Source organism: Desulfosporosinus shakirovi (genome assembly GCF_020595055.1).
Lineage (GTDB): Bacteria > Bacillota > Desulfitobacteriia > Desulfitobacteriales > Desulfitobacteriaceae > Desulfosporosinus > Desulfosporosinus shakirovi.
Genome location: NZ_JAJDOO010000007.1, coordinates 57,672 through 147,161, shown reverse-complemented (window position 1 = coordinate 147,161; position 89,490 = coordinate 57,672). Strand labels below are relative to the sequence as shown.

The following is an 89,490-nucleotide window of genomic DNA, read 5'->3' as shown; positions in this document are numbered from 1 at the left end:
GGTCCGCGACCGGGATATCAAGGTCAACCGCAAGGCCCGCGACCAGGGTATCAAGGTCAGCCGCAAGGCCCTAGACCAGGGTACCAAGGTCAGCCGCAAGGTCCGCGACCAGGGTATCAAGGTCAGCCGCAAAGTCCGCGACCAGGATATCAAGGCCAGCCGCAAGGTCCGCGACCGGGATATCAGGGTCAACCGCAAGGTGCCCGTCCAGGATATCAAGGTCAATCGCAAGGTAATCGTCCAGGAATGGCTCCACGTGCTGGTGGAGGTGCCCCGCCGTCACCAATCATCGTAGAGCAAGCCAAAAGACAGATGCCTGCAAATAAGAAGGCTCAGGATAAGGCTTATGAACGGAAACGTGAAGTAGAAAAAGAAAGAGAAAATGCCATCCGGTCACCACATAGACGCTTTCAAAAACATCCCAAAAAAGAAGTTAGGGATACGACTCCAAAGCATATTGTGATACAAGGATCAATATCAGTCCAAGATTTAGCCTCTAAAATGAGCCGTAAAGCTGGAGAACTGATCAAACAGCTTATGACTCTGGGAGTTATGGCGACAATTAATCAAGAGTTAGACATTGAAACAGCCACCATCTTGGCAGGTGAAATGGGTGTTACGGTTGAGGTTAAAGCCGAGAAATCAATGGCTGTGATTGAAGAGATCCAAGATGATCCAAAAGACCTCGTTTTCCGTCCACCTGTTGTTACCGTAATGGGACATGTCGACCACGGGAAAACTTCCCTTCTTGATGCTATTCGAACGACACATGTAACGGCTTCGGAGGCAGGAGGAATTACTCAACACATCGGGGCTTATCAAGTTGAAATTAATGGTCAAAAGATTACCTTCTTGGATACACCAGGGCACGAAGCATTTACTTCTATGCGTGCTCGTGGTGCTCAAGTAACTGATATCGCTATATTGGTAGTAGCAGCTGATGATGGAATTATGCCACAAACCATTGAGGCTATAAATCATGCTAAAGCTGCTGACGTGCCTATCATTGTAGCTATTAATAAAATAGATAAAGAAAATGCAGTTCCTGAAAAAGTAAAACAGGAACTGACCGAATACGGTCTTGTCGTTGAAGAATGGGGCGGAGATACCATTGCCGTTCCTGTATCGGCAAAGAGTCATCTAAATATCGAACAACTTCTCGAAATGATTTTATTAGTCGCTGAAGTGCGTGATTTTAAAGCAAATCCCAATCGTTCGGCTGCTGGCACAGTCATCGAAGCCGAATTGGATAAGGGTAAAGGACCTGTCGCTACCGTTCTAATTTCCAAGGGTACGCTTAACATTGGAGATGTGGCTGTTGCCGGCTGTGCCTATGGTCGAATTAAGGCCATGTTGGATGAAAAAGGCAGACGTGTTAAAAAGGCCGGTCCCTCCATGCCCGTGGAAGTGCATGGCCTGTCCGAAGTGCCAGAAGCAGGGGAACCTTTCTATGTTGTATCAGATGAAAAATTGGCTCGTCAAATAACATCGGCACGTATTGCTGTACGAAAAGTAGCAGAGTCCAAGCAAAGCGTGGCAGTTAAAGTGAGCTTAGAAGACCTTTTTGATAAGATAAAAGAGGGCGAGATCAAGGACCTAAACATTATCATTAAGGCAGATGTACAAGGTTCAGTCGAAGCCTTAAAGCAGTCCTTACTTCGTCTTTCGACGAGTGAGGTACGCGTCAATCCAATTCATGGCGGGGTCGGCGCAATCAATAAAAATGACATTATGCTCGCGTCAGCTTCAAATGCAATTATTTTGGGCTTTAATGTCCGACCAGATGCCAACGCGAAGGCGACGGCAGAACTGGATAGCGTAGATGTGAGACTTTACAGAGTCATCTATGATGCCATTGAGGATGTTAAAGCTGCTATGACTGGCTTACTGGATCCTTCCTTCAAAGAGGTTGTCGTAGGTAAGGCTGAAGTGCGTATGGTCTTTAAAGTCCCTAAAGCGGGAACGGTCGCTGGTTGTATGGTGACAGAAGGAAAAATCATACGATCTGCAAAAGTGCGCATTATTCGCGATAGTATAGTGATCCATGAAGGCGTTATGGAATCTCTTAAGCGCTTTAAAGATGATGCAAAAGAAGTTGCTGAGGGTTACGAATGCGGAATTGGCATAGAAAAGTATAATGATGTCAAAGAGGGAGACACTATTGAGGCATTTGTTATGGAAGAAGTAAAGCGGACATTATAGCAGTAAATCAGCCCTGGAGGTATTAGGTATGTCAAAACATCGACCCAATCGATTAGCGGAAACACTTAAAGAGGAAATTTCTCAACTTATTCGAGTGGAGTTAAAGGATCCTCGTATCGGATTTGTTACTCTCACAAGTGTAGATGTTGCGGATGATTTATCACACGCAAAAGTGTTTATAAGTGTTTTGGGCACTGAGGATGAAAGGAATGCATCATTGGATGCCTTGAATCGTGCGGCAGGGTATGTTCGATCTGAAATCGGAAAACGGGTAAGACTCAGACATGTTCCATCGATCGTTTTCAAATACGATCCTTCCATTCAACATGGTGCACACATTGCGAAACTACTAAAAGATGTTGGGGTATCCGATGAAACAGTTAAGGAAGAATCCCATGAATGAAAACACCATTGTCCAAGAGTTCATTCAAGTCCTGAGAAAAGCGCCAAAGGTGGCGCTTTTCTCCCATGTATCTCCGGATGGCGACTGTTTAGGATCAATGTTGGCTATCGGTTTGGCGTTGGAAAAAGTGGGCAAAGAGGTGTCGTTTTATAACCCGAATCCGGTGCCAAGCAACTTAATGTTTTTGCCGGGTTCATCCCGTATAAGTCAGCAACTTCCTGATCCTCAACCAGAGACTCTTGTCTTCGTAGACTGTACAGATTTGGGACGAGTTAACCTTTTGACGTCAGATATCTCCAAAGTAAGTACAATACTTAACTTAGATCATCACATCTCGAATCAACACTTCGGACACATCAACTGGGTTGATGCCCATGCAAGTGCGGTTGGAGAGCTTGCCTTGACTCTCATTAACTTTTTAGGTGCAGAGATAGACAGTGATATTGCTACAAATCTCTATACAGCTATTGTGACGGATTCAGGGTGTTTTCAGTATGGTAATACTACAGCTCAGACTCATCGTCTGACTGCAGAACTATTGGATCTAGGGATAGATTTGGTTAGTATTCACCACGAAATTTTTGATCAAAAGCCATTTTCTCAAATCAAGTTACTTCAGTATGCCTTAAATGGATTGGAAATTCACGCTGAAGGGCAGTTGGCCCTTATGGCTTTAAGCTTAGAGGATTTTCAAAAAAGCGGCGCAGAACAAGAATTAAGTGAGGGTTTGGTTAATCACGCACGTAGTATTGCAGGCGTTGAGGCAGCTGTGTTACTTAAAGAGGCAGGACCTTTAGAAATTAAGGTGGGTTTGCGTTCGAATCTCTGGTTGGATGTTAACGCGATTGCAGCTAAGTTCGGCGGAGGAGGACACAATCGAGCTGCGGGTTGCACCTTCAGAGTCCCAATAGAGGATGCGAAGCAAAGCATAGTTGGTGCGATTGAGGAGGCGTTAAGGATTGGAAGGAATTATTAACGTCCTTAAACCGCCTGGAATGACTTCTTCTGATGTTGTTGTCTGGATAAGGAAAATTCTAAAAATAAAAAAAGTTGGACATACAGGAACACTTGACCCAGGGGTTGCTGGTGTGTTACCGATCTGTGTGGGCAAGGGAACTCGTTTAGCAGAGTATATAACAGAGCAAGGGAAGGCATATATTGCCGAAGTGACATTTGGCGTTACGACAGATACTCAGGATTCATATGGTAAAGTAATCTGCGAGACCTCCCCAATGCTCAACCGAAGTGAATTGGAACGAATTTTGCCCGATTTTACGGGTAAGATATCCCAAGTTCCTCCCATGTATTCCGCAGTTCGTAAAGAAGGTAAACATCTCTATGAATATGCTCGAAAAGGGATACCGATCGAGATAAATCCACGTGAAGTGACTATTTATGAATTGAACCTTGAAGAATGGTTTGATGGACAGTTTCCCAAAGCTATCTTGGACATTGAGTGTTCAAAAGGGACCTACATAAGGACAATTTGTCATGATCTTGGGCAAACATTAGGCTGTGGGGCACATATGTCCTATTTAGTACGAGTTCGTTCCGGGCCATTTAAGATCCAAGAAAGTTGGACGCTTGAAGAGATCGAAGAGGCAGTATGTGACGGTAAATTTTCCTTTATACTGCCGTTAACTGCTGGAATTGATCTGCCTAAGGTTTCCTTATCTGAATTGCGCTCAAATGCTTTCAGGAATGGGTTGCCAACTAAAAGAGAACAAGTTAAGATTTTAGACAATAAAATAGAGCCTTACGTACAAGTTATGGAGAGTGAAGAATTAATCGGAATAGGGGTTTGGCGTGAGGAAGCTCTTTACCCACATAAAGTTTTCAAATGACTAGTGAGAAAGTCGCTGACTAGTTCTGATATTTAGGAGGTCAAATCGGTGCAAGTTCGAACAAGTCTGCCTATGGAAAGAGAACCTTGTGTCTTAGCGTTAGGTAATTTTGATGGGGTACATCTGGGACATCGTCGATTGCTTGAGCATGGGCTTGAACAAGCCGCGCTTTTAGATGTGGGGCTTGATGTTTTGGTCTTTGAGCCTCATCCGCTAAAAGTATTATTTCCCGAAAGGGGAGTAAAACTATTGTCCACGACTCAAGAGAGATTACTTTATATGGAGGAGATTGGGGTCCGTACAGTCTACCATCTGCCCTTTACAATGGAGATGGCGAATACTTCTCCAGAACAGTTTGTTGAGAAGATTCTTTTACCTCTTGGAGTAATTCATGTTGTGGTTGGCTTTAATTATTCATTTGGTGCTCAAGGTAAAGGTAATTCCGAGTTGATTCAAGTCTTAGGGCAAAAGCATGGATTTGGAGTGAGTGTGCTTCAGGCTCAGACTTTAGGTGGACGTGTGATCTCTTCCAGTAGTATTCGTAAAGCATTACAACTAGGGGATATTCAATTGGCAAGCTCGCTGCTTGGACACCTTCCTTGCCTGCGTGGGACAGTTATACATGGGGAAGAGCGCGGACGGATGCTTGGTTACCCTACAGCCAATATTCTAACTTCAGACGATTTTTTGATTCCGAAGCGAGGTGTTTACGCAGTTTGGAGTACTATTGATGAAAAATGCGTATTAGGGATGATGAATATCGGAATGAAACCAACCTTTCATGAAGTGTATGATACTGTGGTGGAGGTCCATTTCTTTGATTTTGAAGGTGATCTGTATGGCAAGGAAATCACAGTGTGTATTGAAGAACGTTTGCGTGACGAACGAAAATTTAATGGGGTTAACGAGCTTTTGACTCAGTTAGAAAGAGATTGCTCAAATGCTAAGGGGGTATTAGACAAAATCCAGGATCGCCAAGACAGTAATGACGCTCTATCGCAGACTAACTTTACAAATCAATAATTAACATGTATACTATTTTAGAAACTATTAGGACCCGCTGACTCGGCTAAACGAAGTCTCCAACGTTAACCTGGGCAGTCGGGAATTATAAAAATTGGAGGAATTTTATCATGATGACACCTGAGAGAAAGCAAGAGATTATTTTAAAGCACGCACAACACGAAGGAGATACTGGTTCTCCGGAAGTGCAAATTGCGCTTCTCACTGAGCGAATTACGTATTTAACAGAACACTTTAAGACGCATAAGAAAGACCACCATTCCCGTCGTGGACTTTTGAAAATGGTTGGTTCTAGGCGTGCGTTATTAACTTATCTGAAGAACGTTGATTTTGATCGTTATCGTAATATTATTGGTGTACTTGGCTTGCGGAAATAATCTAGCTTAAAGGCAAGAAAGAAGCGGATCACATAGATCCGCTTCTTTCGCCTTTAAAAGACACTGAGCGAAGTTGAGGTCTAAGGGCGAGTTCTGAACTCATGATTTTAAATTGAAACTATGTTAGGGACATTAAATATTCTACATAAATATTCGCTCGGTTAGAGAAACCTAAGGAGTAAGGTTTCCTATAGGGGGATTAGGCTCCTTTCTACAATAAATGATAGTAAAAAGATAGTTTTTATGCAGTATAAGAGATATTATTGCTAACTTAGTTTTATTTCTGCAAATTGCAGGAAATAATAACAATATGTCGAAGAGAAAACAAGTTAAAAAGGATTTGAATAGATTTAAGGAGGTTCCATTGTGAAACAGGAAATACTAGAAAGGTCACTCTTGGTAGGTGGAAGAACTATGACTTTCCAAACCGGGAAACTTGGTAAGCAAGCGGGAGGTGCAATATTTCTCCGCTATGGAGATACTGTGGTGACTGCATTTGCTACATGCAGTACTGTGGCTCGAGAGGGCATTGATTTCTTTCCCTTGACTGTTGAGTTTGAAGAACGTATGTATGCTGCAGGCAAAATTCCAGGTGGATTTATTAAACGTGAAGGAAGAGCGAGTGAGAAGGCTACTCTGTCAGCACGTTTGATTGACCGTCCTATCCGCCCGTTGTTTCCGCAGGGATTTCGCAATGAAGTTCAAGTGGTTGCAGCAGTAATGTCAGTTGATCAAGACTGTGCAACAGATATTACCGCAATCAATGCTGCTTCTGCAGCGTTAAGCATATCCAACATTCCCTTTGAAGGTCCTATTGCGGCAGTTACGGTAGGACTTGTAGAAGATGAATACATCATTAATCCTACTATTGATCAAGGAGCAAAAAGTGAAATGCTTCTTACAGTAGCAGGAACTCAGGATGCTGTTATGATGGTAGAAGCCAGTGCTCATGAAGTGCCGGAGGATAAAATCCTAGAAGCTATTATATTTGGACATGAAGAAATCAAGAAAATAACCAAGTTTATTAAAGACTATCGTGAGGAAGCTTCTAAAATGGGCTTAGCAAAAGATAAACTTGAATTAAAGATTGCAGGCAATCCGGCTAATATTGTAGAAGCGGTTAATGCCTATGCTTACGACAGGTTAGATAAGGCTGTCCGCGTGGAAGAGAAAAAAGCTCGGGAGAGTGCGATTGACGAAGTAAAAGCTGAAACTTTGGCTCATTTCGAAGCTGAGTTCCCAGATGATTCAAGAGTCATAAAAAATGTTTTAGAGGACATTGTCCATCAAATTGTCCGCAAATTGATCACCCACGAGCAGATTAGACCGGATGGTCGGGCAGTTGATGAAGTTCGTCCAATAAGTGTCGAAGTAGGGATCTTACCTCGTACCCATGGGACGGGCCTCTTTACACGAGGGCAGACTCAGGTTTTAACAGTAGCGACTTTGGGCGCTGCAAGAGATGAACAGATCTTAGACGGTTTGGGTTTAGAAAGATCGAAACGTTATATACATCATTATAATTTCCCTCCATACAGTGTTGGAGAAACAAGGCCTATGCGTGGGCCGGGACGAAGAGAAATAGGCCATGGTGCTTTAGCAGAACGTGCCTTAATCCCGGTTTTACCAAACGAAGACGAATTTCCCTATACGATTCGCTTGGTGTCTGAGGTCTTGGAATCCAATGGATCCAGTTCGATGGCTTCCGTATGCGGTAGCACTCTTTCTCTAATGGATGCGGGCGTTCCTATTTTATCGCCAGTAGCAGGGATTGCGATGGGCCTTATTAAGGAAGAAGATCAAATTGCCATTCTTACAGATATTCAGGGTATGGAAGATCACTTTGGGGATATGGATTTTAAAGTGGCTGGAACTAGCAAAGGGGTAACCGCTTTGCAAATGGATATTAAAATCATGGGTGTATCCAGAGAGATTCTCTTAAAAGCTTTAACCCAAGCTAAAGCCGGTCGGCTTTTCATTTTAGATAAGATGTTGGCTGTGATGGACAAGCCTAGACCGCAACTTTCTTCCTATGCACCAAGAATTATCACCGCCACAATTCATCCGGATAAGATTCGTGATGTTATTGGACCTGGAGGAAAAACCATTAAGAAAATTGTAGAGGAAACTGATGTCAAAATTGATATCGAGGATGACGGACGTGTCTTCATATCTTCAGTTGGTGGCGACGGTGGAGAGAAGGCCTTGAAAATTATTCAGGCCCTGACTCAGGAAGTAGAAGTTGGCAAGATCTATCAAGGTAAGGTAACAAGAGTTATGGATTTTGGCGCTTTTGTTGAAGTCATCCCAGGGGTTCTGGGACTTACTGGTAAGGAAGGCCTTGTTCATATTTCTCAACTGGCTCACGAACGTGTAGAAAAAGTGGAAGATATTGTTAAAGTTGGGGATGAGATTACAGTTAAAGCAACTGCTATCGACAAACAAGGCAGGTTAAATCTGTCTCGAAAAGAGGCAATGCCCCGTAAGGAGAATCCAACGATTCCTAAATCTTAACGACTTTTCAAATAATCAACAAATGATCAGTCTGTGAGTCCTCCTATCCGCATAAATGTTAAGGAAGGGGGGACGCATATGTTCATTAACTTAAAAATCTCGCGACGAATACTCTCGTTTGGCGGGATTTTCTTTCTGTTACTCGCCGGTATTATGGCAGGGCGTTGGGTTACAACATCCAATACGCCTGTCTCTAAACCAATTGAGCAGATCAAGACGGATCAGAAAATCATGGCTTTAACGATTAATGTGGATTGGGGCGAAGAATATATCCCAGCGATCTTGGATGAATTGGAGAAGGGTAAAGCAGATGTAACTTTTTTTGTTACAGGACGTTGGGCTAAGAAAAATCCTGAATTACTTCAACAAATCCATAGCAGAGGCCACCAGATCGAAAATCATGGGTATTCACATCCCCATCCAGATCTGCTGTCCGTGGGGACCAATCGAGAAGAAATCAAAAAAACTGAGAGCATTATTGAAGGAATTATAGGGAAAAAGACACATTTGTATGCCCCTCCTTATGGTGAGAAGGGTATGCCAGGACTGCGAGCTGCCCATGAGCTAGGTTATCAGACCATTCTATGGACATTAGATACGGTTGACTGGAGACAGGAAAGCACGCCGGAAATCATTGCTAAACGAATTATTAATCCAGCGATACGGTTCGGAATTAAGCCAAATAAGTCTGGAGCCATAGTATTAATGCATCCTAAAGCAAATACAGTCAAAGCCTTGCCTGTGATTCTTAAACAACTAACTTTAGAGGGTTATATTTTCCAAACGCTTGATGAACTAATAACATATGACCAGAGCGGAGATACTACCTCATGATAAATGAAAAGTTGAGGTGGTTAAATGATCAGGCTAAAGTGGACGCAGGCTTGGGACTGCGTTATTCTTTGTGTTATAGTTATAAGCTTGTTACTGGTGAAACCCGTATATGGTGCCCCGGCTGAGAAGCTCGAAAATAAACCTGTGGTTGCAAAGGGTCCATCAGGGGTTACCGCAGATGCTGCTGTGCTGATGGATGTGGCAACAGGGGATATTCTTTTTAGTAAACAGGCGCATAAACGTCGTCCTCCCGCAAGTACCACTAAAATCATGACAGCACTTTTAGGGTTTGAGTTAGGTCGGCCCGATGAAGTTGTTACAGTCAGTGAAAAAGCGGCGGCTGTAGGGGAATCGACCATATATCTCGACCCGGGAGAAAAGATTACACTCTATGAACTTATAACGGGGGCATTGATCCGTTCCGGCAATGATGCTTGCGTTGCAATAGCAGAGCATATCGCCGGAAGTGAAGAACAGTTTGTCAAATTTATGAATCGTAAGGCCTTAGCGCTTGGTGCTCAAGATACAAATTTCGTAAATACTAATGGCTTACCCCGCAAGGAGCATTATTCCACAGCCTATGACCTTGCTGTAATGGCACGATATGGTTTGCAAATTCCTCAATTTCAATCAATTACCCGACAAAAGGAAACGGAAATTCATTTTATTGAACCGGACGTTTTTATGGATGTAAGAAATACAAATAAATTGCTTTGGAACTATCCTTATGCAGATGGTATAAAAACGGGGACGACGACCGCTGCCGGCAAATGCCTTGTGGCTTCTGCCACGAAGGAAGGACGTCAATTGTTAGTTGTTGTTCTCAATGCACCCGATCGATTCGGAGATGCTAAGAAACTCTTAGAGTGGGGCTTTCAAAACACTGAGACTGTTCGATTGGCAGATGTTGGACAGGTTATTGGAGAGTTTCCTCATATTACAAAGCCGGTCCAAGTCTTAACGACTGATCCCCTCGATGTTAGCATTCCGAAGGCTGACCGCGAGAAGCTGTTAACCCGTATCGAGTGGGAGAAAGCAAAGAATCTTCCTATTCGTGCCGGAGAACGGGTAGGTCGTTTCGAAGTTTGGCTGGGAGAAAAAAGGCTGAATAGCGTTCATCTGATAAGTGAAAATGAAGTCGCAGAAAAATCGTTCCTTAAAACGATAATTCCTTATGATTGAAGGAAGTACGAGGGAGTGAATTTATTGTATAAAAAGACGTTGTTGCCTAATGGAGTTAGAATTATTACAGAAGAAATTGACCATGTGCGTTCGGCTGCTTTAGGAATATGGGTAGGGGCAGGATCTCGAGATGAACGTGAAGGGTTTGAGGGTATTTCCCACTTTATTGAGCATATGTTTTTTAAAGGAACTGAGCATAGAAGTGCTCGCGCTTTAGCAGAATCACTTGAAGCGGTTGGGGGGCAGTTGAATGCCTTTACAACCAAAGAATACACTTGTTATTACGCTAAAGTACTTGATGAGGACTTGGATCTTGCGATTGATGTTTTAAGTGATATGTTTTTCAGTTCGCTTTTTGATGAAAAGGAAATTGAAAAAGAAAAGAACGTTGTGATTGAAGAGATCAAAATGTACGAAGATTCTCCGGATGAGTTAATCCACGATGTCTTTTCAGAGTATGTTTGGAATGATCATCCTCTGGGGAAACCGATATTAGGCACAGAAGAGAGTATAAGATCTCTAAGCAGAGAAAAAATCATGCAGTTTCTTACTGAACATTATGCTCCTGATAATGTGGTGATTTCTGTCGCTGGTAAAATAAAACATGAGGATGTCGTAGCTAAGCTTTCTCCTCATTTTGGCACATTCAAACGAGGCGGGCGAAGAGTACTCGAGGAGACGCCCAAAGGTTTGACGATAGAACATTATCAGAAGAAAGATACTGAACAAATGCATATCCTTTTGGGAGTGCCTGGGCTGGGTCAAGATGATGAAGATATCTACGCTATGCACATTTTTAATAATATTTTAGGTGGAGGATTAAGTTCTCGTTTGTTTCAGGAGATACGTGAACAGCGGGGATTGGCATACTCTGTTTATTCTTATCACTCTACTTACGTTGATACCGGGTTATTTGCGGTCTATGCGGGAACAAGTCCCAAAAATACCCAGGAAGTCGTCGTCTGTATTCTGGAAGAATTGATGGAGATGAAGACAAAGGGAATCAGTGTCGAAGAATTGGTGAGAACAAAAGCTCAAATTAAAGGCGGGTTATATCTCGGATTGGAAGCGGTTAGTAGTCGAATGAGCCGCTTAGGGAAGACGGAACTAACCTATAATCGCGTGCTTTCGCCAGAGGAAGTGGTAGAGAAACTCGAGAAAGTAACTCAAGAGGATGTTTTGCGTGTGATCGGGCGTCTTTGGCAAAAGGACAATATAAGTATTATGACCCTAGGTCCAGCCGGGCATGATGTGGTTATGCCCGACATGTTGAAACAAACAGGATGGTAAAGGCGAGGTTCGATACTCGAGGTGCGAAGTCCGAGGCCTAAATAGGATTTTTGTGGTTCGAATATTTGGACTAAGGTAGAAGTTTGAAATTTTGTGGTTTGATCGTGGAATTGTCGAACCACGAATATAGTGTTTGGGGGAATTTTTCAGTGCTTAACTCCATAAACGTAAAAATAAAAAAAGTGAGGAAAAATTTTTCAGTTCTGCCAAATTATGCAACTGTGGCTTCAGCTGGAGTTGACCTGTGTGCCGATTTGAAAGACACCTTGACCTTGAGTCCAGGAGAGAATGTTAAGATTCCTACAGGTCTGGCTATTGAACTTCCAGGACCGCATGTTGTTGCACTTGTCTTTGCACGCAGCGGTTTGGCTAGTCGTTACGGAATAGGCTTAACAAACGGTGTTGGAGTGATTGATTCAGATTATCGTGGGGAAATTCAAGTATTGATGCATAATTTGGGTGACCAGCCAATTACGGTCAATTCAGGAGACAGAATAGCTCAAATGATATTTATGCCTATTTTCAGGGCAGTCTTTGAAGAAGTCGCAGAACTTGAAGAAACTGCCAGAGGAACGGGCGGTTTTGGTTCGACAGGTGTGTAAAGAAATGCTTGGATAGCGCCAAGCTTAGGTAACTAATAAAATAGAGTACTTTGAAAACTTCCTTAGGAATCTAAAAACCTTCTGTTTTTTGTTCTAAGGAAGTTTGTCTATTCATACACTCCCCATGAGGGGGAGTGAAAATGCAAGCCCTTGGGGCAATATTTTTAGCAATCGGTATTGTAGTTTCAGTACGTGAACGAAAATATAAAATGATGTGGCGGTCATCTGAGCCGTCATCTAATATGCTTGCTTCGGCCTTAAGCCAATTGGTTGGGACCGCCGGGGGGATTTATCTGTCACTGGAACTTTTGTTTTCCTTCTTGAAGATACCGGAAGATTGGTGGAGCAACAACTCAATATACTTTGTAGAGCCGCTTGCAGTAATTTCTCTATTACTGGCTATATTACAACCATTTGTTCTAAAAGCTTGGATAAAATTGAGAAAATAGGGGAGAGGATAAAGATGCTTTTAAGTGATCTGGCAGGAAAAGAAATAATCAATCTCTATGATGGAGCAAAACTGGGATTGGTGGGAGATGCAGACCTTGAGATTTCCTTTAATGGATCTGTTGAAGCAATCATTCTTACTTCCCGAGGAGGTTTTTCAGGTTTTTGGGGTTCCAAAGGAGATCGAGAGCGTGAACAACTTGTCATACCTTGGCAAACGGTTAAAAAAGTCGGGTCTGAGGTCATTATCGTGGATTTACAGAACAGATCGGAAAGAATTCGCTGAAAATTCAATTTGACAGAGGACCTGATACCCAATAAAATGAATGGAAAAGCTTTAACCCCGCATTGCGTTTTGGCAACGGGGTTTTTACCTTATCATCGCAGGAGGGGTTTCGTTGAAGAAAATTCGTGTTTACGTGGCTGGAGCAAGTGGGAAGATGGGTCAAGAAGTGATCCGTACGATTTTGAAAGAAGATGATCTCCTTTTAGTAGGAGCTTCAGATACGCGACATCAAGGAATGGATGTTGGGTTTGTTGTTGGTGCTCCGAGGGTTGGTATTGATATTACTGGGCCACTGGAGATCGAGAATTTGCGTTCTTCGCGAGCCGACATCTTAGTTGATTTCACGAATCCCCAGTCAGTTTTAAAAAATTCGAAAACAGCTATAATGGCTGGAGTGGTTCCGATTATAGGAACCACCGGGTTAGATGAAGCTGAGATAGGTGAAATTCGTACACTCGTAGAAAAAGAAAAAACAGGTGCATTTTTGGCACCGAATTTCTCTATTGGGGCAATTTTGATGATGCGTTTTGCAAAGGAATCTGCAAAATATTTCCCTAATGTTGATATCATTGAAATGCACCATGATCAAAAACTAGATGCTCCATCGGGTACAGCCTTAAAAACGGCGGAAGGAATTTTAGAAGTCCGTGAACCTATGGTCCAAGGACACCCAAATGAATACGAGAAAATCCAAGGGGCCAGAGGCGCAGACATTGGTGGAATTCATATTCACTCTGTACGTTTGCCAGGTTTAATTGCTCACCAAGAAGTTATATTCGGAGGATTAGGTCAGGCACTGACCATTAGGCATGATGCATTTTCCAGAGAAACTTATATGCCTGGGGTCATGCTGAGTATACGTAAATCTTCTGAGCTGACAGAACTGGTAATAGGGCTCGATAATTTCCTTGATTAATGATTTTCGGCGTAACCGCAGCCTGCATACCCTCATATAATGGATAGTAGTCATAGGACACTGTCTCAAAGGGGGCATAAAAATGAGTGCGGGTTTGAAGGGAATTCGTTTTGCAGTAGTTGGAGGAGATGATCGGGAACTCTATTTAATTTCCGAACTACAAAAACAGGGGGCCTACATAGTCGGTGTCGGATTCGAAAAGGCTTCTCCCATTTCGGGAATGACTCTTGCGCCATCTCTGGAAGAAGCTGTTGAGCAAGTGGATGTGTTGCTTTTTCCGATGTTCGGCACCGATGAACGTGGGGTAGTCAAAGCTAAATACTCAGATTCACCCATTGTCTTAAACAAGAAGGTACTTGAATCTATTCCAGCGCGCGTACCACTGGTCATTGGCTTTGCGCGGCCAGCTTTAAAGTCAGCAGCAGATAATTTTGGAATTCAATTAGTAGAAACTGCAAAGCTGAATGAACTTGCCATCCTTAATTCCATACCTTCGGCCGAAGGTGCTATCCAAATGGCGATGGAAGCAACAACGATTACAATTCATGGCAGTCAAAGCTTCGTCATAGGATTAGGTCGCTGTGGTTGGACTCTGTCACGGATGTTACAAGGAATTGGAGCACATGTGACTGGAGTTGCTCGCAAGCCTTCGGATCTGGCACGCGCTACAGAAATGGGACTCCATCCAGTACATTTTACTGATCTAGAGGATGAGATTGGGCGTGCTGAAATTATTTTCAATACGGTACATCATCCAATATTAGATCGCATGATGTTAGAAAAGGTGGCTCGAGATGCCGTAATCGTGGATTTGGCCTCGATTCCAGGAGGGACTGATTTTGAATACGCACAGTTGTTGGGTATTAAAGCTCTCTTGGCTCCAGGCCTTCCTGGTATTGTAGCTCCTAAAACAGCCGGACGAATTCTTGCTCATATTTACCCGCAACTTATTCTTCGTCACTTGACCACAGTGAACACTACTTGTAAAGTGGAGGTGTAAGGGATGAAGTTTGATGGGTTGAGAATTGGTTTTGCTATAACAGGATCACACTGTACAATACATGAGGTTACCCAGGTAATGAAGCGATTAGTTGATGAGGGTGCAGAGGTGACACCGATTATCTCTTATTCTGTTGATAGTATGAACACACGATTTGGCAAAGCAGAGGATTGGAAGCATCAATTTCAAGAGATTACTCATAAGGAGCTCATTTCTACTATTCCTGATGCGGAGCCGATTGGGCCCAAGAAGATGTTCGATTGCGTAGTGATTGCTCCATGTACCGGAAATACTCTGGCAAAGCTTGCTAACGGAATTATTGACAGCCCGGTGCTCATGGCGGCTAAATCCCATCTTCGAAATCAGAGACCTTTAGTTTTAGCAATTTCCAGTAATGATGGACTGGGATTAAATGCCCGTAATATTGGAACCTTACTCATTACAAAAAATATTTACTTGGTGCCGTTTGGTCAAGATAATCCAGAAGTCAAGGCAAATTCTCTAGTGGCACATATGGATAAAATTCCGGATACCATTCTCATGGCTTGCGCCGGAAAGCAAATTCAACCGGTATTAGTGGATTATTTAGTAAAGTGATCATCGTCTGGCATAATAAGGTGCCTTGCGTGTAGTAAGGCACCCCCCACTGGTCAATTCCAGATAAAAAGTAAGGAGGAACATAGTTAATGTCAAATGTAGCAATTGTTGGAGCCACAGGTGCAGTAGGACAAGAGTTCCTTAAAATTCTTGCCGAGCGGAAGTTTCCAGTTGATGAACTGAGGTTGTTAGCGTCAAAACGTTCTGCCGGTAAACGTATTGCATGGCAGGGTCAAGAACTTGAGGTTCAGGAGACAACCCACGAGAGTTTTAAGGGGATAGATATTGCGCTCTTTGCAGGTGGATCAGCAAGCACTGAATATGCTCGATCTGCGGTTGACAGTGGGGCTGTGGTCATTGATAACAGTAGTGCTTTTAGACTTGACCCGGAAGTGCCGCTTGTAGTGCCCGAAGTTAATCCGGAAGATGTAAAATGGCATAAGGGAATAATTTCCAATCCTAATTGTTCGACGATTATTATGGCCGTAGCACTTAAGCCGATTTATGATTTAGCTGGAATTCGTCGCGTGGTAGTATCTACTTATCAAGCCGTTTCAGGTGCCGGGCGAGAAGGTATTGAAGAATTAGGTGCACAGGTGAAAGCTTGGTCTCAAGGGGAAGAACTTATTTCCAGCGTTTTCCCTCATCAGATTGCCTTTAACCTTGTTCCGCGCATTGATGTATTTCAAGAGGGCGACTATACCAAAGAAGAGTGGAAGATGGTTAAAGAAACCCAGAAAATCTTCCACGTACCTAGTATGGCAATTACCGCGACAACAGTTCGCGTACCTGTTTTTCGGAGTCACTCAGAATCTATTAATGTTGAAACAGACAGGCTGGTGAGTGTTTCAGAAATTCGGGAGGCCTTAAGCAAAGCGCCCGGTGTCGTAGTAATAGACGACCCTAGTAAGGATCACTATCCAATGCCATGGTTTAGCTCTGACAAAGACGAAGTCTATGTTGGGCGTTTGCGTAAGGACTACTCCATCGATCAGGGATTTAACATGTGGGTGGTAGGAGATCAAATTCGCAAAGGTGCGGCCACAAACGCTGTTCAAATCGCAGAGCTATTACTTTAATCGAGGATCGCAACTGGAGATTTTGTGTTCTAAAGTTCTATTGGTTAAAGATATAGTTTGGAGTTCGCGGTTCAATCCACGAGAAGGGGGGATAGGAATTGAATATCCTAGTACAGAAATTTGGCGGTACCTCCCTTGCTACAGAAGAGCGAAGGACTCAGGTGGCGTCTATAGTTTCAGAAGCAGTTCAGGATGGGTATTCTCCAGTTGTCGTGGTATCGGCTATTGGACGATCCGGGGACCCCTATGCAACGGATACGTTTCTGAATATGGTTAAAGAGATACATCCTGATTTACCCAAACGAGAGTTAGATTTACTGATGAGTTGTGGAGAAGTCATTTCAGGGACTGTCTTGGTAAGCACTTTAAATAGCCTGGGGTTGAGAGCGGTCCTCTTGACGGGAGGGCAGGCAGGAATTATTACTAATAATGATTTTGGAGATGCCCGGATTGTGCGAGTGGAGCCTGCAGAGATACTAAAGCAATTGGTAGAAGGGTATGTTGTCGTTGTGACCGGATTTCAAGGAGTTACAGAAGGTGGTCAGGTTACAACTCTTGGTCGAGGAGGAAGTGATACTACGGCTTCAGCACTTGGGGTTGCTCTTGCTGCTGAATTTATCGATATCTATACCGATGTTGAAGGGATCATGACTGCTGATCCTAGAATCGTTGAAAATGCTCGTATTTTAGATATTGTTACTTATAATGAAATATGTCAGATGGCTTATCAAGGAGCAAAAGTTATTCATCCACGCGCCGTGGAAATCGCGATGCAACGAAATATTCCGCTGAGGATAAAATCAACTTTTTCTAAAGCCCCAGGGACATTGGTAACCAATATGCATCCCAATCGGGAAGTCGGAACGGATATTACCACTGACCGCATGATTGCGGGAATCGCCCATACACCTAATGTCACTCAACTTCGGATATTAACCGCAGATGCTTCAAACAAACATCTTACAGATAAGCGGATTTTTAAAGCAATGGCACTTGCGGATATAAGTGTAGATTTTATAAGTGTGCAACCAGAAGCAGTGTTATATACTGTTTCAGATGAGGTTGCGACAAAAGCAATCCAAATGTTACGGGATATGGACTTTGAACCAGATGTTTTAACCAGTTGTGCAAAGGTATCCATAGTTGGGGCTGGAATTGCAGGCGTCCCAGGTGTTATGGCAGATATGGTCGAAGCACTCTCGGACGCTGGTGTGACTATCCTGCAATCGGCTGATTCACATACAACAATTTGGGTGCTGGTTCATCAGGGGGACATGGTGACTGCAGTACAAGCGTTGCACAAGAAGTTTGAGCTAGACATATAGTATGTAAAATGAATGTGGGAAGAAAGGATGAGAAAGATGTCTTTTGGTAGAATCTTGACTGCCATGGTAACTCCTATGAATGAAGCCCTGGAAGTGGATTATCAAGAAGCCGTACGCTTGGCTCAGTATTTGACAGACCACGGATCAGATGGGGTTGTTGTGTGTGGTACCACAGGAGAATCTCCTACTGTAACCGATCAAGAAAAAATTGAACTCTTTAAGGCGATTAAAGGGGCTTTGGGAACGAAGGCAAGGGTGATTGCAGGGATTGGATCAAATTCCACAAATTCCAGTGTTTCATTGGCCCGCATGGCGGCGACAACGGGTGTAGACGGTTTAATGGCAGTTGTGCCCTACTATAATAAACCTTCTCAAGAGGGAATGTTTCAGCACTTTAAGGCGATAGCAGAGGCGTCATCATTACCTTTAATGCTTTATAATGTACCTGGCAGAACGTCAGCTAATTTAATGCCAGAAACAGTTAAGAGATTGTCTGAAATCCCTAACATAGTTTCGTTAAAAGAAGCAGCAGGCTCCTTGGATCAGGTCAGTGAGCTAAAAAGACTGTTGCCGGTGGGATTTGAGGTGTACAGCGGAGATGACTCAATGACCTTGCCAATGTTGGCCTTAGGATGCAGCGGAATAATTAGCGTTGCCGCTCATGTCATTGGAGACGAAATGAAAGCCATGGTAGATGCGTGGTTTGCAGGGGATACAGCTCAAGCAACAAAATGGCATCTTGAACTGTTTCCGGTATTTAAAGGGATATTTGTAACCTCAAACCCTGTCCCGATTAAAGCACTTATGAATATGATTGGTATCAAAGCCGGTGGAGTTCGCTTGCCTTTAGTTGAGGCAACGAATGAGGAAATAAGCTGCTTACAAGATCTTATGAAAACTATAAAAAAGTTAACCCCTAAGAATAGAATTCAGGCACAAGTAATATCAGAATTAAAAGTTGCTTCCGAAAAGCCTGGACATTCAAGCGTCTAGACATTTAAATGAGCAAAACACGAAATAACCGAAGAGTATGCTTTGCGCGCTTTATATATTCTTATAAAGAAAATGAACCTCTGCTTACGTCTAACAGGGGTTCATTTTCCTTATAACTATTCATTACTAAGAGTAAACTTCCAACCGCAATAGAATTCTTCAGGGTGAGGGTCTGGGGGGCATGCTATGCAAACCGTCTTGATTCGCGAGTCAATTGTAGAAGCAAATAACGAATACTCGACTTCTCCCACCGGCTTACAAGGATGGTCGGGCATATTCTTTTGTTTTCGTTTAGACTGAACACGGCAATCTTTCATTTTAAAAATAAGGGTATGATCGTCAGGCCTGAAACATTCTTGTACATTGATGAAAGCATATAGTCGAAACCTTAGCGCTCTTTCTAATGCGTCAAGGCCTCCATCTTTAGGTAACCCAAGGAACTTCATAACGCGTTTAGCTTCTAAGACAGTAAACGTTCGCCAAGCCTTAATATCTAGTTCGACTGCTTCATCAATCCCTCGCATTTGCTCAATAGCTTGGAACCAAAGCCCATCATGTGCTAACCAGCGGACTGAAAAATCTTCTAACAGGGCTAATGCTTGCTCTCGGGTAAGATCATCTTTAGAGTTTAACATCTTTAACCTCCCTCGTTATAAAATAGTCCACAAAATATTTATAATATTTTGCATTTTGAATTAGTATTCTCTAGCACTATTGAAATTCCTGCCTGTTAAAAATAATATAAGTCACCACCCACCAAGGTGATGACTTATAGAAGAGATATAATAAGGGAATTAATAGATTATAGAGGATTTATTTATCTCCCGGTTCATAAAAAGCACATTCAGCTTCACGATCCATTATGCTGGAGGTGACACTTAATGTTTCGAGTTGACAGTGGCCATCCTCGTTATGATGGCATTTGGTTGCGCTGCAAACAACATTGGTCATGACTATTCCACCTTTCTAGTACTAGTCAGAAAGTACGACTTAAAGGTATAGTTCCCGAATTGTGGTGTTTAATACATGAACTACGTCAGAAATACAGTGATCAAGGTACTTTAAGAGAAAATGAACTGACTTGCAAGCCTACGTTTTTCGCGCTATAATGTAGTATCTTTATTGTGCGGCTAGTTTCATAGATGATTATCGAAGTACTGGCGAATACTGGGCGTCATTGTGTTCGTTATGTTATTTCGCGTCTTTTTGTTGCTTTATTTTGGGGCTTCGAAGAAACCACGGGGATCCCGTTAGCTTTTTAGGCACATGAGATATAAAGAAAAATTGGCTAGTGCCAAGCCGAAGGCGTAGGCGGTCGCCTAGTTGCCCTTATGCTTCATAAAGTATATAACGTTAAGTTAATACTTTATGGGTAGCGTAAAGAAAACTTGGCTAGAGTCAAGCCGAAGGCGGTTGCCCGTATACTAGTACAAAAAATAGGAGGTGGATTTGATTGCCAAAAGATCATAAATTGCAAATTATTCCTTTGGGCGGACTCGGAGAAATTGGAAAGAATATGACAGTAATACGCTATGATAACCAGATGGTGCTTGTTGATGCTGGATTAGCGTTTCCGGATGAAGATATGCTGGGGATTGATATTGTAATACCAGACTACACATATTTGATTGAACACAAAGAAATGCTTCTAGGTATATTACTAACCCATGGACATGAAGATCATATCGGTGCCTTGCCATATTTATTGAGAGATGTGGATGTGCCCGTTTTTGGAACGCGTTTGACTTTAGGGATCATACAATCTAAGATGAAAGAGAATAACTTAAATAATATCCAGGCAACGGTTGTACAGCCTCGTGATGTCATAAAGCTCGGAGTTTTTCGCATTGAATTTATTCGTGTCAATCACAGTATACCTGATTCAGTTTCGATCGCTATCCATTCTCCTTTAGGAACAGTTGTTGTAACGGGGGACTTTAAATTAGATCACACCCCTGTTTCGGGTGAGATATTAGACATTCATAAATTCTCTGAACTGGGAGACAAGGGAGTTTTATGTTTACTGTCAGACAGTACGAATGTAGAAAGAGCTGGATTTACGCCCTCTGAAAGTCATGTTGGGGAAATGATTGATGAAGCGTTTCGTAATGCTAAGGATCGTGTCATTCTTGCCAGCTTTGCTTCCAACGTATACCGACTCCAACAAGCGATTACTGCTGCAGTTAATACTAACCGCAAAGTAGCGGTTGTGGGACGAAGTATGGTAAATATAGTTGGAATTGCTGAAGAACTGGGGTATTTAGATATTCCAGAGGGAACCCTTATGGATATCGATGAAATCATCGGACTGCCGGGAAATCAGGCTTGTATTTTAACCACTGGGAGCCAAGGTGAGCCCATGTCAGCGTTAACCCGCATGGCTAACCACGATCATCGGCATGTAGCGATTCAACCGGGAGACACTGTGATCATTTCTGCGAGCCCAATTCCAGGCAATGAGAAATCTGTAGCTAAGACAGTCGACCAATTGTTTAAATTGGGAGCGAATGTGATTTACGAATCTGCAGAAGGAATGCACGTATCGGGTCATGCAAGTCAGGAAGAACAAAAATTAATGCTCAGCATGGTTCGACCGCAATATTTTATGCCTGTTCACGGGGAGTATCGCATGTTGATCAAACATGCCCAGTTAGCAGAACAACTTGGTATTCCCAGAGAAAATATTTTTATCACTGAGAACGGTGGGGTTGTTGAATTTACACGCCACGGGGCAGCTTTAGGCAGTAAGGTAATGGCTGGAAAAGTCTTGATAGACGGGTTAGGGATCGGAGACGTAGGCAACATCGTGTTACGAGATCGCAAACAACTTTCACAAGACGGTATTCTAATTGTCGTCATGACCATAAGTCGTTCAAGTGGAGCTATTGTATCGGGTCCGGATATTGTGACACGAGGATTTGTTTATGTACGTGAGTCAGAGACTATGTTAGAAGAAGCTAAACAAAAGGTTAGACAGACGATGGCGCGTTGTCGAGAGAATCGAGTTACGGAATGGGCTGTCTTTAAAAATCAAATCCGAGATACTTTAAGCAAACACTTTTATGAGAAAACACGCCGCAGACCTGTTATTTTGCCGATTATTCAAGAGGTTGAATAGTTATAAAGTTAAAAAAATTCTTACTTGACGGGGAAGAGTATTCGTGTTAAGTTTATAAAAAGTAAATATTTCGAGCAAGTAATTTTTCTTTATAAGAAAAATTAAACAGGGAAGCCGGTGTGAATCCGGTGCGGTCCCGCCACTGTAAATGGGGAGTTTTTGCCATATCCACTGAGGGAACTTGGGAAGGAGGCAATAAACGATGAACCTAAGCCAGGAGACCTGACTGCTCGTATGCTTTAACTCACGATGGATGAGTGGCAGGGATTTTTGTTAATTCGGCCCTCCATATCATGGAGGGCTTTATATATTATTTTGAGTACATAATAGGTTTCCCGAGGGAAACTATCTGCAGGTTAATGTCTTGTTCTAGCGGGATCTGCTTTCAAAAATGCGAACGCGACTTGAAAGCAGAAGAGAACGCATCGTTCGAGATAACCGGTACGTTGCTGTCTTCGGATTAGTGATGTAGGGTTATCTCTTTATTTTTCGATTAGAGAGGGGGATACGGGAGCAGTGCATAAAAGGTATCTTGTTAGTTAAATCAACAAACATTAGGTTTGATGATTAACGTAAAGAAGGAGTGTTAAAACTATGAGTCTTCGTAAAATAAAACATATCGGTTTATTAATAGCCTATGTCATGTCTATATACATCTTTATTCCTGATAATGTTTACGCGATGCACATCATGGAAGGCTTCTTACCCTTTAACTGGGCAGCCTTCTGGTGGATTGCCATGATTCCTTTTGTTATTGCTGGAGTGCGTTCAATTAAACAAACAGTTACACTCTACCCAAACTTAAAAATGTTATTAGGAATGGCGGGAGCCTTTGCATTTGTTCTGTCAGCTTTAAAAATTCCATCTGTCACCGGTAGTTGCTCGCATCCTACAGGTGTTGGCCTAGGTGCAATTTTATTTGGACCCGCAGCTATGACGGTTCTAGGAATGATTGTTTTAATTTTCCAAGCACTTTTGTTGGCTCACGGAGGAATAACAACCTTAGGTGCGAATACGTTTTCTATGGGAATTGTTGGACCTTTTGTCACATATGGTGTCTATAAAGGATTGAAAAAATTGGGGGCTCCCCAATGGCTCTCGATTTTCATGGCAGCAAGTTTAGGGAATTTGATGACCTATGTAACAACCTCCATTCAGTTAGGTCTCGCCTTTCCCGCAGCTTCAGGTGGAGTAAGCGCTGCCATACTTAAATTCATGGGTATTTTTGCAGTCACTCAGATTCCTTTAGCGATAAGTGAAGGACTACTTACAGTTATGGTATTTAATATTCTTACCGTTTATAGTCAAAGAGAGTTGCAAGTTTTAACCGCATTCACAGGTAAAGCGATAACTTCCATTAAACGGGGGGTGAAAGCATGAAACTCTTTACCAAGAACATGATAATTCTAGGATTTGTAGTATTATTAGCTGTTCTTCCTCTTTATATAGCGAGGGATGCCGAGTTTGGTGGTGCTGATGGTCAGGCTTCAGAAGCGATCATGGAACTCAATGCTGATTACACCCCTTGGTTTGAGTCGTTTTGGGAACCACCCAGCGGCGAGATTGAATCGTTACTGTTTGCTCTGCAGGCTGCTATCGGAAGTGGATTTGTTTTTTATTATCTAGGCTACTCGAAGGGCAAACATGCTGTTAATAAGAGTGATCAAGCGTGATTGCCATTGATGCTTATGCCTATAACAATAAACTAAAAAGCGTTCATCCCGCAGAAAAGTCTCTTTTTGCAATGCTTACAATGGGCATGTGTCTAACATCTTCAACGATGCTTACCCCATTCATCGTTTTAGTTTTAATGGCTGGAGGAATTGTCTTTAAAGCAGGTATTCCGACTCGAGTTCTAATCAGACTTTTAGCTATTCCAATGTCCTTCCTTTTAATCAGTGTATTAACGATAGCAATTTCAGTATCGACCGACTCTTCTGGATTTTGGCTGGCTCAAACAGTTAAGGGTTTTACTATAGGGATACACTACCCAGATCTACTGACAGCCGCTAACCTCTTTCTCAGATCGTTAGGGGCTGTATCCTGTCTCTATTTTCTAGCCTTGACAACACCAATCACTGAGCTGATCGCAGTCCTCCATACATTAAAAGTACCTTTCATTATTACTGAATTGATGGTACTCATATATCGCTTTATCTTTGTTTTTCTGGAAACGGCGACAATGATTCGGCGTGCGCAGTATTCTCGTTCCGGTTATGTTTCTCTAAAAAGTTCTTTTCGTTCTATGAGTAGGCTCTTTTCTGCTCTTCTAGGTAAAGTCTTTGTAAAATATCAAGATCTTTACAATACCATGGCCGCGCGAGGGTACAATGGAGAAATTAGAGTGCTTTCCCAGAAACGGCCGATTTCCCTTAGAAATTATTTTTTTATCGCTGGGATTGAGATACCTTTAATTATACTGAATTTGCTTTGGAGGTAATGAATTTGTCTGAGCTCATACTTGAAGCAGTTAATCTAGAATATTCTTATCCAGATGGGACAAGCGCTTTACGCAAAGTGAATTTGCAAGTTCAAAAGGGAGAAAGACTAGCTATTCTCGGATCAAACGGAGCGGGTAAATCTACTTTATTTATGCATTTTAACGGAATCTATCGTCCAAACTCGGGCTTTATTAAATATCAGGGACAAGATATTTCTTATAAAAAACAGGACTTAATCGAATTGCGCAAAAAAGTAGGAATTGTCTTTCAAGATCCAGATAGTCAGTTGTTTTCCGCTAGTGTGTGGCAAGATATCTCGTTTGGCCCGCTCAATCTCGGACTTTCAGAAGAAGTAGTAATAGAGAGAGTTAAGCAAGCCATGTTAGATACTGAAACCACTGACCTTGAAGATAAACCGACTCACCTGTTAAGTTATGGTCAGAAAAAACGGGTTTCTATCGCGGGAGTATTAGCAATGGAGCCGGAAGTCATTATATTTGATGAGCCAACCGCCGGAATGGATCCTCGTCATTCTCATGAGTTCATGCAAATCCTGGAGAAATTGAGCTTAGAGGGTAAAACAATTATTCTATCAACGCACGACGTCGATTTAGCGTATAGCTGGTCAGACAGATTAGCAATAATGTACCGTGGAGAAATCATCGCCCACGGATTACCTGGCGAGCTATTAACTCGGCCAGAGATTGTGAAACGTGCTGATTTGACTATTCCTTGGCTAATAGAAACACATACCGAGTTGGTGAAAAAAGGATGGCTTCCTTCGTCTGCTCCTTTACCAAAAACCAAAACAGATTTATTCCAGAACATTCCGGCTAAGAGCGGTCAACAAAGTGCTTAGAATGAACATCTCTATGGAGGTTAGCAAATGATATTACTTTTGGGAGAAACAGCTGCGGCGCGTGAGATTAGTGAATGTCTTAATAGCAGAAGGCTTGAGCTAATACGAACGCAAACGTGGAGCGAAAAGATGTGTCTGCATTCGCCGACATTAATCATTGATGCCAGCCCGCCTTCCAGTAGTGTAAAGTTTGCCCCTTTACGCCAATGGTGTGAACCGCGAGGTATTCCTTATCTTCGTTTAGAAAGACCTGAGACAATCATTCCTGTTAGCTCGTTAATCTATCCAGTAGATAATTGGGAGGAAGCGTTGCTCCAATTGGAGCGGCGCGTGGGTGCTTTGCATCAAGAGAAAGGGCGTCCTGTAACGATTTTTGTCACGACGGGAAGTCACCAATTAGAAAGCATAGTGCGAAGTCCGTTTGCCCGATTTGCCCGTATAGTTGTCCGGGTTCTGCCCGAGGGACGTTTAGTTCAGAAGTGTCAAGATATGGGCATTCCGCCAAGGAATATCGTTGCTATGCAAGGGCAATTTTCTAGAGATGTAAATCGAGTATTCTTTAAATTTTACGGGGCTGATATTCTTTTGACTCGAGACAGCGGGTTTGCTGGTGGGACTGATACGAAAATCTCTGCTGCTTTGGAATTGGGTTTAGAGATTGTGTTTATCAAAAGAAACAATCTGAATTTAGGATTGACGGTCAACAGTATTCATGAATTGCTGGATTGGGTAGACGCTAATGTTACTTTGCCAAAATGATATGAATATAATCACTTGAGACGAGGACGACTGATCCTCGTCTCTTTTTTCAGCCTATTAAAGTTCTCTCCTAGAATAAAAACCTAAGGACAGGAGAGTAGATTTGGAAAATTTTTTTCTCAGGGCTTGCAAAAATAATGAAGGGCGTTCAATATAATCTTAATGAGTATATAGTTTACATAAAATTAGAAAATTATTATCTAGGTTCAAATTTGACAGGGGGTAGAATTATGTTGGATCTTCTCTATAAACGCCGCAGTATTCGGAAGTACACATCTGAAAAGTTGGATGTTGACACAGTTCAATTGCTTTTAAAAGCTACATTATTAAGTCCCTCCTCGCGAGGGTTCCAACCGTGGCAATTTGTTGCTGTCGATGATTCTGAAGTATTAACTCAGTTAGCATCATGTAAAAAAGGTGCAGGGTTTCTAAAGGATGCTGCCATGGGCATTGTTATTTTAGCTGATCCTGCGAAAAGTGATGTATGGATAGAAGATGCATCCATTGCGGCAACGATTTTACATCTAACTTCAGCATCTTTAGGATTAGGATCATGCTGGATTCAAATTAGGGAACGCCAGTTTTTGGAATCCGAAACGGCCGAACAGTACGTACGAAAGATCTTGAGCATTCCAGAGAATCTTAAAGTTACTTCGATTATTTCTATCGGATACCCTGACGAATCTAAGTCGTCTCATTTGGAGGGAGATTTAGGGTTTGATAAGGTTCACGTGAATAAGTATGGGTCAAAATTCTAAGACATAGACGCCATACTGGTTGATCAATGGCAAAACACGAAACCGGGGGGGCGTAAGAAATGGCCGAAATCTTATTTATCGCACCATTACAAGAGCTGGCTAGTTTGGTTAAAGAAGTCAGTCGTTTGGAAGATGCTTCAGAGATCGATATTAAGGTCGCCCGAATGGAGGAAGGGGTGAAACTTGCCTTAGAAGCTGAGGGGCAGGGGTACCACGTGATTGTCAGCAGGGGAGTTACCGCTTGGATGATTAGAGAGTCTGGAGTTTCTCTACCTGTCATTGATGTACTTATTGGTGGATTAGATATCTTGGAAGCGTATTTACAGGCTAAAAGACTCGGGAGCGCCATCGGCATTGTTGATGTTAAAGAAATGATTCAAGAGATAGTTAGTTTCGAAGAGATTGTCGGAGAGAGTTTCGTAAAGTATGCCTTGGCAGACCAGAAGGAGGACATTCTTAAAGGGGTAGCTGCTCTGAAAGCAGCTGAAGTGCAAGTTGTGATCGGTAAAATCGCTATGGTAAATGCGGCGAAAAAACTGGGCATGCAGGCGGTGGTAATTAAGTCTGGCAGGGAAGCCGTCCAGCGCGCTTTTGCGGAAGCAAAGCGCGTCTTAGCAGTGCGTAAGTTAGAAAAACGTCGTGTTGAACAATTAAAAGCTATTTTAGACTTCACCTATGACGGGGTTATTGCTATGAATGAAGAAGGGAGAATTAGCGTTTATAATCCGGTTGCAGAGAAACTGACGGGATGGACTGCTGAAAAAGCTATTGGACAGCTGGTTATTGACGTGTTGCCTAAATCCCGCTGTCAAAATGTCTTAAAGACGGGTAAGGCAGAGGTTGGGGAGATTATGGAGATAAATCGAGTTAAAGTTGTGGCTAATAATATCCCTATTAAAGTGGACAATAAATTAGAGGGGGTAGTTACTACCTTTCAGTCCGTTGACCGGTTGCAAAGTCTAGAACATAAAGTGCGGCGTACCTTAGCCGACAGGGGACATGTTGCAAAGCATAGTTTTAGTCATATCATAGGGCAAAGTCAAGCGATTAACGATGCTGTAAAATGGGCGCGGGAATATGCCCAAGTTGATTCTACAGTCCTTTTGCATGGCAGGACCGGATCGGGAAAGGAACTTTTTGCTCAAGCAATTCACAATGCCAGTCCGCGACGGTGTGAATCTTTCGTGGCCATAAACTGTGCAGCTTTGCCAGAAAACCTTTTAGAAAGTGAACTATTTGGTTATGTTGAGGGTGCTTTCACAGGGGCTCGCAAAGGAGGCAAGGCCGGAGTATTTGAGATCGCCCATGGTGGAACCTTATTTCTGGACGAGGTTGGGGAGATGGCACCCTCGTTGCAAGCACGCCTACTTCGGGTATTGGAAGAGGGCGAGGTCATGCGTTTGGGGGATAACAGCATTTTGCCAGTGAACGTTCGGCTAGTGGCAGCGACACATCGAGACCTTAAAGAAATGGTCGAAAAGGCAAGCTTTCGAGAAGATCTGTTTTATCGCTTGAATGTTTTGTCCTTAGTGGTTCCAGAGCTTGCTGACCGTGGAAATGATATTCTACTAATTGCCCGTCATTTCTTGGAAAAATTTGGTCGAAAGATGAAACGGAGTACGGGTGGGCTTTCTGGAGAAGTAGAACAAATCCTCTTAGACTATCCATGGCCTGGAAACATACGCGAATTGCGCAATGCCATGGAACGTTTAGTCATGCTGACCGGGGAAAGGGAAATTTCCGAGGATGATACTGCTCGGGCGCTTGGCTTGGACCGAAAGCAGACTGTCATTATTCCTGAACGGGAAGAGAGGCTGCGTGGCGAAGTTGAGTTGGCGGAAATTCGTTCCATTCAGAAGGCCCTTAAGGAATGTGGCGGCAATAAAACTGAAACGGCCCGTCGTTTAGGAATTAGTCGGACTACCTTGTGGCGTAAGATGCAAGAAGCAGAGGATATGTCATAATTGCGATTTTGAGATTTCTAATAGTCATAGAGAAAGTATCGAGAGAGCTCGGCTTACTTTGTTGGAATGCAAGAAAAAGATAAAGTGTTCAGTATTTGAAACGGTTGCTTCAACTACTGAACACTTTATGTTGCTTATGTGAAACAGTAAACTAGGCCTCATGGAAAAGCTTTAGAATATACAACCTAATTAAGGGGACATATATTGGTGCCACAGGCTTAATGACAGAATATTTTTGTATTAGAAGAGCTTCGGCTCTTTTTGTCTTTTAATGGCATGCATATTGCATTATCTTGCTAGCAGGGAAAGCAAAATAGAAAGGAGGGAAAATCAGTGGTAAAAAATCTTCCGGTTGTCCCGACAGCGAAGGCAGGAAGCCTTGTCGAGACGCCAACAGGGATAACATGGCGTATTCAATATCCGGAAATTTTAGCGAACTGCAATATCTGTTTAGAATGCACCTTGTTTTGCCCAGATGGGGCTATAGTCCAACAAGAGGGTAAATTAGTTCTGACATTAAAGTTGTGTAAAGGGTGCGGAATTTGTGCGAATGAATGTGAAGAGAATGCCATACAAATGATCCCTGAGTATTCTGGGGTTAAGGGCGTTTTCCGTTAAGGGGGGAAATGAATGAGTACAACATTGTTAACAGGCAGTGAGGCAGCGGCCTATGGGGCAAGGTTAGCCCGTATTGAAGTTTTAGCGTATTACCCGATTACTCCGGCTTTTCCGGCAATGGAGAGGGTTAGTAAGTTTATTGATGATGGTGAGTTGAATACTCGTTTTGTACGAGTTGAGTCTGATCATAGTGCCTTAGCGGCGGCACTAGGGGCAAGTTTGGCAGGTAGCCGGACTTTTACAGTGACGAATTCTCAAGGATTGCTCTATATGACGGAAGTCGTCTATCATACGGCAGGATTACGTCAACCTGTTGTGATGGCAGTTGCAAATCGAGCTTTATCGGCACCGCATAGCCGTTTTCCAGAACAAGGCGATGCAATTTCTCAAGGAGCAAGTGGTTGGATTCAACTCTTTTGTGAAAATAATCAAGAAGTGCTTGATAATATGCTCCAGGCCTTTAAAATCGCTGAAACAATCCGTTTGCCGGTTATGGTGAATTATGAAGGGTACATCCAATCTCATACTTTAGAGGAAGTGGAAATACCTGATGAGGAAAAAATAGATCAATTTTTGCCTTTAAATCGAGTCCGGACCCTTGATGTCGAGCACCCACAAGGGGTAAATACCGTTGCTAGTCCTGAATTTTATATGGATTATAAGTTTCGTCAAAATGAAGCTATGGAGCAAGCGCTAACAGTCATTAACAATGTAGCCTCAGATTATGCCAAAGAATTTGGCCGGGATTGGTCAGGGTTAATCGAAGCTTATCAGATGGATGATGCAGAGCATGTCATTGTAGCTATGGGATCTATGGTTAGTGATGCCCGAATCGTAGTAGATGAACTGCGGAAGGCGGGTCGAAAAGTTGGGTTAGTAAAAGTAAGGGCTTGGCGGCCTTTCCCTGTGGAAGCACTTCGTGAGGCTCTTAAGAATGTGCAACTGATTACCGTGTGTGACAAAAATATCGTCTACGGTCTCGGAGGAGCGTTAGGAACCGAAGTTAAGTCAGCATTATACGGACAGTCCATACGTCTTAATAGTTATATTCTTGGGCTAGGAGGCAGGGATGTAACGACCGAAGAAATCAAGAAGGTACTTGAACTTTCGGAGAAAACTGAACAACAGGCAATTACTTCCGAATGGTTCGGGTTATAAGGAGAGATTAAACGTGGCTATATCCATCGCAGATTTGTCGAAAGAGGAATTATTTGGTCAAGGACATGCTGGTTGTGGGGGTTGTGGTGCAGCCGTTGCAGGAAGGCAAGCAATGAAGGCTTTAGGCTCTAGGACGATTATTACAATTCCAGCATCATGTATGGCAACCTTGGGTGGCTCAAACCTTAAGACGACGTGGCAAATTCCCTTTTACCATACGTTATTTGAAATGGCTCCAGCAGTATCTTCTGGAATCAGGGCAGCATTAGAAGCACAGGGAATCGAAGACGTTAATGTGGTTTCTTGGGCAGGGGATGCAGGAACAGCAGATATTGGGTTTCAATCCTTGACGGGTGCAGCTGAACGTAATGAACACATGATTCACGTGTGTTATGACAATGAGATGTACATGAATACGGGCGGACAGACGGGCAGTCAGACCCCCATGTATGCGATCACTAGTAACATGTCCAAAGGGAAAGCAGTCAAGAAGAAGAACATGTTGGCCATTATGCAAGCGCATGAAATAGATTATGTAGCGAGTGCCTCGATTGCATATCCGTTGGATCTTATTGCGAAGTTTAAAAAAGCTGCCGAAAAACCTGGATTTTCCTATATTCATATCCTAGCACCTTGTCATCGTGGTTGGCAAATTCCGGCGGAGAAAACCATTGAGTATGCACGGTTAGCCGTGGAAAGCGGTCTTTTTGAACTTTACGAAGTGGATGAAGGTGTTCGTAATCGTACTTTTGAGCCAACCTTTATTCCTGTTGCGGATTATCTGACCACTCAAGGTCGATTCAAACATCTCACCTCTGAACAGGTCGTAAAGCTTCAGAAAAGTATAAATGTCTACTATGGCCGAGGGGGGGATGAAGAGTGATGAGGGAAATTCGTTTCCATGGCCGATTTGGGCAACCAGTAGGGAAGCTCTCTCGCGCAATAGGGCAAGAACTTTTACGACAAGGTAAGAATGTCCAAGTCTTTGATGCGTTTGCCGCTGTGCGTCCCGGTGCTCCCATGTATTCCATCCTTCGAGTAGGGGATGAGTCGATTCGGAAACGTTCGGCGAATAATACGTCGCCTGATATAGTTGTGGTTTTGGATAATAGTTTATTTGATGTAATAGACGTGACCAAAGGTATCAAGGCAGATGGAACGGTAATGGCATTGGGTATGACTGAGAATGCTCTCGGGGATAAATTGCATGGTTCTTCCTTTGTTTCTCTGGACCCTTACTTTGAACCTAATAGCTCGGATGTAGCGGCAGTTTTCCTTAAAGTCTTAGCTGAGCGCGACGTTTTAGTGGTCAACGAGTAAGAACGGATGTCTGTTCAATATAATTCGTTAAAGCTCAGGAAATTTTGTGGCGATGTGTTATTATGTAAAAGCTACGGGGCCGGTTATGCCAATTGCCGGACTCCGCCCTGACTTAAGTATTCAGAATCTAGAAAATATTTTATATAAACAGAAAGAACTTGCGGTTAGACCGAAGCCGCTCATTTACCGGACGTAATCCGAAGTTTGCCAAAAATGAATAAAGAATAGTTTTCATGAAAGGTGAGGAAAGCATGATATTAAACAATCCTACCTATACGTTGGTCGGCTTCCTTGTAGTTATTGCTTTGTTATTCTTCTTGATAGCAAAAATCAAATGGCATGTCTTCATGGCCCTTCTAATTCCAATTATACTGTTTGCTTTGATCCCAGGAGTAGATCAAGGGGAGTTCATTAAGGCCTTTGAATCTGGTTTTGGAAGTACTGTCAAGTCAATCGCCGTGGTTATCGTTTTGGGTTCCGTCATTGCTGAAGCGCTTAAAGAGACCGGCGGGATTGAAAAGATTACCCTAAAAATGATTGACTGGGTTGGACAGAAAAACATGCCTTTAGCCTTGACATTAACCGGTTTCGTTATCGGACTCGCTATCTTCTCAGATGTCGGCTACGTTATCCTCAACCCCTTAGTTCACTCAGCAGCCCTTGCTTCGGGAATCAACATGAGCGTTATGTCTGCTGGTCTTGTAGGATCCATGCAGCTTACACACGCGATGGTTCCGCCAACTCCCGGCCCTTTAGCCGCTGCGGCGATACTCAATGCTGATATTGGCAAGATTATTCTATTTGGTGCTATCGCAACGTTTGTGGGATCAATTGCAGGTTGGCTGTTTGCCTTAATCGTAGGTCCCAGAATTCCCTCCCCTCCCTCTGACGAGTTTGTCGGCCAATCGTTTGCGGATAAAGGACTTAAACTTCCTTCAACCTTAGCAGCTTATACACCGATTATACTTCCTTTGCTTCTAATTGCTGGAGCAAGTGTCGCTAATCTCTATATGGCTGATGGTCTTTTCAAAACCGCTTTTAACTTTATCGGATGGCCGCCGGTGGCCTTGCTTATTGGTATTTGGTTTGCCTTTCGCAATACGAATGCAGATCAGAAGAAAGTTCAGAACGACAAGTGGATTGAAACGGCTCTACGTAACTCTGCCATGATTATTATGGTGACTGGGTTAGGTGGTTCCTTGAGTGCAATCTTAAAAGGAACCCCTGCTGTAGATTTTATCGCTCAGGCTGTCTTGAATTCTGGAGTTCCTTCCATTTTCTTGCCATTCGTTTTGGGCATTGTGGGAAACATTATCACAGGCTCTACAACAGTAGGTGTTATCACGTCAGCGTCAATTGTAGCGCCTATGCTCACAGGCTTAGGCCTTAGCCCTGAAGCAGCAATGCTCGCAGCTGGAGCTGGTTCTGTTATCATCAAGTATGTTAACTCCAGTTACTTTTGGGTTTGCACCTCCTTGTCTCGCATGGAACTTAAGCCTGCACTCTATTCCTATGGCGGTGTGACTTTGGTTGGTGGGGTCTTCTCCATGGCTGCAGTCTATGTTTTGTGGATATTTCATTTGATTTAATGCTGCGTACTGATTAAGCGTTTTTTGGGGGTGCATCGTTAAGATGTCCCCCCGAAGTACCGATGGGATTCGTAGTTTGGATTTCAATCTTAGGCAGGGTGGGATTTTGAGAGTGAATAAAAATTTTTATTGCAAATATATGGCTAAAGCTGCTGGGATTGAAAAGATAAGCTTAGGGGACATGGTTGAGATCGAAGTGGACTTAGCTCTGGCGCATGATGGAACTGGTCCCAAATTGCTCGAGGCTTGGGAAAAGCAATCTGAAAAGGTATATGATGGACGCCGGGTACTTTTAACGGTAGATCATGCTTTTCCGGCACCAACCTCAGCTGAACGCAGTTTTCAGCGCAGATTTAGTCAATTTGCTGAAGAACAAGGGTGTGTTCTTTATAATCATGGCGAAGGGGTCTTACATCAAATCGTTGCAGAGAAGGTTCCTCTTTGGCCAGGAATGATCATAGCGGGTGCCGATGGCCATGTGGCTACAGCTGGAGCCTTTGGAGCTCTGGCTTACGCTTTAACACCGGAAGAATTAGTTGCTGTTCTTGTTTCAGGTAGGCTTAAGATGCAAGTCCCAGAGCTTCTGACGATAGGACTTGACGGTGAGTTACAGCCAGAGGTACTCCCGAGGGACATTGGGCTATATTTATTGTGGAAATTTGGAAGTGATATGAAGGGGAAAGCAGTTGGTTTAACAGGATCTCTTTTCAATTCTTTATCCTCTGCTGCTCGCATGACGATCTGTAATTTCTTGCCTGAGGCGGGAGCCGCTACTGCTTTTGTTGTACCTGAAGGAGAAGAAGCTGGTCCTATCAAACGTGGAGTCGATGTCAGTAAGATTGAAGCTATGATTGCGGTTCCGCCTCAACCAACCAATGTAAAACCAGCAAGAGAACTGGCTGGAGTAAAGATTAATGTTGCGATAGCTGGGGGATGTTCGGCTGGTCGTCTGGAGGATATGCAGATTATTGCCAGCGTTCTGCAGGAGTATCCTGTGCACTCTGATGTCACCTTTATCGTGACACCAGCATCGAGGGCAGTAACACAAGCAATGGATGAGCAAGGGATTAGCGCTTTAATCAGAGAACGTGGTGCGGTTATTATGCCCCCAGGCTGTGGGCCATGTCCGGGCAAACATTTTGGAGTCTTGGCTGAGGGCGATGTTGCTATTACAACGACGATCAAGAATACACCTGGCCGAATCGGATCGATTCAGGCTAGTATCTACTTAGCCTCTCCTCGAACAGTAGCACTAGCTGCAGTTAAAGGAGTAATTTAGTTTGAAAATTTAATCAAGAGGGTACTAGCCTTGGCTTGATCAAGAAGCAAAGGTTCCTGTCCGAATGTACGGATAGGAGAACTAGGGAGAAGGGGTGAAGTATGGTGGGAAAAAGTCAACTGATTAACGATATGAAAGAATTACTAGGCCCAGAAAAAGTAATTTCTAGTAAGCTTGAACGGTATACCTATACTTATGACAGTTCTTTCTTATCCCAGCTGAATGAATTTTATCCTGATGTTGTTGTCTGTCCCATGAAAACTGAGGAAGTTCAAAAGATAATGCGCTATGCTTATAACCATGATATACCTGTTACACCCAGGGGAGCAGGGTCCGGTCAGACTGGTGGGAGTGTAGCTGTTAAGGGAGGTATTGTACTCGACCTTTCGGGTTGGACGGATATCGTGGAAATTGATGAGAGTAATATGCAAGTTGTTGTAAGACCTGGGATTGTGCACGCTGACCTCAATGTTGCGCTTTCGCCTTATGGGCTATTTTTCCCACCTGACCCAGGAAGCTCAAAAATGGCGACGGTTGGGGGCATGGTAGGCAATAATGCCAGTGGGTTGCGAGCAGTAAAGTTTGGTAACACTGGTCAGTATGTGTTGGGATTGGAAGTTGTCTTGCCAGATGGAGAGGTCATGAAGACTGGAGGATTACACTCCAGAGCACTGAAAAGCGTTTCAGGGATTAATCTTACGAGCCTTTACGTCGGCTCTGAAGGTACTTTAGGGGTTATTACACAGGTCAGACTAAAAGTTCTACCAAAACCGCCAGTTAGGGGAATCCTGCTTACGCTGTTTTCCAGTTTGGATGATGCGGCTGCCACAGTCTTAGAAGTGTTTAAGAATGGAATTATACCTTCTGGTATTGAGATATTGGACGACTCTGGGATTAAAGCCGCCAATAAATTTCAACCGGATTTAAAGCTTCCGGAAGCAGAGGCTGCCCTATTCTTTGAAATCAACGGCAGCAAGGCAGCAGTCGACTTTGAGGGGCAGCAAGTCAAAAAGATCGCAGAAAAACGGGCGAGCTCGGTGGAATGGGCCACGGACGCTCAGCGTATGGCGAAGCTTTGGCAAGGACGTGCAGTCATTGGTGCTGCTTCAGCTCGTGTTAAACCGGGTGCAACAAGAATTTTTTGTGGTGAAGATGTTTGTTTTCCGATGGCTAAGGTCCCTGAAGCGTTACGTAGAATTAAGGAGATTGGGGCAAAACATAACACACTCGTCGTAATTTATGGTCATATTGGTGACGGAAACATGCATACAGCGCCCATTATTGATCCTTTAAAGCCGGAAGAAGTCGAAGCAGCCCACCGCGTTGCCGATGATATTCATCAACTGGCTTTGGAATTGGAGGGCTCAACCACTGGAGAACATGGAGTAGGCTTCACTAGATCCCAATTTATGGAGGCGGAACATGGTAAGGCGTTGGAAATCATGAGAATTATCAAGGATGCCATAGACCCTAAAGGAATCATGAATCCCGGTAAGATATGGGTTGAGAGGTAAGCGTATGAAAACAACATATCAAGTTGATTTTGCCGAGGAACTTAAGAAATGCGTGCGCTGTGGTGAGTGTCGAGCGAATTGCCCTATCTTTGCCGAGTCAAAAAGAGAACCAGATTCACCGCGTGGGAGACTGTCCTTGGTAAAGCTCCTTCAAGAAGGAAGGATCACAGCCTCCGCAGAACTGGCTGAAAAGCTTTATGGTTGCCTACTTTGCAAAACTTGTGCTGTCAATTGCCCGTCAGGGGTCATTACAGATGAGATTATAGTGGGAGTAAGAGATTACCTTGATGATGTTTTAGATAGAAATATCATCAAGAAGTTGGTGCTTAGAGGATTCTTGACTCGTCCAGCTCTACTTCAAGCATCTTTCTCGCTCGTAAAGTTTTATCAAAAGACGGGGTTAAACAACGTTTTGACAAGATCGAAACTAATTGAGCATTTGCCAGAACAAATGAGTGCAGGTGCAAAAATATTACCGGATGTCTCAAAACGACTAGCTCGTGGACGGATCCCGGAGGTTGTTAAACCCTATGGAAAAAAACGTTTCCGTGTGGCTTACTTTTTAGGTTGTGCGACGAATTTGATTTATCCAGATGTTGCAGTGAGTGGAGTGGACGTACTAGCTAGGCATGGTTGTGAAGTGATTACTCCGGCAATAAAGTGCTGCGGTATGCCGCATTTAGCCTATGGGGATACGGATACAGCTGTACAACTAGCCAAAAATAATATGAAGATTTTGCTATCGGCACAAGTGGACGCAGTTGTGACTGATTGTTCGTCATGCTCGGCTACTTTAGCGGAAAGCTATCAGAAGCTTTTTGAGCCAGGTACAGACGAATACAAGCAAGCAAAAGAATTAAGTAGCAAGGTCTATGATCTCAGTAAGTTTTTGGTGGAAAGAACGGGTGTTCAGCCAGGTCCTAATCCAGTCAATGTCACGGTAACCTACCACGATCCGTGTCATTTGAAACGGGGGCAAAATGTCTTTAAGCAACCACGCGAACTATTAAAAGCTATTCCTGGTGTGGAGTTTAAAGAGATGAAGGAAGCGGATCGTTGCTGTGGTTCGGCGGGTAGCTTTAGTATTATGCATCACGATCTGTCCATGAAAGTTCTTGAACGGAAGATTAGTAACATCGCAACCGCCAAAGCTACAGTGGTTGCTACCAGTTGCCCAACCTGTACAATGCAGTTAAGTTACGGGTTAAAAACACACGGTATGGTTGCAGAGGTAGTACATCCAGTTCAGTTATTGGCTAAAACGTATCAGACGAAAAATTAATCTTAAAATAATAAATTTCAAGAAGTACCTTTGGCAGTGGAATTGAGTTGCTTAAAGCTCGCAAAAACTGTTTCGAACAAGAAACGGTTTTTGCGAGATAAACCGGACCATGTTTCAATCATAAGACAGATGTATTCTAGAATAGTCCGTATATTCTGGCTGTTGTTGAAGACCTTCAAAGAAGCCTTTTGGGCACTTACCAAATAACTTAGGAGAGCTTGTTGGCAACAAACGTCGCGTGTGTATAATTTCGAATCTCCTCAGCGATTATCAGGAGATCGTTGACTGGATTTCTCGAATAATATCCTGCGATGACGTCCTGACGTTAGGAAGCGAGTGTGGCAATATCCCTAATTTGACTGGCAATCTGCTCCTCAAAGCTATCGATAAAAACTAAAATGTAAGATACTTATTTCTAGGATAAGGGGTATAAAACTACTAGATTATAGTGGTAATAAAAACTCGAACACGCAAAGGAAGTGGTTTTCCCATTATACCCTCCGGCTGTAAATGGAGTGCTAATAGACAGTTACTCTGAATACTAACAGATTTGTTAGTTTATTTCTATGGATCCCGTTCAATTTACTTTTCGAAAACAAATGAAAACAATAAAAGAATATCGGATACCGGGAGATGGAAAGTGAATTAAATTTTTCGAAAGGGGGATCGCAAAATGGTTATGGATAATCCCGCGCGTAAGCGCATTTTTGTGGATCAGAGTCGTTGTTTAGGATGTAAAACTTGTGAATTAAGATGTGCGGTCGAACGCAGCTCTATAAGCAAATCCTTGCCAGAGGCGGTTCAGGAACAAATTCTGCCAAGGCCAAGAGTCTATGTTGAATGGGATGGGGAGAATTCTTTACCTATTCAGTGCAGGCATTGTGAAGATGCCCCATGCCTGGAAATATGCTCAACCGGGGCAATGCAACGAGATGAGAAGAGTGGCTGTGTTTTTGTCAATGGAAAAAAATGTATCTCTTGTTGGATGTGTGTTATGGTTTGTCCTTATGGAGTGATTGCGCCTGCCCACGAGAAACACTCTGCGGATAAATGTGACCAATGTTTCCAAATGCCGCAACCCTATTGCGTGGCGGCCTGCCCAACAGGTGCCTTACAAGAAATCTCTCTCGAGGACTATTCACTTCAGTTAAAGCAGAAAAGGGAGTCTGGGCTTGCCTAGGTTGATAAAGATATATAAAAATAGTTTCTAAGTTGAATTAAGGAGGGATTTTGATTCATGCGTCAAGTTCGAAGAAAAACAATGGATACTGCTGCAAGAGACTATTTGTTAAAGGCTAAAAACGAGGGGCTTCAACTCTCTTGGAATAAATACGAGGCTATGTTACCTCAAGACGGGTTTAGCCAAATTGGGCTGAGCTGTCACGAGTGTTTGCAGGGGCCGTGCCGCTTAAACCCCTTTCGCCCTGGGGAAAAAAGCACAGTTTGCGGTTTAGGGAACGATGAGCTGGTCTTAATTTGGTTAACTCGGCAAGCCGGAGAAAATCACGAATTGATTGCTGCAGGCTCACAAATGCTAGCGGAGCTTAAGAATAAAGTCTCGGTTGGCGAAGTGGCCTCGGATTTACTCCAATTAAAAGCAGCAAAATGGTCTGTGAATGGGACGGATTTGAGTTACTTAGTGATGGGGTTGAGCCTTAAGTTCGCCGAGTTAACATATCCTCGAGCACAACAGTCTAAAACATCTAATATAGATGATTTAATGACCTTAGGAACCCAGCAAATCAATTTAGTAGGCTTTAACGCTGATCTAGCAGAGGTACTATACGGCAAGTACAGCAGTCAGTCCCGCTTGGTTGGGTTAGGTGTAATTAGAGAAAAAGCCGTCAACATTTGCTTAGATGGTGCGAGCCCGCTGTTGCTAGCCAAAGTGTTTGAGTTACGCAATGAACTTGAGGGGGAAGCGATCCAACTGGGTGCGAGTGATGGTTTGAACATTGTATTAGCAGGGGATTTCTCCTCGAACTTTGGCTTTAATACCTCCTGCAATCAGGGGACGATCGAATTTGCTGTTTTAACCGGACTCGTAGATTTATATCTTATTGAAGATGGGCTTGGTAAAGGAAGGATCCCTGCAGCTGGTTATCATACCGTCCTCGCTACAGCAGTTTCCACCAAAGAGGCCCTTAAGGAAGTCTTTATGCAAGGCATTGCCGCTTATAGTCAACGCAATCTGAAGAAAGTAAAAGTTTCTAATCAAGTCGAAAAGGCTGAAGCGGTATCTGACATTAATCCATTAGGGATTAAGTCGCTCCTTGATCAAGGTTTGATCAACGGAATCTGTGTAATTGGCGGAGGTTCAAACCTTAAGCTTACGGAAGATCAAGGAAATTTGGATCTGGCCAGAAAGCTGAGCTTTCAGAAGGTTCTATGCTTAACCTATGGTAATTCAGCGGTAACTCTTGCTAAGTACGGTTGTTTAAATTCGGAAAGACTGGAAAACAAAGTTCTAGCAGACGAATTAGAAGGCGAAGCTACGCCACTGATTTGCAGTGTTGGTGGGGAAGGGGATGCAGCTAAGCTAATTGAAGTATTTGGAGCTGTTGGAAGAGAAAAAGTTGTAGCAGTCTTTCCGGAGTTAACCAGCGCCAGAGATTTGCAGATGGCTTTAGCTCTTGCCCAGACAGGGGCTAAGGTATTTACCGGCGTGAAATTACCTGTTGCAGGCAGTGTTAAGATTTCAGAAGAGATTGGTAAAGTCATAGAGTACAGTAAGCCTAAAGATTTAGCTGATACTGTGGCGAAATGTTTTGGAGTTCAAGAGTAGCTTGCGCAAGGGTCAAGCTGAAAGGAGGGATAAGTTTTGCAAATTGACGCGAATAAGTGCGTAGGATGTGGGCAATGCAGGCCGTTTTGCACTATGGGAGTGATTAATTTCACTCGTAGTGGAAAGGGGACCAAAGTTCATTGCTATGTAGATGAGGATGAATGTGTAGATTGCGGAATATGCTACCGGGCCCAGGTATGCCCAGTTGAGGCCCTTCATCAACCACTCTATGGTTGGCCTCGTTCCATCAGAGGAACCTTTAGCAATCCGTTAGCTGAACATAAGGAAACCCGAGTGCCAGGTCGCGGTACAGAAGAAATGAAGACTAATGATATTACCAATCGTTTTAAACGAGGCGTTGCTGGAATGGCTGCTGAGATGGGACGTCCAGGTACGGGTGCCCGAATGCGCGAAGCAGAAAAGGTCTTTAAGGCCTTAGCTAAATTAGGTGTTGAGTTTGAACCCAATAATCCTTTGACTGGATTACTCAAAGATAAAACAACTGGGGAGATGAACCCAGAGGTGCTCAATGAAAAGGTGCTTTCCGCGATTATTGAAATGATTATTCCCTTAGATAAGGTGATTCCTGTGCTGGAAACGATGGAGAGGGTGGCCGAGGAAATCAATACGGTATTTTCAATCGACTTAGTGGCGAGGACTGATGAGGATTTTTCCGTTCCAACAGCCCGCATTATGAATGAAAATAATAAATGGTTTTCAATCAACGGAAAAATTAATTTGGGGTTGGGTCACATGAACGTGAAGGGAGCGGGTGTAAAATGAGCCATACCCTTCATCGACGAGGAACTGAAGCAAACCTACAACAAGATTATATTGTCTTTTCTATGACTGCCAAAGGTTTTAATGAAATTAATTCCAGGTACGCTTTACAGGAATTTTTACGAATCCTCGATAAATATGAACATGTGAATATGGGCGATATGAAAACTGGTGGGAAGTTTCTCGTTAATAAGGATCAAATCATCAATAATGTCGCAGACACTTCGATTGTTCACGCAGTGTTTTCGGATCGGAAGCAACTCAGAGATGCTCTAAAAGAACTTAAAGAGGCAGACCTTGGAGTTTCGGTGATTGTCTCAGGAATCGTTGAGCATGTGGAACAGGCTTGTCAGGAAGCAGGGATTGATCCGCATACTGTGGAGTACTCAGTCGGAATCCGAGGTAAGCTTGCGAGAATTCCTGAGGATGAGCTCCTTGAAATCACGACCATGTGCGGACATGGTATGGTTTCACAGCATTTAGTCAGGCAAATGCTACTGGATCTAAAATGTGGCAAACGCACTGCTCAAGAAGCGGGGGAATATTTGGCCACTCCATGTGTGTGTGGAGTCTTTAATCCCCAAAGGGCGCAGAGACTACTTGAGGAATTGGCAGAATTATGGTGCTATGACGAAGTATAGACAGGGGGTTACACCATTGGTTTATGTGATAGTGGGTAATGGCCCTGCGGGGACAAATGCGATCGAACAGATCCGCAACATCGACCCAACGGGGAAAATTATCTTGATAGCTCAAGAGGCTAACATTCCGTATAGCCGAATTACAACCCCGGAATATATGACAAATGAAATTGAAGAACAAGATATGTATATTAGAGGTGCTGATTTTTACGAAAGCTATGGTGTAGAAACTCGGCTTGGGCACAGGGCGGAACAAGTCCTCGTACAGGAACATGCGGTTATCTTAGAGAACGGCGAGAAAATTGCTTATGATAAGCTTTTAATTGCCACTGGATCTCGGCCCTTTATTCCAAGCTGGATTGATCTGGAGGTGGAAGGGGTATTTTCCCTTTGGAATAAAGCGGATTCCGAGGAAATAAACTCGTTTTTACCCCGCGTTAAAAATGCGGTGATAATTGGTGGGGGGCTCGTGGGTTTACAGGCCGCCCAAGCTTTAAATGCCTGCGGCATCAAGGTTAGTGTTGTGGAAATGGCCAACCGCCTAATGCCGGGACAACTAGATCGAGCTGCCGCAGATATGCTGTTAAAAGCCCTTGGAAACCATGGAGTACGGGTTTTCCTGGGGGCTGAGGTTAAATCTTTACAAGTTAAACAGAACAAGGTTAAGGGAGTTCAAACAATAGATCATTTCCTAGAAGCTGAGCTGGTTATCACAGCTGTCGGGGTAAGACCCAATCTTGATTTTCTGACTGAAAGTGGAGTGCAAATTGAAAAGGGGATTGTGGTCAACGAATTCATGCAATCAAATGTCCCGACAATCTATGCCGCAGGGGATATAGTGCAAGCTGCCAGCCTGCTTACCGGTGAATCAATGCTCAGAGCATTGTGGCTGACGGCGGTTCAGCAGGGCAAAATTGCCGGCACCAGTATGGCTGGTTCGAGAACGGCTTATCCTGGGAGTTACGCGATGAACTCAATTCAACTTTTTGGGTTGCCGATCATTTCTTTAGGAAGAATTGAAGGAGGCTCTGGTGTGGAGGAAGTTATTCTAAGCCAGCCCTCTTCAGGGGTCTATCAGAAGCTTTTACTTGAGAATGGGTGCTTAACAGGTCTCTTATTTGCAGGGGAAGTCCGGGAAGCTGGCATAATGTATCACAAATTAGGACAGTTGCCTAACCAAGGATACTGGGCTTCCTTAAAAGTGCTCGATGTGGAGGACATGCTGGCTTGACCAGCCAAAACCAAATTTGCAAGGAGTGTATTTAATGGGAATAACTACTAAAGCTGCTTTACTCAATAAAGCGTACGACATTTTTCTTGTCGAACGTAATTTAGAATGTGGGCCCTAATCGGCGCCGGAAGGTTTAGATCCGGATTTAGCGGCTTTAGGTGAGCCTGTAGCCTGTGCCATGTACTCCGGTATGAACTCAGGTGTCCAATTAGGGGATACTGTGGTAGTTATGGTGGCGGCTTTGCGGGTCAGATCATCGCTCAATGTGCCAAACAAAAGGGTGCGGAAAAAGTTGTCGTCGTTGATGTCTTGGAGGGGAAACTAGACCTGGCTAAAAAGATACGGCAATAAAAGTCATCTTACGTCCATAATAATGAAAACGTCCCTTGTTTTTTTGCGATGAAGGAAAAGGGAGAATTATTTGAGGCCGGATTTAAATCACCCAAATATTATAAAACAAGGGGCTTGCAACATTTTGAAGCCAAGCCTCTTCTTTAAAGTATTCATCACACTAAAGGTTCATTAAATCGGGGTCTGGGAATCCTGCTTTTATGGTTAGGCTGATTTAATAACTCAGAAACAGCTTCGCAGAGACGGAAGATCCCTTCTCGAATCGTCGTTTCGGAATGACGACAGAAACAGAGTCTGAATCGATCTTTCCCTCCGGAGTTAACGTAAAAAGCATTTCCTGGGACAAAAGTCACTTTCTTTTCGGCTGCTTTGGTAAGCAGTGCGGTAGCTTTCAATCCCGGCGGCAATTCACACCATAAATAATATCCGCCTGCTGGAACAGTCCAAGATAAGCCTTGTGGTGCAAACTCCATTAAAGCGGTCACCATAGCATCTCGTTGACGCTTATATTGGCTTCTTACAACTGGAAGGTGTTTGTCCAACAGTCCTTGGGTGCAAAATTCGGTCATAATCCACTGGGTTGTTGTGCTGGTATGGAGGTCAACGTGCTGTTTGGCTAGGGATAATTGCTCTAGAACCGGAAGAGGTGCTGCGCACCAGCCGAGGCGGAGACCTGGAAAGAGCATTTTGGAGAATGTTCCAAGATAGATTACATGTGCGTGCTCATCAAGGGACTTAAGGGAAGGAAGTGGTTGGTTTTCGTAATAGAGTTCACTGTAAGGATCGTCTTCTACAATGGGCACATGGTATTGATAGGCTAATCTAAGAAGTTCATGCCGCCGTCTAAGACTCATGGTTGTTCCGGTGGGGTTTTGAAAGGTTGGGAGAGTATAGATGAATTTAGGTCGATGTCGTGAGAGAATCTGCTCTAAGACATCTATTCTTAAGCCTTCTTCATCTAAAGGTATAGTAAGAATGTGAGCCCCGGCTGCCTTAAAGACCCCTATTGCTCCTAGAAAGGAAGGTTCCTCCATTACAATATAGTCACCTGGTTCTAAGAAAACTTTGGTAAGCAGATCAAGTCCCTGTTGAGAACCGGAGGTCATAAGAATTGTTTGGGCTTGAGCATTTATGCCTCGATAACTAAGCCAATCCGCTAAGTATTGGCGTAAAGGATAATGTCCAATGGTAGGTCCGTATTCTAAGGCCTTCCAATTACCAGGACGCATTACTTCTTTGCAAATTTCGTTCAATTCGTTTAACGGATAGTATTCCCCTGCGGGAGATCCCAAGGCGAAAGAAATCTGATCCTCTTCACCGATCTCATCGAGTATGGATGCTAATACCGGATTATGCATACGTTCAGACTGACTAGAATAAAAGTTCTGCCAAGATATTGGCTGGACGGGTATACCAAGTACCTCGGAATGGTCGAGATTAGACAAACGGTTGTGAGAGGGGTAAATTGTCTGGGCAGGACTTACGATGGTTCCTTTGCCCACGTGCGGCTGAATTAATCCATCTGCTGTCAACTCATGGTAGGCGTTGACTACTGTTGTGCGATTGACTCCCAGAGAGGCGGCAAGTTTGCGCTCGGGTGGGAGGCGGTATCCGGGAGGCAGTTCATTAGCTAGAATAAGGTGACGGATCTGACTTCTGATCTGTAAGTAAAGCGGTGTTTTTAGGGAACGGTCTAAGTGCAGTTTCATTTTTATTTTCCTCACATTACTTGTTTCGATTTAACATGTCTGAAGTCAAATATTTATATTGCGTGGTTCTCGGTTCGACTGATCCCGAATTAGTAATTTGGTAATATGCTTGCCAAACGTTTAACTCCCTGTTTTATTTGCAGTGGGGAGGGGTTAGAAAAATTTAATCTCATGTTGCTGTAACTTTTTCCATCTGTATAAAAATTTGCTCCCGGAACAAAGGCCACATTCCTAGCCAAGGCATAGGGCAGGAGTTTAAGAGTGTCATACGCTTCTGGCAAGGTTAGCCAAATAAACATTCCCCCAGATGGCTCGGTCCATATAGCTTGATCGTTAAAGTTATCCTTTAGTTCCTTAAGCATAAGATCTCTTCGTATTTTATAGGCTTGGCGAATCCTTTCAATGTGTTGAGTGGGATTAAAATGAGTTAGGTAGTAATGAGTAGCTTTTTGTAATAGGGTGCTGGTGTGTAAATCAGTCCCTTGTTTTGCAACGACAAGTTTAGTTATCAGATCTTTTCCACCGACAATCCAACCAAGTCGAAGTCCGGGTGCGAGGGTCTTAGAAAAAGTGCCTAGATAAACCACCTCGTCTTCGGTAGAAAAAGACCTAATAGGCAGAATGGAAGAATTATCATAATGGAGTTCGCCGTAGGGATCATCCTCTATTATGGGAATATTGTACTTGCTCGCGATACGGAGTACCGTCTTCCTCTCCTCAATAGTTAAAGTGGTGCCTGTTGGATTCTGATATGTGGGGGTTAGGTAAATAATCTTGGGGCGGTTAAGCTTGATGGATAATTCGAGAGCCGCACTGTCAATTCCTGTCCCACCTGTAGGGATTGTTTCAAAATTGGCTTGGTAACTTCGAAAGGTTTGGATGGCTCCAAGATAACTTGGGTTCTGGAGGAGCACTACATCGCCAGGATCAATAAATAACTTAGTGATGAGGTCTAAGCCTTGTTGTGAACCGTTTGTAAGAAATATGTTTTCTGCTTCTGCTTGGATCCCTATAATACGCATTTGGGCAGCTATCTCTTCACGTAAAGGTAAATATCCTTCTGTAGTTCCGTATTGGAGGACTGAAGGGTCGCCTGTCCCAAGAACTTGAGCATAAGATTCCTGAATTTCTTTAAGGGGAAATAACTCTGGGGCTGGAAGACCGCCGGCAAAAGAAATAATCTGAGGTTGTTCAGTAACTTTTAGAAGTTCACGAATCGCTGAATTCCCCATGCAATTTACCCTTTCGGCATAGGTGTATGGCATATTTTTTCCTCCCTATTCAAGTTTTAGCTAATTATATGGGGGAGTTTTCAACCGTACAACATCCAATTGGATGATTGTGTAATACATCCAATAATTTATATTTTTACATTTTATGTTGACAGTATATATAATACCTCATATTTAAATAGAGATGCTTTTACTAAATGGAAGGTATTTGAAATAATATAAAGAATAACCAGTGAGACTATTCTGATATAATCTACAAGAAAGAAAGAAAGAAAGTGATGATGGTGATTTACGAAGCTCTAGGGATTTATAAAGTAAAATTGCCCTTGCCATTTAGGTTAAATCATGTCAACTGTTATGCAGTAAAAGGATCACTGGGCTGGTGGCTTATTGATGCGGGTCTTAGTCGAGAGGACACAGTTGAAGGATGGATGCAATTTGTTAAGGAACACTCCATTAAGCCTACAGATATTAAAGGTATCTATCTTACACATTTTCATCCGAACCATTATGGATGTTCGGGATGGCTTCAGAACTTTTCTGGTGCTCCGGTTTATATCGGGGAGATCGATGCCGAACTGATAAAACACTATTGGAAAAGTGAAAATAGCTTTGATGCTTTAGATACTTTGTTTAGAGAAAATGGCATGCTTAATGATATAGTCAAAGAAACAATGGGTTCCGTAAATGATATAATTCGTTTTACATCTCCACAGGCAGAGTTGAAAACCTTAAAAGCGGGTCAAATGGTAAGTATAGGGGATTTGGATTACCAGGTTATCTTGACACAGGGGCATTCAGATGGACATATCTGCTATTATAAGTGAGAATAGTAAGAAATGAGCCATGCCCTGACAAAAACATCTTTTTGTTAGGGGCATGGCTCATTTCCTACAGATTCAATATTCTTCAATCGAGTACGGAAGGATTATTATAAATAAGCGAAGAGATAAGGTCATGTGAGAGAAGGTTTTCAGTAAAAACGTTCATAGCCTTGGACATTTCATTGTTTTTCAGTCTTATTATGGAAAATGTACGAATTAGCTGCTTCCCTTTAATTCGGATCGCTGTTAATTCTTTGGCCGCCAATTCTTTACGCACTATCCAGCTTGAGACAAGTGCAATCCCCAGACCTGCAATGACTGCCTGCTTAACGGCTTGGCTGCTCCCAAAGATATGGGATTTTTTTACGTTAATGTTCCAATCCTTAATCAACTTGTCACTAAAGTCTCGAGTTCCAGACCCACTTTCTCTAAGAATCCATACTCGGTCTTGAAGGTGATCAGCTGTGACAATGGGAAGTCTCGCCAAAGCATGTTGGTTAGGGACAACTAAAATGATCTCGTCATCCATCAGAGCTTGAATGTCAAGGTCTGGATGATTGACCTCACCTTCCACAAGTGCCAAGTCTAAATGATTAGATCGTACAGCTTGGGTGATTTCCACAGTGTTAGCGATTGATGCATCAATATCTACATTTGGAAATTGAGTGGCAAATTCTGCTAATGCAAAAGGTAAAATATACTCACCAATCGTATAGCTGGCACCAACCTTGAGTGATCCTGTAACAGTGGTTGTTAACTCGTTAATATCTTGTTTTGCCTTTTCATACAGTTGTAATATCTGTTTTGCCAAACTATAGAGTATTTCACCTGATTGAGTAAGCTCTAAATGTTTCGGTGAGCGATTAATGAGCTTTGAGCCAAGCTCATTTTCTAGATTGCGTATCTGCAGGCTAACACTGGGTTGAGATAAATACAGTTCTTCAGCGGCACGAGAAAAATTCTTAAGCTCTGCAACAGTTACAAAGATTTTTAAGGGATCGACAATCATTGTTTACACCTCATTTAACTATGGAAAAATATTGCGGTTTTTTATGTTCGTGCACTTCAAGGAAGTACTACATTATAATACAATAACTCTGGAAAAGCGAATAATATGTATTCCTAATGATTGCCTTCAGGAACCTATATTGCTCCATTACCTCTATCATTCTATAGTTTTAGATAGAAACTCAGTCCTTTAGAAGAGAAAAGGACTATAGAGAATGATGAGGAGGCCTACGGAAAATGTGGTTTCAAGCAAAGGTGGATTTAAGCTTTCAAGAAGCTTTAGTGATAGATCAGGAAAGACGGAACCGTTTTATACTTGGAATTTTATTTACAATGGTTGTTGCCGGTTCCGGTACATGGCTGGCAGTCTTACCGGGAATCAATCGAATCGGAGCAATGCTAAGTGCTATCTTGATTGCCGTTATTTATCGAAATGTTATTGGATATCCGGAGAGTATTCGCGAAGGGATTCAGTTTTCTGCGCGTTACCTGATGCGTTTTGCCATTGTACTTTATGGATTCAAGCTTAATATTGATATGGTTATTCATAAGGGCGGGATGCTTCTTGTTTATGACGCAATGACGATTGTTATTGCGATAACAACGACTATGTTATTGGCAAAGTTGTTTAAAGCAGACCTCAACCTCTCTTTGCTTCTTGGAATCGGGACAGGAGTGTGTGGAGCCGCAGCAATTGCAGCAGTATCTCCGATTTTAAAAGCAAATGACGAAGATACTGCAATCAGCGCCGGTATTATTGCCTTAATTGGAACAGTCTTTGCTTTAACCTATACATTTTTGATGCCATTTTTACCTATGAGTGCTGTTCAATACGGTGTCTGGAGCGGTGTCAGTTTACATGAGATAGCTCATGTGGCAGCCGCCGCTATGCCAGCCGGCCCGGATGTGTTAGCGATGGGGTTGTTAGCCAAGCTTGGCAGAGTATTCTTACTGATCCCCTTAAGCCTAATCCTTTCATTTTGGATGAAGCGCAAAGGAGAGGGTAATGGTAATCAAAGCGCACCCTTTCCCTGGTTTCTGGCAGGATTCATAATGACAAGTTTAATGGGAACTTATCTGCCGATTCCAGATTATGTTCTAAACGATATTTCCAAAGCATCTACTTTTTTGCTAGCAGCGGCTATGGTTGGGTTAGGCCTTAATGTCCATCTGTCAAGTTTGCGGACTAGAGCAATGCGTCCCCTTCTGGCAATGATCATTGCTTCAATAGCAGTATCGACAGTATCTTTCTTTACCCTTATGTGGTTTGGCTTGTAAGGTTAAAGACTCAGTGGCAACTGGGAACAGCTGCTACTAAGTGATTTGTAGCTTTCCGAATAGACCTCCATGCCAAAACGGCACCATCAATGCATGGAAATTAATCAATTCCGCGACACCCACTTCTTCAAATGGGTGTTCCTTATTCTACTTCGGGGTAGACTCCCCCCACCGAAGTCTTGATGTTCAGCTTTGCTGGACGAGTTCACTTTCAGGGACAGAAAGTATAACTTATTAATATATACTTTCTAATCATAAGTGCGACTAAAGCTACATCCTGCGGTGAGGAAAGCGGGTTGGCTAATGAGAAAATGCAAAATGTCTTCGGGTTCGGATGTGAACTTTAAAAGCATAAAAGCTAATTGCATTTTTTGCCTTTGGCATAAACCTAAGCCTAGAGATGAGATACTGTTCATCCTCACTGTTTAGAGAACGTCTGCTCAGGTTATGCTTCTTGCCAAACAATTCTTCGTAAACCATGTCTCTATTTAATGTTAGGCAACGTTTATAGATAAAATAACGTTCTCCGAGAGAAAACTGGATATAAAGGGTGTTCGGATTTTGATTATGAATACCAATCAGTTTTGTGGGCTCAGTTCTATCGATTTTGGACCATCCAGCATATAGATCGCGGATTTCGGCAACCGCTTGGGTAAAGCAACTCGAACAAATAGAGTATACTGCTATTTGATTTTGGTTAACAGCTGGATTAGGGTTGAGAAAAAAGTGTTCTCGTTCATAAACTTTTAGCGGTATAACATTTGGAGCAGAATCTAACTGCGGTACAATCACCAAGTCGACAGGACCTAAGTCTATGATGCTGTTGGGCGAAAATATCTCTTCCAAGCGTTTAGCCCCCTTTAGGTTTACCTATCATTTAGTTATTTCCACGTAAAGGTATCTTTAGCCTGAAAATTTTACTGTAATAATATATACTATATCAAAAAACATAAGGTTAGCACTTTTTGTTGAGCAGGGAAAGCAGGGGACAGTCCCTGCTTTTTTATACTGTCAGAAAGTTATAAGTACAACTAAGGCTGCCGCCTTCGCGAGGCTTCTCCGCTAAGTTAACACGTGCGAACACAGAGCCGTGTCTTCGTGGGTGCCAGCCAAGTTTTCTTTAGTTATTTAGCCCGAGCCTGAAGCTGAGTGTTGGCTTTCTATAGATGCGTCACGCATGGTAATAACTTGGGTAAAAAGGCAATGTGAAAGTAACGGAAATGTCCTGTACTCCAGCAATTTAACTGGAGTAATACACTAGGTTTGACCACTTGGGCGAAAAGCTATTGACCAAGTGGTCAAACCCAGTGTATAATCCTATCATTCTAGCGCAGTCTTGCAAGGAGAGATCACATTGTACGATAATTTTGAAAATCTAAATGAAGAAAAAAAGAAAAAAATTTTAGATGTATGTATCCATGAATTTGCAGATAAAGGATATGATAAAGCCTCAACTAATTCAATTATCAAAGAAGCAGGCATTTCTAAAGGGATTTTGTTTCATTACTTTAACAATAAAAAAAGTCTATTTTTCTATATGCTAGATCACTGCATGCAGGTAATGATGGGAGAATTTACGAAATATCCCTTAACAGAGACAAAGGACATCTTTCAAAGGTTTAGTGAACTGGGTGTGATCAAGTTTAAGATCGCTCAGAAATATCCCTATATTGTTAAACTATTTATGGAAGCACTTGCAAGTCCACCTGACGACATACGCTCTGAGATTGAACAAAAATATATCCAAGCCTCCAAAGAATATATGCCGACGTTTTTTGAGGATATTGATTATTCAAAGTTCCGAAACGGAGTAGTACCTTCTAAGGCGATTCAAATAATTATACTTTTTCTAGGGGCACTTGGAGAAAAGTATCTCAAGGACTATAAAGGCAAGGAACATGAGATGTTCCAAGACTACGATAAGATTATGGCAGAGTATATGGAGTACATGGAAATATTGAAGTATGGAATGTACGGTTCAGAATTGGAGACTAATTCACATGTCTAGGAGGTGAGATGGATGGATGTTCTTATGGAAGGAAAAGACCTTCGCAAGCATTATCGCACAGGTGAAGTGGAAATCGAAGTATTGAAAGGAATAAAATTCCAAATATTTTATGGGGAATTTATTGTCGTCTTAGGCCAAAGCGGCTCCGGGAAAACTACGTTATTAAATATTATCGGTGGAATGACCCAGGCATCGACGGGTGAGCTTTATTACAAAGAACAACCGCTTCATGAGATTGATGACCAAGAGCTTACACTTTTCCGCCGTAATGAAGTGGGCTTTGTCTTTCAAAACTACAACTTAATGCCAAATCTCACAGCCTATGAAAATGTAAGACTAGCTGTGGAAATTGCTCAAAATCCTCTTTCTGTATCAGACATCTTGCGTGAGGTTGGCCTGGAGAATTGGTCAGATCATTTCCCGTCCCAACTCTCCGGAGGACAGCAACAACGGGTTGCTATTGCACGTGCCATCGTTAAAAACCCTGAACTTCTCCTTTGTGATGAGCCGACGGGGGCTTTAGATATTCAAACAGGTATTCAGGTTTTAAAAGCCTTGCAAAAATTAAATCGTGAATACCATAAGACTGTGATCATCATTACGCATAATGTAGAAATTGCCAAAATGGCGAATAGGGTTTTCTATTTGAAGGACGGATTACTTGATGATGTCAAAGTCATAGAAAAACCACTTTGCCCTGAGGAGATATCATGGTAATGCTTAGAAGAAAGACATGGAGAGATATCAAAGAAAATTTTGGGATTTATCTCGCTTGTATCATGGTCATTGCCTTAGGCTTACTCCTCTATACCTCGATGTCCATTGCAGTGGAAAGTATGGATAAGGCACAGCAAGATTTTTATGCGGAAACAAACTTCGCCGACGGATTTATCACTGTGACAGGGTATCCTGAAAACAAAGTAAACTCGCTTACGTTCCTGCCTGGGATTGATCAAGCCGCAGGACGGATTGTCAAAGAAGTTCGTGTGATAGACCAACAAGAGGACTCTAATCGATACTTGAAAATGGTCACTCTGAATGAGGCCAATGTCCCTCAAATTAACCTGATTCAGCTTATCGAGGGGCAACTTCCGAACGAAAACCAACCAGAAATCCTCGTAGACCCAAAATTCTTAGTGGCAAATCATTTGTCGTTAGGAGATTCAATTGACGTTAGTATTGATGGAAATCAGGTCTCCTTATATATCACGGGAACTGCGCAAAGCCCAGAGTTCATTTACATTATGAGAAATGCCCAAGACATTTATCCATCAGCTGAAGAATTTGGGATAGCCTATGTTCCCTTAAGCACACTTAAAGCACTGGTCAAGGAAAAAGGACAAGTCAATGATATTGTGATAACTCTGAAACCCGGAGTTAGCTTTGATTCGGTGAAGGATAGTCTCCAAGCCGAGTTAAAACCCTATGGAGTCCGGAGTATTGTCCCTCGTAAGGATCAAACGAGTCACGCCATTCTAACAAGTGAAATTAAACAAATTCGAACTATGACAAAAACTCTTCCTGTTGTGTTTCTGGGGGTTGCGGCCATTATTCTGTATACAATGTTGCGTCGACTGATCGAACAGCAAAGGGTGGCAATCGGGACACTTAAGGCCTTTGGCTTTACGGATCGAGAGATTGTCTTACATTATTTGACCTACCCCGTGGTTATTGGGACAACAGGGGGATTGCTTGGAGGATTATCCGGAGTTGCTCTTTCGTTTCCCTTAACCATGATGTACAAAGAATTCTTTGCTTTGCCTGGCCTTAAAAGCGAATTCTCCCTTAAATACCTCTTTTTCAGTCTAGCGCTGGCGTTCGTCTTTAGCGTACTCAGTGGGGTGAAAGGGAGTCTGGATATTTTGCGCTTGGAACCGTCCGAAGCCATGAGACCCCCGGCACCAGGGACTGCGCGCAAAACTTTAATCGAAAAATTCACGTGGTTTTGGCAAACTCTCTCCTCTCAAGCCCAGATGGGTATTCGGGATGTTTTTAGAACACCAACCAGGAGTCTCTTTAACGTCATAGGGATCGCGGTAGTCTATAGTTTAATGACAGTTTCATGGTCAATGCAGAATATGACTGACTTACTAACAGTGGTCCAGCTGGAACAAGTTCAAACCTATGATGTCAAATTACAGTTAACTGAACCTTCCCCTGCTGGGGCAGTGAAATTCGCCCTCGCACATGACCCAGGGGTGTCTAAAGTTGAACCTGTACTGGAAGTGCCTGCTTCTTTGAGATGCGGTTGGTTAAAGAAAGACGTGGCATTGATGGGCCTCTCTGAAGAGTCGACACTCTATAACATTCTGGATAAAAGCGGCCGTCGCTTGGAGGTTCCTCACCATGGAGTTTTGCTATCAGAACATTTAGCTAAATCTTTAAACGTCAAAGTGGGAGATATCATCTATGTAGAAAGTCCCTTGCGGCGAGAAACTCTCAGTCAAAAGGGTGAAAACTTACTGGTCACAGGGGTAGTCCCTCAATATGTTGGACTTAATGCCTTTATGAAGGACACAGAATTACAACGATTTCTAAGGCAAGGGGAAATAAGTACTTCGATGTTAATACAGATGGATTCTGCTGAAATAGGATCCATGAAAAGCAAATATCAAAATGCCAGTAACGTCTCCTCAATCGAATCTCTCAAGGATACGGGGGCTAAGATCCAAAAAATGATGGAATCGTTTGGTTTTACGGTTTGGTTGCTCGCTATTCTCGGCGGCTTTTGCGGATTTGCCCTTATCTATAATGCTAGTATCATCTCTCTCTCGGAACGGAAACGAGAATTAGCGTCTCTCCGTGTCTTAGGAATGACACCAAGAGAGGTATTGCGAGTGATCACTTCAGAACAATGGGCCTTATATGCTTTTGGAATTCTACTTGGAATACCGATGGCCTATGGATTAAGCATGAGTATGGCACAATCAATGAGCAATGATATGTACTCTCTTCCGGCAGACCTTCCACCCATGGCTTTGCTGGGCGCGGCTGCAGGAACTGCCTTTTCTGTTTTAGTGGCCCAAAGCAGAGCATACTACAAAATAAAATCACTTCCCTATGTTGAAATCCTTGCGACTCGAGACTAAAGAGCTGACTGAATTGGGATCGAAATCAGAATGTTAATTAAAATATTAAGCAGAGAATTGCAATTTAAAGTAAGAGGAGGGCGAAAATGGCCATTGAAACCAAGTTTAATCAAACACCTAAAAAATTTAAGTTGCCAAAGGTTAAGCATCGTAAATTCATGATTTTCGGAGGGCTTGCACTCCTGATTTTTATTGCGGTCACCATCACTAATGCGATGCCCCTGCCGGTTAACGTTATTGCCATGCACCCCAAAGACTTTAACAAAGGATTCACAGAGGAAGGGGAAGTTATGGCTGCCCAAGAGTGGCCGATCTTTAACCCTGTTGAGGGAAAATTGCAATCCCTTAAGGTCCAAAATGGAGACAGTGTTAAAAAGGGACAAGTACTTTTGGAAATGAACACCAGTGATTTTAACTATCAATTGGAGGGACTGAAGGCTCAATTGCAAAGTCTGGAAGGACAACGCTTAGAAAATGATAAAAGCCCTGATCAGGCACAAATCGCCCAACAAACTTTACTCATACAACTAGCCGAAAAGGATGTTCAGACTGAGGGACAAAACTTAACTCGCATGAAGGCTCTCTATGACGCCGGTACCATCGCTCGTGTTCAATATGAAGAAGCGGAGAGAATGTTCGAGAAAGCAAAAAACCTGTTGGAACAGCAGAAATTAGGCTTACAACTGATATATGAGCAACATCAGACTTCTCAAGGGACAGAGCTGTATTACAGTAATCAGAAGAAAGCCGTTCAGGCCCAAATCGACCAATTAGAAGATAAGATTAACAAAGCCGCAGTAGTAGCTCTTCAAGATGGGATTATCAAAGACCTCTCTCTTAAAGAAGGTAACGTCATCCCTCAAGGCCAGCAAATTCTGACCGTGTTCACAAATGAGGTTTACAAATTAGAGAGCTTCGTTCTAGCCAGTGATGCCCTCGATATAAAAGTAGGAAGTCCGGTTCAAGTGATTCAAGCGACCAGCTTGGGTAATAAGACATTTGCGGGTACAGTTGATGCCGTTGCTATCTCAGCGATCGAGAGGGTTTCTCCCCTTGGCCTAAAGGAAAATCGTGTTAAGGTTACTATTTTGCTCTCTGAAGATTCTCCCAAAGTTGTTCTCGGAAGCAATGTGGATGTCAAATTCACCACACTGGAAGTCCCCAATCAACTAATGATTCCCAAAACCGCCTTTTTTCCTTATCAAGAGGGGGAGGCTGTCTGGCTGATTCGGGAAGGTAAAGCTAAAATCCAGCCAGTGAAAAAGGGCCTGGAAAATGACAGTCAGGTTACTATAGTGGAAGGCTTAGCGGAAGGAGATCTAATTCTTCAGGACCCAAATTTAAAAGAACTGAAGGAAGGAAAACGTCTTAAAGAAACACTTTAAAAAGAAGAACTTTTGAAATTGTGGGAATAATGCAAAGGGGATTGCTTGAAAAGGTATCCTCCTTTGTTAATGTCCATCTTTATAATCATCGGTGAACAACAACAAAAAACAGAACCACATCTTAAAGCTCCAAGGACATTCTTGATGATTTTTAATTGCCTTGATATAATAAACCGGAAAATTATTGGGACAAGAACTATAGCTATGGCAAGTAAGCTTGGTTTGTTAAGAGAGTATGGTTGTGTTATTATGAATAATTGACACGGTCGTTCGGTGCGGAAACAAGATGGGATTGCTCAGAGGAGAGAAAAATAATGATGGAAACAATTAAAAATTCCCCAAATTATCGTTGGTATGTTCTAGCTACAGTGGCGATCGGTACCTTTATGGCTACTTTAGACAGCAGTATTGTAAACGTAGCCTTGCCTACGATATCTGGTCAATTCCATTCGGATCTTTCTACGCTTCAATGGGTGGTTAGTGCCTATCTTTTGACAATTACCAGTTTGTTACCGGTCTTTGGTCGGATTGCTGACATGTTTGGACGTAAAAGGGTCTTCGCCCTTGGCTTTATAATTTTCACTCTAGGTTCAGTTTTATGCGGCTTTGCCCAAGACATCTGGTTTCTGGTAGGGACTAGAGTGGTGCAAGCAGTAGGCGCTTCGATGTTAATGTCTAACAGCGCCGCCATTATTACCGCAATTTTCCCGCCTAAGGAGCGGGGCAGAGCACTGGGACTGACCGGGACAGTCGTTGCTCTGGGTTCGCTGACCGGCCCTGCTTTAGGCGGAATTATCATTGGCTTGACAAGCTGGCGTTCGATTTTTTTTATAAACCTTCCTATTGGCATTATAGGGTATGCGGCTGTTCTTTTGATTCTGCCAAGTGATGTATCGAACAACGATAAAGAGAGTTTTGACTATACGGGTGCTTTTTCATTTACATTCGGGATGATCTGTGTACTCTTGGGAATTACGAATAGTGAGGCATGGGGATGGTCGAGTCTTCCTGTCCTTTTAAGCCTGATGCTGGGCATAACATCGCTGGTCTTCTTCGTTATAACTGAGCGTAAAGTTCAGCATCCTATGATTGATTTATCACTCTTCCTCAACCGTCCCTTTCTTATAGGAAACCTCTCGGGAGGGTTATCCTTTGTAGCTATGTTTGCTAACAACATGCTATTACCATTTTACTTGCAAGGGATTCTTAACTACAGGCCTTCTCAGGTTGGATTAATGTTAATGGTCTTCCCTGTGGTAATGGCTATTGTGGCTCCTGTCAGCGGTTCCGCTTCTGACAAATTTGGACCTATGATTCTTACAACAGGCGGGTTGGTCATTACTTCATTAGGTTTGTTCTATTTTTCTACCATTCAGACCGATGCGAGTTTTTTACAGATAATCCCCGGTCCCATACTCATGGGCTTAGGAGCCGGCATGTTCCAATCTCCAAACAACAGCAGTGTGATGAGTTCGGTTCCTCCTCAAAAGCTTAGTATTGCCGGAGGAATAAACAGCCTTGTAAGAAACTTAGGAATGGTGATAGGTATTGCCTTATCCGTTTCGTTGTTCGAAGCATGGGGCGGTGTTACTCTGCCCCAACCTAGTCAAGTAGAAGAGTTTATGTCTGCTTATCACTCCGTTATGTTAGTTTCCATGGGTATTGCCCTTCTGGCGGCAGTGATATCCTTTAGCCGCAAAAGCTATGCGAAAAGTAATTGAAACTAATTGAAGAAACCCCTTGACAATAAAAAATAGTAGTGTAGAATAGTGAAAACTGTTAAAATGACGATGAGAGGAAATAGTACAGTCCCTTTTGCCGTTTATAGAGAGCTGTCGGGTGGTGAAAGACAGTAATGGTATGGGCTTGGAACTCTTCCTCGAGTAGCCGACCGAAATTGTTTTAAAGTAGGCTCGGACGGAGCTTCCGCCGTTAAAAGGAAGGAGATATCGGAACTTCGATGTTCGAAGTTGGTATTCGAAATTCGAACCATAAAGTTATTTTTAGGGTCGAACCGCGAACTACGAACCACGATTAACTCCCGTATCTACAGAGAAGACGGCTATTTGCTGTCAACTTGAGTGGTACCGCGAACTAACCCTTCGTCTCAATCAGAGACGAAGGGTTTATTTTATTTTAAGGAGGAATCACAAAAAATGCGCAGATTATATGTATTCGACACTACCCTCAGAGATGGGGAGCAATCCTTGGGGATTACTCTAAATGTCAAAGAGAAATTGGAAATAGGTCAACAGTTAGTGAAGCTTGGAGTGGATGTCATAGAAGCAGGTTTTCCCGCATCCTCGCCAGGGGACTTAGAATCCGTTCGGACGATTGCTAAGGAACTTAAAGGGGTTATCATTTGCGGGTTAACCAGAGCGGTAGTACAAGACATTGATCTTTGTGCGGAAGCTCTGCGCAAAGCGGAATATCCTCGAATCCATACTGGCATAGGAGTTTCTCCTGTTCATATGGAAAAGAAATTAAAACTGACGCCTGACCAAGTTGTGGAGCAGGCACTTGCTGCGGTTAAGTACGCGAAAAAATATGTAAGCGATGTTGAGTTTTATGCAGAGGATGCTTTTCGCAGTGACCCAATATTCTTGGCAAGGGTGATTGAAAATGTAATTTCTGCTGGGGCTACTGTGGTTAATATCCCAGATACCGTAGGTTATGCAAACCCATGGGAATACGGGGAACTAATTCAATCGGTTATTCAAAACGTTAAGAATATTGACAAAGCCATCGTGAGTGTTCATTGTCACAATGATTTGGGCATGGCAACCGCCAATTCTTTAGCAGGAATTAAAGCGGGAGCGGGCCAAGTGGAGGGAACGATTAACGGTATAGGCGAAAGGGCAGGAAATACTTCTCTTGAAGAGGTCATTATGTCGATTTACACCCGGCGTGACGGCTACGGGGTAGAGAGCAAAGTCAATACCCGCGAGATATCAGCCACCAGCAGACTGGTTTCCCGTATAACTGGAGTGACAGTCCCAGATCATAAGGCGATTGTAGGAGCCAATGCTTTTAATCATGCCTCGGGCATTCATCAAGATGGAGTTCTTAAAGATCGAGAAACTTATGAGATTATTCAACCCGAAACCATCGGAGTGCCACAAAATTTTATCAGCCTTACAGCAAGATCAGGAAGACATGCCCTCCAACATTGTCTGGAGGAATTGGGATATAAAGTAGAAGGCGCTCAGCTTGACGATGTTTATCAACGGTTCTTGCAGCTAGCGGATCTGAAGAAGGAAGTGTTCGATCAAGACCTTTACGTCCTGATGGGGGATTCAGGAAGCACAGCGAATAGTTTTGTTTTAAAGAGTATGTCTATTGCGACAAATGGTATGGAGATGGCTACTGCTACCGTGACCTTGGAAATTGAGGGAAACGTGATGACCGATGCCGCTTGTGGCAATGGTCCTGTGAACGCACTATTTAACACGATTGACAGGATAACAGGAAATAATTCAATCCTTGAAGATTATGCTCTCAAATCTGTGACACGAAGCAGTGAAGCGCTGGGAGAAGCCACGGTTAAGCTGCGTCATGGGGATGGTCGTCTTGTAGTGGGAAAAGGTTTTTCAACGGACATCATTGAAGCGAGTGCTAAAGCCTATATTAATGCTCTTGAGAAGAGACCAACGAACTAAGTTAGAAATAGAAGAGGGCAATCGTACCAGAATCACTGGTTCGACTGCCCTCATAAGTGTTCATTAAGATGGTTTTTCAAAAAGATTCAGATCAATTCAGAATCAGGCACGCGTAGAGACCCGTTTTGTTTCCCTTGCTGAGCGAGGCTCCTTACTATTTTCATGAACAATCAAAGGAGGAGTCGTTTCTTCAAATAGTTGACTCAACCCAGTAAACTGGGCACCTTGTTCAACTTTAAACTGACGTGTGCATATATCTCCAAATAAGCGCGCCGTAGAATTTAATTCTAAAAGATCCGCAGTCTTTATGTTTCCGTGTACTTCCCCGGCAATGCTCACAGTATTGGCCTCAATATCAGCCTTCAAATGAGCGCTGTTACCAATTATTAAATCCCCGGTTGCTTGTACACTTCCTTCGACTTTTCCGTCAATCCTAGCATTCCCATTGATGATGATTGATCCGGTTATTTGGCACTCCGAAGCAATTAACGTAACGTCACCATTAGATTGAGAGTTGGAAAGTTTTTTGAACATTTGTTTTAAATCTCCTTTGTTACTTCAGTAAAGGTTAAAGGATCCACATTTCTTTCATTAACAATGGTACCGTAATGAAGATGAGATCCCGTACTTCGACCGGAATTTCCACTGTAAGCAATCACGTCTCGTTTTTTTACATGGTCCCCTTCCTTCACCAGAAGCTGAGAATTATGACCATAAAAGGTCGTTATGCCTTGGCCGTGATCAATGTCTACTCTTAGCCCGAAGATTAAGTTTTGGCCAGCAAAGGTAACAACCCCATCTGCAGTCGCTAGGACAGGGGTGCCATAATCACAGGCGATGTCAATTCCATTATGAAACTCTTTCGACCAACCTCCAAAGGGATTTCGGCGATAACCGTGAGGAGAGGTGATCTCTCCATTTACAGGAAGAAGGCTTGGAGTGTGTTCAAGTTGATCTTTTTGCACAATCGCTGCTTCGTAATAGCGTTGTAAGAGAACCAAATGGTCAGCAACAATTTTAGCATTTTGGTCGGGAGTTTGAAGCAGAGGGTTGACAAGAATAGAGTTGGGGGCAGGATGGCTGATACCGCGGCTAAGGGATGTCGATGATGCGGAGGGTTGTAATGGCAAGAGGGTAGAAAGTTTTTCTTCGAGGTCTGTTATCCGGTTAAGATCTTCAGTAATTTGAGTGGACTTTTCATTTAGAGTGGAGATTTTCTTATCACGTTCTTCAATCGTGGATTCAAGTCGAGTAATGTGGTCTATAGTAGGTTGCAGATGATTTATGTAATGACTTAGATAAAGGGTCCGAGCAAATAAACCAATGATTATCAACCCTATAAGAAGCATTCCTGCACCCAGATACCGCTTGCCGAGTTTAGAAAATTGAAATTGGCGTGTCGTCGACTGATCAGGCGGAATGAATATAATCGTATATTTACCTTTCAATCTCATTCCTCCAGATAAATGTTTGGAATATTTATTCCTATATTTACAATAAACGTCCTTAAAGTGCTTGTCAAGAAATCCAGCGAATTGTGGGCAATATCAAGGGATTTGAACCCAATAAAAGAATATTAGAGGGTTATAATCCAAATTAAACGGTTTCTATCAAATTATTAGGATCTGACTAATTCAAATAGTTCCAGATTGAGAGTCTGACCTATTAAAGAGGATTAACAGGAATACATAATACAATACACGAATAGGGTTACTTTCATTTGGTTTTTTATTATAATAGAATGTATGAAGCTACGCTGATTTGGTATTGACGAATAATGAAGGCGCGCAAGAGAAAATCGATGCGCGCTTTCTGAATGGAGAAAAATGCCTGCATCAAGAGAAGGGGTATTTGACCCATATATTATTGGGGGAGGAAGTGTTAGATTGTGGAAACAAAAATGCCGATGGTGTTGGATGTCATAAGTGAAAATATTATTAAGCATGGCAGTCCGCTGGCTTTAAAGGGTTCTGAAGTTTCTTCATGGGCTAAGGAACTTGACTTGCCGGCTAAAGGGGACGTGCTTTTTTATACAGGTGGAGAATATCAGATGCTCCCCTTTATCGACTCGTTGGTTAAAACAATTACTCATCTCGATCAGGGTAGCAAGGTTTTTTCTATGATGATGGGCGCAAGAAATATACTGAATAAGACCGGATTCAGTCCGGAAAAGATGTATGCTTCGGTACTTGCTAAGGACAAGGACAGGTATAATTCGGTTTGTTTTAAAGCCGCCAAGGTGCTTAAAGAACTGGGTTATGAGTTCTGTTACTCAGGAAATGAGGAACTGTACAGCGGAGCCTTGCTCTATGAATTAGGATACTTACAAGACATGGAGGATTATGTAAAGAGAGTAGTGGAAGTGATTAAAAAAAGCGGTGCTAAAACCATTGTTTGCCTCTCTCCTCATGCTGCAGAAGTCTTTAAGTTTGTTTATCCAAAAATGGTTGAAGGTTTTGACTTTGAAATACGTACGTATGTTGACCTCGTTTGGGAGCGGCGAGATAAGTTAGCTAAGCTCCAATCTGCCGAGTCAGTTGTGATACATGATTCTTGCCGATTGGCTCGAGAATTAGGTATTCATCAAGAACTGAGAGATATTCTGGTCAGCATTGGTGCCGATGTGAAAGAAGCTCCTATGAACCGTGAATGGACGTCTTGTTGTGGCGGACCCATAAAAATTCTGTTTCCAGAGTTATCCCATGTTATTGGTGAACGCCGTGTGACTGAATTGAAGGAAAGCGGTTCAGCACATATTCTGACGTCATGTCCGTATTGCCTCTCAGCCTTAGAGGCTGGACGCGCTAAGGGTGATTCAGCTGTAGTTGAAGATTTAATTGAATTCCTATATAGGGGGGTTAAAGCATGACAGTGGATTTGAGAAAGGACTTTGTCAATTATGCCAAGTCCCTTAATGCAGCCAGCGAGGATAAAAACATTCGGACAGCGATTTCAAGGGCGGTTACTTCCTATCGCAATACAGTTACCGAAACTTTAGAACGTTTTCCGCATACCCCGGCACTGGCAGAGGAAGTACAAGAGATTAAGCGGCAGTCTATGGCTAATTTGGACAATCTATTGGAAACGGCAATGGCCTCTGTGGAGCGCAACAAAGGAAAAGCCTTTTACGCTAAGGATCATCAGGCTGCTTTAGATATTGCTCTCGGTATTATTGGCAAGGGTAAAACTGTAGTCAAAGGAAAAAGTATGCTGGGAGAGGAACTCCATCTGCGTGAATACCTGGAGGACAATGGCAACGAGGTCTGGGAGACTGATTTGGGAGAGTTCATACTTCAACTGCGTAAGGAACGTCCAATGCATATCCTTTCCCCTTCCATTCATGTTCCACGAGAACAAGTGGCTGAGGTCTTTACGAAGTTTTTTGGCAAAGTAGTGCCGCCGGATATTGCCGAAGAAGTGAAGGTAGTCAAAGAATTTCTGCGTGAAAAGTATTTTACTGCGGATGTAGGAATCAGTGGTGCCAATGTAGTGGCTGCAGACACCGGCGCAATGGTTATTATTGAAAACGAAGGTAATGTTCGACTGGCAACGGGTGCGCCTCCGGTCCATATTGTTATGGTTGGGGTTGAGAAATTAGTCCCGACGTTTCAGGAAGCTATGAAAGTTGCTGAAGTTACCTGGAGATATGCTCAGTATGGTGTTCCAGGTTACGTTAATATTGTCAGCGGGCCGAGCAAAACGGGCGATATCGAGAAAGTGACAACTTATGGAGCGCACGGCCCTAAGGAATTCTACGTCATCTTCGTAGATAATGGCCGAAATGAAATGGCCCATGAGGAAAAGTTCAGTCAGGCCTTGCATTGTCTGCGTTGTGGTGGATGTATGTATGAGTGCCCTGTGTTCCAAGTAACTGCAGGTCATTTTGGTCACACCTATATGGGAGGCATCGGCGCAATCTGGACAGCATTTGTGTCCGGAGGCATGGAGAAAGCAGCTCCCCTTGTTTACTCTTGCTTGCGTTGTGGCAGATGTGTAGAGAGGTGTCCGATGAGTATCAATGTTCCTGCTATGATTGGAGAACTTCGAGAGCGCGTTATTTACGGTAAATTAGAAGGATAAAACTAAAAAAGCCAGTTTCTAAAAACATTTGCGGATAAATCTGCAAATGTTTTTTTTGTATGAATTAAATTTAACGAAAAACTAACAGCTTAAATTTTTTGAAAATTCATTAATATTTATAAAATATATGGCAATAGTTTATCTGGGAATTACTGAGTGCCGAGAAAAGATAATAATAGTAAAGGAAGAGAATCTTACATACACAAGAAATCATTGTAATTTATAATTGCAGGTAATATAATAGAGCTAGTACTGGGTAATTTAGCAACGAAGCTTTCTAGAGGTGATTATCTTATCTCTGGGAAGCTTTTCTTGTAAAAGAAATGGGAGGTGAATAACAGACAAATTTATTTAGTGGTGGGAATAGAGAAAGAAAAAGGAGGAAAATTGAGATGAATTTAAAACGAAGAAGTGCAATTTTAGTCGCCTTATTGGTTTCGCTACTTTTGGTTATTTCCGGTTGTGGTGCCAAGACCCCAGCAACTTCAACTCCAGCGCCGGCTGACGCTACTAAGGAGAAACTCAAGGTTGCGTTTGTGTATGTTGGACCAGTAGGGGATGCAGGTTGGAGCTTTGCTCATGACCAAGGTCGCAAGTACTTAGTAGAAAAATTACCACAAGTGGAGACAACGATTATGGAATCAGTTCCTGAGGGCGCGGATTCTGAGCGCGTCATTACTCAGCTCGCTGAAAAAGGTAACAAAATCATCTTTACAACCAGCTTTGGCTATATGGATCCAACCATTAATGTGGCAAAAAAATACCCTGATGTTACCTTTATGCACAATTCTGGTTACAAAACCGCAGAAAATGTGGGGACCTATTTCGGTCGCATTTACCAAGCTCGTTATCTGACAGGTATCGCGGCTGGTAAAACTACGAAAAGCAACACCATTGGCTACGTAGCAGCCATGCCTATCCCAGAGGTTATCCGAGGCATAAACGCCTTTACTCAAGGGGTACGCTCTGTTAATCCCGCTGCCAAAGTACAGGTGGTTTGGACTAATACTTGGTATGATCCTGCTAAAGAAAAAGATGCCGCCAAGAGCCTCCTGACGGCTGGAGCAGACGTTATTGCTCAACACCAGGATACTCCTGGACCTATGCAAGCGGCAGAAGAAGCAGGCAAATATGGTATCGGTTATAATATGGATATGTCCAAGATGGCACCAAAAGCAGTGTTGACATCTGCAGTTTGGAATTGGGGTCCTTACTATGTGCAAACTGTGGAATCAGTTATTAATAAGACTTGGAAAAACGATCAATACTGGGGTCCTATGAGCGATGGTATTGTTGATATTGCTCCTTTCGGTCCTATGGTAACCGATGAGACTAAGAAACTCGTAGCAGATGCTAAAGATAAAATTGTGAGCAAAAAATGGGACGTCTTTACCGGGCCTATTAAGGATCAAACGGGAGCCGTTAAAGTCCCAGAAGGTCAAGTAATGGCTGACAAAGATATGCTTTCAATGGACTGGTTTGTTGAAGGCGTAGACGGAACAATTCCTAAATAAAATCTGGCTATAAATAATTTGTCCATCTTTATGGCAGAGATTATGCTTAGAAGGGTGTTTAATTAACCTTAAAAGCATAATCTCCCATAATTTCGTAGCCTCCTTTTTAAGGTTTCGCCGGAAATTGTTTGTGAATTGAGGGGAACAGAGATGAACCAATCCTTAATCCAATTAAAGGGAATCGTGAAAAAGTTCCCAGGTGTACTGGCGAATGACCATGTAGACCTTGATATTAACCCTGGAGAAATACATGCCATATTGGGAGAGAACGGATCAGGGAAAAGTACTTTAATGTCCGTACTAGCTGGGCTTTACAAGCCAGATGCCGGCAAAATTCTACTAAACGGGGGTGAACAAAAATTTCGTTCCCCTAGGGATGCCATAGCTTGCGGTATCGGTATGGTCCATCAGCACTTTAAATTAGTCGAGCCCTTTACTGTAGCCGAAAATATTATATTAGGTGAAAAGGGAAATTCCTTTTTTTTAGCGAACAAGGAACTTAAAGCCAAGATTAATGAGCTTGGAAAGAAATATGGTCTGGAGATCAATTTGAATGCCAAGGTTTGGCAACTTTCGGTCGGAGAAAAACAGCGCGTAGAGATTGTCCGTATGCTCTACCGCGGTTCTAAAGTATTGATATTGGATGAACCCACGGCGGTATTGACGCCTCAGGAAGCCGGGGAACTGTTTGAAAATTTACGCAGAATGGCCTCCGCAGGATGTGCCATTGTTCTTATTACACATAAGCTTAATGAAGTTGAGGCGATTGCAGATCGAGTTACCGTGTTGCGACAGGGAAAGTTAGCTGGCGTACTTGAACATGACCAAATTAATGCCAAAGAAATGGTCCGCTTAATGGTTGGCAGAGCTGTGGCCTCAAAGTATGAGAGAGACTCTTCTCCTGTGGGTGGGGTCGTACTGGAACTGGATAAAGTAAATGCCTTCAACGACATGGGTCTGCCTTGCTTGCGTAACATGACCCTTTGTGTACGGGAAGGAGAAATACTCGGGCTAGCCGGTGTATCGGGCAACGGACAACGAGAAATGGCGGAAGTCATCGCAGGCTTGCGCCAGGTCGAGAGCGGAAAAGTTCTTTTAAACAACGGGAATATAAGCAACCTCTCCCCCCGCACTATCATTGACCTAGGGGTTGCTTATGTACCTGAAGATCGCTTAGGTATGGGACTTGTACCTGAACTAAATGCCCTGGAAAACCTTATTCTAAAAAATTATCATCAGCAGGAGTACTCAGGGCGATGGTTGTTGAAATCCCAAGCGGTAGCGCGAAACGCCGAGACTTTAGTAAAACAGTATCAGGTCAAAATATCCAGCTTGCATCAGCCTATTAAAGTGCTGTCAGGGGGGAACTTGCAGAAGCTGTTATTGGCTAGAGAGATTTCCAGTTCACCCAAATTAATGGTAGTTATTTATCCTGCAAGGGGATTGGATATCGGAGCCACTGAAGCGGTCCATAAATTACTTTTGGAATTAAAGAAACAAAAGACTGCAATCCTGCTGATCTCTGAGGACCTTGACGAGATATTTAAATTAGCAGACCGGGTAGGGGTAGTATTCGACGGTCAGCTAACAGGAGATTTTCCGGTTGAACAAGCTAACTTAGAAGAGGTAGGACTCTTAATGACAGGTTCCAGCTTAGCCAAAGAAAGGATGAATGACAATGAACCGGCTCACCTTTAAACTGGAAAAACGCTTAACTCCGTCGCCGGTGATGGTTTTTATCATCCCTCTAATATCCGTACTGTTGGCTCTGTTATTAGGAGGTATTTTCTTAGTCCTTACCGGAGAAAATCCACTGACAGTGTATTCGCTTATGTTTGTTGACAGTTTGGGTTCGAAATATGGACTCACTGAGACCATGGTTAAGGCTATTCCACTGATGTTAACCTCATTAGGAGTTTCGTTGGCCTTTAAGATGAAGTTGTGGAACATTGGTGCTGAAGGGCAACTCTACATGGGGGCTATGGCGGCAACCTGGTTGCCCTTAACCTTTCCCGCTCTGCCAATTTACCTCATGCTCCCGGGAATGATTATCCTTGGAATGATTGCAGGGGGACTTTGGGCGCTTTTGACGGCTATTCCGAGAGCAATTTGGAAGGTTAATGAAATTATTACAACCTTAATGCTCAATTACGTGGCGATCCTCTGGGTGGACTTTTTGGTCTACGGTCCCTGGAGAGATCCCGAGGGATCAAATTTCCCCATAACTGCATCTTTTGCGGAGGCTGCCAGGTTACCTGGCCTGGGTGATTCCCGTGTTCATACGGGTTTGTTCTTCGCTTTAGCCTTGGCTGTTATCCTAGCCATTGTTTTTAAGTATTCCCGCTGGGGATACAGCATTAACGTAATTGGTTCAAGTGAACGAGCGGCACGTTACGCAGGCATGAATATCAAACGAAATATTTTATTGGTGATGTTTCTAAGCGGGGCAATTTCAGGGTTGGCAGGTATGGCTGAAGTTAGCGGCATTATTGGTAAGCTGCAACATGGAATCAGCCCGGGCTACGGGTATACAGCCATTATTGTGGCTTGGCTCAGCAAGCTTAACCCCTTGGCTATCCTTATTGTCTCAGTCTTGTTTGGGGCGTTGCAGGTGGGAGGATACGCAGTCCAGGTAGAGGGTGTGCCTGCCGCTGTAGCTACAATGTTACAGGGGGCGATACTCTTCTTTGTCCTTGGAGGAGAAGTCCTTACTAACTACCGGTTGAAACTGGTGAGCCAGAAAGGAGAGGAATTAAGCAAGTGAGCATCCAAGAATTCTTGATCCCTTTATTGGCAGCTTCAGTGATTGCCGGTACACCGATTCTCTATGCAGCCCTAGGTGAACTAATTACTGAACGAGCAGGAATCATCAACCTCGGAGTTGAAGGCATTATGCTGATCGGCGCAGTTTCAGGGTTTATGATGGCAGTAACCACAGGCAGCCCTTGGCTTGGTTTGTTAGCTTCCATGCTGGCCGGCGGAGCAGTGGCCCTAATTCATGCCTTCCTAACCATTACACTTCGGGCTAATCAAGTCGTAAGCGGTTTAGCGCTAACTATTTTTGGTACTGGGCTAAGCGGTTACCTGGGTAAAGCTTATATTGGAATTCCTGTTGAGAAGCCATTTGGCATTATCCCCCTGGGTCCCTTGGCAGATATACCCTACATCGGCCCCATTTTCTTTCAACATGATGCGTTAGTTTACATCAGCTATGTGTTGGTTGTTATAATATGGTATTTTATGTTTCATACCAGACCCGGCTTAAATCTTAGAGCTTTGGGAGAAAATCCTGCAGCTATGGATGCCCTTGGTTTAAACGTCTTTTATCTGAGATATATCTATGTAATGGCTGGTGGAGCCTTAGGGGGTATAGGAGGAGCATACTTATCCTTGGCCTATGCTCCAAGTTGGTTAGAAAACATGACGGCGGGCCGAGGCTGGATAGCGGTAGCTCTCGTGATATTTGCCTTGTGGAATCCATGGCGAGCCTTAATGGGTGCCTACCTTTTTGGGGGGATTGATGCCCTTGGCTTCCGTCTGCAAGTTCTGGGCTATCAAATATCGCCTTTTTTCTTACAAATGTTACCTTATTTATTCACAGTTATAATCCTGGTTTTTGTGGTAGCCCGTCAAAAGGGACGTCTAACCGCGCCTGGGGCGTTGGGTCTGTCGTATGACCGAGAGGAGAGGTAGCCTCTCAACTTAAAGGTATAAAATTGCCCTAAATAAGAAAACACGTCTATGAGGATAGTTTTAGCCATCTCATAGACGTGTTTTTATTTTTAATCAATAAAGGCTTACCAAAACTTAGCCTTTTACTTGAGTCGAAACATTAATGGGACGTGGAGCAGAAGATGGAATTACATTGGCATTCCTAAGTGCGAAAACTACAATCTTTCTCATGATTTTCTCATTAATCGAAGAGGGGTGAGCAAGTTTCATTCTGTCCAAGTAGTGCTGAACTGATTTTGGAGTAGGTCTGAAAAGTTCTGCCAACATTCCTTTTGCTAATTTGAGCCGATTTCCCTTGGCGAGCCCCTTCATGCCTTTCAAGGCACCAGCTAGAGTGATGTCAATTTCTGTTAAATCCGTTCCGAACGGGAATTGTGGAAAGAGCCCATGCGACTGATAGGGTTTAAGCAGGGCATGGATCTTTTGTGGTGTATTATTTCTATACTCTTCAGGAATTTCATAATCAGGGGGAAGTTTTCCTGCCTTTTTTGCCTGTGATACCAGCTGTTTCTGGAATCTAGAGTCAGCAATATTGATCATTTCGGCAATAACCTGTTTTTCTGGCTTACTGCGAATGTCAGCTATCCCATACTCAGTAACAACAATATCTCTCATATGTTTAGGGATTGAACAATGACCGTAACTAAAGACTATATTTGATTTAAGGTTCTTCCCGGAACCTTTTGTGCTTTTGATCATGATAATGATCCTGGCATCAGGCAGGACATGGCCCATCGCTACAAAGTTATATTGCCCGCCGATTCCACTGACAACTTGACCATTCTCGAGTTGATCTGAAGCAATTGCCCCAAAAACGCTGCCAACCATGCCGGTATTTATAAAGCGGGCATCCTTACGTTGCAGGGTACGCAGTTCTTCTCCGCCATAAAGCTGATTGACCTTCTCGACAGCTGACATGGCAAAGAGCTTTCTTTCTTCCTCGCTCATATCATTGAGGGCTTGATAAAATGCTTTTGGACCTAAAAAGAATGCTCCTAGTATCACTGTACCTTTGAGGAGTTCCTTCCCAAGCAGTTTTTGAATCTCTAGTCTGTTTTTCTCCTCATTCATATCGGTAGAGTAGCGGGTCTCTCCGTCGATAATTGTATAGTTTTCATAAGAAAGGCCCTGTTTCAGGATCCCAAAATCCGTGAGAAAAGCGAAGTCCTTGGCCTTAAGTTTTCTATGCAAGGCGTTCACCTCAATGAGTTGGTCGATAATATCAGGAGGAATGTTATCTGCTGCAAGCTTTCCCGCATTGATCAGTTTCATAATAGGGATGCTGTCAAAGACTTTCCTTTTTAGAATCTTACTTTTATACATCTGCATAAAGGCATCAACAAACATTTCGGATGAACCGTAGAGCCCCTTTTCGAAAGTGCCTGTATCTCCCCACCGGGCAATCAGTTCCTTGTATCGTTTTTTTATGCCAGCTTTCTCCAGGATTTCCTGATACAAAGCATTATGTTCATTGCGCATAATAAGTCCCGAAACAATAGCATCCCCAAGGGCTCCAATGCCAACTTGAATGGTACCGCCATCTTTGATTAAAGGGCTGACATTAATACCGATCATATGATCTGCCAGGGCGACAGAATCTTTAGGAGGACAGAAAAGTTCATAGTCGTATTGTGGACCCTGAAGAATCATATCATAAGTTTCGGCCTCTATAACGGCATCTCCATACATAAAAGGCATTTTTTTATTTGCTTCTCCGATGATCACTATTTTTTGGCCATTGGCTCTCATTTCACTCATTAAACGAACGGTTTCCAGACAGATATCAGGGTTACAGGCCATAGAATACATAGTTTTACCATTGATTTCTCTGTAACCTATAAGTTCACCAAAAACGTTTGTGCCTAGGGCTAAAGCATCTCGAACAACATGTGTATAGTGAGAAGACAAATGATGCTGTTGGGCTACGGGATTATTGAGGTAAGTACCTGCTTTAGAGTAAAATTCAAAGACCTCGACATTTTTTGGAAGGATACCTGCCCTAAAATCAATCATATATTCAAATTCCGGAACACCTGCAAAAACTCTGTCTACAATCGGTTGCATTAGGCGCCGTTCGAGTTCAGAGTTGCCTTTAGGTATCTCCAGAGAAAGAGCAGTAATAATTTTAAGTTTAATTTCGGGGTCTTTTTTTGCTCTAGAGTAAAGTTCATTGATAAAATGAACTGGCTTTCCTAGGGCAAGAGTCATAGCATAGCAAATATCCTTCCCTATGTAGTTAATAACTTCATCGACACATTTTTTCGCATCGTCATAGATCATTCCCGAGTTTTCTTTCATTTGAATACTCACCCACCATTTCAACAAATTACAGAAAATGAGAGCATCTTTAGACCGATTGTTATTTACTCGATGAGCCACATTGTCGTTATAATACTTTTAATCTAACTTCAGCTAACTGTCCTCCAATCCACATGAATAATTACTATTTAATCGGCCCATCCGTAAAAAGTTAACAAAAAATCAAATAAATCTACCTGAATGAGAATTCATTCAGGTAGATTTTATCATATCTCATTATAGAATGTAATAGGATTATTCTAAATTATTTATAAATTTATATTATTCCTATTACTTAATTTATTGAATAATAAAAAGCTATGATTATAGATAGAGTGAAGCCTAATTATGATTGAACTAAATATTGTGACAATTGCGAGCGAAGAATGACATAGAAAAAGAAAGTATTTGATGGCTGAAGCAACTCCCTCAGAAGTATCCATTTTGCCTCTGAGGGGCTTGCTCTACCTAAAAGGTTAAAAAACCTTGTGTCAGATCAAATATTACTGAAACTGTCAAGCTTAAAGGTATTGGATTCTGAGATGACATTTCCCATACTATCTGTCAACTTAATCTGAATATCTAGTGCTCCAGATTTATTATTCAAGCGCTTAGGAAGACTGGCTGTTATATAGGTAGGATTTTCAAAATCGGTTTGAACGAGTTGCCCGTTTATATAGACTTTGTGGTCAAATAAAAAGTTTTCCCCCGTTATCTCAATAACGGAGGTATTAGGAGGGGAGGCATTGACAATGAGCGCCCGCCCGTCCCCTAAAATATAATCATCGTTCACTTGAGGCTTGTGATCCGGTTTTAAGAGGTAAGCGTACTCGTTGCCAAAGAGAATATCATATTGAAGTAACTGATACTGACTAATTTCCTTTTGAGAAATAGCTTCTCTCTGCAAATGATGCTCACTGATTACGACATTGGAACCGTTTTGAATAAGGGAGTGCAGGAAGTCTGTCGTCGGACTTCCTGGTTTCTTGGCACGTTCGAGGATATATGAACTTAGAAAGTTTGAGGATAGACGAAGGTTCTCCTTGTCGTTTGAATAGTTATCCCAGACGACAAAGGGGACACTGTACATATTCAAGTAATCTTGGTAATTGAGTTCATCTTGAAAGAAATTTGCTTCTTGATAAACGTCAAAGTTTGTCCCAAGCATAGGTAAATGGTCCCCAAAGAAAACGACGATTGAGGGTTCGTTCGACTGCTCTAACCCTTCAATTAATAGCTTAAGAGATTGATCAACATCGGAAATAATTTGGGTATAGTTTTCTAAAATTGCTCTGGACGATGGACTGATATCTCCGCTTACTTTAACCGAGTTGTCTGGGTTTTCTTCGGCAGAGTAAGGCCCATGAGCCTGCATAGAAACAGCATAAACAAAATCGGGATTTTCCGTTTTCTTCATTTCTGCGAGAATTCTCTGAGAAAGCTCAGTGTCGCGGATATATGGGCCATTGTATTCCGGATGATCAAAGAATTCTTTGCTAATAAACTTATCAAAGGCTAAGTACTTATAAACATTGTTTCGACCATAAAACCAGTTATCATAGGTGTGAATCGCTGTCGTCTCATACCCTTGTTTTTTTAAAACGGACGGCAAGGCTTCTATAGGTTTACGCAGATATTCAACATAAGGAACCACGCCTTTTGGAAGAAATTGAGTTGACAATCCCGTCAATACTTCAAATTCGGTGTTAGCTGTGCCCCCTCCATACACCGGAGAAAGCATCATTCCGCTGGTTTGATCCTTTTGCAAAGAACGAAAATACGGAATGGGGTCTTCGCTAAATGAAACTTCATTCAAAAGAGTGGGATCCCAAAAGGCTTCACTCATAACGAAAATAATATTTGGCTTAAAGTTAGGATCGACAGCATAAGCGGGCGTTGTAGTATTAATAATTTCTCGCACTATTTCCAGTTTATAATTGTCTGGTTTATCAACCGATAAATAGGTTGTATTGAGGATGAAGCCGAGCAACATGCCATTTTCCTCGTAGTTAAGTTTTTGGCTCCAGTTAATCTGCTGAAGCGAAAAGGTTTTCTCCAAGGATATGACTCCTGTATAAGAGGAAATAAGCAAAGTTAAGGATATGGCAAAAGGAGCAAATTTTTCCCTCCAATTGAAATTTTCTTTAGGTATCACTTGAACTGAAAGCAAAAGAGCGATTGTGATAACACATATGTGTAGAAGTGGAATGAGTTCAAGAGTACCGCTAAACTCTTTTGCTATAATCAGGGCTTCTTTGCCGAGGATGAGGTCCCAGGGAAGAAAAGGCTCACCTCTCAAAATTAATTTTTGTCTGCTTATAAGGCCTATAAGGGAGAAAAAAGATAGAAATAAGACTCCGATAGAGATATAGATTTTCCGTTTTAAGACATAAAAAAAGTTAATAACTCCAAACATTAAGACATAGCTAAGCAAGAACTGTTTTGAGTATTGTGCAATCCAAGAAAGTGTACTTGAGATACTCCCTCTATATACGGTCTCTAAGGAAAATAGTATAAACAAGGGCAGACAAGTAATTAAACTGAGATTAAGTAATCCATTATGGAATTTAAATTTAGTAACATTGCTCGAAATCTTTGGAAGAAACATGTGACCCCCTATTGATGAATTTTATCTTCCATTTCCTCAGAAGTACAACTATATATAGTATAACAAGCTAATGAGTTTAATAGATGGTTGGATTGTTAAGAAATTGTTAAGATTACGATAGCTTAACTTGGCATCAGCGCGCGAAAAATGAAGCATTCGTTGAGAAAATTGTGACATAATGTCATGACATTATGTCACAGTGACATTATGTCGTGGACAAAACATTGACAGAAAGAATATTTGAATAATTTACAGAGGAATAATCTGTGCTGAAGGAACATAAATAAAATTTAAACTTACCGTTTTTGTATAATAAATAGCTTATGAGTCATTTTCTGTTTAAAAGGTAGTTGCAACACTAACTATAGAAAAAACTAATCCTTACTATGTAGAATTGGTATAGAAATTGCATTATGAATATGTGAAAGAGATAACAATCAATATTGGAAACGGTACGTGAAGAAGGAGGTGTGCTTAAACTATCCGGAAAAATTAAGAAGATCTAAAAACAAAGAACAAAAATTTAAATTTGGGAGGTAAAAAATGTCTAATTCTACGAACCTTAAAAGTAAATATTCTTTCTTGTTAAAATTTGAAGATTACTGGGCAATTTGGCTTGGAGCTATTATTCTTATCTTAAGCATGTTCTTGTTTTTCGCTAATCCCCCAGCAAATATGGATAAAATAATTGCAGATAGCAATGCTACGATGCAGGCTGAAGCGGAAAAAGCACCATTTAAAACCATCGCCTGGCTTGAGGCAAGTGATGCAAAAGCTGCTCTAAAGGGTACCAGCGCTTCTCTGGCTAAATCAGTTTCTAAATATTTTACTGTTCCTGGATCATGGAGCAGCGATAATCCGCTGAAATCATTTTTCCTAAGTGAGAGTGATGCAAAAGCAAAAAGTGCAGCATCTGCGGAAAAATATGAAAAAGCAAAAGTAGCGACAACAGAGGCAAAAGCTACAGCGGTTCAAGCAGAACAAGCAGCCTCGGCAGCAAGTTTTCAGGATGCTGATTTAAATAAAGAAGCAAAAACCAAAATTGCGGCTTGGCAAAAGGCTAAAGCTGACGCAGAAAAAGCTAAGTCTGCGGCTGAAACGAAACCCTATAATCATATTACTACAATGATTCCATTAATGATTGTTTTGGCTCTTTTATTTGGTATAGGAAAACATTTCATGGGAGAATCAGCGGGAAAATTCTTAGTTGCCTTTCCTGCAGTATTTATTGTTGCAGCACTGTCCTTCTTCATAGGAGGTCACGAATTTGCCAAAGCTTGGGGATTGGAATACGTAATGTGGGCTATTATCCTTGGTTTCTTAGTAAGTAACACCATTGGTACACCAAAGTGGATTATGCCGGCTGTACAAACTGAATACTATATAAAAACAGGCTTGGTACTCCTTGGTGCCACCATTTTGATCAACAAAATGATGATTATCGGCATACCTGGAGTGTTTGTTACTTGGATAGTAACCCCAGTTGTTTTAATAACTACTTTCTGGTTCGGACAAAAAATTCTTAAAATCGAATCGCCCACTTTAAACATGGTTATTTCCGCAGATATGTCTGTAAGTGGGGTTTCAGCTGCTATTTCAGCCGCTGCTGCTTGTAGGGCGAAAAAGGAAGAACTTACTCTTGCAGTTGGTATCTCTATTACTTTTACAGCCATAATGATGGTTGTAATGCCATTGATGATTAAGGCACTAGGTCTGAACCCGGTGCTTGGCGGTGCTTGGATCGGCGGAACGGTTGACTCCACCGGAGCAGTTGTGGCAGCCGGTGAAATCCTTGGACCTGTCGCCAGAGACGTGGCTGCGACTATTAAAATGATCCAAAATATTATGATCGGTTTAATGGCTTTTTGTATTGCTGCCTATTGGGCCTTAAAGGTTGATGTTGACAAATCCAAAGCAGATTTGAAAGTCTCAAGTGCAATGCGTGAGATCTGGAATCGGTTTCCTAAGTTTGTCCTTGGTTTCCTTGGAGCGTCTATAGTTTTCACTCTCATTTATGCAGGAATGGGTTCAGACAGCTCAAAAGTGCTTATTGATAATGGTACCAGCAGCTTTTTGGGCAGTCTCCAGAAGTGGTTCTTTGCTTTAGCGTTTGCCAGTATTGGTTTATCGACTAATTTCCGTGAACTTAGCAAGTATTTTAAAGGTGGAAAACCGGCAATACTTTATGTGTGCGGTCAGTCCTTTAATATTGCTTTAACCTTTACGATGGCGTATATTATGTTCATGAAAGTTTTCCCTCAAATTACGGAAAAATTGATGCAGTAATGAGCACAGATTGTATGCCGGAGGTTTAAAATGTATGCATTGAGAGAGTTCTTAACAATACCGAGAAATGGATTTAAGCCTAGCAAATCACTGTCGCTAGCCTTGAGTTTAGTACTATTGTATTTATTTGTGACGATGGGGTTGCCCTTTTTGTCAAAAGCGGCTGGCTTTTCTGAGGAACATCAATTAATCATCGACGAAAAAATTGAAGCAGGTGCATGGTTTTATATCTTTGTGGAACAAATCAGAGATATAGAACCGCGAGTTACACATAGTCTGCAGTATTCGCCTGGAATGGAAGAAGAGGGTCAGTAAAGCTTAGAATTATATAATAAAGAGCTCTCTTGGGATTCCGGGAGAGTTCTTTATCAAAGAGGGGATGAAAATGACTAATCAGGAACAAGTGATCATAGATGAAAATCATAAGAGCATCTTAGCTTATGAAACTAGGACAGCACAAATAATTACGGCCAGTGTTCTGGAAAAGCCGGAGCTATCTGCTTGGATGATTCTTTTTCCGATAGTTTTTGTCCCATATCTGCAACGTCATCGCAGATATAAAGAATCAACAAAAGGTTTTAGAGCAGGCTATCTATACACCAAGGAAATTGCCTTAAATACAGCTTACAAGCTATATAAGTATGAAATTTCCCGTGAAGAAGCTCTGGTCATGATTACAAAAACTGTGCAAAAGGATCCTAAAGCCGAACGATTAGTTAAACAAATCTATAATTACCAAATTAATGAAATAAAACTGCTCTGTGAGCATTATCTAGCATTGCTAGCTACGAACGAAGATCAGTATGAGCAAATGATTATAGCCCATTATCAAAGTGAAGATAATTACCTTGGCTTTGTGAATCGATTGGCTGAGACGGAAAAAGAAGTCAATAGAGCAGCTATGGCAACCTTTAATGATGACGAGGTAAAAGTGCCGGAAATTATGAATAAAATGGAAAATGGACTATTGGAGCAAAGAGTTCAGGAAGCAAAGCAATTCTTCACAAGAGGAAACGTTTCATCGTCCTAAATCCTGTTAGAATTTCGCTCAGGCCATGCAAATAAGCCCCTCAATTGGGGCTTTTATTTTTTGATTAGGTGGAAACTAAAGCGAGTGTTTATTTCTGACCTGATCTAAAACAGGCTCTTGATTAAGACTCGGCTTCTTGAGAAGATTATTGTTTCTTAATGCGAAAACCACTAGTTTTCGCAGGATCCTTTCTTGCATTGAAGAAGGCTTGAGGAGATTTAATCTCTCCATATAATGATGAGTTGATTCTGGGATCGGTCTAAAAAATTCTTGCAACAACCCTGTAGCCATTTTTAAACGGTTGCCACTTGAGAGCTTTTTCAAGCCTTTAAGAGCCCCCCCCAGAGCAATTTCAGTATCCGTCAAATCCGTTCCGAAAGGAAATGGCTGGAATATTCCGTGGGTCTGATAAGGCTTAAGCAAGGCAGTAATCTTTTCTGGTGTATTATTTCTGTATTCTTGTGGAATTTCATAATCTTTAGGTATTTTGCCTGCTTTCTTGGCCCGATCTAAAAGTTGGTTTTGAAATCGGGAATCAGCGACATTGATTAATTCCGCAATAACCTGTTTTTCGGGTTTGCTGCGAACGTCGGCAATCCCATACTCTGTAACAATGATATCCCTCAGATGTTTGGGTATAGAGCAATGACCATAGCTGAAGACGATGTTGGACTTAAGGCTCTTGCCAGAACCTTTGGTACTTTTTACCATCATAATAACCCTGGCATCTGCTAGGGCGTGCCCCATGGCCACAAAATTATATTGGCCGCCAATTCCACTGATAACTCGACCATCCTCGAGTTGATCCGAAGCAATGGAGCCTAGAACACTTGCCACCATGCCGGTATTGACAAAACGTGCGTCCTTACGTTGCAGGCTTCTCAGTTCTTCATCACCATAAAGCTGGTTAACTTTCTCCACACCAGACATGCCAAAGAGTTTTCTTTCATCTTCACTCATATCATTAAGAGCCCGATAGAAGGCTTTTGGGCCAACAAAGAAGGCACCGAGGATAACTTGACCACCTAGTAACTCTTTCCCGAGCAGCTTTCGAATCTCCATTAGATTTCTTTCGTTATTCATATCTGCAGAGTATTTAGTACCTTCATCGATAATTGCACCGGATTCATAGGAAAGACCCCTTTTCAAGATGCCGTAATCAGTGAGAAAGACAAAGTCTTCCTCATTTAATTTAGAATGAATTGTTTTCATTTCAATGAGTTGATCTATAATATCAGCGGGGATTTTATCTGGTTCGAGTTTTCCTTCATTAATCAGTTTCATAAGAGGGGCACTGTTAAAGACCTTTCTTTTTAGAATTTTACTTTTGTACATTTGCATAAAGGCATCAACAAACATCTCAGATGAACCATAGAGACCTTTCTCGAAAGTTCCTGTATCTCCCCATTCGGTGATTAGTTTTTTGTATCGTTTAAAAATACCGGCCTTTTCTAAAATCTCCTGATATAAATCGTTATGTTCATTACGCATGATAAGCCCTGCTACAATAGCATCGCCCAAAGCGCCAATTCCTACCTGTATAGTGCCCCCGTCTTTTATCAAGGTGCTGACATTAATGCCGATCATGTAATCGGGTAGGGCAACAGGATCTTTAGGAGGACAGAAAAGTTCATAATCGTATTGTGGCCCTTGAAGAATAATGTCATATGTATCCGCTTCTACAACTGCATCTCCATACATAAAGGGCATTTTTTTATTTGCCTCTCCGATGATTGCGACTTTTTTTCCTTTTTCCCTTAGCTCTTTTAAGGCTTTTACGGCTTCCAGACAGACATCAGTGTTACAACTCATAGAATACATCGTTTTGCCATCGATTTCCTGATAACCGACTAACTGGCCGAAGACGTTAGCACCTAAGGCTATAGCATCCCGAGTGGCGTGGGTGTAGTTTGTAGCTAAATGGTTTTGCTGAGCTTCAGGACTAGACAGATATCCGCCAGCTTTGCAGAAGAATTCGAGCACTTCAACGTTTTTGGATAGCTTTCCAGTTCTGAAATCAAGCATAAAATCAAATTCAGGAACACCATTAAAAACCCTGTCTGATAGAGGTCCTAAAAAACGTTTTTCCAGATCACTATGGCCTTTGGGTTTTTCAAGCGTGAGGGCAGTAATGATTTTTAGCTTTATTTCGGGATCCTCTTTAGCTCGTCGGTACAGTTCATTCATAAAGATAATGGGTTTACCAAGGGCAAGGGACATACAAAAGGTAATATCTTTCCCTACATAATGGATAACTTGATCAACACATTTTTTTGCGTCGTCATTAATTGTACCTGGCTTTTGATTCATGTTATATCGCCTGCCATTTCATTTAATTATTGGTTGCAAACAATAATGCGCGTTCAAGATGGATTTTTATAGAATTCTAAGCTTTCAATATGAGGAAATAAGGTGTATGGGAATCCATTCAATTAAATGAATTAAGATTCATTTAATTGAATATTAACACAAATATCATTATATTGTATATAAGGACAAGTCAAAATAATATAATAAATTTAGACTATTTTCATCAAAGAAGCATTAAAAAGAACAAAGTGACTTATACATTACCGGATTACCTAGAATTGCATCAGATTCTTTAGCGGACCTCTGGTTACCTATCCTCAGAAATCTCAATTGGACGTAGTTGAAAATAGACTTTTCTACAGCTTAAATAAAAAACTTTAACAACAAAAACAACTTGGCTAAAAGCCAAGTTGCGCACTCTGTAGTTTACTAACAAAAATATATAACTATCTTTTTTTAAAGCTCAAGAAAGAATCCTCAATCATATTCTCAGAAGCGCCTAACTTACTTACATGATGCAGATACTTAAAAGCATATAGCAAAAGAACATGAGAAAAAATCGCGAACATAAACGTTTCAGGAATACTCCACCCTGGAAGGTATATCCGTTTGAGGGACACAGTTATATAATTCATTGCAGTTGCCCATGAAACAAAAAAAATGACAATCCATATCTGATATCTTGAAAAACGCCATAACATATAACCGAAAAGAAACGTAACAGCGAACCAACTTAGAGTAAAGAACACGGGAATGTTATAGACCATAAGTATATCTGGTTCAAATATCCAACGTTTTAATATATTTACAGAAAATATTTGAACTATCCATGTATATACAAATCCCCCTAGAAAAGCAAACAGCATAATTTTTTTGATATAGTTTAGTGGTATTAAAAATAAAACTAAGGACCAGTAGGCAACAGCTTGAATAAGCCAATAAAGATCCATAATACACCTCCTGATTCTATTATGCTAGAAAAAAGGATTTCTATGTAATTGACTGAATATCTATTGCTTTCCCGTGCATAGACCGCTTTAAAGTAAGGAGCTTCCAAATCGAGAAGCTCCTAACTTTAAATAATTGATCAGATTGTGTTCATATCAACCACGAGTCCCAACATAATGAATACTGTTAATGAAGGGATTTAGAAGTTGTTAATTATAGCATCGTAAATTTTCGGATCCTCTGCACCCAGGTGCCAGATGCAAATCCCCCCGATATCGTATTTATTAACTAGGTCTAAAAGTGTTCCGAAATAAAGTGCATCCACAAACCAAACTTCATGGCCAACGTCAGCAATATCCATATAGGTATAGTGGGGGCCCAGTAAAGCATCCAAGACAATGGGAACTTTATACTGGTTAGCTTTAGCAACAGCAAAAAAATAGGTAACACTCGTCGTCGTTTGACCTAGCGTCCAATCATAACCAGAAACTGGTACGCCAAGTTCTATTTTATTTTTTGGGATAGTTGAAACCGCATAGGTTAAGACCGCATCGACCCAATCGGCAGGTGCCACGGGTCCAGGATCGCTTCCTTGCCAGTGAAAGTCGTACCCCATGACACGAACGGCATCAGCCGCTTGGCCAATTCCAACATAATCATGTGCTTCTGCGCCGCTCCAGGCTCCTGCTGCGTCAGTCTTAGCATGAACACTCACAATAAGTAATCTGCCCATGGCATAAAGAGCGGCCTTTAGTTCTCGCAGAAAGACAACAAATAGTTCGCGGTCTCTAACATATAAATTCTCATAATTAATATCGATTCCGGGATAGTCCATTTGAACTGTTTTGCTGACGATGTTCTAAACATGTTTTTGGCGAAGAACTGGATCATTAAGAACTATTGAAATGAGTTCACTGTCAAAACTATTCGTAATAAGTGGGATCACCCTAATTCCATGTGCTCTGGCATAGGAAAGGAAAGTACTGCTTTCTGCACCATGAAAGCTTAGGACATCACCATCAGGTGTCAGTACATACCAAAAAGGTGAGATTGAATGAAATATCTCCGGGTGATTTTGAACGGATTGAAAAGCTAGAGATTGAACCCAATAAGGTAGCCATCCGCTTACAACACGTGTAAGAACGGGTTCTGGTCCAGGACCAGGAACGGAAATCCTAATTTGTTGACCAATTCTTAATTGATTAGGGTCAACCCCAGGGTTGACAGCTAATAAACTTGACAGACTGATTTGAAATCTCAAGGCAATTTTATAGAAAGTGTCACCTGCTTGAATTGTGTACATTTGATAGTCTGGCAGTTGACTTTGAATAACCCGCCAAGTTATGGGACCAACAATGCCGTCCATCGTTAATCCAGATCCCTTTGGAACTGAAGGACGGCGTGTTCAGTCTTTGCCCCGAAAACTCCATCAATCGGCCCAGGGTTATAACCCCATTCCAGTAACAGGCTTTGAAGCTCTCTAACCTCGTTCCATCGCGCTCCCCGCCTTAAGGTAAGTCAATATCGTCACCTCTTTCATTTAATATCAGAGATAATTACCCTGTGATTTATTCTTTTATGCCTTATTTAAGGGTTAGTGATTATCTGAATATTAATAATGATTTTACAAATCAAGGACAATTTACAATGTTAATTAGTTCGACATATACTAGAAAAAAGGGGGCTTTGACTTGCATAACAAAAACATAGGTAATTCCAATGGACAACCGCAATGTCCTTTATTAAAAATGGGCTCATCTGGTGCTAGCGTGAAAAAGTTGCAAACTAAGTTAGCAGCAGCCGGTTTCAACCCTGGGAAAATTGATGGAATTTTTGGGTCATTGACTAGAGGGGCAGTCCTTGCTTTTCAAAAGAGCAAGGGATTGGCGCAAGATGGAATCGTTGGGATAAAAACTTGGACTGCGTTGGGCGTAAATTGCCATAAACCAACCCCGCCACCGGTAAATCACTGTCCAACTCTCCAACAAGGAAGCACTGGGCCAGCAGTAGTGAAACTGCAAGGACTCTTAAAAACAAGAGGCTTCTATACGGGCAATGTCGATGGGATCTTTGGTCCAGTAACTCGGGTTGCTGTCGTAGGATTTCAAGGAAGCATGGGCCTGGCGCAAGATGGAATCGTTGGGATAAAAACTTGGACTGCGTTGGGCGCAAATTGCCATAAACCAACCCCGCCACCGGTAAATCACTGTCCAACTCTTCAACAAGGAAGCACTGGACCAGCAGTAGTGAAACTGCAAGGACTCTTGAAAGCAAGAGGCTTCTACACAGGCAATGTCGATGGGATCTTTGGCCCTGTCACGCAGGCTGCAGTCGTAGCATTTCAAGGGAGCATGGGCTTGGTGCAAGATGGAATCGTTGGGATAAAAACTTGGACTGTGCTGGGCGTAGATTGTCATACACCAACCCCGCCACCGGTAAATCAGTGTCCTACTCTTGAACAAGGGAGCACCGGACCAGCAGTAGTAAAACTACAAGGACTCTTGAAAACAAGAGGCTTCTATACGGGCAATGTTGATGGGATCTTTGGACCTATTACTAGAGCTGCTGTCCTTGCTTTCCAAGAGTGTATGGGTCTAGTTCAGGATGGGATCGTTGGTATTCAGACTTGGACTGCTTTGGGAGTACATTGTTGTTAAATTGAAATAGATTGACGGGATTGATTCTAAAAAGTAAGACCCCCAAATCCTTACCTTAAGGCTTTGGGGGTCTTACTTTTTCACTTTTGTTTTCTCTTTTCGCGCAGAAAAGGGTTGTTTATACTTGCGGATTGAGTGTGTCCAGTATTTGCGCACAATCGCTCACCAAATCAATTACATGAACACAACCTTGCCCTTTGCCTAAAAGCCTAGCCAGCTCTTTTTTAGAAATCCCACGTAAATCAAGGCCATGTAGATTCACTAGTAAGGATGCTGCCTCACGACAAATAATGTCGGGAGTAAGCAAAAAAACCCCATCGGCTTCTTTAACTTTAAACTCATCCAATTTTAGACGGACATTAACCTCGTGGAAAGAATTACTTAAATTCCCTATCAATAAGTATTGTCCTTACCTCAACTCAAAAAGGATTTGAGTCTTGAAGCGCACAAACAAATTACCAGATCCTTTACTTTCCCCAACGTGCTCATACCAACTCCTGGTCACTTTGTCTAAGTTGCTGTAGTACCTACAGGAGCCTAAATAGAAATCCGTCCACTTTTGATCGTATTCAGCCTCTGAACAATAGCCACGCTCACATAGGAGAAAGGTTTCAACCTGAATAATCCCTTTAACAGTTTCGGAAAATAGAGCAACCGCAAGGGGGGCGTTGAGAAACGTTGCGGCTTCCCTAAGTGCCGGACCGGAACTGAAGTAAGCTTTATTTCCTTGCAGTGGTGTGACTTGACGTGTGTGGGCGCTGATTGGTTTTGAAGATCTCTGTTCTTCCCATAGGGCTTCTTCGATGATAAAAGAATTAACGTTTACCAAAAGATGAGCAGTTGCTTCTCGGGCGGTATCGACATAGCTCGTCTTAGCTTGTAGCTGTCCATTGTCGCTACGACGCACTTCCGTATACCAAATTACGTTGATAGATATTTTTCATCCGACCCCTCCTTGTCAATAGGGTGTAATCAGAGTATTCTGTACAAGTGAGGCAATCCTTCAGTTTTCGGATATATTTAAGATCGATTTTTCTTAGCTAAGGCAGGAAATCGTCGGGCAGCCGTTTAGTGAACTCGTATTGAGCTGAGGATCCTCGCGCGCTAAGTGTTCCTATTGGGAAAGGCGCTCGGCGATACTCTATCCCACGCCGGTAGGCATTCCTATTGGGACCACGGCTTCGGCGATACTCTCCACCGGAGACTATCTGCACCAGTAGAATAAGGAACACCCACTTGAAGAAGTGGGAGTCTCGGAATTGATAATTCCGAAACAAAAGCAAGAAATATTAGAAACTCTAGAGAAGCTCTAATCTGTCCCTGAAGATAGATTTAGACAGGCGGATTCTCGCTTACTTTAAAGGGCAGGGATATTCATCTAAAATGCTTAATAGTGGAATGTAAAGGGTGGTTGGGTTACTAATGTAGTGCTTTTAGAAAGAAGTGATTTTTTGGCGGATTCTCAAAACCATGTTACTTCTAGATTAACGGGAATGTTCTTAGACAAGCATTTAGAACGGCAATTTCAGGATTCATACTTAACAAGGTCTAAAAATTATATGCGAAAAGTCGCTCTTATAGTTGGAAGCATTTTTTCCTTATACTTAGTTTATGATTTTTCAACAAACAGCCAATTTATAGTTCTGGCTATTTTTTTTCTATGTCGTTTGACGTTCCTTGGATTATCAGTGATGTTTTATTTCAAGCCAGATTATTTCCTGAAGTCATCTCCTTTTTTAAAGATCACTATCTATCAACTCATCTTCATTGTACTGTTTTTTATAATTGTTATGAAATATGAGGACAATCATTTTCTGATCCAGGCTTTTTCGATTAATGTGATTGTTTTAGCGATCTTCTTTTTAGTGCCAAACTTACTGCACTATAAAGTGTTTCTTTCACTTTTCGCATTGATTGGTTATATGGTTATTACTCTGACCAAATACCATCCACCTTTGCTTGAGTTTAGTTCGGTATTTGGGTATCTGTCACTAGCAATCTTTTTCAGTAGCATATCCTCCTACAGTTTAGGTAAGTACATGAGGCTTGATTTTGTTAACAAACAATACTTTAAAGAGCTTTCTATGAAAGACTCATTAACTAATATATATAACCGACTGAAGTTCAACGAGGCGTTGAGCAGTGAGATTGAAGGAGCTAGGAGGTATGGGAAGTCCTTTTCTCTTATTATGTTTGACATAGACCATTTCAAACAGTTTAATGATAAAAATGGCCATATTTTTGGAGATATAGTTCTTATAGAAATAGTCAATCTTGTGAAAGGATTAGTTAGGGGAGTGGATGTCTTTGCACGTTGGGGTGGTGAGGAGTTTGTAATTCTTTTACCTCAGACCCATTGTCAAGAGGCCTCTGCCCTCGCGGAAAGGTTGCGAAAATCAATCTGTAAAGAGTCAATGAAGAAAGGAATGGCTCTAACCTGCAGCTTTGGTGTCACATCATTTTGTAGTCAGGATGATGAGGATTTAATTATGGATCGAGTTGACCGAGCCTTGTACAAAGCAAAAGAGGGCGGCAGGAATGCTGTTGTTTCCGAGCAAAACCTTCATTTAATCTGATGATTGCCGTAGTCTGTTTATTGATAACGGGACTTGCAATTGTATTTATTGCCAAAAGATTCACAAAACCTGTTTTATTGATTCGAGACGAGTGTCTGCTCTTGGCCCAAGGAGATTTTAGAGAGCGTGAGACAGGGGGGGTTGCGGAAGACGAAATCGGTCAAATGGCGAATGGTTTCCAAAAGATGAGGATGCATTTGCATGAAATGGTCACTATGGTCAGCTACCAATCCGAGCAGTTAGCTGCTGCCAGTGAAGAATTAACGGCTAGCGTTGAACAAGCGGCTCTGGCCGCGAACCAGGTTGCAACGTCACTTACCGAACTGGCAACAGGTGCAGAAGAGCAGTTGAGAGTTGTTGATGAAGCTTTAGCCGTGGTTGAGGAGATGTCAGCCGGACGTTAGCCCAGAATCTTCAGGGAGCCGTTAGCAAGTTTCAGGTTTAAATGCACCCATCTTCCCTTACTGCCTTCCTTTTTGCTACTCTTTTATAAGGATTTTTGTAACTTCTGCAATGTACAATGTATGATGATCAACCTCAGGATACCATTTTTCATTAAGCTCTTGATCAATAAAAAACTCGGGTTTATATTCTTGGGCATAGAGTTTCTTACAAAGGACTGCGATACTTGCTTCTTCAAAATACGGAATATCATCGGTATGAAGAACGGTTAACTTGGAGTTTTTGATTTTATCCTCATCTCTGCCAGACTTTGTGCCAAGATAACTTAATGTTGTTCTAAAGCTGTTATCCAAAAATGTGATGGAAAATGTCATAGAGTTATCCACAAACTCTTTAGTGTAGCGTTGTGGGCGGAGAACAATATAGGCAACATTTTTACCCCACATTACCCCAAAACCTCCCCACGAGGCAGTCATAGTATTAAGCTTACCATCCTTTTCAGCAGTAATAAGCATCCAATCCTTACCTATTAACTTAAACGGGCTCCGTTCAAAACGTTGTGGATTAATTTCAAAGAAGTTAGACATCACATATCTCCCTTTTGTTATATTTCCTAAGTAAATAGGTCCAGTCCAAGCTAAAAAACTATATTAACTATGAATATTCTAGTAAGGACGCTTTCTTTCCTCTTTAGTATATCAAATTTTCTTACTAGTCAACTAAGGGCCGGAGCGCAGTGTTTGAATCTAAAACCCCTGGGTGCGGAGGCGGAGCAGTAGGCTGGGTTTTGAATAATTCAAATTGGGTTTTACTGAGTATTTTTTGTCTACCGGCGGGGTAGGCGGCATGGAAGATTAATATTCCGAATTGTCAGCTAAATGACTAACGTTTTTAGGCTGGGTAGTGTATTATAAAAGAAGTAAAACATAGGAGGGTAATATATGACAGAAAAACATAGACCAGGATCACTGGAGGAGAAAACAATATTTTTCCCTCCTAAGGAATTTAGCTCCAATGCCGTAATTAAAAACCCGGAAATTTATGAGCTAGGGCAGGAGCGGAATGAGTTTTGGAACGAACAAGGGAAACGATTGGACTGGTTTAAATCATGGGACACCACTCTAGAATGGAATAATCCATTTGCAAAGTGGTATGTCGGCGGAAAATTGAATGCAGCTTATAATTGCCTGGACCGTCATTTAAAAGGAGCGCGTCGGAACAAAGCGGCTCTAATATTTGAAGGGGAACAAGGAGATCGACGAGTCCTTACCTATCAAGATCTTCTGCGCGAGGTTTCCCAGTTTGCGAATGTACTTAAGTCTCTTGATGTAGAAAAAGGAGACCGTGTGACAATTTATATGCCTATGATTCCTGAGACCGTTATCGCGATGCTCGCGTGTGCCAGGATAGGAGCTGCGCACTGTGTTGTATTTGGCGGGTTCAGCGCAGAAGCTTTGAAGGACAGGATTCAGGACTCTCAGTCAAAGGTTGTAGTGACCACGGATGGAAGCTATCGACGAGGAAATAGTATCCCGTTGAAAGCTAATGTGGATCGTGCACTTCCCTCTGTAACTTGTATAAATAATTGTGTAGAAAATGTAATCGTCGTCAAGCGGACCGGTCAACCTGTCGATATGATAGAAGGACGAGATATATGGTATCACGAAGCTGTCGAGAATGTTTCGATAGTATGTCCGGCGGAAGCAATGGAAGCGGATGATATGCTCTTTATTCTTTACACGAGCGGAACCACCGGAAAACCCAAAGGCGTGGTTCATACGGTAGGCGGCTATATGGTTGGGGTGTCGACAACGCATGAATGGGTATTTGACCTTAAAGAAGAAGATGTATATTGGTGTACGGCGGATGTTGGTTGGATAACAGGACACAGTTATTTGGTATATGGGCCATTAAGTAATGGTGCAACGGTTGTGATGTATGAAGGAGCCCCTGATTATCCAGAAAAGGATCGGTATTGGAGAATTGTTGAGAAATATAGGGTTACAATTTTATATACTGCACCAACTGCGATTCGTACGTTTATGAAATGGGGAGAAGGTTATCCCTCGGGCAGAGATCTTTCAAGTTTACGACTCTTGGGCTCGGTCGGTGAACCGATTAATCCGGAAGCTTGGATGTGGTACTATAAACATATCGGACGAGAGCAATGCCCCATAGTGGATACCTGGTGGCAAACGGAAACGGGTATGATCATGATGACACCCGTCCCAGGGATTACCCCCCTAAAGCCTGGATCGTGCACGATCCCATTTCCGGGAGTCCATATAGAAATAGTTGATCACGCTGGTGATCCTGTCCCGAAAGGTAAGAGCGGATATTTAGTGATTCGTGAGCCATGGCCAGCGATGCTTAAAACGGTGTATGGTGATGACAAACGATATGAAGATACCTATTGGAGCCAGTTTAAGGGCATGTATTTTACCGGAGACGAAGCAAAATGGGATGAAGATAGTTATTTTTGGGTAACTGGGCGCGTGGATGATGTCATTAATGTCTCCGGACATCGAATTGGAACGGCGGAAGTGGAAAGTGCGTTAGCTGATCATCCATTTGTGGCTGAAGCGGCATGTGTGGGCAGGACACACGAAGTAAAGGGCCAAGCGGTGTTTGCCTTCGTTAGTTTAAAAGAAGGAATTGCGGTTAACGATGAGTTGGTTAATGAACTAAAAGCACATGTTGTTCTAAAAATAGGTTCACTTGCACGGCCGGATGACATCTTTTTGAGTACTGAATTACCTAAGACTCGAAGCGGGAAAATAATGAGACGTCTTTTAAAAGACATCGCAGAGGGTCGAGAAATAGGGGATACCAGCACCCTTGCAGACGTTGGAGTCATTAATTTTCTGAAAGAGAATATTGACGCCCGAAGAATTCCTGAAGCGAAGAATGCTTCGATGAAATCAAAGAGAAATATGGTTTCGATTCCTGAAACTGCCACGTTTAATCGTTGTAATGATGAGTCCTATGACGGCTACAGTTATACAGTATGGTACTGCACACCTCCTAAGGATGGATCTCGTCATCCAGTTACTCATTTTTATTGCTTTCAGTGGATCGAAAGACTAAAATTTGTGCCTGAGGTTGCCTTAGCTATCACAAATATCATGTTAAATAACAAAAATGCTGCCGAGGCAATCTTCGCGAATGGAACGCCGGATTTTAGTCATGCGGTGATCAACGAGGGAAATATCAAAGATGACTTATCAGAAGAGGGGCAAATCTGTTTTTGTGGTTCAATGGGCTAGAGACAACGATGTAAACGTTACAAGAGAGCAAGGGTCAATTCTAATTGATGTGTATGGCAATTCAGGGCAGGGATATCAAAAAATGATTAGCTCTTATGTTGTCTAAATAATAAAAAAACCTAACAAGAATTCTGGATTTGTTAGTAACAAAAAAGACTATTTTTAGAAATATGGATTAAAAATGCGAGATTTAAGCTCAGGGAGATTTTACAATCAAGAAGTAAGATCTT

Annotated in this window: 79 protein-coding genes, 1 riboswitch and 1 other annotated feature; of the genes, 61 read left to right on the top strand and 18 right to left on the bottom strand. The window is 42.3% G+C overall.

What is annotated here, in order from left to right:
- The 19 genes from infB to dapA all read left to right on the top strand — a co-directional run.
- The coding region (gene infB / locus LJE72_RS08455) for a translation initiation factor IF-2 (RefSeq protein ID WP_229247177.1) at positions 1-2,202 on the top strand (2,202 nt) is incomplete at its 5' end.
- A 28-nt stretch (positions 2,203-2,230) separates the two neighbouring features.
- Positions 2,231-2,605 carry a 30S ribosome-binding factor RbfA gene (rbfA, locus tag LJE72_RS08450; RefSeq protein ID WP_229247176.1) on the top strand — a complete coding sequence of 125 codons (375 nt, stop codon included), beginning with the start codon at positions 2,231-2,233 and terminating at the stop codon, positions 2,603-2,605.
- Entirely contained in the window at positions 2,598-3,581 is a 984-nt protein-coding gene (locus tag LJE72_RS08445; protein WP_229247175.1) for a DHH family phosphoesterase, read from the top strand. The genes rbfA and LJE72_RS08445 overlap by 8 nt, the downstream gene beginning before the upstream one ends.
- Positions 3,565-4,449 carry a tRNA pseudouridine(55) synthase TruB gene (truB, locus tag LJE72_RS08440; RefSeq protein WP_229247174.1) on the top strand — a complete coding sequence of 295 codons (885 nt, stop codon included), beginning with the start codon at positions 3,565-3,567 and terminating at the stop codon, positions 4,447-4,449. The genes LJE72_RS08445 and truB overlap by 17 nt, the downstream gene beginning before the upstream one ends.
- A 48-nt stretch (positions 4,450-4,497) precedes the next feature.
- Complete coding sequence (locus LJE72_RS08435; protein WP_229247173.1) at positions 4,498-5,472, top strand: bifunctional riboflavin kinase/FAD synthetase; 975 nt, start codon at positions 4,498-4,500, stop codon at positions 5,470-5,472.
- Positions 5,473-5,582: 110 nt separating this feature from the next.
- On the top strand, positions 5,583-5,849 hold the full coding sequence (gene rpsO / locus LJE72_RS08430) for a 30S ribosomal protein S15 (protein WP_007786194.1): 267 nt from the start codon (positions 5,583-5,585) through the stop codon (positions 5,847-5,849).
- Positions 5,850-6,215: 366 nt separating this feature from the next.
- A complete protein-coding gene (locus LJE72_RS08425) occupies positions 6,216-8,363 on the top strand; it encodes a polyribonucleotide nucleotidyltransferase (RefSeq protein WP_229247172.1) in 2,148 nt (715 codons plus the stop codon).
- Positions 8,364-8,441: 78 nt separating this feature from the next.
- A complete protein-coding gene (locus LJE72_RS08420; protein WP_229247171.1) occupies positions 8,442-9,197 on the top strand; it encodes a polysaccharide deacetylase family protein in 756 nt (251 codons plus the stop codon).
- Between the two features lie 24 nt (positions 9,198-9,221).
- Entirely contained in the window at positions 9,222-10,379 is a 1,158-nt protein-coding gene (locus LJE72_RS08415) for a D-alanyl-D-alanine carboxypeptidase family protein (RefSeq protein ID WP_229247170.1), read from the top strand.
- Positions 10,380-10,403: 24 nt separating this feature from the next.
- Positions 10,404-11,669: a M16 family metallopeptidase gene (locus tag LJE72_RS08410; protein WP_229247169.1), complete on the top strand. Its 1,266-nt coding sequence runs from the start codon at positions 10,404-10,406 to the stop codon at positions 11,667-11,669.
- 149 nt (positions 11,670-11,818) lie between these two features.
- The gene (gene dut, locus LJE72_RS08405) at positions 11,819-12,271 is read left to right on the top strand and encodes a dUTP diphosphatase (RefSeq protein ID WP_229247168.1); all 453 of its coding nucleotides are present in this window, start codon (positions 11,819-11,821) and stop codon (positions 12,269-12,271) included.
- A gap of 140 nt (positions 12,272-12,411) precedes the next feature.
- The gene (locus LJE72_RS08400; RefSeq protein WP_229247167.1) at positions 12,412-12,720 is read left to right on the top strand and encodes a hypothetical protein; all 309 of its coding nucleotides are present in this window, start codon (positions 12,412-12,414) and stop codon (positions 12,718-12,720) included.
- Positions 12,721-12,734: 14 nt separating this feature from the next.
- On the top strand, positions 12,735-13,004 hold the full coding sequence (locus tag LJE72_RS08395; protein WP_229247166.1) for a YlmC/YmxH family sporulation protein: 270 nt from the start codon (positions 12,735-12,737) through the stop codon (positions 13,002-13,004).
- A 112-nt stretch (positions 13,005-13,116) separates the two neighbouring features.
- Positions 13,117-13,920, top strand: coding sequence for a 4-hydroxy-tetrahydrodipicolinate reductase (gene dapB / locus LJE72_RS08390; protein WP_229247165.1), 804 nt, complete (start codon positions 13,117-13,119; stop codon positions 13,918-13,920).
- Positions 13,921-14,002: 82 nt separating this feature from the next.
- Positions 14,003-14,920: a dipicolinate synthase subunit DpsA gene (dpsA, locus tag LJE72_RS08385; protein WP_229247164.1), complete on the top strand. Its 918-nt coding sequence runs from the start codon at positions 14,003-14,005 to the stop codon at positions 14,918-14,920.
- Positions 14,921-14,923: 3 nt separating this feature from the next.
- Positions 14,924-15,517 (top strand): dipicolinate synthase subunit B, encoded by a 594-nt coding sequence (locus tag LJE72_RS08380; RefSeq protein ID WP_229247163.1) that lies wholly within the window; start codon positions 14,924-14,926, stop codon positions 15,515-15,517.
- An 89-nt stretch (positions 15,518-15,606) separates the two neighbouring features.
- Complete coding sequence (locus LJE72_RS08375) at positions 15,607-16,596, top strand: aspartate-semialdehyde dehydrogenase (protein WP_229247162.1); 990 nt, start codon at positions 15,607-15,609, stop codon at positions 16,594-16,596.
- A gap of 98 nt (positions 16,597-16,694) precedes the next feature.
- Positions 16,695-17,921, top strand: coding sequence for an aspartate kinase (dapG, locus tag LJE72_RS08370; RefSeq protein ID WP_229247161.1), 1,227 nt, complete (start codon positions 16,695-16,697; stop codon positions 17,919-17,921).
- 36 nt (positions 17,922-17,957) lie between these two features.
- The gene (gene dapA / locus LJE72_RS08365; protein WP_229247160.1) at positions 17,958-18,914 is read left to right on the top strand and encodes a 4-hydroxy-tetrahydrodipicolinate synthase; all 957 of its coding nucleotides are present in this window, start codon (positions 17,958-17,960) and stop codon (positions 18,912-18,914) included.
- 116 nt (positions 18,915-19,030) lie between these two features.
- Here the strand turns inward: dapA and LJE72_RS08360 are convergent, their stop codons facing one another.
- Positions 19,031-19,549, bottom strand: coding sequence for a DUF6125 family protein (locus tag LJE72_RS08360; protein ID WP_229247159.1), 519 nt, complete (start codon positions 19,547-19,549; stop codon positions 19,031-19,033).
- A 178-nt stretch (positions 19,550-19,727) separates the two neighbouring features.
- On the bottom strand, positions 19,728-19,865 hold the full coding sequence (locus tag LJE72_RS08355; protein WP_229247158.1) for a DUF1540 domain-containing protein: 138 nt from the start codon (positions 19,863-19,865) through the stop codon (positions 19,728-19,730).
- Positions 19,866-20,367: 502 nt separating this feature from the next.
- Here LJE72_RS08355 and LJE72_RS08350 point away from each other — a divergent pair.
- From LJE72_RS08350 to LJE72_RS08250, 21 genes are all read left to right on the top strand, one after another.
- Positions 20,368-22,032, top strand: a complete 1,665-nt coding sequence (locus tag LJE72_RS08350) for a ribonuclease J (protein ID WP_229247157.1) — start codon at positions 20,368-20,370, stop codon at positions 22,030-22,032.
- Between the two features lie 59 nt (positions 22,033-22,091).
- Positions 22,092-22,276: riboswitch (cobalamin riboswitch) on the top strand.
- Between the two features lie 350 nt (positions 22,277-22,626).
- Positions 22,627-23,412, top strand: coding sequence for an energy-coupling factor ABC transporter permease (locus tag LJE72_RS08345; protein ID WP_229247156.1), 786 nt, complete (start codon positions 22,627-22,629; stop codon positions 23,410-23,412).
- A complete protein-coding gene (locus tag LJE72_RS08340; RefSeq protein WP_229247155.1) occupies positions 23,409-23,705 on the top strand; it encodes an energy-coupling factor ABC transporter substrate-binding protein in 297 nt (98 codons plus the stop codon). The genes LJE72_RS08345 and LJE72_RS08340 overlap by 4 nt, the downstream gene beginning before the upstream one ends.
- A complete protein-coding gene (gene cbiQ / locus LJE72_RS08335; RefSeq protein WP_229247154.1) occupies positions 23,702-24,472 on the top strand; it encodes a cobalt ECF transporter T component CbiQ in 771 nt (256 codons plus the stop codon). The genes LJE72_RS08340 and cbiQ overlap by 4 nt, the downstream gene beginning before the upstream one ends.
- 5 nt (positions 24,473-24,477) lie before the next feature.
- A complete protein-coding gene (locus LJE72_RS08330) occupies positions 24,478-25,332 on the top strand; it encodes an energy-coupling factor ABC transporter ATP-binding protein (RefSeq protein ID WP_229247153.1) in 855 nt (284 codons plus the stop codon).
- Positions 25,333-25,359: 27 nt separating this feature from the next.
- Positions 25,360-26,091 (top strand): precorrin-6A/cobalt-precorrin-6A reductase, encoded by a 732-nt coding sequence (locus LJE72_RS08325; protein ID WP_229247152.1) that lies wholly within the window; start codon positions 25,360-25,362, stop codon positions 26,089-26,091.
- 230 nt (positions 26,092-26,321) lie between these two features.
- Positions 26,322-26,849, top strand: coding sequence for a nitroreductase family protein (locus LJE72_RS08320; RefSeq protein WP_229247151.1), 528 nt, complete (start codon positions 26,322-26,324; stop codon positions 26,847-26,849).
- 59 nt (positions 26,850-26,908) lie between these two features.
- Positions 26,909-28,813 carry a sigma 54-interacting transcriptional regulator gene (locus LJE72_RS08315; RefSeq protein ID WP_229247150.1) on the top strand — a complete coding sequence of 635 codons (1,905 nt, stop codon included), beginning with the start codon at positions 26,909-26,911 and terminating at the stop codon, positions 28,811-28,813.
- A gap of 333 nt (positions 28,814-29,146) precedes the next feature.
- The gene (locus tag LJE72_RS26190; protein ID WP_229247149.1) at positions 29,147-29,431 is read left to right on the top strand and encodes a 4Fe-4S binding protein; all 285 of its coding nucleotides are present in this window, start codon (positions 29,147-29,149) and stop codon (positions 29,429-29,431) included.
- A gap of 12 nt (positions 29,432-29,443) precedes the next feature.
- The gene (locus LJE72_RS08305) at positions 29,444-30,589 is read left to right on the top strand and encodes a transketolase C-terminal domain-containing protein (RefSeq protein WP_229247148.1); all 1,146 of its coding nucleotides are present in this window, start codon (positions 29,444-29,446) and stop codon (positions 30,587-30,589) included.
- A gap of 13 nt (positions 30,590-30,602) precedes the next feature.
- Positions 30,603-31,472 (top strand): thiamine pyrophosphate-dependent enzyme, encoded by an 870-nt coding sequence (locus LJE72_RS08300; protein WP_229247147.1) that lies wholly within the window; start codon positions 30,603-30,605, stop codon positions 31,470-31,472.
- The gene (locus tag LJE72_RS08295) at positions 31,472-31,909 is read left to right on the top strand and encodes a 2-oxoacid:acceptor oxidoreductase family protein (RefSeq protein ID WP_229247220.1); all 438 of its coding nucleotides are present in this window, start codon (positions 31,472-31,474) and stop codon (positions 31,907-31,909) included. The genes LJE72_RS08300 and LJE72_RS08295 overlap by 1 nt, the downstream gene beginning before the upstream one ends.
- Positions 31,910-32,160: 251 nt before the next feature.
- Complete coding sequence (locus LJE72_RS08290; RefSeq protein WP_229247146.1) at positions 32,161-33,498, top strand: GntP family permease; 1,338 nt, start codon at positions 32,161-32,163, stop codon at positions 33,496-33,498.
- Positions 33,499-33,610: 112 nt separating this feature from the next.
- Positions 33,611-34,777 carry an aconitase family protein gene (locus tag LJE72_RS08285; protein WP_229247145.1) on the top strand — a complete coding sequence of 389 codons (1,167 nt, stop codon included), beginning with the start codon at positions 33,611-33,613 and terminating at the stop codon, positions 34,775-34,777.
- Between the two features lie 101 nt (positions 34,778-34,878).
- Positions 34,879-36,291, top strand: a complete 1,413-nt coding sequence (locus LJE72_RS08280; RefSeq protein WP_229247144.1) for an FAD-binding oxidoreductase — start codon at positions 34,879-34,881, stop codon at positions 36,289-36,291.
- A 4-nt stretch (positions 36,292-36,295) separates the two neighbouring features.
- Positions 36,296-37,573 (top strand): (Fe-S)-binding protein, encoded by a 1,278-nt coding sequence (locus LJE72_RS08275; protein ID WP_229247143.1) that lies wholly within the window; start codon positions 36,296-36,298, stop codon positions 37,571-37,573.
- Positions 37,574-38,246: 673 nt separating this feature from the next.
- Positions 38,247-38,753, top strand: coding sequence for a 4Fe-4S dicluster domain-containing protein (locus LJE72_RS08270; protein WP_229247142.1), 507 nt, complete (start codon positions 38,247-38,249; stop codon positions 38,751-38,753).
- Between the two features lie 57 nt (positions 38,754-38,810).
- Entirely contained in the window at positions 38,811-40,358 is a 1,548-nt protein-coding gene (locus LJE72_RS08265) for an anaerobic carbon-monoxide dehydrogenase catalytic subunit (protein ID WP_229247141.1), read from the top strand.
- Between the two features lie 36 nt (positions 40,359-40,394).
- Positions 40,395-41,141, top strand: coding sequence for a 4Fe-4S binding protein (locus LJE72_RS08260; protein ID WP_229247140.1), 747 nt, complete (start codon positions 40,395-40,397; stop codon positions 41,139-41,141).
- A complete protein-coding gene (locus LJE72_RS08255) occupies positions 41,138-41,779 on the top strand; it encodes a hypothetical protein (RefSeq protein ID WP_229247139.1) in 642 nt (213 codons plus the stop codon). Before LJE72_RS08260 ends, LJE72_RS08255 begins: the two co-directional genes overlap by 4 nt.
- Positions 41,780-41,804: 25 nt before the next feature.
- Positions 41,805-43,010: an NAD(P)/FAD-dependent oxidoreductase gene (locus tag LJE72_RS08250; RefSeq protein ID WP_229247219.1), complete on the top strand. Its 1,206-nt coding sequence runs from the start codon at positions 41,805-41,807 to the stop codon at positions 43,008-43,010.
- A gap of 506 nt (positions 43,011-43,516) precedes the next feature.
- On the opposite strand, the gene pdxR is transcribed toward LJE72_RS08250, so the two are convergent.
- Together pdxR and LJE72_RS08240 are read right to left on the bottom strand one after the other, a co-directional pair.
- Complete coding sequence (gene pdxR / locus LJE72_RS08245; protein WP_229247138.1) at positions 43,517-45,070, bottom strand: MocR-like pyridoxine biosynthesis transcription factor PdxR; 1,554 nt, start codon at positions 45,068-45,070, stop codon at positions 43,517-43,519.
- Positions 45,071-45,159: 89 nt separating this feature from the next.
- Positions 45,160-46,335: an aminotransferase-like domain-containing protein gene (locus LJE72_RS08240; RefSeq protein ID WP_229247137.1), complete on the bottom strand. Its 1,176-nt coding sequence runs from the start codon at positions 46,333-46,335 to the stop codon at positions 45,160-45,162.
- Between the two features lie 245 nt (positions 46,336-46,580).
- Between LJE72_RS08240 and LJE72_RS08235 the strand changes: the two genes are divergently transcribed.
- Entirely contained in the window at positions 46,581-47,129 is a 549-nt protein-coding gene (locus tag LJE72_RS08235) for an MBL fold metallo-hydrolase (RefSeq protein WP_229247218.1), read from the top strand.
- Between the two features lie 82 nt (positions 47,130-47,211).
- Here LJE72_RS08235 and LJE72_RS08230 read toward each other — a convergent pair whose 3' ends face one another.
- Entirely contained in the window at positions 47,212-48,135 is a 924-nt protein-coding gene (locus LJE72_RS08230; protein ID WP_229247136.1) for a LysR family transcriptional regulator, read from the bottom strand.
- Positions 48,136-48,371: 236 nt separating this feature from the next.
- On the opposite strand from LJE72_RS08230, the gene LJE72_RS08225 reads away from it, so the two are divergent.
- Positions 48,372-49,412: a YeiH family protein gene (locus LJE72_RS08225; protein ID WP_229247135.1), complete on the top strand. Its 1,041-nt coding sequence runs from the start codon at positions 48,372-48,374 to the stop codon at positions 49,410-49,412.
- Between the two features lie 300 nt (positions 49,413-49,712).
- Here the strand turns inward: LJE72_RS08225 and LJE72_RS08220 are convergent, their stop codons facing one another.
- Positions 49,713-50,258, bottom strand: a complete 546-nt coding sequence (locus LJE72_RS08220) for a hypothetical protein (protein ID WP_229247134.1) — start codon at positions 50,256-50,258, stop codon at positions 49,713-49,715.
- Positions 50,259-50,766: 508 nt separating this feature from the next.
- Between LJE72_RS08220 and LJE72_RS08215 the strand changes: the two genes are divergently transcribed.
- From LJE72_RS08215 to LJE72_RS08190, 6 genes are all read left to right on the top strand, one after another.
- Entirely contained in the window at positions 50,767-51,420 is a 654-nt protein-coding gene (locus LJE72_RS08215; RefSeq protein ID WP_229247133.1) for a TetR/AcrR family transcriptional regulator, read from the top strand.
- Between the two features lie 12 nt (positions 51,421-51,432).
- Positions 51,433-52,137 carry an ABC transporter ATP-binding protein gene (locus tag LJE72_RS08210; protein WP_229247132.1) on the top strand — a complete coding sequence of 235 codons (705 nt, stop codon included), beginning with the start codon at positions 51,433-51,435 and terminating at the stop codon, positions 52,135-52,137.
- Positions 52,131-54,509, top strand: coding sequence for an ABC transporter permease (locus LJE72_RS08205; protein WP_229247131.1), 2,379 nt, complete (start codon positions 52,131-52,133; stop codon positions 54,507-54,509). The genes LJE72_RS08210 and LJE72_RS08205 overlap by 7 nt, the downstream gene beginning before the upstream one ends.
- Positions 54,510-54,595: 86 nt before the next feature.
- Positions 54,596-55,894: an efflux RND transporter periplasmic adaptor subunit gene (locus tag LJE72_RS08200; RefSeq protein WP_229247130.1), complete on the top strand. Its 1,299-nt coding sequence runs from the start codon at positions 54,596-54,598 to the stop codon at positions 55,892-55,894.
- 314 nt (positions 55,895-56,208) lie between these two features.
- Positions 56,209-57,615, top strand: coding sequence for an MFS transporter (locus LJE72_RS08195; RefSeq protein ID WP_229247129.1), 1,407 nt, complete (start codon positions 56,209-56,211; stop codon positions 57,613-57,615).
- A 60-nt stretch (positions 57,616-57,675) separates the two neighbouring features.
- Positions 57,676-58,007, top strand: a binding site (T-box leader).
- A 43-nt stretch (positions 58,008-58,050) separates the two neighbouring features.
- On the top strand, positions 58,051-59,553 hold the full coding sequence (locus tag LJE72_RS08190; RefSeq protein ID WP_229247128.1) for a 2-isopropylmalate synthase: 1,503 nt from the start codon (positions 58,051-58,053) through the stop codon (positions 59,551-59,553).
- Positions 59,554-59,655: 102 nt separating this feature from the next.
- Here LJE72_RS08190 and LJE72_RS08185 read toward each other — a convergent pair whose 3' ends face one another.
- Both LJE72_RS08185 and LJE72_RS08180 read right to left on the bottom strand, forming a co-directional pair.
- On the bottom strand, positions 59,656-60,087 hold the full coding sequence (locus LJE72_RS08185; protein ID WP_229247127.1) for a bactofilin family protein: 432 nt from the start codon (positions 60,085-60,087) through the stop codon (positions 59,656-59,658).
- A 5-nt stretch (positions 60,088-60,092) separates the two neighbouring features.
- On the bottom strand, positions 60,093-61,001 hold the full coding sequence (locus LJE72_RS08180) for a M23 family metallopeptidase (RefSeq protein WP_229247126.1): 909 nt from the start codon (positions 60,999-61,001) through the stop codon (positions 60,093-60,095).
- 440 nt (positions 61,002-61,441) lie between these two features.
- Here LJE72_RS08180 and LJE72_RS08175 point away from each other — a divergent pair, with 440 nt between their 5' ends.
- The 6 genes from LJE72_RS08175 to LJE72_RS08150 all read left to right on the top strand — a co-directional run bounded on the left by LJE72_RS08175 (position 61,442) and on the right by LJE72_RS08150 (position 68,840).
- The gene (locus LJE72_RS08175; protein ID WP_229247125.1) at positions 61,442-62,422 is read left to right on the top strand and encodes a (Fe-S)-binding protein; all 981 of its coding nucleotides are present in this window, start codon (positions 61,442-61,444) and stop codon (positions 62,420-62,422) included.
- Positions 62,419-63,633 carry an LUD domain-containing protein gene (locus tag LJE72_RS08170; protein ID WP_229247124.1) on the top strand — a complete coding sequence of 405 codons (1,215 nt, stop codon included), beginning with the start codon at positions 62,419-62,421 and terminating at the stop codon, positions 63,631-63,633. The genes LJE72_RS08175 and LJE72_RS08170 overlap by 4 nt, the downstream gene beginning before the upstream one ends.
- Positions 63,634-64,025: 392 nt before the next feature.
- Positions 64,026-65,147, top strand: a complete 1,122-nt coding sequence (locus LJE72_RS08165) for a BMP family ABC transporter substrate-binding protein (protein WP_229247123.1) — start codon at positions 64,026-64,028, stop codon at positions 65,145-65,147.
- A gap of 150 nt (positions 65,148-65,297) precedes the next feature.
- The gene (locus LJE72_RS08160) at positions 65,298-66,845 is read left to right on the top strand and encodes an ABC transporter ATP-binding protein (RefSeq protein WP_229247122.1); all 1,548 of its coding nucleotides are present in this window, start codon (positions 65,298-65,300) and stop codon (positions 66,843-66,845) included.
- Positions 66,826-67,911: an ABC transporter permease gene (locus LJE72_RS08155; protein ID WP_229247121.1), complete on the top strand. Its 1,086-nt coding sequence runs from the start codon at positions 66,826-66,828 to the stop codon at positions 67,909-67,911. The genes LJE72_RS08160 and LJE72_RS08155 overlap by 20 nt, the downstream gene beginning before the upstream one ends.
- On the top strand, positions 67,908-68,840 hold the full coding sequence (locus LJE72_RS08150; protein ID WP_229247120.1) for an ABC transporter permease: 933 nt from the start codon (positions 67,908-67,910) through the stop codon (positions 68,838-68,840). Before LJE72_RS08155 ends, LJE72_RS08150 begins: the two co-directional genes overlap by 4 nt.
- Positions 68,841-68,954: 114 nt before the next feature.
- Here the strand turns inward: LJE72_RS08150 and LJE72_RS08145 are convergent, their stop codons facing one another.
- Positions 68,955-71,177: an acetyl-CoA hydrolase/transferase C-terminal domain-containing protein gene (locus tag LJE72_RS08145; protein ID WP_229247119.1), complete on the bottom strand. Its 2,223-nt coding sequence runs from the start codon at positions 71,175-71,177 to the stop codon at positions 68,955-68,957.
- Between the two features lie 496 nt (positions 71,178-71,673).
- A complete protein-coding gene (locus LJE72_RS08140) occupies positions 71,674-73,236 on the bottom strand; it encodes an LTA synthase family protein (protein ID WP_312038906.1) in 1,563 nt (520 codons plus the stop codon).
- 1,092 nt (positions 73,237-74,328) lie between these two features.
- On the opposite strand from LJE72_RS08140, the gene LJE72_RS08135 reads away from it, so the two are divergent.
- The 3 genes from LJE72_RS08135 (at position 74,329) to LJE72_RS08125 (ending at position 77,101) form a co-directional block, all read left to right on the top strand.
- Entirely contained in the window at positions 74,329-76,071 is a 1,743-nt protein-coding gene (locus LJE72_RS08135; RefSeq protein WP_229247117.1) for a YeiH family protein, read from the top strand.
- 30 nt (positions 76,072-76,101) lie between these two features.
- Complete coding sequence (locus LJE72_RS08130) at positions 76,102-76,386, top strand: hypothetical protein (protein ID WP_229247116.1); 285 nt, start codon at positions 76,102-76,104, stop codon at positions 76,384-76,386.
- Between the two features lie 70 nt (positions 76,387-76,456).
- A complete protein-coding gene (locus tag LJE72_RS08125; RefSeq protein ID WP_229247115.1) occupies positions 76,457-77,101 on the top strand; it encodes an NF038143 family protein in 645 nt (214 codons plus the stop codon).
- 75 nt (positions 77,102-77,176) lie between these two features.
- Here LJE72_RS08125 and LJE72_RS08120 read toward each other — a convergent pair whose 3' ends face one another.
- The 5 genes from LJE72_RS08120 to LJE72_RS08100 all read right to left on the bottom strand — a co-directional run bounded on the left by LJE72_RS08120 (position 77,177) and on the right by LJE72_RS08100 (position 81,820).
- A complete protein-coding gene (locus LJE72_RS08120) occupies positions 77,177-79,411 on the bottom strand; it encodes an acetyl-CoA hydrolase/transferase C-terminal domain-containing protein (protein ID WP_229247114.1) in 2,235 nt (744 codons plus the stop codon).
- A 446-nt stretch (positions 79,412-79,857) separates the two neighbouring features.
- Positions 79,858-80,361 carry a hypothetical protein gene (locus LJE72_RS08115; protein WP_229247113.1) on the bottom strand — a complete coding sequence of 168 codons (504 nt, stop codon included), beginning with the start codon at positions 80,359-80,361 and terminating at the stop codon, positions 79,858-79,860.
- Positions 80,362-80,558: 197 nt separating this feature from the next.
- Entirely contained in the window at positions 80,559-81,194 is a 636-nt protein-coding gene (locus LJE72_RS08110; protein ID WP_229247112.1) for a glycosyl hydrolase family 18 protein, read from the bottom strand.
- Positions 81,195-81,218: 24 nt separating this feature from the next.
- Complete coding sequence (locus LJE72_RS08105; RefSeq protein ID WP_229247111.1) at positions 81,219-81,725, bottom strand: LysM peptidoglycan-binding domain-containing protein; 507 nt, start codon at positions 81,723-81,725, stop codon at positions 81,219-81,221.
- A gap of 2 nt (positions 81,726-81,727) precedes the next feature.
- Entirely contained in the window at positions 81,728-81,820 is a 93-nt protein-coding gene (locus LJE72_RS08100) for a peptidoglycan-binding domain-containing protein (RefSeq protein ID WP_229247217.1), read from the bottom strand.
- Positions 81,821-82,050: 230 nt separating this feature from the next.
- Between LJE72_RS08100 and LJE72_RS08095 the strand changes: the two genes are divergently transcribed.
- The gene (locus LJE72_RS08095) at positions 82,051-83,016 is read left to right on the top strand and encodes a peptidoglycan-binding domain-containing protein (RefSeq protein WP_229247110.1); all 966 of its coding nucleotides are present in this window, start codon (positions 82,051-82,053) and stop codon (positions 83,014-83,016) included.
- A 118-nt stretch (positions 83,017-83,134) separates the two neighbouring features.
- Here the strand turns inward: LJE72_RS08095 and LJE72_RS08090 are convergent, their stop codons facing one another.
- Both LJE72_RS08090 and LJE72_RS08085 read right to left on the bottom strand, forming a co-directional pair.
- A complete protein-coding gene (locus LJE72_RS08090) occupies positions 83,135-83,413 on the bottom strand; it encodes a DUF2889 domain-containing protein (RefSeq protein WP_229247109.1) in 279 nt (92 codons plus the stop codon).
- A 12-nt stretch (positions 83,414-83,425) separates the two neighbouring features.
- Positions 83,426-83,923: a hypothetical protein gene (locus LJE72_RS08085; protein ID WP_229247108.1), complete on the bottom strand. Its 498-nt coding sequence runs from the start codon at positions 83,921-83,923 to the stop codon at positions 83,426-83,428.
- Positions 83,924-84,707: 784 nt separating this feature from the next.
- On the opposite strand from LJE72_RS08085, the gene LJE72_RS08080 reads away from it, so the two are divergent.
- Positions 84,708-85,592: a GGDEF domain-containing protein gene (locus LJE72_RS08080; RefSeq protein ID WP_229247107.1), complete on the top strand. Its 885-nt coding sequence runs from the start codon at positions 84,708-84,710 to the stop codon at positions 85,590-85,592.
- A gap of 20 nt (positions 85,593-85,612) precedes the next feature.
- Positions 85,613-85,996 carry a HAMP domain-containing protein gene (locus tag LJE72_RS08075; RefSeq protein WP_229247106.1) on the top strand — a complete coding sequence of 128 codons (384 nt, stop codon included), beginning with the start codon at positions 85,613-85,615 and terminating at the stop codon, positions 85,994-85,996.
- Between the two features lie 75 nt (positions 85,997-86,071).
- Here LJE72_RS08075 and LJE72_RS08070 read toward each other — a convergent pair whose 3' ends face one another.
- Positions 86,072-86,581, bottom strand: a complete 510-nt coding sequence (locus LJE72_RS08070) for a flavin reductase (protein WP_229247105.1) — start codon at positions 86,579-86,581, stop codon at positions 86,072-86,074.
- Positions 86,582-86,935: 354 nt separating this feature from the next.
- Here LJE72_RS08070 and acs point away from each other — a divergent pair, with 354 nt between their 5' ends.
- Positions 86,936-89,260: an acetate--CoA ligase gene (gene acs / locus LJE72_RS08065; RefSeq protein ID WP_229247104.1), complete on the top strand. Its 2,325-nt coding sequence runs from the start codon at positions 86,936-86,938 to the stop codon at positions 89,258-89,260.
- Positions 89,261-89,490 lie beyond the last annotated feature (230 nt).

What these genes read in the sequence shown, in the direction of transcription:
- rbfA (WP_229247176.1), top strand. Translation starts at nt 2,231, where the DNA reads ATGTCAAAACATCGACCCAATCGATTAGCGGAAACACTTAAAGAGGAA.
- LJE72_RS08445 (WP_229247175.1), top strand. Translation starts at nt 2,598, where the DNA reads ATGAATGAAAACACCATTGTCCAAGAGTTCATTCAAGTCCTGAGAAAA.
- rpsO (WP_007786194.1), top strand. Translation starts at nt 5,583, where the DNA reads ATGATGACACCTGAGAGAAAGCAAGAGATTATTTTAAAGCACGCACAA.
- LJE72_RS08420 (WP_229247171.1), top strand. Translation starts at nt 8,442, where the DNA reads ATGTTCATTAACTTAAAAATCTCGCGACGAATACTCTCGTTTGGCGGG.
- LJE72_RS08415 (WP_229247170.1), top strand. Translation starts at nt 9,222, where the DNA reads ATGATCAGGCTAAAGTGGACGCAGGCTTGGGACTGCGTTATTCTTTGT.
- LJE72_RS08400 (WP_229247167.1), top strand. Translation starts at nt 12,412, where the DNA reads ATGCAAGCCCTTGGGGCAATATTTTTAGCAATCGGTATTGTAGTTTCA.
- LJE72_RS08395 (WP_229247166.1), top strand. Translation starts at nt 12,735, where the DNA reads ATGCTTTTAAGTGATCTGGCAGGAAAAGAAATAATCAATCTCTATGAT.
- dpsA (WP_229247164.1), top strand. Translation starts at nt 14,003, where the DNA reads ATGAGTGCGGGTTTGAAGGGAATTCGTTTTGCAGTAGTTGGAGGAGAT.
- LJE72_RS08380 (WP_229247163.1), top strand. Translation starts at nt 14,924, where the DNA reads ATGAAGTTTGATGGGTTGAGAATTGGTTTTGCTATAACAGGATCACAC.
- LJE72_RS08375 (WP_229247162.1), top strand. Translation starts at nt 15,607, where the DNA reads ATGTCAAATGTAGCAATTGTTGGAGCCACAGGTGCAGTAGGACAAGAG.
- dapA (WP_229247160.1), top strand. Translation starts at nt 17,958, where the DNA reads ATGTCTTTTGGTAGAATCTTGACTGCCATGGTAACTCCTATGAATGAA.
- LJE72_RS08360 (WP_229247159.1), bottom strand. Translation starts at nt 19,549, where the DNA reads ATGTTAAACTCTAAAGATGATCTTACCCGAGAGCAAGCATTAGCCCTG.
- LJE72_RS08355 (WP_229247158.1), bottom strand. Translation starts at nt 19,865, where the DNA reads ATGACCAATGTTGTTTGCAGCGCAACCAAATGCCATCATAACGAGGAT.
- LJE72_RS08345 (WP_229247156.1), top strand. Translation starts at nt 22,627, where the DNA reads ATGAGTCTTCGTAAAATAAAACATATCGGTTTATTAATAGCCTATGTC.
- LJE72_RS08340 (WP_229247155.1), top strand. Translation starts at nt 23,409, where the DNA reads ATGAAACTCTTTACCAAGAACATGATAATTCTAGGATTTGTAGTATTA.
- LJE72_RS08325 (WP_229247152.1), top strand. Translation starts at nt 25,360, where the DNA reads ATGATATTACTTTTGGGAGAAACAGCTGCGGCGCGTGAGATTAGTGAA.
- LJE72_RS08320 (WP_229247151.1), top strand. Translation starts at nt 26,322, where the DNA reads ATGTTGGATCTTCTCTATAAACGCCGCAGTATTCGGAAGTACACATCT.
- LJE72_RS08315 (WP_229247150.1), top strand. Translation starts at nt 26,909, where the DNA reads ATGGCCGAAATCTTATTTATCGCACCATTACAAGAGCTGGCTAGTTTG.
- LJE72_RS08305 (WP_229247148.1), top strand. Translation starts at nt 29,444, where the DNA reads ATGAGTACAACATTGTTAACAGGCAGTGAGGCAGCGGCCTATGGGGCA.
- LJE72_RS08295 (WP_229247220.1), top strand. Translation starts at nt 31,472, where the DNA reads ATGAGGGAAATTCGTTTCCATGGCCGATTTGGGCAACCAGTAGGGAAG.
- LJE72_RS08290 (WP_229247146.1), top strand. Translation starts at nt 32,161, where the DNA reads ATGATATTAAACAATCCTACCTATACGTTGGTCGGCTTCCTTGTAGTT.
- LJE72_RS08280 (WP_229247144.1), top strand. Translation starts at nt 34,879, where the DNA reads ATGGTGGGAAAAAGTCAACTGATTAACGATATGAAAGAATTACTAGGC.
- LJE72_RS08275 (WP_229247143.1), top strand. Translation starts at nt 36,296, where the DNA reads ATGAAAACAACATATCAAGTTGATTTTGCCGAGGAACTTAAGAAATGC.
- LJE72_RS08270 (WP_229247142.1), top strand. Translation starts at nt 38,247, where the DNA reads ATGGTTATGGATAATCCCGCGCGTAAGCGCATTTTTGTGGATCAGAGT.
- LJE72_RS08265 (WP_229247141.1), top strand. Translation starts at nt 38,811, where the DNA reads ATGCGTCAAGTTCGAAGAAAAACAATGGATACTGCTGCAAGAGACTAT.
- LJE72_RS08255 (WP_229247139.1), top strand. Translation starts at nt 41,138, where the DNA reads ATGAGCCATACCCTTCATCGACGAGGAACTGAAGCAAACCTACAACAA.
- pdxR (WP_229247138.1), bottom strand. Translation starts at nt 45,070, where the DNA reads ATGAAACTGCACTTAGACCGTTCCCTAAAAACACCGCTTTACTTACAG.
- LJE72_RS08240 (WP_229247137.1), bottom strand. Translation starts at nt 46,335, where the DNA reads ATGCCATACACCTATGCCGAAAGGGTAAATTGCATGGGGAATTCAGCG.
- LJE72_RS08235 (WP_229247218.1), top strand. Translation starts at nt 46,581, where the DNA reads ATGATGGTGATTTACGAAGCTCTAGGGATTTATAAAGTAAAATTGCCC.
- LJE72_RS08230 (WP_229247136.1), bottom strand. Translation starts at nt 48,135, where the DNA reads ATGATTGTCGATCCCTTAAAAATCTTTGTAACTGTTGCAGAGCTTAAG.
- LJE72_RS08225 (WP_229247135.1), top strand. Translation starts at nt 48,372, where the DNA reads ATGTGGTTTCAAGCAAAGGTGGATTTAAGCTTTCAAGAAGCTTTAGTG.
- LJE72_RS08210 (WP_229247132.1), top strand. Translation starts at nt 51,433, where the DNA reads ATGGATGTTCTTATGGAAGGAAAAGACCTTCGCAAGCATTATCGCACA.
- LJE72_RS08205 (WP_229247131.1), top strand. Translation starts at nt 52,131, where the DNA reads ATGGTAATGCTTAGAAGAAAGACATGGAGAGATATCAAAGAAAATTTT.
- LJE72_RS08200 (WP_229247130.1), top strand. Translation starts at nt 54,596, where the DNA reads ATGGCCATTGAAACCAAGTTTAATCAAACACCTAAAAAATTTAAGTTG.
- LJE72_RS08195 (WP_229247129.1), top strand. Translation starts at nt 56,209, where the DNA reads ATGATGGAAACAATTAAAAATTCCCCAAATTATCGTTGGTATGTTCTA.
- LJE72_RS08190 (WP_229247128.1), top strand. Translation starts at nt 58,051, where the DNA reads ATGCGCAGATTATATGTATTCGACACTACCCTCAGAGATGGGGAGCAA.
- LJE72_RS08185 (WP_229247127.1), bottom strand. Translation starts at nt 60,087, where the DNA reads ATGTTCAAAAAACTTTCCAACTCTCAATCTAATGGTGACGTTACGTTA.
- LJE72_RS08170 (WP_229247124.1), top strand. Translation starts at nt 62,419, where the DNA reads ATGACAGTGGATTTGAGAAAGGACTTTGTCAATTATGCCAAGTCCCTT.
- LJE72_RS08165 (WP_229247123.1), top strand. Translation starts at nt 64,026, where the DNA reads ATGAATTTAAAACGAAGAAGTGCAATTTTAGTCGCCTTATTGGTTTCG.
- LJE72_RS08160 (WP_229247122.1), top strand. Translation starts at nt 65,298, where the DNA reads ATGAACCAATCCTTAATCCAATTAAAGGGAATCGTGAAAAAGTTCCCA.
- LJE72_RS08155 (WP_229247121.1), top strand. Translation starts at nt 66,826, where the DNA reads ATGAACCGGCTCACCTTTAAACTGGAAAAACGCTTAACTCCGTCGCCG.
- LJE72_RS08145 (WP_229247119.1), bottom strand. Translation starts at nt 71,177, where the DNA reads ATGAAAGAAAACTCGGGAATGATCTATGACGATGCGAAAAAATGTGTC.
- LJE72_RS08135 (WP_229247117.1), top strand. Translation starts at nt 74,329, where the DNA reads ATGTCTAATTCTACGAACCTTAAAAGTAAATATTCTTTCTTGTTAAAA.
- LJE72_RS08130 (WP_229247116.1), top strand. Translation starts at nt 76,102, where the DNA reads ATGTATGCATTGAGAGAGTTCTTAACAATACCGAGAAATGGATTTAAG.
- LJE72_RS08125 (WP_229247115.1), top strand. Translation starts at nt 76,457, where the DNA reads ATGACTAATCAGGAACAAGTGATCATAGATGAAAATCATAAGAGCATC.
- LJE72_RS08120 (WP_229247114.1), bottom strand. Translation starts at nt 79,411, where the DNA reads ATGAATCAAAAGCCAGGTACAATTAATGACGACGCAAAAAAATGTGTT.
- LJE72_RS08115 (WP_229247113.1), bottom strand. Translation starts at nt 80,361, where the DNA reads ATGGATCTTTATTGGCTTATTCAAGCTGTTGCCTACTGGTCCTTAGTT.
- LJE72_RS08110 (WP_229247112.1), bottom strand. Translation starts at nt 81,194, where the DNA reads ATGGACTATCCCGGAATCGATATTAATTATGAGAATTTATATGTTAGA.
- LJE72_RS08105 (WP_229247111.1), bottom strand. Translation starts at nt 81,725, where the DNA reads ATGGACGGCATTGTTGGTCCCATAACTTGGCGGGTTATTCAAAGTCAA.
- LJE72_RS08080 (WP_229247107.1), top strand. Translation starts at nt 84,708, where the DNA reads ATGTTTTATTTCAAGCCAGATTATTTCCTGAAGTCATCTCCTTTTTTA.
- LJE72_RS08070 (WP_229247105.1), bottom strand. Translation starts at nt 86,581, where the DNA reads ATGTCTAACTTCTTTGAAATTAATCCACAACGTTTTGAACGGAGCCCG.
- acs (WP_229247104.1), top strand. Translation starts at nt 86,936, where the DNA reads ATGACAGAAAAACATAGACCAGGATCACTGGAGGAGAAAACAATATTT.